This window comes from Pseudonocardia kunmingensis, assembly GCF_006716445.1.
Classification (GTDB): domain Bacteria; phylum Actinomycetota; class Actinomycetes; order Mycobacteriales; family Pseudonocardiaceae; genus Pseudonocardia; species Pseudonocardia kunmingensis.
In genome coordinates this window covers 2,497,546-2,612,888 of the sequence record NZ_VFPA01000001.1, presented here as the reverse complement: position 1 = coordinate 2,612,888, position 115,343 = coordinate 2,497,546, and the positions used below count along the sequence as shown (strand labels likewise).

Annotated in this window: 83 protein-coding genes (2 of these 83 only partly in view); 48 read left to right on the top strand and 35 right to left on the bottom strand. The window is 74.5% G+C overall.

Annotated features, from left to right (window positions below; all coding sequences use genetic code 11):
* The 3 genes from FB558_RS12415 to FB558_RS12405 form a co-directional block, all read right to left on the bottom strand.
* On the bottom strand, nt 1-519 hold the start of the coding sequence (locus tag FB558_RS12415) for a LacI family DNA-binding transcriptional regulator (RefSeq protein ID WP_142051975.1). 519 nt of this gene lie to the left of the window's left edge; the window shows 519 of its 1,038 coding nt (coding positions 1-519); it begins with the start codon at nt 517-519; the stop codon falls past the left edge of the window.
* A gap of 661 nt (nt 520-1,180) precedes the next feature.
* Nucleotides 1,181-2,086 (bottom strand): DUF6807 domain-containing protein, encoded by a 906-nt coding sequence (locus FB558_RS12410; protein WP_142051972.1) that lies wholly within the window; start codon nt 2,084-2,086, stop codon nt 1,181-1,183.
* 108 nt (nt 2,087-2,194) lie between these two features.
* On the bottom strand, nt 2,195-2,794 hold the full coding sequence (locus FB558_RS12405; protein WP_142051970.1) for a TIGR03086 family metal-binding protein: 600 nt from the start codon (nt 2,792-2,794) through the stop codon (nt 2,195-2,197).
* A 64-nt stretch (nt 2,795-2,858) separates the two neighbouring features.
* Between FB558_RS12405 and FB558_RS12400 the strand changes: the two genes are divergently transcribed.
* A complete protein-coding gene (locus FB558_RS12400; RefSeq protein ID WP_142051968.1) occupies nt 2,859-3,845 on the top strand; it encodes a helix-turn-helix transcriptional regulator in 987 nt (328 codons plus the stop codon).
* Here the strand turns inward: FB558_RS12400 and FB558_RS12395 are convergent.
* The 4 genes from FB558_RS12395 to FB558_RS12380 all read right to left on the bottom strand — a co-directional run bounded on the left by FB558_RS12395 (nt 3,809) and on the right by FB558_RS12380 (nt 7,798).
* Complete coding sequence (locus FB558_RS12395; protein ID WP_142051967.1) at nt 3,809-5,062, bottom strand: RNA polymerase sigma factor; 1,254 nt, start codon at nt 5,060-5,062, stop codon at nt 3,809-3,811. The two genes, FB558_RS12400 and FB558_RS12395, sit on opposite strands and share 37 nt — an antisense overlap.
* Entirely contained in the window at nt 5,059-5,439 is a 381-nt protein-coding gene (locus FB558_RS12390; protein WP_142051965.1) for a YciI family protein, read from the bottom strand. The genes FB558_RS12395 and FB558_RS12390 overlap by 4 nt, the downstream gene beginning before the upstream one ends.
* 267 nt (nt 5,440-5,706) lie before the next feature.
* Nucleotides 5,707-7,338: a chaperonin GroEL gene (gene groL, locus FB558_RS12385; protein WP_142051962.1), complete on the bottom strand. Its 1,632-nt coding sequence runs from the start codon at nt 7,336-7,338 to the stop codon at nt 5,707-5,709.
* 256 nt (nt 7,339-7,594) lie between these two features.
* Nucleotides 7,595-7,798, bottom strand: a complete 204-nt coding sequence (locus FB558_RS12380) for a cold-shock protein (protein WP_094921781.1) — start codon at nt 7,796-7,798, stop codon at nt 7,595-7,597.
* Nucleotides 7,799-7,936: 138 nt separating this feature from the next.
* Here FB558_RS12380 and moeA point away from each other — a divergent pair, with 138 nt between their 5' ends.
* The 4 genes from moeA (at nt 7,937) to FB558_RS12360 (ending at nt 14,515) form a co-directional block, all read left to right on the top strand.
* Entirely contained in the window at nt 7,937-9,160 is a 1,224-nt protein-coding gene (moeA, locus tag FB558_RS12375; protein ID WP_281288592.1) for a molybdopterin molybdotransferase MoeA, read from the top strand.
* 414 nt (nt 9,161-9,574) lie between these two features.
* Nucleotides 9,575-10,369 carry a phosphatidylserine decarboxylase gene (locus FB558_RS12370; protein WP_142051956.1) on the top strand — a complete coding sequence of 265 codons (795 nt, stop codon included), beginning with the start codon at nt 9,575-9,577 and terminating at the stop codon, nt 10,367-10,369.
* On the top strand, nt 10,369-11,379 hold the full coding sequence (gene pssA / locus FB558_RS12365; protein ID WP_142051953.1) for a CDP-diacylglycerol--serine O-phosphatidyltransferase: 1,011 nt from the start codon (nt 10,369-10,371) through the stop codon (nt 11,377-11,379). Before FB558_RS12370 ends, pssA begins: the two co-directional genes overlap by 1 nt.
* A gap of 892 nt (nt 11,380-12,271) precedes the next feature.
* On the top strand, nt 12,272-14,515 hold the full coding sequence (locus FB558_RS12360; protein ID WP_142051950.1) for an AAA family ATPase: 2,244 nt from the start codon (nt 12,272-12,274) through the stop codon (nt 14,513-14,515).
* Between the two features lie 26 nt (nt 14,516-14,541).
* Here FB558_RS12360 and FB558_RS45490 read toward each other — a convergent pair whose 3' ends face one another.
* Both FB558_RS45490 and napA read right to left on the bottom strand, forming a co-directional pair.
* Nucleotides 14,542-15,450 carry a LytR C-terminal domain-containing protein gene (locus FB558_RS45490; RefSeq protein WP_342787303.1) on the bottom strand — a complete coding sequence of 303 codons (909 nt, stop codon included), beginning with the start codon at nt 15,448-15,450 and terminating at the stop codon, nt 14,542-14,544.
* Nucleotides 15,451-15,562: 112 nt separating this feature from the next.
* Nucleotides 15,563-15,868, bottom strand: coding sequence for a nucleoid-associated protein NapA (gene napA, locus FB558_RS12345; protein WP_142051947.1), 306 nt, complete (start codon nt 15,866-15,868; stop codon nt 15,563-15,565).
* Nucleotides 15,869-16,009: 141 nt separating this feature from the next.
* On the opposite strand from napA, the gene FB558_RS12340 reads away from it, so the two are divergent.
* Nucleotides 16,010-16,582: a peptide deformylase gene (locus FB558_RS12340; RefSeq protein ID WP_142051944.1), complete on the top strand. Its 573-nt coding sequence runs from the start codon at nt 16,010-16,012 to the stop codon at nt 16,580-16,582.
* Between the two features lie 88 nt (nt 16,583-16,670).
* On the top strand, nt 16,671-17,582 hold the full coding sequence (locus FB558_RS12335; protein ID WP_142051941.1) for a S1C family serine protease: 912 nt from the start codon (nt 16,671-16,673) through the stop codon (nt 17,580-17,582).
* Nucleotides 17,583-17,636: 54 nt separating this feature from the next.
* On the opposite strand, the gene FB558_RS12330 is transcribed toward FB558_RS12335, so the two are convergent.
* Nucleotides 17,637-18,308 carry a response regulator gene (locus FB558_RS12330; protein WP_281288591.1) on the bottom strand — a complete coding sequence of 224 codons (672 nt, stop codon included), beginning with the start codon at nt 18,306-18,308 and terminating at the stop codon, nt 17,637-17,639.
* Entirely contained in the window at nt 18,305-19,480 is a 1,176-nt protein-coding gene (locus FB558_RS12325) for a sensor histidine kinase (protein ID WP_142051938.1), read from the bottom strand. Before FB558_RS12325 ends, FB558_RS12330 begins: the two co-directional genes overlap by 4 nt.
* A 117-nt stretch (nt 19,481-19,597) precedes the next feature.
* On the opposite strand from FB558_RS12325, the gene FB558_RS45160 reads away from it, so the two are divergent.
* The 4 genes from FB558_RS45160 (at nt 19,598) to FB558_RS12310 (ending at nt 57,958) form a co-directional block, all read left to right on the top strand.
* Nucleotides 19,598-19,720, top strand: coding sequence for a hypothetical protein (locus FB558_RS45160; protein WP_281288590.1), 123 nt, complete (start codon nt 19,598-19,600; stop codon nt 19,718-19,720).
* Nucleotides 19,717-20,424, top strand: coding sequence for an ABC transporter ATP-binding protein (locus tag FB558_RS12320; RefSeq protein WP_211366329.1), 708 nt, complete (start codon nt 19,717-19,719; stop codon nt 20,422-20,424). The genes FB558_RS45160 and FB558_RS12320 overlap by 4 nt, the downstream gene beginning before the upstream one ends.
* The gene (locus FB558_RS12315) at nt 20,421-22,355 is read left to right on the top strand and encodes an ABC transporter permease family protein (protein WP_142051935.1); all 1,935 of its coding nucleotides are present in this window, start codon (nt 20,421-20,423) and stop codon (nt 22,353-22,355) included. Before FB558_RS12320 ends, FB558_RS12315 begins: the two co-directional genes overlap by 4 nt.
* A gap of 752 nt (nt 22,356-23,107) precedes the next feature.
* Nucleotides 23,108-57,958, top strand: a complete 34,851-nt coding sequence (locus tag FB558_RS12310; RefSeq protein ID WP_142051932.1) for a preprotein translocase subunit SecA — start codon at nt 23,108-23,110, stop codon at nt 57,956-57,958.
* A 5-nt stretch (nt 57,959-57,963) separates the two neighbouring features.
* On the opposite strand, the gene FB558_RS12305 is transcribed toward FB558_RS12310, so the two are convergent.
* Nucleotides 57,964-58,404 carry a nitroreductase family deazaflavin-dependent oxidoreductase gene (locus tag FB558_RS12305; protein WP_142051928.1) on the bottom strand — a complete coding sequence of 147 codons (441 nt, stop codon included), beginning with the start codon at nt 58,402-58,404 and terminating at the stop codon, nt 57,964-57,966.
* Between the two features lie 160 nt (nt 58,405-58,564).
* On the opposite strand from FB558_RS12305, the gene thiD reads away from it, so the two are divergent.
* The 6 genes from thiD to FB558_RS12275 all read left to right on the top strand — a co-directional run bounded on the left by thiD (nt 58,565) and on the right by FB558_RS12275 (nt 66,446).
* Nucleotides 58,565-59,416 carry a bifunctional hydroxymethylpyrimidine kinase/phosphomethylpyrimidine kinase gene (gene thiD, locus FB558_RS12300; RefSeq protein ID WP_142051925.1) on the top strand — a complete coding sequence of 284 codons (852 nt, stop codon included), beginning with the start codon at nt 58,565-58,567 and terminating at the stop codon, nt 59,414-59,416.
* A 118-nt stretch (nt 59,417-59,534) separates the two neighbouring features.
* Nucleotides 59,535-61,160 carry a phosphomethylpyrimidine synthase ThiC gene (gene thiC / locus FB558_RS12295; protein WP_142051922.1) on the top strand — a complete coding sequence of 542 codons (1,626 nt, stop codon included), beginning with the start codon at nt 59,535-59,537 and terminating at the stop codon, nt 61,158-61,160.
* 541 nt (nt 61,161-61,701) lie between these two features.
* Entirely contained in the window at nt 61,702-63,966 is a 2,265-nt protein-coding gene (locus FB558_RS12290; protein WP_142051919.1) for a xanthine dehydrogenase family protein molybdopterin-binding subunit, read from the top strand.
* Nucleotides 63,963-64,496 (top strand): (2Fe-2S)-binding protein, encoded by a 534-nt coding sequence (locus FB558_RS12285; protein ID WP_142051916.1) that lies wholly within the window; start codon nt 63,963-63,965, stop codon nt 64,494-64,496. Before FB558_RS12290 ends, FB558_RS12285 begins: the two co-directional genes overlap by 4 nt.
* Entirely contained in the window at nt 64,493-65,308 is an 816-nt protein-coding gene (locus tag FB558_RS12280; protein WP_142051913.1) for an FAD binding domain-containing protein, read from the top strand. Before FB558_RS12285 ends, FB558_RS12280 begins: the two co-directional genes overlap by 4 nt.
* 67 nt (nt 65,309-65,375) lie before the next feature.
* A complete protein-coding gene (locus FB558_RS12275; protein WP_170231277.1) occupies nt 65,376-66,446 on the top strand; it encodes a serine/threonine-protein kinase in 1,071 nt (356 codons plus the stop codon).
* 22 nt (nt 66,447-66,468) lie between these two features.
* Here FB558_RS12275 and FB558_RS12270 read toward each other — a convergent pair whose 3' ends face one another.
* Both FB558_RS12270 and FB558_RS12265 read right to left on the bottom strand, forming a co-directional pair.
* Entirely contained in the window at nt 66,469-67,125 is a 657-nt protein-coding gene (locus FB558_RS12270) for a response regulator transcription factor (RefSeq protein WP_211366327.1), read from the bottom strand.
* 165 nt (nt 67,126-67,290) lie between these two features.
* Nucleotides 67,291-68,520, bottom strand: coding sequence for a sensor histidine kinase (locus FB558_RS12265; RefSeq protein ID WP_246106387.1), 1,230 nt, complete (start codon nt 68,518-68,520; stop codon nt 67,291-67,293).
* 89 nt (nt 68,521-68,609) lie between these two features.
* Here FB558_RS12265 and FB558_RS12260 point away from each other — a divergent pair, with 89 nt between their 5' ends.
* Together FB558_RS12260 and FB558_RS12255 are read left to right on the top strand one after the other, a co-directional pair.
* Complete coding sequence (locus FB558_RS12260) at nt 68,610-69,761, top strand: DUF418 domain-containing protein (protein WP_142051907.1); 1,152 nt, start codon at nt 68,610-68,612, stop codon at nt 69,759-69,761.
* A gap of 130 nt (nt 69,762-69,891) precedes the next feature.
* Nucleotides 69,892-70,482: a hypothetical protein gene (locus tag FB558_RS12255; protein WP_142051904.1), complete on the top strand. Its 591-nt coding sequence runs from the start codon at nt 69,892-69,894 to the stop codon at nt 70,480-70,482.
* A gap of 167 nt (nt 70,483-70,649) precedes the next feature.
* Here FB558_RS12255 and FB558_RS12245 read toward each other — a convergent pair whose 3' ends face one another.
* The 3 genes from FB558_RS12245 to FB558_RS12235 form a co-directional block, all read right to left on the bottom strand.
* Nucleotides 70,650-73,163 carry a PEP/pyruvate-binding domain-containing protein gene (locus FB558_RS12245; protein WP_142051901.1) on the bottom strand — a complete coding sequence of 838 codons (2,514 nt, stop codon included), beginning with the start codon at nt 73,161-73,163 and terminating at the stop codon, nt 70,650-70,652.
* On the bottom strand, nt 73,160-73,864 hold the full coding sequence (locus FB558_RS43905) for a TetR/AcrR family transcriptional regulator (RefSeq protein WP_246106386.1): 705 nt from the start codon (nt 73,862-73,864) through the stop codon (nt 73,160-73,162). The genes FB558_RS12245 and FB558_RS43905 overlap by 4 nt, the downstream gene beginning before the upstream one ends.
* A gap of 106 nt (nt 73,865-73,970) precedes the next feature.
* The gene (locus tag FB558_RS12235) at nt 73,971-74,330 is read right to left on the bottom strand and encodes a DUF952 domain-containing protein (protein WP_246106385.1); all 360 of its coding nucleotides are present in this window, start codon (nt 74,328-74,330) and stop codon (nt 73,971-73,973) included.
* A gap of 130 nt (nt 74,331-74,460) precedes the next feature.
* On the opposite strand from FB558_RS12235, the gene mftA reads away from it, so the two are divergent.
* The 4 genes from mftA (at nt 74,461) to mftE (ending at nt 76,874) form a co-directional block, all read left to right on the top strand.
* On the top strand, nt 74,461-74,562 hold the full coding sequence (gene mftA, locus FB558_RS12230) for a mycofactocin precursor MftA (RefSeq protein ID WP_142051895.1): 102 nt from the start codon (nt 74,461-74,463) through the stop codon (nt 74,560-74,562).
* A complete protein-coding gene (gene mftB, locus FB558_RS12225) occupies nt 74,547-74,837 on the top strand; it encodes a mycofactocin biosynthesis chaperone MftB (RefSeq protein ID WP_142051892.1) in 291 nt (96 codons plus the stop codon). The genes mftA and mftB overlap by 16 nt, the downstream gene beginning before the upstream one ends.
* The gene (gene mftC, locus FB558_RS12220) at nt 74,834-76,057 is read left to right on the top strand and encodes a mycofactocin radical SAM maturase (protein WP_142051889.1); all 1,224 of its coding nucleotides are present in this window, start codon (nt 74,834-74,836) and stop codon (nt 76,055-76,057) included. Before mftB ends, mftC begins: the two co-directional genes overlap by 4 nt.
* A 130-nt stretch (nt 76,058-76,187) precedes the next feature.
* The gene (gene mftE / locus FB558_RS12215; protein ID WP_142051886.1) at nt 76,188-76,874 is read left to right on the top strand and encodes a mycofactocin biosynthesis peptidyl-dipeptidase MftE; all 687 of its coding nucleotides are present in this window, start codon (nt 76,188-76,190) and stop codon (nt 76,872-76,874) included.
* Between the two features lie 91 nt (nt 76,875-76,965).
* Here mftE and FB558_RS12210 read toward each other — a convergent pair whose 3' ends face one another.
* Nucleotides 76,966-77,217, bottom strand: a complete 252-nt coding sequence (locus FB558_RS12210; RefSeq protein ID WP_142051883.1) for a hypothetical protein — start codon at nt 77,215-77,217, stop codon at nt 76,966-76,968.
* Nucleotides 77,218-77,364: 147 nt separating this feature from the next.
* Between FB558_RS12210 and FB558_RS12205 the strand changes: the two genes are divergently transcribed.
* Complete coding sequence (locus FB558_RS12205) at nt 77,365-78,582, top strand: MFS transporter (RefSeq protein ID WP_246106384.1); 1,218 nt, start codon at nt 77,365-77,367, stop codon at nt 78,580-78,582.
* A 5-nt stretch (nt 78,583-78,587) separates the two neighbouring features.
* On the opposite strand, the gene FB558_RS12200 is transcribed toward FB558_RS12205, so the two are convergent.
* The gene (locus tag FB558_RS12200; protein ID WP_246106383.1) at nt 78,588-79,721 is read right to left on the bottom strand and encodes an alkaline phosphatase family protein; all 1,134 of its coding nucleotides are present in this window, start codon (nt 79,719-79,721) and stop codon (nt 78,588-78,590) included.
* A 100-nt stretch (nt 79,722-79,821) separates the two neighbouring features.
* Between FB558_RS12200 and mftF the strand changes: the two genes are divergently transcribed.
* From mftF to FB558_RS12175, 5 genes are all read left to right on the top strand, one after another.
* Entirely contained in the window at nt 79,822-81,255 is a 1,434-nt protein-coding gene (gene mftF / locus FB558_RS12195) for a mycofactocin biosynthesis glycosyltransferase MftF (RefSeq protein ID WP_246106382.1), read from the top strand.
* A gap of 356 nt (nt 81,256-81,611) precedes the next feature.
* Nucleotides 81,612-82,124 (top strand): (2Fe-2S)-binding protein, encoded by a 513-nt coding sequence (locus tag FB558_RS12190; protein WP_142051878.1) that lies wholly within the window; start codon nt 81,612-81,614, stop codon nt 82,122-82,124.
* A 1-nt stretch (nt 82,125) separates the two neighbouring features.
* Nucleotides 82,126-84,609 (top strand): xanthine dehydrogenase family protein molybdopterin-binding subunit, encoded by a 2,484-nt coding sequence (locus FB558_RS12185; RefSeq protein WP_142051875.1) that lies wholly within the window; start codon nt 82,126-82,128, stop codon nt 84,607-84,609.
* Entirely contained in the window at nt 84,606-85,457 is an 852-nt protein-coding gene (locus FB558_RS12180; protein WP_142051870.1) for an FAD binding domain-containing protein, read from the top strand. The genes FB558_RS12185 and FB558_RS12180 overlap by 4 nt, the downstream gene beginning before the upstream one ends.
* A 75-nt stretch (nt 85,458-85,532) precedes the next feature.
* Complete coding sequence (locus FB558_RS12175; protein ID WP_142051867.1) at nt 85,533-86,345, top strand: SRPBCC family protein; 813 nt, start codon at nt 85,533-85,535, stop codon at nt 86,343-86,345.
* 56 nt (nt 86,346-86,401) lie between these two features.
* On the opposite strand, the gene FB558_RS12170 is transcribed toward FB558_RS12175, so the two are convergent.
* On the bottom strand, nt 86,402-86,734 hold the full coding sequence (locus FB558_RS12170; RefSeq protein ID WP_142051864.1) for a hypothetical protein: 333 nt from the start codon (nt 86,732-86,734) through the stop codon (nt 86,402-86,404).
* 969 nt (nt 86,735-87,703) lie between these two features.
* On the opposite strand from FB558_RS12170, the gene FB558_RS12165 reads away from it, so the two are divergent.
* Together FB558_RS12165 and FB558_RS43220 are read left to right on the top strand one after the other, a co-directional pair.
* Nucleotides 87,704-88,174, top strand: a complete 471-nt coding sequence (locus FB558_RS12165) for a DUF5994 family protein (protein ID WP_246106381.1) — start codon at nt 87,704-87,706, stop codon at nt 88,172-88,174.
* 101 nt (nt 88,175-88,275) lie between these two features.
* On the top strand, nt 88,276-88,437 hold the full coding sequence (locus FB558_RS43220; RefSeq protein ID WP_170231276.1) for a DUF6307 family protein: 162 nt from the start codon (nt 88,276-88,278) through the stop codon (nt 88,435-88,437).
* 53 nt (nt 88,438-88,490) lie between these two features.
* Here the strand turns inward: FB558_RS43220 and FB558_RS12160 are convergent, their stop codons facing one another.
* Nucleotides 88,491-88,685, bottom strand: a complete 195-nt coding sequence (locus FB558_RS12160; protein ID WP_142051862.1) for a hypothetical protein — start codon at nt 88,683-88,685, stop codon at nt 88,491-88,493.
* On the bottom strand, nt 88,682-89,038 hold the full coding sequence (gene hpf / locus FB558_RS43215) for a ribosome hibernation-promoting factor, HPF/YfiA family (protein WP_170231275.1): 357 nt from the start codon (nt 89,036-89,038) through the stop codon (nt 88,682-88,684). Before hpf ends, FB558_RS12160 begins: the two co-directional genes overlap by 4 nt.
* A gap of 228 nt (nt 89,039-89,266) precedes the next feature.
* Here hpf and FB558_RS43210 point away from each other — a divergent pair, with 228 nt between their 5' ends.
* The 4 genes from FB558_RS43210 to FB558_RS12140 all read left to right on the top strand — a co-directional run bounded on the left by FB558_RS43210 (nt 89,267) and on the right by FB558_RS12140 (nt 93,337).
* A complete protein-coding gene (locus FB558_RS43210) occupies nt 89,267-89,470 on the top strand; it encodes an RGCVC family protein (protein WP_170231119.1) in 204 nt (67 codons plus the stop codon).
* Between the two features lie 101 nt (nt 89,471-89,571).
* On the top strand, nt 89,572-90,792 hold the full coding sequence (locus tag FB558_RS12150; RefSeq protein ID WP_211366322.1) for a glycosyltransferase: 1,221 nt from the start codon (nt 89,572-89,574) through the stop codon (nt 90,790-90,792).
* Entirely contained in the window at nt 90,789-91,814 is a 1,026-nt protein-coding gene (locus FB558_RS12145) for a glycosyltransferase (protein ID WP_142051854.1), read from the top strand. Before FB558_RS12150 ends, FB558_RS12145 begins: the two co-directional genes overlap by 4 nt.
* Nucleotides 91,815-91,840: 26 nt before the next feature.
* On the top strand, nt 91,841-93,337 hold the full coding sequence (locus FB558_RS12140) for a glycoside hydrolase family 130 protein (protein ID WP_142051851.1): 1,497 nt from the start codon (nt 91,841-91,843) through the stop codon (nt 93,335-93,337).
* On the opposite strand, the gene FB558_RS12135 is transcribed toward FB558_RS12140, so the two are convergent.
* The 3 genes from FB558_RS12135 to FB558_RS12125 all read right to left on the bottom strand — a co-directional run bounded on the left by FB558_RS12135 (nt 93,223) and on the right by FB558_RS12125 (nt 95,893).
* Nucleotides 93,223-94,299 carry a glycosyltransferase family 4 protein gene (locus FB558_RS12135; RefSeq protein ID WP_211366320.1) on the bottom strand — a complete coding sequence of 359 codons (1,077 nt, stop codon included), beginning with the start codon at nt 94,297-94,299 and terminating at the stop codon, nt 93,223-93,225. The two genes, FB558_RS12140 and FB558_RS12135, sit on opposite strands and share 115 nt — an antisense overlap.
* Nucleotides 94,300-94,432: 133 nt before the next feature.
* Nucleotides 94,433-95,092 carry an alpha-ketoglutarate-dependent dioxygenase AlkB family protein gene (locus FB558_RS12130; RefSeq protein ID WP_142051845.1) on the bottom strand — a complete coding sequence of 220 codons (660 nt, stop codon included), beginning with the start codon at nt 95,090-95,092 and terminating at the stop codon, nt 94,433-94,435.
* Between the two features lie 102 nt (nt 95,093-95,194).
* A complete protein-coding gene (locus FB558_RS12125; protein ID WP_142051842.1) occupies nt 95,195-95,893 on the bottom strand; it encodes a 2OG-Fe(II) oxygenase in 699 nt (232 codons plus the stop codon).
* A gap of 66 nt (nt 95,894-95,959) precedes the next feature.
* Here FB558_RS12125 and FB558_RS12120 point away from each other — a divergent pair, with 66 nt between their 5' ends.
* Both FB558_RS12120 and FB558_RS12115 read left to right on the top strand, forming a co-directional pair.
* The gene (locus tag FB558_RS12120; RefSeq protein ID WP_142051839.1) at nt 95,960-96,964 is read left to right on the top strand and encodes a P1 family peptidase; all 1,005 of its coding nucleotides are present in this window, start codon (nt 95,960-95,962) and stop codon (nt 96,962-96,964) included.
* Nucleotides 96,965-97,021: 57 nt separating this feature from the next.
* Nucleotides 97,022-97,471, top strand: coding sequence for a YdeI/OmpD-associated family protein (locus FB558_RS12115; RefSeq protein WP_142051836.1), 450 nt, complete (start codon nt 97,022-97,024; stop codon nt 97,469-97,471).
* Nucleotides 97,472-97,474: 3 nt separating this feature from the next.
* On the opposite strand, the gene FB558_RS12110 is transcribed toward FB558_RS12115, so the two are convergent.
* The 3 genes from FB558_RS12110 to FB558_RS12100 are packed head-to-tail and all read right to left on the bottom strand — an operon-like array spanning nt 97,475 to nt 98,669.
* Nucleotides 97,475-97,924: an SRPBCC family protein gene (locus FB558_RS12110; protein WP_142051833.1), complete on the bottom strand. Its 450-nt coding sequence runs from the start codon at nt 97,922-97,924 to the stop codon at nt 97,475-97,477.
* Nucleotides 97,921-98,310, bottom strand: a complete 390-nt coding sequence (locus FB558_RS12105; protein WP_425468021.1) for an ArsR/SmtB family transcription factor — start codon at nt 98,308-98,310, stop codon at nt 97,921-97,923. Before FB558_RS12105 ends, FB558_RS12110 begins: the two co-directional genes overlap by 4 nt.
* Entirely contained in the window at nt 98,310-98,669 is a 360-nt protein-coding gene (locus tag FB558_RS12100) for a VOC family protein (RefSeq protein ID WP_142051831.1), read from the bottom strand. The genes FB558_RS12105 and FB558_RS12100 overlap by 1 nt, the downstream gene beginning before the upstream one ends.
* A 91-nt stretch (nt 98,670-98,760) precedes the next feature.
* Here FB558_RS12100 and FB558_RS12095 point away from each other — a divergent pair, with 91 nt between their 5' ends.
* Nucleotides 98,761-99,636, top strand: a complete 876-nt coding sequence (locus tag FB558_RS12095; RefSeq protein WP_142051828.1) for a polysaccharide deacetylase family protein — start codon at nt 98,761-98,763, stop codon at nt 99,634-99,636.
* 47 nt (nt 99,637-99,683) lie between these two features.
* Entirely contained in the window at nt 99,684-99,923 is a 240-nt protein-coding gene (locus FB558_RS12090; protein WP_142051825.1) for a hypothetical protein, read from the top strand.
* A 222-nt stretch (nt 99,924-100,145) separates the two neighbouring features.
* Here FB558_RS12090 and FB558_RS12085 read toward each other — a convergent pair whose 3' ends face one another.
* On the bottom strand, nt 100,146-100,412 hold the full coding sequence (locus FB558_RS12085; protein ID WP_142051822.1) for a MoaD/ThiS family protein: 267 nt from the start codon (nt 100,410-100,412) through the stop codon (nt 100,146-100,148).
* Nucleotide 100,413: 1 nt separating this feature from the next.
* On the bottom strand, nt 100,414-101,475 hold the full coding sequence (gene moaA / locus FB558_RS12080; RefSeq protein ID WP_142051819.1) for a GTP 3',8-cyclase MoaA: 1,062 nt from the start codon (nt 101,473-101,475) through the stop codon (nt 100,414-100,416).
* Between the two features lie 156 nt (nt 101,476-101,631).
* Here moaA and FB558_RS12075 point away from each other — a divergent pair, with 156 nt between their 5' ends.
* Nucleotides 101,632-102,027 carry an avidin-fold protein gene (locus FB558_RS12075; protein WP_142051816.1) on the top strand — a complete coding sequence of 132 codons (396 nt, stop codon included), beginning with the start codon at nt 101,632-101,634 and terminating at the stop codon, nt 102,025-102,027.
* Nucleotides 102,028-102,158: 131 nt separating this feature from the next.
* On the opposite strand, the gene FB558_RS12070 is transcribed toward FB558_RS12075, so the two are convergent.
* Nucleotides 102,159-103,364, bottom strand: a complete 1,206-nt coding sequence (locus FB558_RS12070) for an acyl-CoA dehydrogenase family protein (protein ID WP_142051813.1) — start codon at nt 103,362-103,364, stop codon at nt 102,159-102,161.
* A 68-nt stretch (nt 103,365-103,432) separates the two neighbouring features.
* Here FB558_RS12070 and FB558_RS12065 point away from each other — a divergent pair, with 68 nt between their 5' ends.
* The 4 genes from FB558_RS12065 to FB558_RS12050 all read left to right on the top strand — a co-directional run bounded on the left by FB558_RS12065 (nt 103,433) and on the right by FB558_RS12050 (nt 106,579).
* Nucleotides 103,433-103,837: a TOBE domain-containing protein gene (locus tag FB558_RS12065; protein ID WP_142051810.1), complete on the top strand. Its 405-nt coding sequence runs from the start codon at nt 103,433-103,435 to the stop codon at nt 103,835-103,837.
* Nucleotides 103,834-104,604, top strand: a complete 771-nt coding sequence (gene modA / locus FB558_RS12060; RefSeq protein ID WP_246106380.1) for a molybdate ABC transporter substrate-binding protein — start codon at nt 103,834-103,836, stop codon at nt 104,602-104,604. The genes FB558_RS12065 and modA overlap by 4 nt, the downstream gene beginning before the upstream one ends.
* Nucleotides 104,601-105,425, top strand: a complete 825-nt coding sequence (locus FB558_RS12055) for an ABC transporter permease (protein WP_246106379.1) — start codon at nt 104,601-104,603, stop codon at nt 105,423-105,425. Before modA ends, FB558_RS12055 begins: the two co-directional genes overlap by 4 nt.
* 107 nt (nt 105,426-105,532) lie before the next feature.
* Nucleotides 105,533-106,579, top strand: coding sequence for a sulfate/molybdate ABC transporter ATP-binding protein (locus tag FB558_RS12050; protein WP_142054050.1), 1,047 nt, complete (start codon nt 105,533-105,535; stop codon nt 106,577-106,579).
* A gap of 53 nt (nt 106,580-106,632) precedes the next feature.
* On the opposite strand, the gene FB558_RS12045 is transcribed toward FB558_RS12050, so the two are convergent.
* Complete coding sequence (locus FB558_RS12045) at nt 106,633-108,207, bottom strand: FAD-dependent monooxygenase (protein ID WP_142051807.1); 1,575 nt, start codon at nt 108,205-108,207, stop codon at nt 106,633-106,635.
* A 91-nt stretch (nt 108,208-108,298) separates the two neighbouring features.
* A complete protein-coding gene (locus tag FB558_RS12040) occupies nt 108,299-108,874 on the bottom strand; it encodes a TetR/AcrR family transcriptional regulator (protein WP_142051804.1) in 576 nt (191 codons plus the stop codon).
* 136 nt (nt 108,875-109,010) lie between these two features.
* Between FB558_RS12040 and FB558_RS12035 the strand changes: the two genes are divergently transcribed.
* Nucleotides 109,011-109,430, top strand: a complete 420-nt coding sequence (locus FB558_RS12035; protein WP_142051801.1) for an SRPBCC family protein — start codon at nt 109,011-109,013, stop codon at nt 109,428-109,430.
* Nucleotides 109,431-109,583: 153 nt separating this feature from the next.
* The gene (locus tag FB558_RS12030; RefSeq protein ID WP_142051799.1) at nt 109,584-110,744 is read left to right on the top strand and encodes a S8 family peptidase; all 1,161 of its coding nucleotides are present in this window, start codon (nt 109,584-109,586) and stop codon (nt 110,742-110,744) included.
* Between the two features lie 83 nt (nt 110,745-110,827).
* Here the strand turns inward: FB558_RS12030 and FB558_RS12025 are convergent, their stop codons facing one another.
* Nucleotides 110,828-111,145 carry a cold-shock protein gene (locus tag FB558_RS12025; RefSeq protein ID WP_211366318.1) on the bottom strand — a complete coding sequence of 106 codons (318 nt, stop codon included), beginning with the start codon at nt 111,143-111,145 and terminating at the stop codon, nt 110,828-110,830.
* A 754-nt stretch (nt 111,146-111,899) separates the two neighbouring features.
* Nucleotides 111,900-113,171, bottom strand: a complete 1,272-nt coding sequence (serS, locus tag FB558_RS12020; RefSeq protein WP_142051793.1) for a serine--tRNA ligase — start codon at nt 113,169-113,171, stop codon at nt 111,900-111,902.
* Between the two features lie 131 nt (nt 113,172-113,302).
* Here serS and FB558_RS12015 point away from each other — a divergent pair, with 131 nt between their 5' ends.
* Nucleotides 113,303-114,964: an AMP-binding protein gene (locus FB558_RS12015; protein WP_211366315.1), complete on the top strand. Its 1,662-nt coding sequence runs from the start codon at nt 113,303-113,305 to the stop codon at nt 114,962-114,964.
* A 316-nt stretch (nt 114,965-115,280) separates the two neighbouring features.
* Nucleotides 115,281-115,343 carry the 5' portion of a LysR family transcriptional regulator gene (locus FB558_RS12010; RefSeq protein ID WP_142051787.1) on the top strand. It continues 828 nt past the right edge of the window, so 63 of the gene's 891 nt are visible here — the first part of the coding sequence; its start codon is at nt 115,281-115,283; its stop codon lies beyond the right edge, outside the window.

Below are 115,343 nucleotides of genomic sequence, written 5' to 3'. Positions count from 1 at the left end.
CACGACCACCGTGTCGGCGGCGATGCGGCGCTGGCTGACGAACGCGACCCGCCCGCCGGACTGCTCGAACGAGCGCACCTCGGCGCCGAGGCGGTCGATCAGCCCGCGGTCCTGCACCCGGCTGCCGACGACGATCACGGCCCGGGCCCGCTGCCCGCGCAGCGCGGCCACGTAGTCGAGCTCGCGCTCCTCGCGTCCGAACGTGCACGCCATCGTGACGACGAGGCGGTGCTCCTCGGCAGCGCGGATGGCGCCGGCCGCGATGGAGGAGAAGTAGGGGTCGGCCACGTCGCTGAGCACGAGGCCGACGATGTCGGTGCGCCCCCGCGCCATCGCCTGTGCCTGCGCGTTCGCCGAGTACTGCAACGCCTCCGCGGCCGCGAGCACCCGCTCCTGCAGGTCCGGTCGCACCCGCCGGGTGCTGCCGTTCAGCGCCCGGGACGCGGTGGCCAGCGACACCCCGGCGGCGCGGGCCACGTCGAGCAGCGTGACCGACGCACCCGGCACCCGTTCCGCCATCGCACCGCCCCGTCCGCGAGCTCCCCGACCGCCGGTCGCGGTCCCGGCCGGTCGTCCGCACCCCGCTACGGCGGGTGGGCCGCCGAGCCTACCGCCTGCGGCGGAGGAGGAAAACGCATTCCTGGTGGGGGTCGCCCGAAGGGGCGCCGCGGCCCGCCGTCGCGCTGTGCCGCGACGTCCGTGCCCGACGTCGTGACCTCAGCGCTGCGACGCCGCGGCCTCCGTGTTCCGAGGCCCTGACGTGCGAGCTCTCGGGCCGCGCTGACGCCGCGAGTGCGAGCCCGCGGGGCGCGCCCCGTGAGTCGGGGCGGGAGTTCGCGCCCCGCGCGGATCGGGGCCCGGGATCGCCCGTGTGGCGGGCTGGGGCGCTCGGGGGTCTGCCCGTGGGGATCGGCCGCGGCGGGGCGCCGGACCACGCTCGCCGGGTTCTCATCGCGCCGCTGCACCCGCCCGGCTGGTGCTTCGCGCCGGAGGTTCGCCGGGGTTCCGGGGAGGAGCCGGCTTCTCGCCGGGCGTGCTCGCGGTGTCCGCCGGTGCGCCCGGCGTGGAGCTGGGCCGGGGAGACCTGGGCGAACCTCCGGCGAGGACCACCGGCACCACGTCCCATCGTCGCTCGGGCCGTCGAGGCGTTCGGGGCCCCGGCGGTGTGCCGGACGGTCGCTCAGAAGGCGTGCTCCGCGGCGCAGGCCTCGATCTCCGCGCGCGTCCGGATCCGGTCCGCGATCACGATCCGGTGCGCGAGGTCGAGCGCCTCGCCGTCGCCGAGCGTGATCTCCTCGGCGAAGGCGGGCGAAGGGTTGATCGCCGGGAACGGGTCGTTGCGCACGAACCAGGTGATCTCGCCGCGGCTCGTGGTCCCGGCGAGCACGAGCACCGTGGCGCCGCCGTCCACCTCGTCGTTCTTCCCGGTGTAGGCGAGCCACGGCGACGCCGTGGTGCCCATCGTCTCCGGCCCGCCGCCCCCGTCGGCGGTGAGGATCTCCCCGCCGGTGAAGCCGCGGGGCCCGCGCCAGAAGAGACCGGTGTACCCGGCGTTCTCCCGGCCGTGCGTGGTGGGGCTGCCCAGCGCGAGCGCCTCACCGCGGATGTTGGTGAGCTCGGTGGCGAAGTCGAGCACCCAGACGCCGCGGGCCGGGTCGACGCCGTGGAAGCGCAGGGAACGCCGCTCGGACACCCACTCCTGCCCGGTGGAGGTCACCCACGTCAGCCGCTCGGTGAGCGTGAGCTCGTCGCCGGTCGGCTCGACCATCTCGAACGCGTCGTGCCGCATCGCGCCGACGTTGTCCTTGGGCGTGTAGCCCTGCCCGCGGACGTAGGTGTTGCCGCCCCAGAAGTTCTGCCCCGACACGTGCGACCAGGTCATCTGCAGGCCCTTGTGCCAGCGGTGGTCGTGCGGCCGGTACGCGGAGACGAGCGCGCCCGACAACGTCCGCATCGGGTGCAGGTAGGGCTTCGGCGCCTCGAAGGCGGCGATGTCCTCCCCGTAGACGTAGGAGGCGATCTCGACGTCGCCCACGGCGACCCCCACCCGGAAGCCATGTTGATGGGTGACGCGGAGCGCAAGCATGACCGGATGGTATGCGCTTTCCGCACCACTTCGCACACCCAGTGGCCACTTCGCACAGGGCGGGCGGTGTGCGAAGTGGACACTGGATGCGCGAAGTGGCCCGTGAGCTCAGGGGCGGGCGTGCCCGCACCAGTTCGCAAGGCGCTCCGTGGGCCCCGCGTCCTCGCGCGGCGGCACCGGGGCCGCGAACGGCACGGGCCCGCCGCGCGGCTCGGCGGGCAGGGCGCGCTGCATCGCGGCGAGCGCGGCGGTGGCCACCACCGGGTCGGCCTCGGGATCCTGGCCGGTGGCGACGGCGAGGTCCCAGCCGTGGACGAGCGTCTCGGAGGTGTAGGCCAGCACCGCGACCCGGCCGGGGAGGGTACCGAACGGCGCGCGGACGGTGCGGTCGAGCAGGGCGCTCCCCTCGGGCTCGGCGCGCCACACCGTCCACATCGCGTCGATCGCCGCGGCGTACGCACCCGCCCAGTCGTCGCCGGGGGCCTGCGGCGCGCTCCACGGCACGGCTCCGGCGTCCTCGCCCCTGCCGAGCGCGGTGGCGCGGTGCACGGTGGCGACGAGGTGGGCGAGCAGGGCGCGCACGTCGAGCTCGGTGCACGGGGTCGACGCCGTCAGCTGCTCGGGCCGGACGGCGCGCACCACGCCGAGCGTCCAGGACAGGGCGCCGTCGTAGAGCGGGCGGGGATCGGTGGTCTGCGTGGTCGTCATGCCGAGGAGTCTGCGGCCCCATACACGACGCCTTGTGTCGTGTATCCGTGGCAGTCTCGGTCACGTGCGCGCCGACCGCCTCCTCTCGCTGGTGCTCCTGCTGCAGCACCGCGGCCGGATGTCGGCCACGGCGCTCGCGCGGGAGCTGGAGGTGTCCACCCGCACGGTGCTGCGCGACGTGGACGCGCTCTCGGCCGCGGGCGTGCCCGTCTACGCCGAGCGCGGGCGGCGCGGCGGGTTCGCGCTCCTGCCCGGGTACAGCACGGACCTCACCGGCCTGACGACCGACGAGGCGCTCGCCCTGCTCGTCGCCGGGTCGCGGGCGGCGCCGCCGTCGCCGGGGACGGCGCCGGCCCTCGCGTCGGCGATGCGCAAGGTCGTGGCGGCACTGCCGCAACAGCAGCGCGACAGCGCCACGGAGGCCGCGGACCGCATCCTGGTGCGACCGGACGGCATGATCTCCCGCCGGTCCGGGCCTCCCGCGGAGGATCCGCGGTACTGCGCCGTGCGGCGCGCCGTGTTCGCGGGGCGGAAGCTGCGCATCCACTACGCGGCGGCGGACGGGGAGCCGCAGTGGCGCACCGTCGACCCGATCGGGCTCGTGAGCGCCGGGGGCCAGTGGTACCTGCTGGCCACCCGCGACGGCGCCGACCGCACCTACCGCGTCTCGCGGATGCAGGACGTGGAGGAGCTGCCGGAGCCCGCGGACCGGCCCACCGGCGTCGATCTGGAACGGGTGTGGGACGAACGGCGAGCCCGCTTCGCGGCGGGCTTCACCGAGCTGACGGCGGTGGTCCGCGTGCGGGAGGCGGGGCGCGCCCGGCTCGTCGACCGGGCCCGGCGGGTGCACGCCGAGCACCCCGACGGGGACGGCTGGCTGCGGCTCGAGCTCGACTTCGGCGGCCTCGACCACGCCGTGGCCATGGTGTGGGCGCTGGGCCCGGATGCGGAGGTGCTGGGCCCGCCGCAGCTGCGTGCGGCGCTGGCCGAGCGCGCGGAGGCGACAGCGAGGCGCTACGGCCGGATGCCCGCGGCGCGTTCCTCGAGGTAGCGCTTCTCGGGCTGGTTGAGCGCGGCGCGCGCGGCCCGCCGGTAGTGCTCGCGGGCGCCGGCGTGGTCGCCGACCCGCTCGAGCAGGTGGGCGCGAACGGCGTCCGGGCGGTGGCTGCGGCGCAGCCGCGGGTCGTCGGCCACGGAGTCGAGGACGTCGAGGCCTGCGCGCGACCCGCTGGCCATGCCCACGGCCACCGCCTTGTTGAGGGTGACGACCGGGTTGTCCGTCCGGCGTTCGAGCAACGTGTAGAGGACGACGATCTGCTGCCAGTCGGTGTCGGCGTCGGTCGCCGACTCGGCGTGCACGGCGGCGATCGCGGCCTGGAGCTGGTAGGGCCCGAGCGGCGCGGTCGCCAGGGTGTGCGCGAGCAGCGTCGTCGCCTCGACGATGGCGCGCTGGTCCCAGCGGCGCCGGTCCTGCTCGGCCAACGGCACGAGACGCCCGTCGTCGCCGAGCCGCGCCTCCCGCCGGGCGTCGGTGAGCAGCATGAGGGCGAGCAGCCCGGCGATCTCCCCGTCGCCGGGGTGGAGCTGGTGCAGCCGGCGGACCAGGCGCAGCGCCTCCGCGGTGAGGTCGACGCGGATCAGGTGCCGCCCCGCGCTGGCCGTGTGCCCCTCGTTGAAGACCACGTAGAGGACGTGCAGGGCGGCGGCGACGCGCTCGTCGCGGTCGCCGTCCGGCAACGGGAACGACCCGCCGGCGGCGCTGATCGTCGCCTTGGCCCGGCTGATCCGCTGGGCCATCGTGGCCTCGGGTACCAGGAAGGCGCGCGCGATCTCCGCGGTCGTCAGCCCGCCGACCGCGCGCAGCGTCAACGCGATCCGGCTCGGCTCGGACAGCGCGGGGTGGGCGCACAGCAGCAGCAGGTCGAGCGTGTCGTCGGCCGTGCCGGGGCAACCGGCCAGCAGGTCGGCGTCGGCCCCCGGGGCGTGGCGCCGGTCCGGCGGGTCCTGGGCGGCCACGGCCTCCTCCCGCCGGCGGCGCGCGTGTTCGCTGCGCCAGTGGTCGGTGAGCCGCCTGCCGGCCACGGTCACCAGCCAGGCGACCGGTTCGTCGGGGATCCCGTGCCGCGGCCAGCCGGTGGCCGCGGCGAGCAGCGCCTCCTGGACCGCGTCCTCGCACAGGTCGAACCGGCCGTGGCGGCGCACCAGCGCGCCGAGGACCAGCGGAGCGCTGGTGCGCAGCAGGTCCTCGACGCGCGGCCGGTCGCTCACGGTCCGGCCGGCTCCGCGAGCCCGTAGCCTGCGGTGAAGATCACCGGCCGGACCTCGACCGGGATCCGGTCGGTGCCCGGGATCATGGCCGCGAGCTCGTGGGCGCGCTCCACGTCCTCGCAGTCGACCAGGTAGAAGCCGCCCATGTACTCCTTGGCCTCGGCGAACGGGCCGTCGGTCACCGTGAACGCCCCGGGACGGCCGCGGACCACCGCGCTCTGGGAGGGGTCGGCGAGTGCGTGGGTGCCGACCAGCTCGCCGGTCGCGGTGATCGCGTCCATGAACCCGGTCTGGCCCTCGGCGATCGCGGTGCGCTCGTCCTCGGACAGCGACTCCCAGGTCGCCGGGTTCATCTGGATGATCAGCAGGTACTTCACACGTCCTCCTGGGCTCGGCGGCGCCCGCTCTCCGGGCCGTCCGGGAAGCAGTGCGGAGCAGGCGGCCTCTCCTCGACATCGTGGCGATGTGATGTGGGACGCACCCTCAACACGATCGCACCTTGGAGCCTCAGTGTCGTTCAGGGCCGCCGAGAAACAGCAGTACGGCTCCAAGGTGCGCAGGATGGGACCAGACGCCGCAGGGGCGGCACCCGGAACCGGGTGCCGCCCCTGCGGGACGTGCGGGTACTGCTGGGTGGGTCGGACTCAGAAGTCCATGCCGCCCATGCCGCCCGACGGGTCGCCGCCGGCGGGAGCCGGGTTCTTCTCCGGCTTGTCGGCGATGACAGCCTCGGTGGTGAGGAACAGCGCCGCGATGGAGGCGGCGTTCTGCAGGGCCGAGCGGGTGACCTTGGCGGGGTCGATGATGCCGGCCGCGACGAGGTCCTTGTACTCGCCGGTGGCGGCGTCGAGGCCCTCGCCCGCGGCGAGCCCGCGGACCTTCTCCGCGACGACGCCGCCCTCGAGGCCGGCGTTGATCGCGATCTGCTTGAGCGGGGCCTCCAGCGCGACCTTGACGATGTTCGCGCCGGTGGCCTCGTCACCGTCCAGGCCGAGGCCCTCGAACAGGCCGGCACCGGCCTGGATCAGGGCGACGCCGCCGCCGGCGACGATGCCCTCCTCGACGGCCGCCTTCGCGTTGCGAACGGCGTCCTCGATGCGGTGCTTGCGCTCCTTGAGCTCCACCTCGGTGGCCGCTCCGGCCTTGATGACCGCGACGCCGCCCGCGAGCTTGGCCAGGCGCTCCTGGAGCTTCTCGCGGTCGTAGTCGGAGTCGGTGCGCTCGATCTCGGCGCGGATCTGGTTGACCCGGCCTGCGATCTGGTCGGCGTCGCCCGCACCGTCGACGATGGTGGTCTCGTCCTTGGTGACGACGACCTTGCGGGCGCGGCCCAGCAGCGCCAGGTCGGCGTTCTCCAGCTTGAGGCCGACCTTCTCGGAGATGACCTCGCCACCGGTGAGGATGGCCATGTCGGCGAGCATCGCCTCGCGGCGGTCACCGAAGCCCGGGGCCTTGACGGCGACGGACTTGAAGGTGCCGCGGATCTTGTTGACGACCAGGGTGGCCAGGGCCTCGCCCTCGACGTCCTCGGCGATGATCGCGAGCGGCTTGCCGCTCTGCATGACCTTCTCCAGCAGCGGGAGCAGGTCCTTCACGGTCGAGATCTTGGAGGAGACCAGGAGCACGTAGGGGTCCTCCAGCTCGGCCTCCATGCGCTCGGCGTCGGTGACGAAGTAGGGCGAGATGTAGCCCTTGTCGAAGCGCATGCCCTCGGTGAGCTCGAGCTCGAGCCCGAAGGTCTGCGACTCCTCGACGGTGATGACGCCTTCCTTGCCGACCTTGTCCATGGCCTCGGCGATCAGGTCGCCGATGGACTTGTCAGCGGCGGAGATCGAGGCGGTGGCCGCGATCTGCTCCTTGGTCTCGACCTCCTTGGCCGTCTTCAGCAGCTGCTGGGACACGGCCTCGGTGGCCTTCTCGATGCCGCGCTTGAGCGCCATCGGGTTGGCGCCGGCGGCGACGTTGCGCAGCCCCTCGCGGACGAGTGCCTGCGCGAGCACGGTGGCGGTGGTGGTGCCGTCACCGGCGATGTCGTCGGTCTTCTTGGCGACCTCCTTGACCAGCTCGGCCCCGATCTTCTCCCACGGGTCCTCGAGCTCGATCTCCTTGGCGATCGACACACCATCGTTGGTGATGGTGGGCGCGCCCCACTTCTTCTCCAGCACCACGTTGCGGCCGCGCGGGCCGAGCGTCACCTTGACGGCGTCGGCGAGGGTGTTCATGCCACGCTCGAGCCCGCGGCGCGCCTCCTCGTCGAACGCGATCTGCTTCGCCATGGGGGTGTAGTCCTCCGATTGGGATGACCCGAAAGTCTCGCGTCGAACGCGGCGCCCGCGACGGACGACCGGCAACCCTGCGCCGGCCTCACCCGCTCGACGATTGGCACTCTACCGTGCCGAGTGCCAGCCCCGGTTTTAGCACTCGTCGCATGCGAGTGCAAGGCGACGGGCGGGTCCGGGAACGGGTCGGGGGGACCGGCTGCGGCCGGTCCCCCCGTTGCGACGCGTGGTTCGGGTTCGGTGGATGCGGGTCCTAGATGCGGCGGACGGCGTCGGCCTGGCTGCGGCCGTCCCGTCCCGCCGTGGTCTCGAACTCCACGCGGTCGCCCTCGTCCAGGGTGCGGAAGCCCTCCGACTGGATCGCGCTGTAATGGACGAAGACGTCCGGCCCGCCGTCGGTGGCGATGAAGCCGAAGCCCTTCTCCGCGTTGAACCACTTGACCGTGCCCTGGGCCACGGCACCTCCATGTTGCTGCGCTGTTCTTCTTGCTGTGCTGCTCGTGCGTGGTGCTGTTCTGACGCGGCCGACGCTACCCCAGATCGGGCCCGCCGTCCGGGACGGAGACGGGGTGGTCGGGCAGGATGGGCGCTCGTGGTGAGCTCCCCGAGAACGGTCGACGAGCACCGCGCGGTCGTGGCCGCGCTGCTGCCCCCGATGCCGGCCGAGGACGTCGCGATCGGGCGGGCGCGCGGCCGCGTGCTGGCCGCGGACGTCGTCGCGGCCGTCGCGCTGCCCTCGTTCGACAACTCCGCGATGGACGGCTACGCGGTGCGGGCCGCCGACCTCGCAGGCGCCACGGCGTCCGCGCCCGTCGAGCTGCCGGTGGCGGCCGACATCCCGGCCGGCCGCACCGACGTCCCCGCGCTGGAGCCGGGCACGGCGCACCGGATCATGACCGGCGCGGCCGTGCCGCCGGGCGCGGACGCGATCGTGCCGGTCGAGCAGAGCGACGCAGGGCTCGAGCGGGTGCGGCTGTCGGCGGAACCCGCCGCGGGCGCGCACGTGCGGCGCGCGGGGGAGGACGTCCGCGCGGGTGATGTCGTCCTGTCCGCCGGCACCGTGCTGGGCGCTCCGCAGATCGGCGTCGCCGCCGCCGTCGGCTGCGCCACCGTCCCCGTGCGGCGCAGGCCCCGCGTGCTCGTGCTCTCCACCGGATCGGAGCTGGTCGCGCCGGGCACCCCGCTCCAGCCGGGACAGATCTACGAGTCGAACGGGCCAATGCTCGCCGCCGCGGTCGAGGACGCGGGTGGCCGCGCCGAGCTGCTGCGGTTCGTCCCCGACGACGTCGAGCAGTTCCTCGGCAGGCTGCGCGAGCGCCTCGCCGACGGCCCCGTCGACCTCCTCCTCACCTCCGGTGGTGTGAGCGCGGGCGCCTACGAGGTCGTCAAGGACGCCTTCACCGGTCGCGGCGTCGAGTTCGTGAAGGTGGCGATGCAGCCCGGCGGGCCGCAGGGGGCCGGGCGGCTCACCGATCCGGCGGGCGTCGGCGTCGTGACCCTGCCGGGCAACCCGGTGAGCTCGCACGTCTCGTTCGAGGTCTTCGTGCGACCCGCGCTGCGCGCCGCGCTCGGCCACCCGCACCCCGAGCGGCCGGTCGTGACGACCACGCTGGGTGAGCGCTGGACATCGCCTCAGGGGCGCAGGCAGTTCCGCCGCGGCGTGCTCGACGCCGTGCGCGGCACCGTCCGGGAGCTCGGCGGACCGGCATCGCACCTGCTCGGGTCGCTCGCGCGTGCGGAGTGCCTGGTGGTGGTTCCCGAGGGCGTCACCGAGCTCGACGAGGGCGCGAGCGTCGAGACGTGGTTGCTGGAAGGCTGATCGGTCCAGTAGATTGTGGCAGGGATCACAAACGGAGCAGGCAACGATCGGAGCTTTCGGAGCGTCTTACAGGTGAGTGTTCGGCCGATCGGTGCACATCGTGCGGTTCCTGACCGCACGACCTGGACGATCGAACGGGGGCTCGGGGATACTTTCTCCACGGTCCGGGTAACCGGACCACACGCACTGGACCTACCGCCCGTCGCTGGGGAGCGGACGAGCGGTTCCACGGCCGGGGTCGTCGTCTCGGGGGATGGCGGCCCCGGCCCTTTGCGTGGTGCCGGTCCCCGCCGACGTGACGGCGATGTGGCAGACGGTGACCGCTGCGCTCGAGGGCGGCCTTCCCTGGCGTACCGTAGCCGCCGCCCCCGCGGCCCGACCGGGTCGCCACGCCGGAGGAGCCGATCCGCGCCCATGCTCGACCCGACGCCCCCCGTGGCCGCCCCGGCCGGCCTGCCCGGCGCGGCATCCCCACCGGCTCGCGAGCCGGCCGCGACCCCGCAGCGGCCAGCCGGCGCAGGGCTGTCCCTGCCGCACGTCGCCGAACTGGTCCGGGCCGCGGTCCCGCCGATGCACCCCGGCGGCCGTCCGCTGGTGGCCGCGGTCGCCTGCGCCGCCGCCCTCGTCCGGGTCGCCACCGGCCGCGGTGCCGTCGCCGGGACGCTCGCCACCGCCGCCACCGCCCTCTTCTTCCGCAACCCGCGCCGCGTGCGTCCACCGCTCACCGGCGTCGTGCTCGCCGCGGCCGACGGCACCGTCGCCACCGTGTCCGAGGTCCCGCCGCCGACCGAGCTGGACCTGCCGCGGCACCCGGTGCCGCGGGTGAGCGTGTTCCTGTCCGTGCTCGACGTGCACGTGCAGCGCATCCCCGTCGACGGGCGGGTGCTCGACGTCGCCTACCGCCCCGGCACCTTCCTCTCCGCCGACCTCGACAAGGCCAGCGAGGACAACGAACGCAACGCGCTGCTGCTCGAGACCGCCGACGGCGCCCGCATCGGCGTCGTCCAGATCGCCGGGCTGCTGGCCCGCCGCATCGTCTGCGACGTGGGGCCCGGCGACGAGGTGGCCGCCGGGGAGACCTACGGGTTGATCCGGTTCGGCTCGCGGGTCGACGTCTACCTGCCGCCGGGGTCGCGGGTCACCGTGGCGCCCGGGCAGCGGACGATCGGCGGCGAGACGGTCCTCGCGGAACTGCCCGGGGCCGCCTGATGCCCGGCCCCGACTACCCCGCCGGCGTCCGGCTGCTGCCGAACGCCGTCACCGTCCTCGCGCTGTGCTCGGGCCTGTCCGCGGTCTACTTCGCGCTGAGCGGCCGGTTCGAGCTGTGCGTCGCGGCGGTCGGGGCGGCGGCCCTGTGCGACGCGCTGGACGGCAGGCTCGCCCGGCTGCTCGACGCCACCACCCGGATCGGCGCCGAGCTCGACTCGCTCGCCGACCTCGTCTCCTTCGGCGTCGCGCCCGCGCTCGTCCTCTACATCTGGGCGCTCGAGGGCAACCGGTACGGCTGGATCGTCGCGCTCGTGTTCGCCGTCTGCATGATGCTGCGGCTCGCGCGGTTCAACACGCTCATCGACGAGGAGGACGAGTTCCCGTTCACCCGGGAGTTCTTCGTCGGCGTGCCCGCGCCCGCGGCGGCGCTGTCGGCCGGCATCCCGCTCTACGTCGAGCTGCACTTCGGGCCCGGCTGGTGGTCCTCGGCGCCGCTGGTGGCCGTCTGGGCGCTCGCCGTCGCGGGTCTGATGGTGAGCAGGCTGCCCACCGTGTCGTTCAAGAGCGTGCGCGTGCCGGCGAACTACATCGCGCCGCTGCTCGTCCTCGTCGGGCTCGTCGCCGCGGTGCTGATCACCGTGCCGTTCCTCGGCCTGGCCATCGTGTCGCTGGTCTACCTCTGCCTGATCCCCTACACCGTCCACCGGCACCGCTGGCTCACCCAGCACCCGGAGGCGTGGGGCGTCCCGGTCCGCGAACGGCGGGCCATCGCGCGCGCGGCGCGTTCGGCGCGCCGGCTCGGGCTCCGCTCGCCGCTGCGGCGCCGCGTCGCCGGGCGGGCCAGCGCCGTCGCCCGCGCCGTCCGCCGGTTCGGCGACGATCCGGCCGGCGCGATGCAGCGGGCCACGCGACCCGGCAACGGCCGCGCCCCGGGCCCGGCCGCCCAGTCCCCGCGCCAGTCCCCCCGCAACCGCCTGCGCCTGGGCCTGCGCCGAGCCCGCCGCCGCTGACACCCCAAGCCCCCGCCCGCCCAAGTCCCCGGCGCGGACAGCGCGCGAGTCTCCCGTCCGGACAGCGCGAGTCTCCCGTTCGGGCGGGGCGAGTCTCGCGTTCGGACAGCGCGAGTCTCCCGTTCGGACAGCGCGAGTCTCGCGTTCGGACAGCGCGAGTCTCCCGTTCGGGCGGGGCGAGTCTCGCGTTCGGACAGCGCGAGTCTCCCGTTCGGACAGCGCGAGTCTCGCGTTCGGACAGCGCGAGTCTCCCGTTCGGGCGGGGCGAGTCTCGCGTTCGGACAGCGCGAGTCTCCCGTTCGGGCGGGGCGAGTCTCGCGTTCGGACAGCGCGAGTCTCCCGTTCGGGCGGGGCGAGTCTCGCGTTCGGACAGCGCGAGTCTCGCGTTCGGACAGCGCGAGTCTCCCGTTCGGGCGGGGCGAGTCTCGCGTTCGGACAGCGCGAGTCTCGCGTTCGGACAGCGCGAGTCTCCCCTCCGGGCTGGGCGAGCCTGCCCTCCGGACGGCGCGAGGCTCCCACCGGGACGGCGGTGAGCGGCCTGTCCAGGCCGGCCGAGTCCCCGACTCGATCCGCGCGATCCGATCTGGACGGGGGAGTGCCGCGTTCGTACCGAGCCTCCTTCAGAGCAGGGCGAATCTCCTGGTCGGGCGGAGGAGCCCCCGTCGCCTCCGAGCGTCCCTCATATCGCCGGCGACCGTGCCGCCCTGTCGGTGTGCGTGACTCGCGCTGCTGGTTCGGGAGACTCGCCCGGTCGGGACGGGAGACTCGCGCTGCTGGTTCGGGAGACTCGCCCGGTCGGAACGGGGGACTCGCGCTGTTGGTTCGGGGGACTCGCGCTGGTGGTTCGGGCGGCTCGTCGGGGGTGGTGGGCGGCACCGATAGCGTCTGGGGTGTGGCCCCCTCCATCACCCTGGTCGCCCGGCTCGCCGCGTCGGCGGCGGATGCGCGGCGCGGCGTCATCCGGCTGCACCCCGAGGTCATCGACGCGCTCGGACTGCGTTCCTGGGACGCGGTGACGCTCACCGGGGCGCGGGTGACCACCGGGCTCGTCGCCCCCTCGGACGGCCCGCCCGGGCAGGCCACGCTGGACGACGTCACGCTCTCCAACGCCGGCCTGACCGACGGCGCCGCGGTCGTGGTGGCGCCGGCGCGGGTGGAGCCGGCCCGGCGGGTCCTGCTCACCGGGTCGCGGCTGGCGCGCGCGGCGCTCACCCCGGAGACGGTGCGGCTCGCGCTGGTGGGCAAGGTCGTCACGGGTGGGGACGCGGTGTCGCTTCTCCCGCAGGACGTCGAGCCGGCGCCCGGTCTGGACGCCCCGGCGGCCCGGCAGCGGGTCGCGGGCGCGCTGGGGAGCGCGTGGACCACCGAGCTGCTCACGGTCGCCGCCGTGGAGCCCGCCGGAGCGGTGGCCGTGCGCCCGAGCACCGTCGTCGGCTGGGAGGGCGGCGTGACGACGGGCGCCCCGCCGGTCGAGGCCCCGGTGCCGGCGCCCGGCATGGCGCGCTCGGCGCCGGTGGTGGCCGACGCGCCCGCGGAGCCGACCCTCCCCGTGGACGACCTGGTCGGCAACACCGAGGCCGCCCGCAGGCTCGTGGAGTGGCTGGAGCTCACGCTCGACCGGCCCGAGCTGCTCACCCGCCTCGGCGGCACCGCCCGGCTCGGCGTGCTCGTGGTCGGTCCGGAGGGCGTGGGGAAGCTGACGCTCGCCCGCAGCACGGCCGCGGCGGTCGGGGCCACCACGGTGGAGCTCGCCGCACCGAGCGTGGCCGCGCTCGAGGCGGGCACCGCGTCGCAGCGGGTGCGCGAGGTGGTCGGCGGGGCCCGGGCGTCGGCCGCTGCCGGTACCCGCACGGTCCTGGTCGTCACCGACGTCGAGGCCCTGCTCCCGGCCGCGTCACCGCCGCCGCTCGCCACGGTCGTGCTGGACGCGCTGCGTGCCGCGGTGGCGACGCCGGGGCTCGTGCTCGTCGCGACCACGGCGGCGCCGGAGTCGGTCGACCCGCGGCTGCGGGCTCCCGACCTCGTCGACCGCGAGCTCGGGCTCGCCCTGCCCGACCTGCGCACCCGTGCCGAGCTGCTGCGCCGGCTGCTGGCGACGGTGCCGCTGGCCGACGGCGCCGATCTCAAGGCGGTGGCCGAGCGCGCACCGGGTTTCGTGGCGGCCGACCTCGTCGCCGTCCGCCGGGAGGCCGCCGTGCAGGCCGCCCTGCGCCACCCCGCTCGCGGCTCCGGCGGCGACGGCGAGCCGCAGATCGGCCAGCAGGACCTCCTCGACGCCGTCGGTTCGGTGCGCCCGATCTCCATGTCGTCCTCCGACACGCTGCAGACCGGCGGCGTGACCCTCGACCAGGTCGGCGACATGGCCGAGGTCAAGCAGGCGCTCACGGAATCCGTGCTGTGGCCGCTGCAGTACCCCGACTCGTTCGCGCGGCTCGGCGTCGCCGCCCCGCGCGGGGTGCTCGTCTACGGCCCGCCGGGATGCGGCAAGACGTTCCTGCTCCGCGCGCTCGCCGGCACGGGCCAGCTCAACGTCTTCTCGGTGAAGGGTGCCGAGCTGCTCGACAAGTACGTCGGCGAGTCCGAGCGGGCGGTGCGCGAGCTGTTCCGCAAGGCCGCCGACGCCGCCCCCGCGCTCGTGTTCCTCGACGAGGTCGACGCGCTGGCGCCGCGGCGCGGCCAGTCGTCGGACTCGGGTGTAGCCGACCGGGTGGTGGCGGCGCTGCTCACCGAGCTGGACGGGGCCGAGCCCCGCCGGGACGTGATCGTCGTCGGTGCCACGAACCGGCCCGAGCTGATCGACTCGGCCCTGCTGCGCCCCGGCCGCCTGGAGCGCCTCGTCTACGTCCCGCCGCCGGACGCCGCCGCGCGCGCCGAGATCCTGCGGGCCGCGAGCCGCCACACGCCGCTCGCCGCGGACGTCGACCTGGACGCGTTGGCCGCGGAGCTGGAGGGCTACTCGGCGGCGGACTGCACCGCGGTGCTGCGGGAGGCGGCGCTCACCGCGATGCGCGAGTCACTGGAGGCCAGCGAGGTGACCGGCGCGCACATCGCCGCGGCCCGCTCCGCCGTGCCGGCGTCGCTCGACCCGGTGCAGCTCGCCGAGCTGCAGGCCTACGCCGACCGCCGCCCGGCCTGACCGCGGTCGCCTGCGGCCGGCGGGCGTCAGCGCCCGTAGTCGTTGGTGACGATCACGATCAGTCCCGGGCTCGCGTCCTCGAGGCCCTCGAAGCGCGGGTTGGCGCGGATGCCGAACCGCTCGGCCAGCGCCTTCGCCGCCGCCTCTTCCGGGGTGCCCGGCCGGTAGTAGACGGTGGTGGTCGGGATGATGCCCTGCGGGTAGTTGGCGACCACGTCGATCGGCCAGCCGGCCTTGCGGAAGTCCTCGGCGGCGCGCGCGGCGAGGCCGCTGATGGTGCTGTTGTTGTAGACGCGCAGCGGCATGGGCTCGACGCCCGGGGTGGCCTGGCGGGCACCGCTGCCGGCGTCGCCGCCGCCACCGCCGACGCGGCCCTGGACCGCGGGGCCGCTGCCGTTGCCGCCGTCGGACGGGGCCGGTGCGGGCTGCCCGGGGGCGCCGGGATCAGCCGGCGCGCCCGGGGCCTCGGGTGCGCCCCCGGGAGCGGGAGCGGGAGCCGGTGCAGGGGCGGGTGCCGGGGCGGGTGCCGGGGCGGGTGCGGGTGCGGCCTCCGGCGGGGCCTGCTCGCCCGGTGCGGGTGCCGGTGCCCCCGGGGCAGGGGCAGGGGCGCCAGGCGCGGGCTCGCCGGGCGCCGGCTGACCGGGCGCGGGCTCGCCGGGCACCGGTTGTCCCGGAACCGGCTCGCCGAACGACGGGACCGGGACGCCGGCGTCGTCCGTGGGCAGCGGCGGCGGCGGGACGACCGGCGGCGGTGCGGCCTCGGGGGCAGGGGCGGTGGTCGGGGTGTCGGGCTGCGGGGCGGCGGTGGGCGTGGGGTCGCCGTTCGCGGCGAGGCCGGCGAGCCCGATGATCGCGGCGACGACCGCGACACCGATCAGCGCGAGGCCACCGACGCGCAGGGGGGTGGGGCCGCCACCGGAAGAGGGCGTGGTCACGGCCGGACCCCATCGACGGTCGCGAGCTCGGTCACGCTGGCCTCCGAATGCGGTGGGGTGGTTCGATCAGCGGCCGGGCGCTGGAGCGACCCGGTTGTCGATCATGCTGCCGTCACCAGGGTTCGATTCCCAGGCGACGCGCCGCACGCGTGCGCTGCCTGCTGGCGCGCAACCGCCGCAGCCGCTTGACGAGCAGCGGGTCGGCGGCGAGCGCGGCCGGCTTGTCGACGAGGGCGTTGAGGATCTGGTAGTAGCGCGTGGCGGACATGTCGAAGAGCTCGCGGATCGCCTGTTCCTTGGCGCCCGCGTACTTCCACCACTGGGCCTCGAAGGCGAGGATCTCGCGCTCCCGGCGTTCCAGGGCGCCCGCCGCCCCTGCGGTGGGAAGGCTCTCGATGGGTTCGGTGGCCGACTCCATCACGCTCCTCGATGGCCTCGCTCACAACGAATGACACGCCTGTCATTCGCGTCGGCCATTCAACCACGCGAGCCTGACGAGAACCGTGCAGGGACGCGCTGCCCCGATGGGGTGGATCGGCGCGCAGTAGGGTCGGTCATCGTGGCCGTCCGACCCATCCGCATCATCGGCGATCCCGTCCTGCACCGCCCCACCCGCCCCGTCGAGGCGTTCGACGACGGGCTGAAGGCGCTGGTCGAGGACATGTTCGAGACGATGGCCGCAGCCGACGGTGTCGGGCTGGCGGCCAACCAGATCGGTGTGGACCTGCGCCTGTTCGTCTACGACTGCCCCGACGAGGAGACGCGAACGCGGGTGCGCGGCGTGGTCGTCAACCCGGTGCTGGAGACCTCGCCGCGACCCGAGACCATGCCCGACCCCGACGACGACGAGGAGGGCTGCCTCTCCGTGCCCGGGGAGAGCTTCCCCACCGGCCGGGCCGACTGGGCCCGCGTGACGGGGGTGGACGTCGACGGGGCGCCCGTGGAGGTGCAGGGCCGCGGCTTCCTCGCGCGCTGCCTGCAGCACGAGACCGACCACCTCGACGGCCTCCTCTACGTGGACCGGCTCGTCGGTCGCAACCAGCGCGCGGCGAAGAAGACGCTCAGGCGCAACGGCTGGGGCGTCCCCGGCCTTTCCTGGGACCCGGCGACCCAGGAGGCCGAGGACGTCTGACCGCAGGTGCCCGCCGGAACACGGGCGGCGGGCCCGACGTTCTCCTCCTACGCAACGCGTGCAACGTTGTAAGCGCGAGGAGGCCCGCGTGGACGAGCTCGACTCCTACTCCCGCACCGTCAGCACCGTCGCCGCCGAGCTCACCGGACGGGTCGCCGCGATCCGGGCCGGCCGGGGCAGCGGCTCCGCGGTGGTCGTCCCGGGCGACGGGATCCTCGTGACGAACGCCCACGTCGTCGGGGACGCCCGTACCGGCCGTGCCGACTTCGTCGACGGCGTGCAGACGGGTGTCACGGTCGTGGGTGCCGACCCGCTGTCGGACCTCGCCGTGCTGCGCGCCGACCGGGCGGCCGACCTCCCGCCGCCCGCCCGGCTCGGCGACGCCGACGGCCTGGTGGTCGGCCAGCTCGTCGTGGCGGTCGGCAACCCGCTCGGGCTCGCCGGCTCGGTGACCGCCGGTGTCGTGAGCGCGCTCGGTCGCGCCCTGCCCACCCGCAGCGGCCGCGCCGGGCGGGTCGTCGAGGACGTGATCCAGACCGACGCGGCGCTGAACCCCGGCAACTCCGGCGGCGCGCTGGCCGACGCCCGGGGGCGGGTGGTCGGGATCAACACGGCCGTCGCGGGGGTCGGCCTCGGGCTCGCCGTTCCGGTGAACGCCACGACCCGCCGGATCGTGGCGGCGCTGCTCGCCGACGGGCGGGTGCGCCGGGCCTACCTCGGGGTGGTCGGCAGCCCGGCCCCGGTGCCCGCGGCCGTCGCCGCGAAGCACGGGCGCACGAACGGGCTCCGGCTCGCGGAGGTGATCGGGGGCAGCCCGGCGGCCCGGGCCGGGTTGCGGGCCGGGGACCTCGTGCTCGACGTCGGGCGCCGTCCGGTCCAGGACGCCCAGGGGATCCAGCGCCAGTTGTTCGCCGACGCGATCGGAGTGCCGCTGCCGGTCACGGTGCTGCGCAACGGGGCGATGGTGGACGTCGTCGCCGTGCCCACCGAGCTCGGCTGACCGATCGTGAGTGGATACGGGTGCTCCGGCACTCGTATCCACTCACGGACGGGGTCAGCGCACGTGGCCGTGCTCCCAGGCCCAGGCCGCGATCTCGACGCGGTTGCGGGCCGAGAGCTTCGCCTGGACGTTCGTCAGGTGCGTCTTCACCGTGGAGAGCGACACGAACAGCTCGGCCGCGATCTCGGCGTTGGTCCGGCCGCGGGCGACCGCCCGCACGACCTCCAGCTCGCGGGGCGAGAGCGGGTCGGGCAGCGCGGGGGCCCTGGCGGCCGGGCCCGCGGCCAGGTGCTCGAGCAGCCGCACCGTGACCGACGGGGAGACGAGCGCGTCGCCCGCCGCGGCGGCCCGGACGGCCTCGACGAGCAACCGGGGCCCGGCGTCCTTGAGGAGGAACCCGCACGCACCCGCGCGCAGCGCTCCGTACACGTACTCGTCGAGGTCGAACGTCGTGACGACCACGATGCGCGGCGGCTCCGGGTCCGCGGCGAGCGCGCGCGTGGCCTCCAGGCCGTCGAGCTGCGGCATCCGGATGTCCATCAGCACGACGTCCGGGCGCAGCTCGCGCGCGAGCGTGACCGCGTCGACCCCGGTGCCGGCCTCACCGACGACCTCGACGTCGCCCTCGGCCGAGAGGATCAGGCGGAACCCGGTGCGGACCATCTCCTGATCGTCGGCGAGCAGGACCCGGAGCGGAGCTTGCGGAGCGACCTTCGGCGCTGTCACCGTGATCCTCGCAAGGGGAGCCTTGCGGAGACCGTCCACACGCCCGGGGCGGTGGGCCCGGCGGCGAGCGCGCCGTCCAGGGCGGTCACGCGTTCCCCCATGCCGACCAACCCGAAGCCGCTGCCCCCCGCCCGCGGCGTCATGGGACCGGGTGGGACGCCGTCGTTGCGCACCGTCACCAGCAGGGCCTCCTCGCGGATCCGGACGTCCACCTCGACGGTCGCGGCCTCGGGCGCGTGCCTGCGGACGTTGGTGAGAGCTTCCTGCACCACCCGGTAGCCGGTCGCAGCGACCCCGGGCGGCAGCACGGCGTGCTCCAGGCCGGGGTCGGTCACGAGCCGCACGAGCCGCCCGTCGGGGTCGAACCGGGCGACGAGGGCGGGCACCTCGCCCAGCTCGGCCCCGGGGGTGCGGGCGCCCTCGGTGTCCTGGCCGCGCAGGACGCCGACCATGCGGCGCATCGCGGTGAGCGCGTCGGTGCCCGCCGTCTCGATCGCGTGCAGCGCGCGGTCGACGTCGTCCGGGGAGGTGCGGGCCACCACCGCCGCGGCCTGCGCGGCCACGACGATCCCGGTGACGTGGTGGGCCACGACGTCGTGCAGCTCGCGGGCCAGCTCCATCCGCTCCGCGGAACGGGTGTCCTCGACGGCGGCCCGGCGGCGGGTGTCGACCTCGCGCAGCACCAGCCCGATCGCGACGGCGCCGCCCCAGCCGAGCGCGGACAGCACGCTGAAGCTGTTGGCGTTCGTGTCGGTCATCCGCAGGACCGGTGAGCCGACGATCGCGACCGCCGCGACCGCGGTGAGCACGAGCGCCGGGCGCAGCTCGCAGCGGTGCAGCACCAGCACGACGACCACGGCCAGCGTCAGCTGCTCGGTGAAGGAGAGAGTGAAGACGGTGCTGCCCGCCGGTGCGAGGAGCGCGAGGGGTGTCCGGGCCAGCACCGAGACCAGGACCGAGACGGTGAGCGCCGCGGCCGCGGTCGGGACCAGCCGCGCCTGTGGCCGACGTCGCAGCAGCACGATCAGCGGGACGGCGACGGCCGGCACGAGGGCGAGCGGTGTGGTGCTGCTGGTGACGACGACGAGGTCGACGAGCAGCCAGAAACCGTAGGCCGCCAGTTCGACGGCCAGGCCGAGGTGCCTCCGGACCCAGCGGAACAGGCGGATCACGCCACGAGCCTAGGCAGGACGGTGCCGCCGTTCCTCGGCCGGAAGTACGACCCGCGGCGATCGCGTTCGATCCTCCGGCCGAAGCGACCCGCGCCGGTCCGGGGAGATCGTCGTGGCATGACGGAGATGATCGCCTCGGTGCTGGGCGCCACGGCGTGGCTCGCGGGTGTGCTCGTGCTCGTGCTGATGGCGGCGCTGCCGCTGCTCGAGTCGGTGGCCGACGCGGAGCAGCGGCGGTGACGCCGCCGGTCGCACCGCCCGTGCTGCGGGGCGTCGGGCTCACCCGCCGGTTCGGGGCGACCACCGTGCTGCGCGGTGCCGACCTCGCCGTGCACCGCGGCGAGGTCCTGGCCGTGACCGGGCCGTCCGGCTCGGGGAAGTCGACGCTGCTGCACTGCCTCGCCGGCATCCTGGCGCCCGACGAGGGTGAGGTGTGGCTGGGCGGCGACCGTATCGACGCCTGGCCAGAGGCCCGGCGCACCGCCCTGCGCGGGGCGCGGCTCGGTTTCGTGTTCCAGTTCGGCCAGCTGCTGCCCGAGCTCCCGGCCGTCGAGAACGTGGCGCTCCCGCTGATGCTGCGGGGCGTGCGGCGGGCCGCGGCGGTGGCGCGGGCGGGCGCGTGGTTCCCCGCGCTCGGTCTCGCGGGGCTCGAGCAGCGCAGGCCCGGGCAGCTCTCGGGCGGCCAGGAGCAGCGGGTGGCGATCGCGCGGGCGCTGGTGACCGAGCCGGAGGTGGTCTTCGCCGACGAACCGACCGGCGCGCTCGACAGCGAGACCGGCCGGCGGCTGATGGAGCTGCTCGTGGCGCTGGCCGCCCGCACCGGCGCCGCGCTCGTCGTGGTCACCCACGACGCCGACGTCGCCGCCCGCTGCCACCGCACCGTCGTCCTGCGCGACGGGCACACGGGCGCCGCTCGCGTCCCGACCACCGCGGGCACCCGGTGAACGTGGCGACGGCGGCGCTGAGCCTGCGGTTGCTGCGCCTCGGCGGACGGCGCGCCGCGACATCGGCGGCCCTGATCGGGCTCGGGATCACGGTCGGCACGGCGCTGCTCGCGGTGGCGCTCGGCGCGGTGCACGGCTGGGACGCGCGCGAGGCCCGTGCGGGCTGGCGCACCGGACAGCCCGTCCCGGCGGCCGGCGCGCCGGTGGCGGCCATCGCGACGGCGACCGACGCAGTGGCGGGCCGGCCCCTCCACCGGGTCGACGTCGCCGCGATGGCGCCCACGGCACCGCCGCCGGGGCTGCCCCGGGTGCCGGGCCTCGGAGAGATGTGGGTGTCGCCCGCGCTCGCCGCCCTCCTGCGCGACCTCCCGCCGGACGCGCTCGCCGAACGGTTCCCGGCGCCGACCGGCGAGATCACCCCGGCCGGTCTGGTGCGCCCGGACGAGCTGGTGGCCGTCGTCGGTCGTGCGCCGTCCGACATCCCGGGCGCGACTCCGATCGCGTCCTTCGCCGCCGGCTCGCCCGGCCTGCTGGAGATCTACCGCCAGCTCACCTACGTGGCCGCGGCGCTGCTGGTGTTCCCGGTCGCCGGCCTGCTGGGGGCGTCGGCGCGGCTCACCGCCACGCGGCGCGCGGAGCGGCTGGCGGTGCTGCGCCTGCTCGGCGCGTCGACGGGGCAGGTCACCGTCGCGGCGGTCACCGAGGTGACGGCGATCGCGGCGGGCGCGGCGGTGCTCGGGATCGGGGTGCAGTGGCTCGCGGCCCCCGCGCTGGCGGCGATCGAGCTCGGGGGCGGCGGCTGGTTCGCCGGCGATCTGCGGCCGGGGCCCGCGGCGGCCGCGGGCCTCGTCGCCGGGGTGGTCGTGCTGGCCCTGCTGGCCGCCCTCGGCGGTATGCGCGAGGTGGTGGTCGAGCCGCTGGGCGTCGTCCGGCGGCAGCGCTCCGGCTCGGCGCGGCTGCTGCGGCTGCTCGGAGTGGCCGCCGGCATCGGTGTCTTCGCCGTCGCGAACGGGGCGCGGCAGGCCGGACCCGCCGATGTCGCTGGGTTGGTGTTCGGGGTCGGGGTGCTCGCGCTCTTCGGTGCCGTGTCGCTCGTCGGCCCGCTCGTGGTCCGGCTGCTCGGGATCGGGATGACCCGCAGCGCGCGTTCCCCCGCCGCCCTGATCGCCGGTCGCCGGATGCTCGACGACCCGCGCGGAGCGTTCCGCCCTCTCGCGGGCGTCACGCTCGCGGTATTCGTCGCGGGGTTCCTCGCTCCCCTGACGGCGGCGCTTTCGGGCTCGACACCGGATGACGACTCCGCATTGCGGGTCGAGGCACCCGCAGGCGAGGTGGGCGAATTGCAGGCCGAGGTCGCGCACCGCCTCGGAGCCCGCGCGATCGCGGCCGATGTCGCGATCGCCGACGTCGGGGGCGAGGTGGGCGTGGCGGTCACGCCGACGCTCCCGGCCGATCGCGATCGGGTTCGCACGGCGCTCGCGCCCGTCGCGTCCGGCCCCGTTCTCACCGAGCGCGAGGCGCGATCGGAGAACGCGGTGTTCGTCGCGGATCTGCAGCGCGGCGCATTCGTCGTACTCGCCGGGACATTCCTCATCGCGGCCACGGCGACCGGAACCGCGGCCGCCGCCCGCGTGCTCGACCACCGGCGCACCCTGCGCCTGCTGCGATTGGCGGGCACCCCGATGTCGGTGCTCGATTCCGCCCGCCGGGCGGAGACCGTCCGCCCGTTGCTGGTCCTCGCGGCGATCGCACTCGTCCTCGGGCTCCTGTGCGCATTCCCCTTCGCCGCGGCGGCGAACGCGTTCGAGCCGACGGGAATCGTCGTCCTGGGCGTATCGCTGCTCGCCGGCGTCGCGGTGGTGGTGGCCGCTTCCGCGGCGTCGCGACCACTGTTGCGGGCCGTCACGGCCGCACCGGCCAGGGAGGACTGAGAATCGGTTGCCACCGTTTCCGTCGGTGCAGGGATTTCCGCCCACCGTCGGGGCGGGTGGCGTGGGGCGGGGGCGATCACGACGCCGGACCGCGGCGTCGAGGCGGGGAGAACGGTCGGTGGGAACAGCGGCCGGGACCGGTGAACGGCCCGTGCAGGCGGGCGCGGATGTCAACGCGCGGGGGTGGGGGCGGTACCGGCGCCGGCGACCGAGGGTGCTGCGAGCCCGGCGCCGGGCGCCGTGAGAGAGCCGGCGCACCCCGTCCGGTTCGGCCTGGTGCCGGGCCCCGCGACCCGAGCTGGTGACCGGCCCGCTCCGGCTCCGCACCCGCGACTGCGGGGGAAACGCTCGGCCAAGGGCTCGCGGATCACATGAACATCTGGTAGCTTCCCCGTTGCCTCGCCCTGTGGGGGAGGTTGCGGTTCCGGTTCCCACCGGTTGCTGACGTTGCGCAACGGGCGGCCCGGCGAACCGCAGGGGTTGCCGGACGTGTATTCCACCGTCCGGTGGCGGGTCGCTGCCTCAGGCGCGACGTGCGGGTATCCCCTTTCTTCGCATGTCTGCAGTAGCTCTGTGCGTCCACGGCGCTGGCCGTCGGTTTCCGCACGTCCGTTCCTGATCGCGTCGATCCACGGGAGTCGTTCGTCATGCACCGGCAGTCCGCTCACGACGGTGGGGCCACTGGCCTCCCCGCGTGCGCTGGTGCTGCCGTCCGGCTGCGGCTCTCGGCCGCGGACCGAGTGTGGCTGCTCGTGCGGTGGACGTTCGGTCTTGCCGGCGCTGTCGTGGTGCTGTGGATCGGTGCGGCGTTCCTCGCCTCACCCGCGTCCGCGGCCGTGGCGGTTCCGGTGGCGGCTGTCCAGCAGGGCGTGCTGAAGGGAGGGAACAGCAGGCCCGCCGGCGGCAAGAAGGACGACTCCGGCAAGAAGGACGACGACAAGTCGGAGAAGAAGTCGAAGAAGAAGGACGACGGCGACTCGGACGAGAAGTCCGACAAGAAGTCGAAGAAGAAGGACGACGGCGACTCGGACGAGAAGTCCGACAAGAAGTCGAAGAAGAAGGACGACGGCGACTCCGACGAGAAGTCCGACAAGAAGTCGAAGAAGAAGGACGACGGCGACTCCGACGAGAAGTCCGACAAGAAGTCGAAGAAGAAGGACGACGGCGACTCCGACAAGAAGTCCGACAAGAAGTCCAAGAAGAAGGACGACGGCGACTCCGACAAGAAGTCGGAGAAGAAGTCGGCGAAGGACGACGACGAGTCGGACCGGAAGTCGGGCGAGCGGACGGAGAAGAAGTCCGACGAGAAGGTCGACGACAAGTCCGAGGCGAAGCCGGGCAAGAAGGACGACGAGAAGCCCGCGAAGTCGGACGGGGAGCGCGAGGCGTCCGACCGCAGGTCCGACGAGAAGCGGGACACGTCGGAGCGCAAGCGCGAGGAGTCCGGCGACGAGTCGCGCACGACCGAGGACGCGAAGGGCTCCGGTGAGAAGGAGGAGCGCGCCGGGACGCAGAAGGGCGGGAAGGGGTCCGCTGCCGACCGCGACTCCACGACGGACCGCGACGACGCGCAGAACGCGCGATCCTCGGACGGCGGTTCGGGCGACCGCGCGGCCCGTGATCGCGCCGCGGACCGTTCCGAGCAGGAGAACGAGAAGAAGGCCGGGCAGAAGTCCCAGGAGAAGTCCCAGGAGAAGTCCCAGGGAAATCCCCGGGAGAGGTCCGACGAGAAGAGCCGCGGGTCGGACGCCCGGGAGAAGGGCGAGCGGGACGAGCGCAGCGATCGCCGCGACGACGAGCGCACCCGGTCGGTCAGGACCGTGAGCGAGCGCGAGTCCGACGGCGATGCCGACGACATCGCGGAGGCGGTCCGCGAGGCCGTGGACGGCGAGGGTGGGAAGAGCCTCCGCGACCGTGTGCGGCAGGCCGTGCGGGACGCGTCGGGCGACGAGCGCCGGGAACGTGGCGAGCGGGCCGGGGATGCGGGCGATCGCGCGGACGCCGACGAGCGCGCGCGGGCCCTGGACGACGAGCGCGCGGGACGCGACGGGGAGCGCGGGAGCGACGCGCGTCGCTGGGCCCAGGAGCTGGCCGAGGGGCTCGACCGCGAGGCCGCCGACGAGAAGTCGGAGAGGAAGCAGCAGGCGCGGAAGCAGAAGGATCAGAAGGGGCAGAAGGAGAAGACCCGGGCGTGGGACGGTGACGAGCGGAAGGCGGACGCGCGGCGCTCGGCTCGGGAGATCGCCGAGGGCGAGCGGGCGTCGACGGCGGAGGACCGCTGGACGGAGCTCGCCGAGCGGGTCCGAGGGTCCGCCGACCGTGGGGGTGTGGACGAAGGCAGCCGTTCCCGCGGGGAGGACGCCGACGAGCGCGAGAGCCGCCGGGGCGAGGTCCGTCGGTGGGCGCAGGAGCTCGCGGAGGACGTCGAGGACGCGCGCGGCGGTGACCGTTCGGAACGGGACGAGTCGCGTTCCGCGGAACGCGAGCGGTGGACCGAGCTGGCCGAGGACCTCGCCGATGACGCGGACGAGACCCGCGAGCGCATCGAGCGGCACGTGGCGTCCGAGGTCCGGGACGGCGCCGAGCGCGCCGCGCGGAAGTGGGCGGAGAAGGCCGGCGCCGACCTGTCGGAGCACTCCGACGAGCGCGCCGAGGAGAAGGCCTCCCGGTCGCGGAAGGCTGTGCGCGACGCGCTGGAGCACGGCGACCGCGATGAGGCCACGGGAGCGCTGCGGCGCGCGGTGTCCGAGAAGGTCGCGTCCGAGCTCGCGCGCGGCGATGACGGCGAGGGCCGGGGCGAGGACGTGCGGCGCCTTGTCGAGCGCGCCGGGGACCTGGCCCGCGAGGCGCGGGGCCGCAACTCGGACCGCGACTCGGATCGCGACGTGTCCGGTGCGGTCGGCGACCTGGTCGACGACGCGGTGCGGTTCGCCGCGGACCGGGCCGGCGTGTCGGAGGACGACGCCGAGCGGGTGGCCGGCGCTGTGCGCAAGGCGGTCCGGAAGGCGTCGGAGGAGGCAGGGGCCGCCGTCGAGAAGGGGGCCGAGCGCGGCGACCGGAAGTCGGAGGGGTCGCGCGACCGGGCCGCGGCCGAGGACGCGGTCCTCGCGCAGCTGCTGAGCACGGGCGACGGTGAGCACCTCTCCCTCGACGGTGTGGGACCGGACCGCAAGGGGCGCTCGCGGGCCTGCGGCGCGGGCGGCGACGGGTGCGAGCGGTCGCAGGCCGGGTCGCGGGAGTTCTCCGATGCGAAGTCGCGGGGTCCGCCCGCGGACCGCCTGCTGCTCGCGGAGGACGAGGACGACGAGGATCGCGACGACGAGGATCGCGAGTACGACGACTCGGCCGAGCACACCGAGCGGGTGCTCGAGGGCCGGATCGAGGTCGACAAGAGCGAGAAGGACCTGGCGCGGGACAAGAAGAAGGTCGCGTCGGGTGAGCTGAGCAAGGCCGCCTACGACAAGAAGGCCGCCGACCACGCCCAGCTGGAGCAGCAGGTGGCGCAGGATCGGGCGGAGCTGTCGGAGGATCGTGCGGAGCTGGTCGACGAGGTCGTCGACGGGCACCGGGATCTGGAGTCGGCGCAGAAGAAGCTCGACGCCGAGGAGAAGAAGGTCGCCGCGGGGTCGGTGACGAAGAAGGAGCACGCGCGGGGCGTCGCGGAGCTGGAGAAGCAGCGCGACGAGGTCTACGAGGCCACCGACGAGCTGATGGAGGTCACCGACCGGGACGCGCGGGTGGTGCCCGAGGACGGCCTGGACGGCGAGGGGTCCGCCGCCGGCTGCGGGTCGGACGGCGCGTTCGTGGAGTGCGGGTCGGTCTCGGAGTCCGAGGACGGCGAGCGCGACGAGGACCGGTGCGTGGCCCTGTCGGGGGTGTCGTCGGGGTGCGGGACGTCGTCGAAGTCCGGGGAGAACACGAGCAAGGCCTCCTGCGACCTGTCCGGCGCGGACGCCGGCTGCGGCTCCAGCGCGTCGAGCCGGGGCGCGGACGGGGAGGAGACCACGGCGTCGGCGCGGTGCGACGGCGACGCACGCGGCTGTTCCCAGCACAGCGTCGCGACCCCGGACGGCGGGGCGGCGGCGTGCGACTCCGGTGGCGGATCGTGTCGCAGTGACAGTTCGGGGCCCGGCAGTTCACAGGCGGAGCGGTCCGAGGCGCCCGACGAGCGGGCGTCGGCGGCAGCCTCGTGCACCGGTGGGTGCGCCACGGACTCGTACGCGGACCGGTCGCAGGCCGAGGCGGGCTGCGACACCGACGGCGGGGCGTGCGACAGCACCAGCAGCGGGTCGAGGACCGATCGGGACGCGGCGCGCGCGGCGGGGTCGGACGGCGGGGACGGCGGTGCCGGGTTCGTGGCGGCGGGCCGGACGGTCCCGGCGGCGACCGGCCCGGCGAGCGAGCAGCGGGGCAAGGGCACGAGCTCGGCGCACTGCGACTCGGCCGCGGGCTGCGGCACCGCCAGCTCCGTCGAGCTTTCCGACACCGACGGTGAGGCGCGCGCCGACGCGTCCGTCGACTGCGAGGCCGCCTGCACCGGGAAGGCCACCAGCACCACCGCCGCGGGCCACGACGACGTCGCGATCGCCGATGTCACCGACGCCGCGGGCGCCACCGCCGCGACGCGTTCCCCGCGCACGGCGACGAACGGCTCGGCGAGCTGCACGGTCAGCGCCGGTGGCTGCGAGACCCGCAGCGACTCCGCCACCGATGCCGAGGACGGTGACAGCGCGGGCACCAGCGACGCCGACGCCTCTGTCGACTGTGACGGTGCCGCGGGCTGCGCGGGCACGGCGAAGTCGTCCACGGGCGGGAAGGTCACCGGCACCGCCGCGGCCGCGGGTGCGGCGGCGCCGGTCCGCGAGACCAGCGCCTCCACGAGCTGCGCGGCCTCGGCCGGCGACTGCGCGACCGATTCGTCGTCCGAGGTGGGCGACCGGGCGGGCGAGCCGAGGTGGGACGGGGCGGACGGGTTGGCCGCGGTCGCGCCGGTCGCGGCCCGCGAGCTGAGGGCGTCGAGCACCGCGGACGCGCAGGTCGACTGTGACGACGCGGCGTGCACGGGCTCGGGCCGTGCGACGACCTCCGGTGCGGCGTCGGGGGACGTCACCGGGGTGCGGGACAGCACGGCGAGGTCGACGTGCTCGGTGCAGGGCGAGGGTGGTGGGTGCGGGGCGCAGGCCGGCACGATGGTCGGCGACCGCGACCCGGTCTCGGCGCGGGAGGCCGCGGAGGCGGGTGTGACCGCGGTGTCGGGGCCGGTGAGCGTGTCGCAGGCGAACGCGTCGGTGCGGTGCGACGGCGGTGCCGGGGAGTGCGGCGGCACCACGATGTCGCAGACGAGCGCACGGGACACGGCGGTCTCGCCACACGCCCGCGGCACCCGGGCCACCGCGGGCTGCACGGTCACCGGTGGCGGCTGCGAGGGGTCGAGCACGTCGTCGGCGTCGTCGGCGCCGGACTTCGTGGTGACCGACCCGGAGACCGGGCTCCCGGTCGCCGGGCAGCCGGCCAGCGGCCCGACCTCGACCGCCTCGTCGTCGGCGAGCCTGTGGTGCGAGGGCGGAACCGCGTGCTCGGGCACCGTGAAGACCAGCACCGCCGCCTGGGACGGTGGCGTGAACGGCGGTACGCCGCGCACGTCGGAGGGCACGGCGAGCTGCGAGAGCGGCAGCGGCGCGTGCGAGGTGCACTCGGTGTCGCAGGCGTCGACCGGGTCGGGCGCGGCGCTCGCGCTCTCGGGTGAGCAGCTCGATGCCAACGGTGCGCCGAAGGGCGTCAACACCGCCCGTCTCCCCGCGGGGCCGTCGGCGGCGTCGGCGGCCGGCGCGGCACTGATGTGTGACGGGCAGGCGCTTTGCGAGGGAAAGGTCTCCAGCGCCGCCACCGCGACCGACCCGTCGGTCTCGCCGGACCCGCGCGGCTCGCGCAGCGAGGGCTCGTGCGAGGGCGTCTCGGGTGGGGTGTGCCAGGCCGTGACGAACTCCGGGGCGTCCAGCGGTCCGGATGCGAACGTCATCGCGCCGCTGGTGGCCGAGCGCTCCACGGCGAACGCCACGGTGGCGTCGGAGACCACCGGCGACGCCCCGGCACAGGACCAGCAGGCCCCGGCCGATGGCCAGGACCAGCCCTCGGTCCCGCCGGCGCCGACCGCGCCGGGTTCGAGCGCGAACACCGGTGGCCCCACCGTGGCGGGCGCGTCGAGCTGGACGATGGCCTCGGCCACCCTGGACTGCGCCGGGGGCTCCGGTGACTGCGCCGGCACCACCCGGACCTCGGCCGCAGGCAGCGACGGCCCCACCGCCGTGAACGACGGGAACGGGGCGCGCGGCCCACCGGCCGGCGGATCCAGCACCACCGCGAGCTGTGCGGCCGGCGAGAGCGGCTGCCAGGCGCAGAGCAACTCCACGGCGGGATCCGGCCAGGTCGTGGCCGACATCATCGCCGAACAGCAGAACGACGCCGCCGAGCAGCAGGCCGCGCAGGCCTCGCAGGCGGAGAAGGACGCCGCAGACGCCGCGCGGATCGCCGCGCAGACCGGCGCCACCCCGGAACAGAAGAAGGCGGCCCGCGAGGCGGCGACCGCCGCCACCGAGGCCCGCCAGGCCGCCCGCGAGGCGGCCGACCTGGCGGCGAAGCCGGTGACGGACGCGCCGGCCGCGCTGGCGCAGTCCTCGGCGACGGCACAGTGCGCCGGGGCGGGCTGCACCGCCCGCACCAGCGGCGAGACCGCGGGTCTTGCGGGCGGGTCGCGCACCGACGCGAGCTGCACCGCCGCCGAGAGCGGTTGCGCCGTCGCGAGCGACGCCGCCGCCACGCTGGTGCGCGACGCCGGCACGACGCAGGGCGAGAAGCCCGAGACGATCCCCGGCCGCACCACCAGCGGCCAGACCAGCTCGCAGCTGGTGTGCCCGGAGGCGGGCTGCACGGACACCCTCACCGGGTCCGCCGACGCCACCGCCGGCCCGGCCGGGCGCACCAGCCACAGCACGGCCACCGGCGGCACCGGCTGCGACGGCACCCGGGCGTGCACGGCACAGCTCACCGCCTCCTCCAGCGACTCGACCACCGCCCCCGGCGCCGCCGAGGACGAGCGCTTCGCCACCACGAGCGCGTCGGTCACCGCGGCGTGCGACGACGGATCGGCCACCGGCTGCGCGACCCGCGCCTCGTCGGCCACGCGTGTCACCGGAGCGTCGCAGGTGACCGCGAGGTCCACGGCGACCTGCGCCGCGGCCGGAGCCTGCCAGGCCGCGACCGGCGGGTTCGCCGCGAAGGACCTCGCCGAGGTCACCGCCACCTGCGCCGGTACCGGCTGCCGCACCCACACCGAGGGAAGCGCACGGGCGGCCGCGCCCAACGGGCAGAACACGGCGAACTCGCGCACCGACTGCACCGCAGGCACGGGCGGACTGTGCACGGGAGCGTCCCGCGTGGGTGCCGACGAGACCGGAGCGCAGGTCTCGGCCTCCTGCGAGGGCAGCGAGGGAGCCACCTGCCGGCACAGCTACTCCGCCTCGAGCACCGCGGCCAGCAGCTCCGGCGGGAACACCGCCACCGCGAAGGCCACGTGCGGCACCGCCGGCGGCACCGGATCGGGCTGGTGCGCCACCAGCGCCGCCGCCGACACGAGCGCGGACCACGCCATGGCCGGCGCCGCCTGCCAGGGCAGCGCCGGGTCCGGCTGCTCCTACTCCTACCGGGCCCACAGCAGCGCGTCCGACAGCGCCGCCGGTGCGCGGGCGAGCGCGCACGCCACCGGGTCGGGGTCGGGGACGTTCGGCGGGGGCCAGGCGGTCACCACCGCGGCGGCGGTGGCGGCCCCGGGCAGCGCCCAGGCGTCGGCCTCCTGCAGCGGCACCGCGGGCACGCGCTGCAGCCACTCCTACTCGGCGTCCGCGTCCGCGTCGGCGTCCGCCCCGGGGGCGCGCGCGTCGGCGTCCGCGTCCGGGTCCGGTGGTGGTGGCCAGGGCGGCGGTGGCGTGGCGGTGTCGGCGCAGGCGTCGGCGAGCCCGGGGAGTGCGCAGGCGTCGGCGTCGTGCGTGGGCGCGGCGAACTGCCGGCATTCGTACTCGGCGTCCGCGTCGGCGTCGGCGTCGGCGGCGGGTGCGCAGGCGAGTGCGTCGGCGTCGGGCTCGGGTGGTGGTGGCCAGGGCGGCGGTGGCGTGGCGGTGTCGGCGCAGGCGTCGGCGAGCCCGGGGAGTGCGCAGGCGTCGGCGTCGTGCGTGGGCGCGGCGAACTGCCGGCATTCGTACTCGGCGTCCGCGTCGGCGTCGGCGTCGGCGGCGGGTGCGCAGGCGAGTGCGTCGGCGTCGGGCTCGGGTGGTGGTGGCCAGGGCGGCGGCGGTGTCGCGGTGTCGGCCCAGGCGTCGGCCGGTCCGGGTTGGGCGAGCGCGAGCGCGTCGTGCTCCGGTGCCGCCAACTGCCGGCACTCCTACTCCGCGAGCGCGTCGGCGTCGGCCTCCGACCCGTCCGGTTCGTGGGCGAAGGCCAACGCCTCCGGCTCCGGGGGCGGCGGCCAGGGCAGCGGCGGGGTCAGCGTGAGCGCCCAGGCCTCGGCCGGCCCCGGCTGGGCGAACGCGAGCGCGACCTGCTCCGGCGCCGCCAACTGCAGCACCAGCTACTCGGCCCACGCGGAGGCGCGTGACCACAAGGACGTCGACGGCGGGTACTGGGACGCCTTCGGCGAGGCCACCTGCTCGGGCGGGGGCTCGTCCGGCGGTGGGTGCGGCGTCACGGCGTGGGCGCAGGCCGGCCCCGGTGGCGGTGGCGGGGGCTCCTGCTCGGGGACCTACTCGTCCTGCGACACCGACGGCGGCAACACCTTCACCTCCACCGCGCCTGAGGTGGAGCTCGGCCCCGGCGAGGTCCTCGACGAGAACGGTGAGCCCGTCAAGATCGAGGAACTGGGCAAGGACGAGCAGGCCGTGCTCATCGAGCGCGACGAGGACGGCGACGTCGTCTGGAAGATCAAGCCGAAGGGCGGGGAGGTCTACGGCGAGACCTGCCCGTCGCCCTGCGCGGGCGTCGACGAGCAGGGCCCCGGCGGGGAACGCGTCGGCTACGACCCGGACCGCAAGGCCAGCGAGCGCTACCGCGCCTCGATGCCGGTCGAGACGGGCAGCAGCAAGCGTGACTCCGCCACCGGCTCCGACGGGGTGCGAATCGCCCGCGACAAGAACGGCAACGGCGGCGGGTACGTGCGCGGCACGGGCACGGTCACCAACGGCCGCACCGGGGAGACCGTCGAGTACACCCGGTCCGCGCCGTCGGAGAAGGCGACCAACACCTTCCGCCTGACCAACCCGAAGGGCTCCCCGTTCACGTCCACCTGCAACGGCGGCTGCATCTACACGGGCGCGGAGCTGGAGGGCAAGCCCGGGGTGGACAAGGCCGTGATCGAGGCCCCGTCCGGCTCGATCGTCGGGCGGGACGTCCACGGCAACCCCGCGCGGATCTCCTGGGACGGCAAGGGACGCTTCACCTCCGCCGAGGGCGACGTGGTGACGAGCCCGACCGGGATGGCCGACGGCAAGATCGACATCGTGACCCGCGGCGCCGATGGTCTCGGCGGGTTGCTGAAGATCGACGGCTGGGGCACGGTCCTGTCGGCCGAGGGCGCCGAGCTGTCGTGCTACGGCTGCACCGGCGGCCACTACATGCCGACCGAGAAGGGCAAGGGCGGCACCAACTTCTGTTCGGTCGGCACGGGCGGCAGCTGCAGCGGCTGGGGCGTGCCGCTGAAGGACGGTGGCCGGGACTACCAGCACATCAACGTCGACCGCGGCGACGAGGGCAAGGCCGACTTCGTCCAGTACCTGCGCAACGCCGACGGCAGCGGCGGTGGCGCCGTCGCCTTCCTCAGCGGCGACGCCACGGCGTACGGGAGCGACGCCTTCGGCAACTGGGTCACGACCAGCGGCGACAAGGGCCGCACCGCGCTGCTCTACGCCGAGTCCGACGGCTACAACAAGGGCCAGGCGTGCGTGGCGGGCGCGGGGAGCTCGTGCCGCGGGTCGGAACCGGCCGAGCGACGGCTGGAGTGGGTGGAGCCGGACCGGAAGGTCACCGAGGCGCTCGGCATGACGGAGCCGGGCGAGCGTCCGGACGGGTTCATCGGCCCGATCGCGAACCAGGGTTCCGACTCGCTCCTGGACCGGGGCCGGGCGGCGTTCGAGTTCACCCGCGACCAGGGCCACCTGCGGTGGATGGCCGAGGACGGCAACGAGGAGGTCCAGCCGGTCGCGGACGCCTTCGCGGAGGCGAAGAAGGGCGGGATCACCCAGGCCGAGGCGAACGAGCTCGCCGCGCAGATCGAGGCGCTCTCCCCCAAGACGCGCGAGCGCCTCGGGCGGACCGAGGACGCCCTCGGGACCGTGCTGAAGGTCAAGGGCACCCAGCAGCGGACCACGCAGGACATCGAGCGGCAGCTCGCGGAGAACCCCGAGCTCGTCGGCGACATCCTGGGGCAGCCGAACCTCACGGACCCGACCAACGAGGAGCTGACCAGGGCGAAGAACATCCTGCTCGACCAGCAGGAGGTCTCCCGCATCGCCGCCGAGGACCTGGGCGAGCTGCAGCCCCGCCAGGACGCGCTGGACCGCCGTCAGCAGGCCTACGAGAAGGCCGTCCAGGACTACTACGCCGGACGCGGGGGCAGCTACGAGGACCTCGAGGCCGAGCGGCTCGCGATCAACGAGCTGGCCGCCGACCTCGCCGCGGACCGCAAGCCCTTCCTCGAGACCCTCGACGGGTCGCAGGACGTCCTGCGCGCCTACGACGCCTACGCCGCCGGTGTTGCGGACGCCCCTGGCTACGCCGCCGACATCGAGCTGGCCAGGCAGAACCTCGATGCGATCAACGGCGTGGTCGAGGCCTTGCCGGCGGCCGAGACGAAGGAACAGCTCGCCACGGCGGTCACGATCGCCACCTTCAGCGACGCGGTCCGGATGGGCTACGAGGCAGCCATCGAAGCGCCGCGGGCGCCGTCCAACCGGCTGAGCGACATGCACCTGCCGTCGACGGGCTCGGCGGACCTGGCGCTGGCGATGCGGGCCGCCGCCGGATACCCCTACATCCTCGAGGTCGCCGACGACGCGAACAGCCCGTTCGCGAACCTGAACCCGGACGAGCTCTCCAACATCGCCGCGACCTGGACCTACGGGGACCGCGACCCGGGCCGGATGACGGACTTCGAGGTCGCCGGGCTCGCCAGCACGCCGTCGACCGCCGACCAGGCCGCCGGGATGCTGCTCGGCTGGTCGGGCGGGGAGGGCTACAGCGAGCGCAAGGACGCGATCCTCCGCCAGATCAACCACAGCTGGCTGCGCAGCAAGGTCGGGTCGGTGCTGTCGGAGGAGGAGCAGGACAACCTCGCCGACAAGGTCGAGGAGCACGACCCGAAGAGCGTCCTCGGCTTCTTCGAGTTCATGCTCGACGGCGCGCACTGGACGACCGCGGAGTCGGTGCGGCTGTACAACAAGGAGTTCGGCGCCGGCACCGACAACTTCGGGCGCAACCTCGGCCGCGACGCCGTCACCGTCGGCGCAGGCCTGCTCTCGCTGCCGGGTGTGGTGATCGGCGGCGGCGTCACCGAGGGCGCCAACCGGGTCGAGAACGAGGGCTGGGGCGCGGCCCTGTACCTGTCGCCGGTGACCGGCATCCCGCGCCTGGTCGACTCGATGGTCAACCCCGGCGACTACTTCGACGAGCCGCGCAAGCGGAACGCGGACGGCACGGTCGAGTCCGACGCGGACTACTACAACCGGATGGCCCCGCTGACCGGCAGCATGGTCCGGACGCCGATCGCCAACGCCGTCAACCGGCACTTCGGTGACGGCTCGGCCTCCAAGGACTACTTCGAGCGCCCGCTCATCTCCCTCCTGGAGGACGCGACCCCGATCCTCCTGGTGACCGGCCCGGTCGCCGCCGGGTTCCGGGGCGGGTCGATCGCCGCCGCGGCCCGTGCCTCCACGGCGCGGGCGGGCCTGGCCCGGCTCAACGAACTACCCCGGACCGCAGGCAACACCGCGCTTGCGCGCTCCCTCGCCGCGGACATCGCCAGGTTCGACGGCCAGGCGATGCGGCGGAACGCGATCAGCCAGGTCGCGAGCATCCCGTGGCGCGTGACGGCCGCACCGTTCAAGGTGGCGGGCCTCCCGGTCCGGGCCGGGGCGGTCGCCGTCCGTGCGCTGGCCGCTCCGACCGCGCGCGCCGCGAAGGCGGCGGGCAACAGGGCAGGCATGCGGGGGCTGGCCGGCGCGGTGGCCGGCCGGCCGACGGCCGGGCTGTGGGGACGGGCCTCCGGCGCGCTGGACGGCGTGGCCACCCGGCTCGGGCGGACGGCCGAGTGGGGTCGGGTCACGGCCCGCTACGGGTACTTCGGCAAGGCCGGCGAGCGCGCCGCCCGTCGGGACATCGGTGTCCGCCGGCTCGCGACCGACGAGGCGGTCCAGGCGGCCTACGCCGCCCGCGTCGCCCGCGTCGAGCGGGGCGGAAAGGCCGGCGACCCGGTTCGCGCCGCGCGGCTGGACCGGCTCGAGCGATCGCTCCGGGTGGTCGAGCAGCGCCGGTTCGCGGCGATGGAGCGCCACGGCGGGCGCGACCGCCACCTCGCGGGGAAGATCGACGACCTGCTCGCGCTGAAGGGCGACAAGCCGGTGAGCCTGGCGTCGCTGGCCCGTGAGCTCGGCGTCGGGAAGCGCGCCGTCCGTGCCGCACTGGCCCGGGAGACCGCCGAGCGGGCGGGGCTGGGCAACGGCCCGCGCGTCGGGCTGGCCCGCGACCGCAGCGGGGCGGAGATCGTGGTCCGGCCCCGGGGCGGGGAGACCGCGCACGCCCGGGCGCAGCGCCGCCTGGCCGACGAGGTCGACGCACGGCTGCGGCAGAACGGGGACGCCCCCGTCACGATCGCCTCGCTGGCCCGCGACCTCGGCGTCAAGAAGTCCGCGATCCGGAGCGCGTTGAGCCGCGACACCGCGCTGCGCGGCGAGCTCGGCGGCGGCGCGCGCGTCCAGCTGGTGCGTGACCGCAACGGCACCGCGTGGGCGCAGCGTCCCGAGCCGGGCCTGGCACCCGAGGGCATCGGGCGCCCCGCCGGTTCCCCGGTGCGGGGGACCCCGGCGCAGCGCGCCCTCGCGCAGCAGATCGACGACGCGCTCTCCGCCCGGGGCGACGGGCCGGTGACGGTCGCATCGCTCGCCCGCGACCTGGGGGTCAAGAAGAGCCAGATCCACGACGCCCTCCGCACCGAGACGGCAGACCGGGCCGATGTCGGTGCCCGCCCGCGTGCCGAGGTCGTGCGCGACGGTGACGGGACGGCCTGGGTGCAGCGTCCCGACCGGGACGGGCCTGCCGACGGCGGCACCGACCGGACGCCGAGCACGCCGAAGCCCGGCGACGGGCAGCCGGGAGCGCTGCCCCCCGGTTCCTCGGCGGGGGGCGCACGTACCCAGGCGAGCTCGTCCGGGGACGGAGGCGCCCCGACCGCCGGCGCCCACACCGGTCCGCGAGCCGGGCAGCACGGTGACGACGGCAGCGCCACGGTGGACACGTCCGCGCCGGGCGGCACGCGCAAGCACGACGGCAAGCGGCGCAGTGGCGACCCGCCGCACCTGGGCAGCGACGACACCACACCTTCGGGCAAGTCGGCGCGGACCGGCGACGAGCTGCCGCCGCGACCGACCGGCGCGGAGGCGCCGAACCGCAAGGCGATCAAGGCTGACCGGGACGAGCGCCTGGCCAGGCTGGACGCCGCGATCCGGGAGACGACGGACCGTGCCCACCGGCGCGATCTGCTCGACGTCCGCGATCGGCTGCTGAGGGACACCCAGCACGAGCTGTCCAACGAGCGTGCGCTGCGCAGCGTGCGCAAGAAGATCAACGAGATCAAGGAGGTGTGGTCCGGGCTCGATCACGGCAAGTACCTGGAGCTGCGCGCGAAGGCCCTCGACAACCCGAAGAAGGTCTCGCAGGCCGAGTACTTCGCGCTGATCGCCGAAGAGATCCGACTCACCCTCGGGAAGCGACTGCACGACGTGCAGCTGGCCGGCGCGATCGCGCTGGACCGCGGCGCGAGTGGCGCATCCCGGTACCTGACGCTGCGGCGCGCGCTGCGCGGCAACGTCGTGCAGATGCTGACCGGCGAGGGCAAGACCCTCACGGGCATGCTCCCTGCGCTGAAGCGCGGCTACCAGGAACGCGGTGGCGTGCACGTCCTGACCAGCAGCGTCCAGCTGGCCAAGGACACCGCGGCCGTGTACCGCCCGGTGGCGAAGGAGCTCGGCCTGGAGGTCGGGCGCCTGCGCGGACACGGCGAGCCCGTCCACCTGCGCAAGGCGGCCTACGAGGCCGACGTCACCATCGGGTCGGCGAGCGACTTCCTCTTCGACCTGCTCGACGACGGGCAGCGCCCGGCCGGCGCGAAGGTGCAGCGCGGGCACGAGTACGCCCTGGTGGACGAGGCGGACATGATCCTCCTCGACTGGGGTGGCAGCCCGCACCGCCTCGCCCAGGCCGTGGAGAGCCGAATCCGCCACGCCGAGCTGGCCTGGGCGCGCGACGTCGCGGCGGAGCTGCGCACCGGTGAGTTCCGCGCCGTCGACGGCGAGCCGGTGACGATCGGTGCTGCCCAGGCGAAGCGGATCGGTCGACGCCTCGGCCACCCGCTGTCCGAGCAGCAGATCCGGGACCTGGTGAACGCCAAGCGGGCCGAGCGCCTGCACGCGGAGGTCCACTACAAGATCGCCGATGGCGCCCGGGTGGAGATCCTCGACAACCTGAACGGCCGAGCCCTGGACGGCCAGCGGTGGAGCGCGGGCCTGCACGAGGCCATCGAGGTCAAGCACCGGCTGCCGATCGGGCGCCCGCAGCACACGATCGCGCAGATCACGGTGCGGGACTACCTGCGCGGCTACCGCGACGTCGCCGGCATGACCGGCACCGCGACGCGCGCGGCGTCGCTGTTCCACAAGCTGTACCGGATGGACGTCGTCGAGATCCCGACGAACAAGCCCAAGCGGCTCGAGGAGCGGCCGCTCGAGGTGTACGCCGGCTCCGAGGCCTGGCTCAACGCACTCGCCGACGGCGTGGTGGCGCGCAAGAGCAGCGCCGCCCCGGAGCTGCTGATCTTCCGCACGCCGGCGCAGGCCGAGGCGTTCGCCGCGGCGCTGAAGGAGCGCGGGGTCGCGGCGCAGGTGCTCAACGCGCTGGACCAGCGCATCGGCTTCGAGGACGCGGTGATCGCCGCGGCCGGCCGGCCGCACGCGATCACCGTCGCGACCAACATCATGGGGCGCGGCACCGACATCCTGCTCGGCGGCAAGGCCTACCCGCGCGCCAGGGCGGCGGTGATCGAGGCGGGCGGCCTGCGGGTCACGGTCGCGAACCTGTTCGAGTTGCGGCGGGCCACCGACCAGGCCTTCGGGCGGGCCGGGCGGAAGGACGAACCCGGATCGGCGGGCGAGGTGATCTCCCTCGACGACCCGATCCTGGCCCAGCACGCCGACCAGGCGGCCCTGGCACAGCTGAAGAAGGACTTCGCCGACCAGCCGCACCGGATCTCGTCCGCGGCGGTCACCTCGCTGGTGGAGAACGCCGTCAAGCGGGCGACGAAGGCGCAGGAGCAGCAGCTCGTCGACGTCGTCCGGGGTCGCCGCGGCCACGAGCTCCCCGGCGTGACCCGGCAGCTCGACGCCACGGGCGGTCGGCTCAGCGCCCGGGACGCGGCACTCGACGCCGCCGTCGACAGGATCCACGGGCTGGAGCGCGACGTGGCCGCCGCGCGGCAGGAGCTCGGCGCCGCCGGGGCGAGCTTCGCGAAGGGTGGCGGCTGGGCGCGGGTGTCGCGGGCCTGCGCGCAGGTGTGCCGGGTCGAGAACGAGATCACGCAGGCGTTGCGCGACTTCCGCGCACTCGCCGAGCCTGCCGGGGCGGCCGACCTGGCCGCGAAGCCCGCCACCCGCGCGTCGGCCGCCGCAGACCGCAGCGCCGCCGAGCTGCTCGGTGTGACCGACGATGCGGTCACACTCGCCCACGAGCAGATCGCGGCGCAGGACTACGCCGGCGCGGTCGCGACGCTCCAACGCGTCGCACGCGGAGCGCTGGTCCTCGGCCGGTTCGCCGAGCAGGACTGGGGTGCCGCCGAGCACGTCGCGGTCGCGGCCGACCAGGCGGCCGCCGCCCTCCAGCGGCTCGCCGACACCCGGGGCCCCGTCATGGACGACGAGAACGAGCGCGGCGGGTACACCGACGCGCTGGCCCGGCTCGAGGGGCTGCTCCACACGCGGCCCGCCGGGGCGGCCGCCGAGGTGTTCACGCTCGCCATGGGCAACGAGGCCCGCGTGCAGCTGAACCGCCTCGAGCAGGCGGGCGCGCCCGCCGAGGTCATCGCCGACCTGCACCGGCTCGCCACGGCACAGCTCGTCGACGCCGCGCAGCTGCGGGCCCTGGTGCTCACCGGCCGGTGGCTCGGTCACGCCCGCCCGGCGCAGGCGATCGGCGAGTTCGCGGCGGAGCACGGACTCGCCTGGAGCAAGGGCACCAAGCGCCGGTTGCGGGCCGCGCTGCGCACGCTGCCGCCGGAGCCGCCGGTGCCTGCCGACGCTCCCGCGGGCGGTCCGGCGGCTGCCGCCGGAACCGGTGACGTCGGGCCGCCCGGCGGTGACACCGGCGGCGGTGTCGAGGGCACGCCGCCGCACGACGACGGCGCCGCCCCGCAGGCGGGGGCCGCGCCGCAGACCCGCGAGGGTGCGCCGAACAAGAACGATCACCGGATCGGGCGCACCGCGTCCGGCGTGCCCCCGCCTGCGGGTGAGCAGGGTGCCGGCGGGCTGTCCCCCGCCGAGCGGGCCGCGATCGCGCCGCTGCTCGACCCGACGGCCGCTCGGGCCGTCCTGCCGCCACTGCAGGTCGCGCGCCTGCTCGGCCTCCCGGTGGAGGAGGTGCTCGCGGCCGGGTGCACGGGGATGTGCGTGGTGCCGGGGCTCGCCGACCAGGTCGCGCAGGCCACCGGAACCCGCAGCTCGGGCGTGTACGCCGACGGCCGGTCCGGGCTGCTCTTCACCGACCCGTCCGCCGTGGACGCCTTGCTGCAGGGCGGCGATCTCGGGCTCGTGCGGGACGGGTCGGGGTGGCCGTGGGCCCCGGTGGGCGGGGTGGTCGCGGCAGTGGCGATGGTGACTCCGCCGAGCGGCTTCTCGCCCGTGCAGCCGCGCGCCCCGCCGGCGTCGGGCCGATCCCTGCGGGCGGTTGCCGCCCGTGTCGCCGTGGCGGTCGCCGCCACGGGAAGCATGATCGCCGCACTCGTGGTGCGGCTGCGCGGCGCGTTCCAGCGGCGGCAGGCCCGGATCGCGCTGGCTGCTGCGGCCGAGCGGTACGCGGCGGCGCGCGACGGGGCCGAGGCGCTCGCAGACGTCACCGCAGCGGTGGTCGTGGCGGTGGAGCGCGGCGTGGCGGAGCAGGTCGTGGCGCGGATCGCCGGCTGGCCGGTCACCGTGGTGGGGCTGACCGTCCGCACCGAGCAGGCCCGGGCGCGGGTGGCCGAGGGCGTACGCGCGGGGTGGAGCGCGAGCGCCCACGCGGAGCGGGTTCGCGAGCGGGTGCTGTCCGCGCTGGATCGCCGCATCACGCAGCTGCGTGACGGTGGGACGCCGCCGGTGGCAGGACTGCTCGACGAGGCGCGGGCGCTGCTGGCCGAGCTCGACGCGCTGGCGGAGGACGCCTGGCGCGGACACGAGATCCTCACCGCGGCCGCGCCCACGGACGGTGCGACGGTGCGCTGGCGGACCGACGGTGGGGTCACGATCCAGCGGATCGACGGCACCCAGCTGCACGTGCCCGCGGACGAGGTGCGCCGCGGACGGGCGGCACTCGCGGCGATCGTCGCCGAGCACCCCCGTGGCCCGCGCCCGGGCACCGCCGCCATCGGCTGGTGGGGCGCGCAGCGCGCCGGGGCCGAGGGCGGCTCGCCGTTGGGCGGCGCGCTGAACGCACTGGCCGAGCTGGCCGCCCGCAAGCCCACCCGCGCGGAGGTCGCGACCGCTGTCGCGCGCGAGCTGCTGGTGCACAACGGCGGGCTCGCCGCGGTGCCTGCGGGCGCGTTGTCCGCCGGCGCCGTGTCGTTCGTCGAGGCGCTCGTCGACGGGCCGACGGCACGGCGGGCGGCTCTGCGTCGTGACCTGCGTGGGCCGGCGAACACGATCGTGTTGCGTGCCGAGAGCTGGGGCGAGGCTCCGCCGGCCGGTGCCGTCGACGAGCTGCTCGCACGCGTGCAGGAGCTGCGGCGCGAGCTGGCCTCGGCAGCAGGTGGGCTGACCGAGCTGGTGGCCGCGAAGACCACCGCGGCCGAGGCGGCGGTGGCGGGCGCGATCGCGGCCATGGAGAAGGCGGACGAGGGGGCGGCCCGGTCCGACCGCGGCGCTGCCGAGCGCGCGCGCAAGGCGGGCGCGGACATCGCGGCCGCGGTCGCGGCCGAGGAGGGCGCCCGCCGCTCCGCCGCGGCCTACCGCGCCGCCGGGCAGCGTGCCGAGGCGGCGGCCGCGGCATTCGCGGTCCTCGACCGGGCGGTCGAGGGGCTGCGCGCGGGCCCGGCCGCTGCCGGGCAGGTCGAGGAGGTCGTGCGGCTCGCCCGGACCGCGGCGGCCGCGGTGCGGGCGTACCGGAAGGCGTTCGTGGCGGCGTTGCCGCCCCGGCCGACGCTTCCGGCATGGGCGCCGACGGGCGAGCTCCCGAACCTGCCCGAACTCACCGAGACGGTGAACGCGCAACTCCACGAGCGCGGCCTGAGCCACCGGTTCACGCAGGAGGAGCTGCACGGCCAGCTGATGGCCAACCCCGGCCGGATGTCCGGGGACGGCCTCGTGGTCCAGGTGCCGGTGCGGCGCAAGCTCGGGCGCGATCCGCGCAAGCACACGGGCGTCGAGGTGCGGATCAGGATGCGCACCGGCGAGATCGTCGAGGTGGCGGATCCCGAACTGCTGCTCGGTCGCACGGCGTCGGAGGGGATCAGCGGCACGCTGACCCAGGGCGGCTCGTCGGCAGGGGCCGGCGCGGCGCGCAGCTTCGGGCTCTCGGGCAGCCTGGACAGCGCCAAGCTCGTCGACCAGCTGCCCGACGGCACGATCAAGCGCATCCTGCAGTTCGTCGACGTCAAGCTGGGCGGGAGCCGCGGTCGCAACGAGTCCACCGGCAGCGGGACCTCGGGCTTCGCGCTCAGCGGCGGCGTGTCCGACAACCGCGGCGACTCGTTCCTCGTCGAGGTGGAGACCGCGTGGGAGGTCTCGGTGCGCGGGTCGGCGGACCCGGGCAACCCCGGCTGGGAGTGGACCCCGCCGCAGCGCGTGGGTGCCTTCCGCGGCGCCGCGGGATCGAGGCTGTTCGGCGGGCCCGACCTCATGCGCCTGTGGGTCTCGCACGCCTACCAGGCCCGCGGGCCGCCGCGCACCGTCAGGCTGAGGGCCGAGCAGCGCGGGCAGACGCCGTTCCCCGCGAACGCGCCGCTCGGGGTGAAGGGCCTCGAGTCGCTCTCCGACCGGACCCTCGAGGCGCTGCGCACGCACGCGCTGGTGGGTGCGCTGACCCGCGACCACGTGCGGGCGTTCCTGGTGGAGGAGCTGCCCGGACGGCTCGCGGCCGCGGTGAACGACCCGGCCGGTCTGCAGCGGACCGTCCCCGACGACCGCGGCCGCCCGCTGGCGAACCTCACGGTGAAGGCGACGCCGCGCACCTGGAGGGCGATCGGCACCGCCAGCGTCAAGGAGTTCCTGGAGGACCTGCGCGTCGCGTTCTCCGGCACCTCGGCGAACCAGTCGACCGGGCGCTCGACCACCCTCGACGTCACGGTCGCCGCGACGAAGGCGACCGTTGCGCTGGTGACGGCGTTGTTCCGGGCGTTCACCGGGCGGCTCGGCCCGGCAGGCAACGTCAGGTACGGCCGCTCGGCCTCGCGATCCGTGGGCTCGAGCAGCAGCAGCCAGGCGATCCACGCCGGGGTGCCGAGGTTCTCGGGGCACAGCCAGGGCGGTCTCGTCGGGTTCGACGTGACGGTCGAGATCGATTGGATCGACCGCGGCACGCCGGCCGTGCCGGCCGTTCGGGGTGACGTGGAGGCGTTCCTGCGGGCCGCGGAGTCGGACATCTTCCGGTTCGGCGGGCCGGTGGACGCCGCCGCTGTCGTCCGGGAACCAGGTGTCCCGGTCACCCGGTACGCCGAGCGCGACGCGCGCCTGCGTGACGACCCGGTCGCCGAAGCCCCGTTCGGACGCCTGGCCGAGCTGCCGCAGTGGTACGGGCCGGGTGGGATCCGGGGCGTCGGGCACGGTCTCGTCCGCAACGTCACCGGTATCGACGACATCCGCCGCGACGTCGAGAAGGCGCTGCGCGAGGAGGGACTGCTGCCGCCTGCGGACCCGGCGAAGTGGTCCACCGACGAGCAGGAGCTCGCCGGCCAGCTGGCCAACCAGCGGGAGATCGCCGAGCAGCTCTCGCCCGCGCGCCTCGAGACCGGCTACGACCAGGCGATGCAGGGCGGGCTCGTCGTGTCGCTGGTGCGGCACCGCCGCTGGCGGTCGTCGGAACGGCTGCTGCTGCGGCTGCGCCTCGAGGTCCGTACGGAGCCGGGCACCGGCCGGATCCGGTTCACCTACGACGGCCACACGACCGCGTGGACGATGGTCGGGCTGGACATCGGCTCGAACACGTCCGGGCGCACGACGTCGCAGGGCCGCAGCCAGACCACGGCCGCCACCCTCGGCTCGAGCGTGGCGATCGGCGCGGACGCGGACGCCGCCGAGGACGGCTACCAGACCGAGTCGAGCGCGGCGGGCGAGACCGGCTTCCAGGGCAGCTGGGGCCGCAGCTCGGCCCAGTCGTCCGGACGCACCGGCAACGGCGTGACGCTCGTCGAGGGCACGACGACCACGGCGATCTTCACGGTCGAGCACCGGATGACGGTCGAGCTCGTGCCGGAGCGGGGCGCGGGTCGGCGGCTCACCGCCGGGCCGGTCTCCGCGCAGCTGCTGTTCCCGGCGGACCTGCTGCCCGACGCGAACCCGGTGACCGCGCAGGCCTACGACACGCCGGCCGCCGTGCTGCCGCTGATGACGCCGCTCGCGCTCGACGCCGGGGACGTCGAGGGCGCGGTGCTCGCCGCGATCGAGCAGCGGCTCGGGCAGGGCTGGCGGCTGGACCCGGCCGCCGCCGCGCAGCTGCGCGAGCTCACCGGTGTGGAGAGCCTGCGCTCGCAGTTCCTGGAGCTGCTGGGCCCCGGACGGCGGACGCGGCTGCTGGTGCAGGGGCCGCTGCACCAGCGCCGCTGGGTCGAGGTGCGGCTGCAGGGCCACGCGGGGCGCTCCACCCACGTCACGGTCGCCGACCTGGTGTCCGGGGTCATCCGGCTGACCCTCGGCAGCATCGGCGCGGACTCCGGAAGCTCCCGCGGCCGTGGATGGGCGTGGTCGATCAAGGGGATGTTCAGCCAGCTCTCCGAGCCGAAGGGAGGCGTCGGCGGCAACGCCTCGCGCGCGCACAACAGCGGCACGACGCGCACGTGGATGCGCATCTGGGGCCGCGAGCCGATGACGATCGAGACCGGCCGCAAGTACGTCAGCACGATGGGGCTCGACATCGACGTCTCGGTGGCCTTCGCGGGCGAGCGGGCCGCGTCGGATCCGACGACCGTGTCCGGGAAGTCGCTGTACCTGGTGCCCGAGCGGCACGTCGTCGAGCTGTACTCGCGCGGTGAGCTGCCACTGGCACTCGAGCTCGTCGCCGACGCCGTGCAGCGCGTCCGGCAGGGCGACCTGCGACTCGACGCCGTGCTCACCCAGCGCCTGTTCGCCCGCTACCGCACCGACCTCGGTGCCGCGGTCAGGGAGAACGCGACGCTGCCCCCGTTCGTCGAGGAGCACACCAACCGCGCCCTGGCGCAGGCGCTCGACGTGGCCGTGGCGCGGGAGACGTGGGACGGGCGCTGGCAGGGCAACGGGACCGTCGACCTGCCGGCGCACCTGCGCGACGGGATGGCCGAAAGCACGGTGGAGCAGGTCCGGCTGCACACCACGACCGCGCGACCGCAGGACATCGAGTTGTTCGAGGCGGTCCTCGGCGCGGTGCGCCGCGCTGCGCCCGGCGCGCTGGAGCGCGACGCGGTGCTCTGGAACTGGCTGTTCAACATCTTCGCGGCCAACCGGTGGCTGGGGCACATCGACGCGATGCTCGCCGGCGACGGGCTCGAGCTGCGCGTGCCGGTCCGGGTCGGCCAGCGGGGCATCGGCTACCGGCCGGGCGCCGACCGGATCCGGTACCTGAACGTCCGGGTCGGCGCGAGCCTGGCCGCCGCCGCGACCCGGATCGGCCGGACCGACGACGTCGTGATGATCCTCCAGGACTACGGCTACCTCGAGACCAAGACCTCCCGCAACAGCGGCCGGACGCACGGTGCCGGGGGGAGCGGTGACCTCGGTGTCCTCGGTGGGTTCGGACCGAACACCAACGTGGGCAGCGACCGTATGCGCGGCGTCGGTGCCGAGGCGGCTTTCCAGCAGACGACGCTGCGCGGCCTCGCCTCCTTCGACGGCGTCGACCGGATCCGGCAGGGCCTGACGGTCCAGGTCCAGGCGTGGACGAGCCCCGTCCGGTTCAACCGGGCCCGTGCCGCGATCGCCGGGCGCCACGGCCCGCGCGGCCCGCCTGCAGGCGCCGAGCGCGTCGAGCTGGCGGGCAGCATCGTCCGGCTCGTCGCGGACGGGCTGGCGGCGCGGCGCGCGCCCGGCCGGCCAGCGGCGCAGCCCGCCGTGCGCGAACCGGGCCGGTCCGGCCGGGAGCGGCGGTTCGAGCTGCCGACCGAGGCCCGGGTCGACGTGCGGCCCGACCGGCTGGCCGACCGGGTCGGCGAGATGCTCATCGACCGGCGCCTGCTGGGCCGGGCCGGCGTGGAACAGCACCACGAGCGTCTGGTCGCGGCGCTGTCCCCGGTTGCGCTCAGCGCGTTCCTGCACGGGATGAACAGCCCGGAGGGTCTGCTGCTCGCCCGGCTCGCCGTCCCCGGCAGGTCGACGACCTTCGTCGAACTGCGGATCGGCGCGGAGCTGCTCTTCGACGAGGTGACGGTCCGGGGCCGCAAGAACGTGGAGATCCGGACCGTGCACCGCCGCCAGGCGTTCGCGCGCAACAGCGCCACGGTCGGCTATCGCATCCCGCTGGCCGTCGGCGGCGGCCTCGGGCACGCCGAGGCGCCCGTGAGCGGTTCCGCGAGCGGCATGGCGCAGGGATCGCACAACGGCGGAGCGGGCGGCGGCAACCGCGACGAGCGCAGCAAGTTCGAGAAGGGCGTCGTCTCCACGGTCGAGCTCGGCGTCGTCTACCGGGTGACCGCGCGCCGGGTCCGCATGCACGACGGTGTGGTCCGGAAGTCGTTCCGCGACATCGTGCTCCCGGTCGCCGACGGCCGGGTGTTCGTCACGGCCTTCGAGGCGGACCTGGCCCGGCTCGTCGGCGACGCTCCGGCGTGGCCGGTGCCGGGGTGGGGCTCGGGCCCGGACGTGAGGTTCGGCGGCGGCAGCTACCAGGGCGCATCCGGTGGTGGGGGTGGCCCGATCGCCGAGGGCGGCTTCTCGCGGGAGGAGGCGCGGCTGGTGCAGCAGGCGCTGGCGCGGATGTGGAAGGCCGCCGTGGCCCGTCGCGACGGGCGCCCGGTGCGCAACCGCGGTCCGCCGGAGGCCGGGCTGCGCGACGACGAGGAGCTCTTCGTCCCGCAGGTCTCCGACGTCGTCGGGCAGCTGCGGCGCGACGGCGTGCCGCAGCGGCAGGCGGTGGACCTCGCGCGGCGCGTGGTCGAGTTCTCCTGGCCGGACACGGCGACCGGCGTCGGCGTGATCGTCGTGCCCGAGCACCGGCTCGCCGAGCTGCGCCGCCACGGTCTGCTCCACCACGCCGTCGAGCACGCGCGGCTGTTCCACCTGGACCCGGACGCGCCTGCGCGGGACGCCTACGACGAGCACGTCCACGACGAGCACGCGCGGTGGGTCGTCGAGCGGCTGACCGAGGTGCCCGCCGCGCAGACCCGCCGCGAGTTCCGTCGGATGCTCGGCGGCGACGTGCAGCTGGGGGCGATCGACGGGTACCCGGGCGGGCCGTACGCCGTGTTCGTCGACGGCCGCCTGGTGGGCGTCTACAAGCCCGAGAGCACCGCACCGGGCGAACCGGCGCGCGAGATCGCCGCGTACGAGCTGGCGGTGGCGTTGGGCTGGGAGGACCTCGTGCCGGTGACCGTCGCGTGGAACGGCGAGCACGGGCCCGGTTCGGTCCAGCGGTGGGTGCACCTCGCGTACGGCGGTGTCGAGGACATCTCGGGGTACGACGCGTGGGACCGGGAGCGCGTGGCGGTCCTCGACTACGTGATGGCGAACACCGATCGGCGCGAGTCGAACTACCTGTCCTACGGCGCCCGGCTGCAGCTCATCGACCACGGGTTCGCGTTCCTCCCGCGCGCGGAGCTGGACGGGCTGCTGACGCGGGGGTCGGAGTTCGTGCTGGCCCAGCAGGGCAGCCCGCTCAGCGGCGCCGTCCGCGATGCGGTGGACCGCGTGGACGGGGCGGCGCTGAAGGCCCGGCTGGAACGAGCAGGGCTGGGCGGCTACGAGATCGAGACGGCGCTGGCCCGCCTGCACGAGGTCCGCGGGGGCTCCATCACCGGGCGGACCTGGCTCGCGCAGCGGAAGGCCGCCTGGAGCGCACCCGAGGAGTTCCCGACCACCGGGTTCTGGGCGCCGTCCTTCGCCGATCCCGGCGTGGGCGACCCGGATGCCGGCACCCGCCCCGCCTTGCCGGGTGCCTCCAGGTGGACGGGCACGACCGACCCCGCGCGGGGACCGCCGGGCAGCGAGCCGACCGAGCCTGCCGGTGGGCCCGCCCGCATCTCCGGCGCCGACCTCACCCGTGACCAGCTCGTGGCGATCGTCGCCCTGCTCGACCGGGCGCCCGTGGTCACGCGGCTGGGGCCGGAGCAGGTGGCCGACCTGTTCGGCCTCCCCCACGCCGAGGTGGAGAACGCCGGCTGCGGGGGCCTGTGCGCGGTGCGGGGGCTGACCCGCGACGTCGCGCGGGTGAGCGGCGTCGACGACCTCGTGGTCCACGCCGACGCGCGCACCGGCCTGCTGTACGTCGACGCGGACGTGCTGACGGCCCTGGACGCGGGGGCGCTGGACCACACGGCGCTGCGGATGCTGGGCACCCACGAGCTCGCCGAGCTGCGCAACGGCCGGCTGCCGGCCGGGGAGCGGGTGGCGCACGACCGGTTGCCGCCGCTGCCGGACCTGAGCCCGCTGCGGGCGACGGCCGGGACCGCGGCCGGCGCCGGGTCGACCGCGTCCCGCGTGCCGTCGGTGCATGCGGGCGATCTCCCGGCACGGGCGGACGCGGGACTGGCGCGGTGGCTGACGGGGCGGTACCGGAGCGGCCGCGCGGTGATCGTGCCGGTGGCGGTGCGCGACGGCCGCGGCCGGCCGGTCGGGGTCCTGCGGGTGCTGCCGGTGCGGGGTCTGTCGGCACGCGCGGCTGCGAAGTACGGCGTGGACGGCGTGACCAGGTTCGCCTGGGCGGGCAGCCGGGAGCGGCTGGTGGCGGTGGACGCGGAGGTGTTCGCGCGGGTCCAGCGGGTGCACGAGGTCGTCGAGGTAGCGCGCGACCTCGGCCGCGACGATCTCGCCGGGGAGCTGCAGCGCCTGCTGGACGGCTGGGTGCTGGACGTGTTCCGGCACGAGGAGGTGCGCTTCGACCACCCCGGTGCGCACCGCGGCGACCCCGTCTTCCGGGGTCGGCACGAGGTGCGCCACCACCTGCTGGACGAGGCGGCGGCGTTCGCCGAGTACGTGGACCGGCGGATCGAGGTGGCGCCGGGCGTGCGGCGTGGGGGTGGCGGGCGAGGTCTGCTGGCTGGGCTCGCGAGGCTGCGCCGGACGGTGGGGTCCGCGCTCGGGGTGCGGGGTTCCCGGGAGCCGGCGGCGGTGCAGCAGTTGCTCACCCGGCTGGCGGAGACCCACCGGGGGCTGCGCGGGGCGTCCCGGGTGGAGCGGGCGGCGTTGCTGGCCGAGGCCGCGCACCTGCTCGCCGCGGTCGACGCCCGGCTCGGCAGGCGGCCGGGGGCGGCGCCCGGGTCGGTGCCGGTGACCGACCGTGGACGGGTGGCGGCGCGGCAGCGGGGACTGCGCGCGGCGGTGCTGCGCTGGGGCCGGCTGCCGGCGGCCCGGCCGGGCGCGGGCGACGCCGCCGCCTGGGACGCGTGGCGGCTGCTGGGAGCGGTGTGGTGGGGCGCGGACGGTGCAGGCCCGGGGCTGTGGCGGCGCTCGCCGCAGGGGCTCTCGGCCGACGAGCTGCACGCCGTGCTCGGTGACCTCGGCCTGCGGCCCGCGACGGAGCGCGCGGTCGGCCTCCCCGGTTGGACGGTGTCGGCCGCGCGGCACGTGGTGGCCGGTGGCCCGCACCGGGGCGCGGGACCGACGAAGATCGCCGGCTGGTTGCGCGACCTCGCGGGTGTCGGGCTGCTGGAGCGGTCGGTCGACGGCGCCGGGGTGGAGCGGTTCCGCCCCGGCGGGGTGTTCGGGCAGGTGCTCGCCCGGGCGCCGCCCCAGGTCGTCGACGCGTTGTGGCGCAACCCGCTGGGTGTGGCGGGTGTGGGCCTGGCCGGCCTGCCGCTCCCGGCACAGGCCGCCGCGGTCCGCGCGTGGCTCACCGACGCCGTCCTGGCCTGGGGTCAGGTCGAGCGCGGCCCGGGACGGATGGTTCCGCTGCGGCTGCGGTCGTGGCGAACCGCCGATGACGTGCGCCGTCGCGTCAAGGCCTCGCGCGCCCAGCTGACCGATCTGGTCCGGGCGTCGACGGAGCTCGCCGCGGCACGCGCCGCGGACGCCACCGCCGCCGAGCTCGCGGGGCCGGCCGCGACCCGGGACGAGGCGGGCCGCGCACTGGCGCAGTCCGTGCGCGCGGCGCGGGAGGTGGCCGCCGCACAGGGGCTGAGCGCGCACCGGGTGCGCAAGGTGGGTGGGCACGCGCGGTTCGGCACCGAGGGGCGGATCTACGTGCCGATCGTCCCGGCCGCGATCGTCGCGGTCGTCTCGTGGGTGCTGGGCCCGCAGTGGGCGGCGGCCGTACTGCCGTTCTGGTTCATGTTCCCGCACCTGAAGACCGCGCGGGCGCCCGGTGCGCAGCCGGGGTTGCGGGGGTTCCTCGGTTCGATCCGGTGGGAGCGCACGTGGATGGTGGCGCTGCTGTTCCCGCTGGCGAGCGTGCCGCTGTGGACGTGGGCGCTGGCACCGTTCGTGCTGGTGGAGCTGGTGGGCGTCGTCTCGGTGCTGCTCGGGACGTTGTCGACGTCGATGTCGCGGGGGTTGCGGGAAGAGCCGGAGAACCGGATGAAGTGGCCGGTCACGGTCATCCCGGATGCGCGGTTGTGGCTACGGCTCAACGTCCTCGGACTGCAGTTCGGGCCGTTCCTCTACACGTTCGTGCAGAGCCCCGTGGACGTCACGACGATGCCGGGGGTGCCGGCGCCGAAGGTGGTCGGGTGGACGCGGGTCCGGCAGCGGCTGGGCAACTGGGTGGCCTCGTACGACAAGGGTGTCGCCGGTCGGCGCCTGACCCTGTACACGTTCCACTTCGTCGGGTTCCTCGTCGCGTACGCGGATACGCCGATCGTGGAGCCGCGGCGGCTCTACAAGGAGCTCGTGCGCGAGCGGAACGCGCGCCGGCAGGTGCTCGACCTGTGGACGGGCCTGAGCCGGGTCGTCGGCAGCATGGTGTCCGGGCTGGCCCGTGGCCTGGTGAAGGTGGCGCCCGGGCGGCTGGGCCGCCTGCTCGCGGGGGTGCCGGACCGGTGGGCGGACCGCGCGTTCCGGCACCTGGTCAACCACGCCCAGCGGATGCTCGTGCGCAACCTGACCGAGCAGGCGTGGCAGCGCGCGCAGCTGGGGAAGGCGAGGTCGGAACGCGCCCGGGCGCGGCTGCGCGCCGCGCTGGAGGAGAACGAGGAGCGCGCGGCCCAGATCCGGGAGAGCCTCGCGCGGTTGCCGGGTGAGTTCGCCCGGCGGGCCTCGGCGAGCCGGGGCGCGACGCTCGAACGGTTGGTCGCGCAGCTGGCGAAGATCGATGAGCGGCGCGACTGGAAGCCGGGGCGCAAGTGGCTGCCCGCGCGGACGGAGCGCCTGCGGACCGAGTGGAGCCGGGTGGCCCGGGCCGCCGCGGAGGCCGCGGCACCACCGTTGCACGAGAGCCGGCACCTGCACTGGGCGCGCGGTCGCGAGCACGACCGGCAGCAGCGACTGGCCGCCGCCCTGGCCCGGGTGGACGCGCGGATCGCGGCGGCGCAGGACACCGGCCCGCGCGCCCGCGCCCTCGAAGCACGACAGCGGGCACTGCAGGACCGGCTGGCCGCCGCCGTCGCGCGCGGCGCCGAGCTCGCCCGCATCCCGGGCGCCGCGCCGGCGGCGGGGCCGGCGCCGGAACGCGGCGGGATCGCCGGCAGGTTCCGCGCGTCCGCGGCCGCCGTCGCCCGTTGGGCGGACGCCCACCCGTGGACGGCGCGGTTCGCGGTGGCGGTTCCGGTCGCCGTGCTCGTGGTGCTGGTGGTCGCGCCTGCGGCCGCCGCGGCGCCGGTGGCGGTGTCGGCCGCAGGCCCGGGTGTCGCACCGCTGCTGACCGCGGCGACCGCCGCGACGGCCGCCGCCGTCGGCGTCCTCGTGGCCCGCACCCTCGCGCACCGTCCCACCGGCGGACGGCGCGACGTGGTGCGCGACCACGGCCCACCGGGCGGCGCGTCGCTGCTCGGCGGCGGGATGGCGACCGAGCGGCAGCAGGCGGTGGTCGCGCACGTGGTCGCCCGGATGCCGGTCGGGCTGCGGCTGGGCGTCGACGACCCGGGGCTGGTGTCGCTCACCGGTGGGTGGACCGCGGAGGGGATGCGCGGGCGCGGCTGCACGGGTGTCTGCGTGGTCGACGGGTTGAACGCCGAGATCGCCGCGGCGGGCGGTCCCGGCGACCTGGCGGTGTGGGCGGACGGGGGCGGCAGGCTGACGCTGGACCGGCGGGTGTACGACGCGCTGCGCGCGGGGGTGCTGGATGCGTCCGCGCGGCACGCCCTGTTCGCGCACGAGCTGACCCACACTGCGCGTCCGGACGCCGCGGAGTGGCAGGTCCACGACCGGGCGCCGCTGCCCGACCTCGCACCGCTGGCCGCCGCCGTCGGGGTCGCACCGCAGCTGCAGACGGTGTTCGCCGGGGTCCTCGACGCGTCCGGCCCGCTGCAGGGGTGGGAGCGGGCGGCCATGCAGGCACCCGAGTTCGGGCTCCGCCCGCATCCGGTCCTCGCCCGGCTGGCGCACGTGGTTCCCGATCGAGGGGGGTGGGGGTCCGGGCTGGTGTACGCGGTGCGGGGCACCACGGGGTACGTCGTGACCAACCGGCACGTCGTCGACCCCGAGCACTCGCAGTACGCGGGCTTCGACGGGTGGGACCCGGCAGGCGCCCAGGTCACGGTCACGATGGCCGCGGGCACGTTCCGTGGAACGGTCCTGCCCGTCCCCACCGCCGCGGCGGTCGTGGACGAGCTCGCAGCCCGGGACGGCGCGGGTCGCGGTCGCGACGAACTGCTGGCGACCGTTCGGGACCTCGATCTGGCCGTCGTCCGGGTCGACGACGCGCGGCTCGCGCGCCACGCGGTCGCCCCGGTCGTGTTCGCCGCCGGCCGGCCGCGGGTCGCGGTGGCCGTGCTCGGCTACCCGGGCACGACCATCCCGATCAGCTCGGGGCCGCTGGCCACCCGCGGCGAGTACGCCCTCGTCACCGGTGGCCTCGTGACGCGGATCGACCGGTCCGGCGTGGCGTTCGTCGGCGACGACTGGGCGGTCGCCGGCAACTCCGGTGGGCCTGTCGTCGGGCCCGACGGCACGGTCCACGGTCTGATGCAGAGCCTCTTGGAGGGAGCCGGCGGCGAAGGCGCGATGGGCTTCGCGGTGGAGGGCACGACGGTCGCCGCGTTCGTCCGCGCGAGCGGGGTACCCGCGTCCCCGGCGGCCGGCCCGGCCGAGGCGCTCGACCACCAGCGCGGCCACGTCGAGGGGCTGGTGGCGCCGCGGGTGGACGCGAAGCGGCGGGAGGCCCTCGCGCCGCTCCTCGTCCCGAGCCGCGCCACCGAGGTGCTCCTGCCCGGCGAGCTCGTGCAGCTCACCGGGCTCGGTCTGCACGAGATCGCTCCGTGTGCCACGGGCCTGTGCGCCGTCGAGGGCTTCGCCGAGCGGGCGGGTGACCTGCTGTTCCGCGGCCACGGCGACTGGTTGTTCACCGATCCCCGGACGCTCGCGGCGATCCGCGGCGGCGCGCTCGGGTCCGCCGTCGTCCGCGACGCGGTCCGTCGAGAGCTCCCCCGCCTCCGGCACCACGTGCACATCGGCGGGACCGGGGCGGACGCCGCCTCCCCGGCCGACGGCATGCGTACCGCACCGAACGGGCGCCGGCTCGTCGTGGGCGGTGGGTGGGCCGCGCGCATGCCGCCGTTGTCGGCGCGCGACGACACGCTCAACATCCTCCCCAGCGCGGCGCCGGACATCATGGGTGACCTCGCCGCGCTCGAGCTGCCTCCGGAGCACTACCAGGAGGTGTTCTTCGAGCGGCTGCCGTACGTGGCGTTCACCCGGCACCGGATCGGCGCGCTCGCCGAGGTCATGACGGCGTTGCGGGTCGGCGGGACCCTGATCATCCACACCGGGGTGAACGTGCGGTCGCACATGCCCGAGGTGACAGCCCTGCTGCGGCAGCTGGGCGCCCGGGTCGCCGTGCACGGCCGGGAAGGGATCACCGTGGTCGCGGTGAAGGTCGCGCGCACCGAGCCCGCCGCGCGCGCCGCGGTCTTCACCGAGGCGGTGCACCGCGCCCGGGCCGAGCTCGCCCTGCTGCAGGCGGTCCGCCCAGGAGCGCTCGAGCCGTACGAACGGGAGGAACCGGAGGCGGCCGCCGCGGTGCTCCGGCACGCCTACGCGCGTGCTCGCGCGCTCGCGGCCGCGCCCATGGCCGCCCTCGAGCCCGTCGACGGACGGATCGTGTCGACCGGAGAGCCGGAGCGGGTCGGCCACCAGGTGCCGGTGAGCCGGCTCGCCGCAGCCGAGGAGCTCGTGCGCGAGGCGAAGGGCATGCGGCTGGGTGAGCTGGCCATCCACCTGCAGGAGGACGCGTCGAGGTTGGTGGCGGCGCTGGAGCGCTCGGATCGCTTCTTCGTGTCCCGCGGGGAGGGCCGCGTCGAGGGCGACCGGCTGGTGGTGGCGGCGCCGCCCGGTGTGGACGCGCAGGACCGCGACGCCGTCCCGCCGGGGACGAGCGTGCGCCTGACGGACCCGGTGGCGGCCGAGAGGTTCGAGATCACCGGAGCGACCGCGGTCATCGGCAGGCGCCCGACGTCGGACGTCCGGCTGTCCGACCGCGCCGTGTCCCGCGTCCACGCGGTTCTGGTCCACCGGGCCGGCGGCTGGTACCTCGTCGCGCTCGCTCCGGCGACGCCGATCAGGGTCAACGGGGTCCGTGCGGACGCGGTGACGCGCGTGGGGCACCACGACCGGATCCGGCTGGGCCGGGCGGAGTACACGCTGTGGATCTCGACGGACGGGCGCGGCGGCGGCCCGCTGGGCCTGCTCTCCGCCCACGAGACCGCGCTGGCGCGCCACGCGTTCGCCGTGGCGTCGACCGCCGTCCGGCCGCGGAGCGGGGCGGATCCGGTGCACGCCCGAGCCCCGCCCCCGGAACCGGCGGAGGAGCTCGTCGTGCCGGACCCGGCCGCGGTGGCGGACGCGCTGCGCGCACTCCGCGCCACGCCGGAGCAGATCCGCCGGATCCTCGGCGTCTGGGCGTTCAGCTGGCGCGAGCCGAGCGGCACCCTCGTCGTCGCGGCGTTCGCGCACCGCCGCGCGGTGCTGGAACGCATCGGCATGTGGGAGGAGGTGCTCGCCCACGAGCGCCGCCACGGCCGGGACGGGTTCGCCGACGCGGCGGAGCACGACCTGGAGGTCCGCGCGCTGACCGCGAGGATCCACCGCGCCGTCGCCGCCGACTACCGCGTGTCGCGCACCGCAGGCCCGGCGCGGCGGGTCGGGGGCATGCCGCTGGCCGAGCTGAGCGGGCTGCGTTACGTGCGGGACCTCGCGCCGGGCCGGGCGCTGCGCGACGGGCGCCCGAAGTTCCTGGTGGCCGTCGACGCGGCGGGTCGTCGATGGGTGGTCAAGCAGCGGACCGGCGACGTCGGCGCGATGCTCCCCGGCGTCACGGCGGCGACCGCGTACCGGAGGCTCGCCGTGTCCGGCGTCCGCGTGCCGCTGGTGCGGCTGGCCGTCGCCGTCGAGCCGATCGTCGACCCGTCCTACGGGGACCAGGTCGTCCGGGTCGGCGACGTGGTGGAGCTGCACGAGTACGTCGAGAGCCCCGGGGGTCGGCGGCACGTCGATCTCTCCACCCCGGAGGCCGCGCACCTGCGCGACGCCCTCGCCCAGCAGTACGCGATCACGGCGCTGCTCGGCGACTGGGACGGGTTGCTCGAGACCAACCTGCTCTTGGGGGGCGGGGAGCTGCACCGCATCGACTTCGACCAGGCGCTGGGCCGGTCGGAGGCGTTCTTCGCGCTGGTGGTGCCGATGTTCCGCCAGATCTTCGGCCGGCTCACGGAGGAGGACGTGCTCGGGCAGTTCGCCGACCTGCTCGCGGAGCACGCCGCCGTCCTGTCCGTGATGCCGAACGACGACCTCGCGGCCCAGGTCGCGGAGCGCCTGGACTGGTTCGCCGAGGTGCTCGAGGCCGGTGCGCTCCCGGAGGTGGAGGGCCGGTCGCTGCAGAACGCCCGGGAGGAACTGGCCCGCGTGCACCCGCACGAGGTGGTCCCGCCGGGTGCCCACCGCCTGCCCCTCCCCGACGCGGAGCCGTACGTGCGTGACCTCCTCGCGACGGGAGAGCGCCGGATCCTCAGCAGCGGGCAGCTGGCGGACCTCGTGCGCGCCGGCCGCCCGGTGTGGGTGCACGACCACCGCGGCGCGGGGACGTGGGACGTCACCACGGCCGTTCCCGGGGCTCCGGCGCGCGCGGCAGCCCGTCCGTGGTGGAGCAGGCTGTTCCCGCACCACGGCAGCGGTCCGTCGGCGGTCGGCGACCTCTCCGGCGACTCCGGCCTGATCGCCCCTCAGCACGCGCCCGCAGGGGACGACGGCCGTCGCGGGCCGCTCGTCACCGGTGGCCGGGTGGACCCGGCTCACGAGGCCGCGCTGGAGCAGGAGGTCGCGGCGCACGAGGCGGAGCACTTCCACGGGCCACCCGACCCCGGTCACGACGCCCGGCCGGTGGCCGACGCCCGGTCCGAGGCATCCGGTGTCGACGTGTCCACCGCCGCGGTGGCGCGCCGGGGCCCGTGGTCGTCGGCCGTCCGGCGGGCATTGGTCGGCGCCGCGGTGCTGGGCGTCCTCGCCCTGCCCGTGGTCGGCACCGCGCCGTCCGCCGCGGCGGCGGCACCGACTGCGCCGGTGGGCGTTGCTCGCGTCGAGGAGCCCCGCGCGGTCACGGTGCAGCGGGGTGACACCGTCTCGGAGATCGCGGCCGGGCTGGGCGTCCCGGTCGCCGATCTCGTCCGCGCGAACGCCTCCCGCTTCCCGACCCCCGCGAGCCGGGACGCGATCGTGGTGGCCGAGCCGCTGCGCCTCCCCGCGAACCGGGACGGCCGGTGGCGGGTGCAGCCCGGAGACACGCTGACCGCGATCGCGGCCCGGTTCGGCGTCGATGTCGCCGTGCTCGCCGACGCACAGGGAGATCGGTTCCCGACGCCGCGGAGCCGGGATGCGATCCGGCCGGGGGAGTGGGTGGTCGTCCCGCCCGGGACCGGTCACCCCGCGCCGGGGACACCGCCGCCGGGGCAGCAGCCGCTGCCGGGCGAGCCGGCACCGGGCGACCCGGAGTCGGCCGGGCCGACGCGCCCGACCCCCGATCACTCCGCCGAGCCGAGAGCTCCTCCGGGCGCCGGTGGCGGATGGGGGTCGCTCCTGCGCCTCCTCGTCGGCGGGACGCTCGCGTCGGCGGCGGTGGTGCTCGTCCTGCGCGCCGCAGCGCGCCGGGTCGCGGCGCTGCTCGAGCGGCCCCGCGCGGGAACGGTGCTGCCGCGGCCCGCCGGGGCCGCGGTGCGCGCTGCGTGGCGGTGGGGCGTCGACGTCTGGTGGCGCGGCCGCGCCGCGGTGGGCGCCGCCGGGGTGCGGGGTGCCGAGCGGCTGCGGAACGTCGGGGCCGCGGTGGCCGACGCCGCCGGCGCCGCCCGGGCCCGCGGGCGGGACCGGTGGCAGGCGGCGGACCGCGAACACCTCCTCCCGAACCTGGCGCACCTGGGCCTGCAGGTCGCCACGTCGGTCGCGGCCGGCGTCGGCATCTGGACGGCGGTGTCGGCCACGGCGCCGCTGGACGTGGCGCGCGGGTGGCTGATCGTGGTGAGCTCGCTCGTCGTCGGTGTCGGGGCGTGGTCGTCGCCGATCCGGTTCGCGCACCCGCTGGCCGACACGCTGGTGCGGTGGGTGCAGACCGGCGTGGCGGCGCTGCTCGTCGCGGTTCCGTCGGTGGTGCTGGCGCTGCTGTTCCAGGGCCGGGCGAGCAACGCCGCGTTCGCGCTGCGGGGCGGCCTGAACCTGCTGCCGCCCCGGGGCGGGCTACCGGGCGTCGTCCTGGCGGTCGCGCTGGTGAGCACGTTCGTGGTGAACCTGGCCTGGCTGGTCCCGTCGGCGGTGGCCGGCTCGGGGGTCGGTGCCTGGATCTCCGGTCTCTACGCGGCCACCGGCGCGATGTTCGGTGCGTCCGTCGTGGGTGCGGCGTACCGGGGTGTGCACGGCCGCGGCGAGCGGTTCGACCGGGCGGCCGCGTGGCTGGTGACCTGGGTGGCGTTCCCGATCACCTCGAACGCGGGGAACCTGCTGCTGACGATCGACACGGGCTGGGGGACGTTCGACCCGGTGATGCAGGCGGTCACCGTGGTCCTGACGGTGACGTTCGCGTACGCGAGCCTGCTGGGGATGCTCCAGGCCGCCCGTCCCGGCCGCTTCGGGAGCACCTACCTGCGCGTGATGGGCGCTGCGGGCAACGTCAGCCTGCTCTACTGGGGGCTGCTCGCGCTGTGGCCCGCGCAGTGGCTCCCGCTGGTGGCCGGGGGCGCCGTGGTGGGGATCGGCGCGGGCGGGCTGCGCGGACGCTCGAAGATCGCCGCGTGGCGGGCGCGGTTGACCCACAGCCCGCCGCAGGTCCGGCCCTGGGTCGCGGCGACGGCGAAGGCGGCGTCGCCTGCCCTGCTCGCCGCCCTCGCCGGGGTCGGTGTGGTGCTGGGGCTGGATCCGGACCGGCCGACCACCGTCACGGCGATCTCCGCCTGGCTCAGCGCCACCGGGTTGTGGCTGCTGCACCGGCTCGTCCCGCACTCGGGTGGACGGACGCCGCCCCGTACCGCGGTTCGTCGCTGGATCGGCGGCGGCGCGGTGCCGGGGTTGACCGTCCTGCTGGCGGCCGGGAACCGGGCGGCGCAGGCGCTCGTCCGGAAGCTCCGAACGCGGTCCGGCCGGTAGGCCGATCAGCCCGCGACCGGCTCCAGCACGAAGACCGGGATCTGACGGTCGGTCTTGCGCTGGTAGTCGGCGTAGTCCGGGTAGGCCGCGACGGCCCGCTCCCACCACTGCGCCTTCTCGTCGCCGGTGACCTCGCGGGCCACGAAGTCGCCCTTCTCGGTGCCGTCCTGCAGTTCGAGGTGGGGGTCGGCCTTGACGTTGTGGTACCAGACCGGGTGCTTCGGGGCGCCGCCCAGCGAGGCGACGATGGCGTAGCGGCCGTCGTTCTCCACCCGCATCAGCGGCACCTTGCGCAGCTTCCCGCTCTTGGCTCCGCGCATGGTGATCAGCACGACCGGGCTGCCCTTGATGTCGACGCTCTCGGTGGTGCCCGTCTCCATGATCTTCTGGGTCTGGTCGCGGACCCAGCCTTCGGGGCTCAGCTCGAACTCACCGTCCAATGGCATGTACGCATCCAACACCGCAGGGGCGGAGGATCTTCCCTCCGCTCCCGGATCGGGTTACGGTCGGGCGGACGGGAGCTCGCAGCAGCGGGCTGAGAGGGTGGCTGGGGCGCCACCGACCGCAGGAACCTGTCCGGGTAATGCCGGCGTAGGGAGGCAACGAATGGCTCTGCCGACGGTGGGTACGACCCCTCCGCGGGTGCTCACGATCGCGGGCACGGACTCCGGGGGCGGCGCGGGTGTCGCCGCGGACCTGCGCGCGATGGCGGCGTGCGGCGTGCACGGCTGCGTGGCCGTCACCGCGGTCACCGTGCAGAACACCCTGCGGGTGAGCGACTTCCACCCCATCCCGCCGGAGACCGTCGCGGCGCAGATCGAGACCGTGGCCGGCGACATCGGCCTGGGCGCCGCGAAGACCGGCATGCTCGCCGACACACCGATCATCGAGGCGATCGTCGGCGCCTGCGACCGCGTCGGGATCGGGCGCGACGGGATCCCGCTGGTCATCGACCCGGTCGCGGCGTCCATGCACGGCGACCCGCTGCTCGCCGACTCCGCCCTCGACGCCTACCGCACCCTGCTCTTCCCCCGCGCCACGCTGGCCACCCCCAACCTCGACGAGGTCCGGCTGCTGGCCGGCGTCGACGTCCACGACCGGGCGGGCCAGTACGAGGCGGCGAAGGTGATGCACGCGTTCGGGCCGCAGTACGTGCTGGTCAAGGGCGGGCACCTGCGCGAGGACACCGACGTCTGCGTCGACCTGCTCTACGACGGACACACCTTCACCGAGCTGCCCGGGCCGCGCTTCGACACCGGCAACACCCACGGCAGCGGGGACAACATGGCCTCGGCCATCGCGTCCGCGCTCGCCCGCGGGATGGACGTCCCCGATGCGGTCGCGTTCGGCAAGCGCTACATCGTCGAGGCCGTGCGGCACTCCTACCCCCTCGGCGCGGGCCACGGACCGATCTCGCCGCTGTGGGCGGTCCGGAACTGGTGGGAGCAGTCCGCCTGAACCCCTGAGACACAACTCCACACACCGCGGGAGCTCGTGCGCGCAACGGGCTGAGAGGGCATGTGCAGCCGACCGCAGAACCTGTCCGGGTAATTCCGACGTAGGGAGAGAAGCAGCGATGACCGCTGTCATGCCGTCCGTCACCACCGGCCCCGTGCGGGGCTCGCGCAAGGCGTACGTCGACGGGCCGGACGGCCTGCGCGTCCCGGTCCGCCGGATCGCGCTGTCCACCGGCGAGCACCACGACGTCTACGACACCTCGGGCCCCTACACCGACGACGACGCCGCGATCGACGTCCACGCCGGTCTGGCCCCGCTGCGCGCGCCGTGGATCGCGGCCCGCGAGCCGGGCACGCAGCTGTCGTACGCGCGGGCCGGGGTGGTCACGCCCGAGATGCGCTTCGTCGCGATCCGCGAGGGCGTGGACGCCGAGCTGGTCCGCTCCGAGGTGGCCAGGGGCCGCGCGGTGATCCCGGCGAACCGCCGCCACCCCGAGTCGGAGCCGATGATCATCGGCAAGCGGTTCCTGGTGAAGGTCAACGCCAACATCGGCAACTCCGCGGTGACCTCCGCGATCGAGGAGGAGGTGGAGAAGATGGTGTGGGCGACGCGCTGGGGCGCCGACACCGTCATGGACCTGTCCACGGGCAAGGACATCCACGCCACCCGCGAGCGGATCCTGCGCAACTCGCCCGTGCCGATCGGCACGGTGCCGATCTACCAGGCGCTGGAGAAGGTGAACGGCGACCCGGCGCGGCTGTCGTGGGAGGTCTACCGCGACACCGTCGTCGAGCAGTGCGAGCAGGGCGTCGACTACATGACGGTGCACGCGGGCGTGCTGCTGCGCTACGTGCCGCTCACCGCGAAGCGCGTCACCGGGATCGTCTCGCGCGGCGGGTCGATCATGGCGGCCTGGTGCCTGGCCCACCACCGCGAGTCGTTCCTCTACACCCACTTCGCCGAGCTCTGCGACATCCTGCGCGCCTACGACGTCACGTTCTCCCTCGGCGACGGGCTGCGCCCCGGCTCCATCGCCGATGCCAACGACGAGGCGCAGCTCGCGGAGCTGAGGACCCTCGGCGAGCTCACGGCGATCGCGCGGTCGAAGGACGTCCAGGTGATGATCGAGGGGCCCGGGCACGTGCCGCTGCACAAGGTCGACGAGAACGTGCGGCTGGAGGAGGAGTGGTGCGGCGAGGCGCCGTTCTACACCCTCGGCCCGCTCGCCACGGACATCGCGCCCGGCTACGACCACATCACCAGCGCCATCGGCGCCGCCCGGATCGCCCAGATGGGCACCGCGATGCTCTGCTACGTGACGCCCAAGGAGCACCTGGGCCTGCCGGACCGCGACGACGTGAAGACCGGCGTGATCACGTACAAGATCGCCGCGCACGCCGCCGACCTGGCCAAGGAGCACCCCCGCGCCCAGGCCCGTGACGACGCCCTGTCCGCGGCCCGGTTCGAGTTCCGCTGGCTCGACCAGTTCCACCTGTCCCTCGACCCGGACACCGCCCTCGCCTTCCACGACGAGACCCTGCCCGCCGAGCCGGCCAAGACCGCGCACTTCTGCTCCATGTGCGGGCCGAAGTTCTGCTCGATGCGGATCAGCCAGGACGTCCGCGACTACGCCGAGGCCCACGGCCTGACGACGGTGGCGGCGATCGAGGCGGGGATGGCGGAGAAGGCGGAGGAGTTCGCGGAAAGCGGCGGGCGCCTGCACCTCCCGCTGGCCGACGCCTGAGGCCCGCCGAGATGGCAGTCAGTGCGATCCGTCGCTCGTCGGACAGCGCTGACTGCCATCTCGCCGTCGATACCGAGCCGGCTGTCGGCCCCCTGGTGAAGGCTGCGGGCGTAGTGCAGCGTGCGTACTTCCTCTGGATCACTGACGCGGCGCATGGCGCCGCTCGGCGGGGATCGGACCGGTGGCACACATCTCCGGGACCTCGCACAGACTCCCGAACATATGTGCGGGGCCCGGGAGGTATGTGCGGGCTCTCGAAGGAGTGGGTCGGGCGATCCGTGCCGGCCTGCCAAGGGCTGGGTGTAGATGTCCGCCGGCGACACCAGCCTCCCGGCACGATCCTGCGCAGGAGGATCCGGCGCAGGAAAATCCTGTGCAGGATCATCCGCTGTAGCTCGCTGACACACCGACTCCTGTGCTCCCGCACCGACTGCAGTCGGTGCGGCAGCACCGCAATCGGTGTGTGACTGCGTGGTCGCCCTTCGCGTGAGGCGTCGCCGGTTCGGGCGATCCCCTCGGTGTCGGGCTAGGCTCCCCGACGATGAGCATCATGGGCACGCGCGTGGTCCGTACCGAGGATCCGGTGTTCCTCTCCCGGGGCGCGACCTACACCGACGACCTGACCGACGAGCGGCTGACCGGTGCGCTGCACCTCACCCTCGTGCGGTCCCCTATGGCGCACGCTCGCATCACCGCGATCGACGTCGAGGCCGCCCGTTCGGCGCCCGGCGTCGTCGCGGTGTTCACGGGCGCCGATGTCGACCTGGCCCCGGCCCTGCTGTTCCCAGCGGCGGCCAGGGGCATGGTGCGGCCGTTCCTCGCCACCGACCGGGTGCGCTTCGTCGGGGAGCCGGTCGCCGCCGTGCTCACCGAGCAGCCGTACCAGGGCCCGGACGCGGCGGAGCTGGTCGAGGTCGACTACGACCCGCTGCCGGCGGTGATCGACCTGAAGGCCTCGCTGGCCGAGGACGTGCTGCTGTTCGAGGACGTGGGCACGAACCTCGCCCTCGGTTTCGGCCACGACGAGCCCTTCGACGAGCACCTGTTCGACGACTGCGAGGTCGTCGTCACCCAGGAGGTCGTCAACCAGCGACTCGCCGCCGCGCCGCTGGAGACGCGCGCGGCCGCGGCCGTCTGGGGCGACGACGGGCGGGTGACGCTGTTCGCCTCCACGCAGAACGCGCAGGCCGCGCGGGACGAGGTGGCGGGCTGGCTCGGCGTCGAGCCCGGCGTGATCCACCTGATCACCCCGGACGTCGGCGGCGGGTTCGGCGCGAAGATCGGCGCCGACCCCACGTTCGCCCTGGTGGCCTGGCTGGCCAAGCGGGTCGGGCGGCCCGTGCGCTGGGGCGAGAGCCGCTCGGAGAACATGACCGGGATGCTGCAGGGCCGCGCCCAGCTGCAGACCGTCACCATCGGCGGCCGGCGCGACGGCACCGTGCTCGCCTACCGCCTCGACGTGCTCGCCGACGCGGGCGCCTACCCCTCGCTGGGCACGTTCCTGCCGTTCTTCACCCGCCAGATGGCACCGGGCGTCTACGACATCCCGAAGGTCGAGTCGCGGGCGCGCGCGCTGGTCACCACCACCACGCCCACCGGCGCGTACCGCGGAGCCGGGCGCCCCGAGGCCACGGCGGCCGTCGAGCGGGCGATGGACCTGTTCGCGGCCGAGATCGGCATGGACGCGGCCGAGGTGCGCAAGCGCAACGTGATCCCGCCGGAGGCGTTCCCCTTCACCACGAAGGGCGGCGCGGTCTACGACACGGGCGAGTACGCGAAGGCGATCGACCGCGTGCTGGAGGCGTCGGGCTACGCCGACCTGCGCGCCGAGCAGGCGGCGCGCCGCGAGCGCGGCGACGTCCTGCAGCTGGGCATCGGCGTCTCCTCCTACGTCGAGATCACCGGTGGCGGCGCGTTCAGCGAGGACGCGGCGGTGGAGGTGCACGCCGACGGCACGGTCACCGTCCTCACCGGTACCTCCCCACACGGTCAGGGTCACGCAACGGCGTGGGCGATGCTCGCGAGCGAGCACCTGGGCATCCCGGTCGAGAAGATCACCGTGAAGCACGGCGACACCGACCTCATCCCGCGTGGCGCCGGCACCATGGGCTCGCGGAGCCTGCAGACCGGCGGCGTCGCGGTCTACCAGGCGGCGGGTGAGCTCGTCGAGCTGGCCAAGCAGCGGGCCGCGGACCTGCTCGAGGCGAGCGCCGAGGACCTCGAGGTCGCCGAGGGTCGGGTCACCGTCAAGGGCACCGGCGCAGGCGTCGACCTCGCGGAGCTGGCCGAGCGCGAGCAGCTGCGCGTCGACACCACCTTCGACAGCGGCGCCCCGACGTTCCCGTTCGGCGCGCACGTCGCCGTCGTGGAGGTCGACGTCGAGTCGGGGAAGGTCGTGGTCGACCGCATCATCACCGTCGACGACGCGGGGCCCGTGCTCAACCCGCTCCTCGCCGAGGGGCAGCGCCACGGCGGCATCGCGCAGGGCATCTCGCAGGCCCTGCTCGAGGAGGTCGCCTACGACGAGGACGGCAACCCGCTCACGGCCACGTTCGCCGACTACGGGTTCCCGTCCGCCGCAGAGCTGCCGAGCTTCACGCTGCTGGACATGGAGACGCCCACGACGCTCAACCCGATCGGCGCGAAGGGCATCGGCGAGGCGGGCACCATCGGCGCCACGCCCGCCGTGCAGAGCGCCGTCGTCGACGCCGTGTCGCACCTCGGCGTCCGCCACATCGACATGCCGACCACCCCGCTGCGGGTGTGGGAGGCCATCCAGGCTGCGCAGGCAGGAGGGAACCGATGACCGAGAAGGTCGAGATCACGGTCAACGGCGAGCCGACCACCGCCGACGTCGAGCCGCGGCTGTTGCTCGCGCACTACCTGCGCGACGTCGTCGGGCTCAAGGCCACGAACATCGGCTGCGACACCACGTCCTGCGGCGCCTGCACGGTGCTGCTGGACGGGGAGTCGGTGAAGTCGTGCACCGTGCTCGCCGTGCAGGCCGACCAGCAGTCGGTCACCACCATGGAAGGGCTCTCGCCCGACCCCGAGCGGCTGCACCCGGTGGCCGCGGCGTTCCGGGCCGAGCACGGGCTGCAGTGCGGCTTCTGCACGCCGGGCATGGTGATGGCCACGGTGGGGCTGCTCTCGGAGAACCCGAGCCCCACCGAGCGCGAGGTGCGGGAAGGGCTGGAGGGCAACCTCTGCCGCTGCACCGGCTACCACAACATCGTCCGTGCCGTGCTCGCCGCGGCGGGGCGCGACCCGCAGGAGGCGGAGGACAAGCCCGCCGAGCTCGCCGCGCCCGGGTTCTCCACCGGGAGCAGCGAATGATCCCCGTCGGTTTCGACTACGCCCGCCCCGACTCGCTGGACGGCGCGCTCGCGCTGCTCGCCGAGCACGGCGAGGACGCCACCGTGCTGGCGGGCGGCCACTCGCTGCTGCCGGTCATGAAGCTGCGGCTGGCGGCGCCCGAGCTGGTCATCGACATCGGGAAGCTCGCGGAGCTGCAGTACGTCCGCGTCGACGGCGACGAGATCGCGATCGGTGCCGGCACCCGGCACCGCACCCTCGAGGCGTCCGAGGAGCTCGCGGCGGAGTGCCCGCTACTGCCCGCGGTCGCCCGCACGGTCGGCGACCCGCAGGTGCGCCACCGCGGCACGCTCGGCGGCTCGCTCGCGCACGCCGACCCGGCGTCCGACCTGCCCGCGGCCGTGCTCGCACTCGGCGGCACCGTCGTGCTGCGCAGCCCGCGCGGGGAGCGCCAGGTGCCGATCACCGGCTTCTACACCGGCGTGTTCTCGTCGGTGAAGGAGCCGGACGAGCTGATCGTCGAGGTCCGCGTGCCGCGCACCGGCGGCGTGGGCTGGGCCTACGAGAAGTTCACCCGGCGCGCGAACGACTGGGCCATCGTCGGCGTCGCGGTCGTGGACGGCCGGGTCGGGCTGGTCAACATGGGTTCCACCCCGCTGCGCGCGTCGGCGACGGAGGCCGCGCTGGCCGACGGCGCCTCGATCGAGGAGGCCGCGGCGCTCGCCGACCAGCGCACCGAACCCCCGAACGACCTCGCTGCCACGCCCGACTACCGTCGGCACCTGGCCCGGGTCCTCACCGGCAGAGCGTTGCGCACCGCCTCCGGCGTGTGACGCCCTTCCGGGCGGTGTTTTTGCGAATTGATGCATGCACTGCCCCGGTCGGGGGAAGGTCACCCTCATGGCCCCCGACGAGGCTCCTGCGACCGGCGATGCGCCCCGCGTCGTCGCCGGTCGCTACGAGCTCGGTCCGGTGCTCGGCGCCGGGTCCTCCGCCGTCGTGTACCGGGCTCGTGACCTGCGGTGCGGTGACGCGGTAGCGATCAAGTGCTTCCGGCCGGGTGCTACCGCGCACGACCTGCGCCAGCAGCGCCAGGAGATGAACGCTCTCGCCCAGCTGGACCATCCGGGCCTGGTCCGGCTCCACGATGGGGGGAGTGAGGACGGCCGCCCGTTCGTCGTCACCGACCTCGTCGAGGGCCCGACGCTCGCCGAGCGGATCGCCGCCGGCCCGCCGTTGGCACCGGGCGCCGTCCGGCGCCTCGGCGCGCAGCTGGCGGAGGCGCTGGCCCACGTCCACTCCGCGGGGATCGTGCACCGCGACGTGAAGCCGGCCAACGTGCTGCTCGGGGACGGCGGCCACCCCCGCCTCGCCGACTTCGGCATCTCCCGCACGCTCGACGCCACCACGGCCACCGCGAACGGGTGCGTGGTGGGCACCGCGGCCTACCTCGCCCCCGAGCAGGTGCGGGGCGAGCTCGTGGGGCCGGCCACCGACATCTACGCGCTCGGGCTGGTGCTGCTCGAAGCCCTGACCGGCCGCCGGGAGTTCCCCGGGATGGCCGTCGAGTCGGCCACCGCCCGGCTGTACCGCTCTCCCGCCGTGCCCGACGGGCTGCCCGCCGGGCTCGGCACCGTCCTGACCGCCATGACCCGCGACGACCCGCGCCGCAGGCCGAGCGCGGAGGCCGTCGCGCTCGCCCTCGCCGCCGACCCGGCCTCGCCCGCGGCGGCGCTCGGGCCCGCGCGGCCCGTCCCGTCGCCCGTGGTCCGCCACGGCAGGCACCGCCTGGGCCGTCCCGGGTCGCGCGCCGCCTCGCGGATGGCCCTCGCGGGCTTCATCGTCGCGGTGGCCTCGCTCTCCGCCGCCGCCACGCCGGCGCCGCCCGCGCACGTGCCCGCGCCGCTCACGAGCGTGGCCGACGCGCCCGGCCCGCCGCAGCGGATCGGCCTGTCCGCCAGGATGCGCTAGCGCCCCTGCCTGCGGCCCCGGCCTACGTCAGCCCGGCGTCCTGGGCCGCGATCGCGGCCTGCACCCGTGACCGCAACCCGAGCTTCGTGAGCACCCGGGAGACGTGCGTCTTCGTGGTGGCCTCGGTGATCACCAGCTCCGCCGCGATCTCCGCGTTGGACAGGCCGCGGCCCAGGCAGGCGAGCACGTCGGTCTCGCGGGGCGTGAGGTCGTCCAGCCCGGCCGGCCGGGCCGGGCTGCGGGCCGGGGCGCCGAGGCGCGCGATGACCCGCCGGGTGATCTCGGGGGCGAGCACCCCGTCGCCGCGGGCGACCGCGCGGACCGCGGCGAGCAGCGCGGGCGCGTCGACCGACTTGAGCAGGAAGCCCGCCGCCCCGGCCGCGAGTGCCGAGTCGACGTACTCGTCGAGGTCGAACGTGGTGAGCACGAGGACCTCGCAGACCGCGTCCCCGACGAGCCGGCGCGTGGCCTCGATGCCGTCGATCCCGGGCATGCGGATGTCCATCAGCACGACGTCGGGACGCTGTTCGCGGGCCATCGTGACGGCGGCGAGCCCGTCGGCGGCCTCACCGACCACCGTGATGTCCGGGGCGGCGTCGAGGATCATCCCGAGTCCCGTGCGGATCGCGGCCTGGTCGTCGGCCACGACCACGCGGACGGGCACCGCGGGCGCGCTCATCGCTCGGCCTCGCTGACGCTCGGCCGGCGCTTCGCGCAGGCACTGTGCCCATGATTCGCTCGCTGACGCTCGCTCATCGCTCGGCCTCGCTGACGCTCGCCCGGCCCATCGGGGAACAACGCAGCGCGCAGGCACTGTGCCCATGATTCGCTCGCTGACGCTCGCTCATCGCGCCACCTCGGCCGGTGCGGGCACCGGCAGCACCGCGCGGACCCGCCAGCGCCCGCCGTCCGGCCCGGCCGCGACGGTGCCGCCCACGGCGTCCGCGCGCTCGCGCAGCCCGAGGAGCCCCGTGCCGGTGCCGCCGCCGGGTGGGGCGTCGGGCACGAGGTCGTTGTCGAGTTCGATCACCAGTTCTCCGTCGCAGTCGTCGAGGTGCAGGCGTGCCCGGGAGCCGGGGGCGTGCTTGGCGGCGTTGGTCAGCGACTCCTGCACGATGCGGTGCGCGGCGAGGTCCACCGCGGCCGGCACCGGCGCCCCGGCGCGGGCGTCGTCCACGGTGATGCGCAGCCCGGTGGCCCGTGCGGACTCCAGCAGCGCGTCCAGCCGGTCGAGCCCGGCGGGGGCGGTGCGCGGGTCGGCGTCGCCCGCGCCGTCCGCGCGCAGCAGGCCGATCATCGTGCGCATCTCGGTGAGCGACGCGACGCTGTCGCGGCGCACGGACGCGAGCACCCGCCGCAGGACGACCGGGTCCGGATCGGGCAGGGTGAGGGCGGCCTCGGACTGGATCGCGATCCCCGACAGCTGCCCGGCGATCACGTCGTGCAGGTCGCGGGCCATCCGCGCGCGTTCCGCGGCCACCGCGGCCGAGCGGTCCAGCTCCGCCATCCGGGAGGCCTGCTCGGCGCGCTCCCGTTCGGCCGCGGCGTGCTCGCTGTGCAGGCGCACCTCGCGCCCCCACAGCACCGGCACGGCGAGCACGAGCCCGAGGTTGAGGAGCACGAGGACGGCGGCGCGACCGCCCTCGAACACGAGGCTCATCAGGGCCGCCCCGCCGGCCACGACCGCGCAGGCACCGGCCACCGCCCAGCTCACCCGCCGCGACGTGTGCAGGACGGAGCAGTAGAGCAGGTCGCCGAGCACCAGCATGATCGCGAGCGGGACGAACGCCAGCTGCACCATCCCGACCAGGGCGACCAGCGCGATCACCAGCCCGAGGACCGGTCGCGCCCGGCGCTGGGTCTCGCCGAGCGCCGCGACCGCGAGCCCACCCAGCACGAGCCACGTCGACGGATCGGAACCCTCGTTCAGGCGGACGGCGACGTCCGGCACGACCAGGTGCAGCAGCGTGCCGATCACGAAGTAGCCGAGGGCGTAGAGCGCGTCGACCCGCCGCGCGCGTCCCGTCGACAGCAGCGCCATCACGGGGCCATTGAACACGGCACGCGCGCGCACCGCGTCGATCGAAGGTCGCACGACCGGGCGCGCGGGGATCATCCCCGCGACCGACGACCCGCCGGTGCCGTGGCAGCGATCCTCCCGTCATGGCTTCGACCACCGCCGTGCGCGCACCGGACCGGGTCGCCGCGCTCGACGTCCTGCGCGGCGTCGCGATCCTCGGCACCCTCGGCACCAACGTCTGGCTGTTCGCCGATCCGGGCGGTCCGGCGGCGCTGTTCACCCAGGGCCTCGCGGCTGCGGATCCGGTGCAGCGCACGATGCAGGCCATCGCCAACGGGAAGTTCCTCGCCCTGCTCACGCTGCTGTTCGGGGTGGGGATCGAGCTGCAGTACCGGTCGGCGGTGCGCCGCGGGAACCCGTGGCCCGGCCGGTACCCGGTCCGGGCCGCGATCCTGTTCGTCGAAGGGCTCGTGCACTACGTGCTCGTGTTCGAGTTCGACGTCCTGATGGGGTACGCGATCGCGTCGTTGCTGGTCGCCTACCTGGTGGGGCGCAGCGACCGGGCCGTGCGGGCGTGGGTGGGCGTCGTCGGCGGCCTGTACGCCGTCATCGTGGCGGGGCTCACCGGGTTGCTGCTCGCCGCACCCGACGGCCCCGCCGCGCGGACGGCGTCGGACGCGGCGCTCACCGCGAGCTGGCCGGATCAGGTGGCCGCGCGGCTGGAGGACATCGCCCTGTTCCGGATCGAGCTCGTGCTGATCGTCCCGTCGTCGGTCGTGCTGTTCCTCGTCGGGTCCCGGCTGGTGCGGGCGGGGGCGTTCGGGGACACCGGTGCGGGCGCGCGGATCCGCCGGCGGCTGATGGCCGCCGGGCTCGGGATCGGCATCCCGCTCAACGCGCTGACGGCGACCCTCGGGCAGGACTGGTTCCTGGTCGACCGCTACCTGGCCCCGCCGCTCGTCGCCCTCGGCCTGCTCGCGCTGGTGACGACCCTCGTCCTGCGCGCCCGCGGCCCGGCGGGCCCGCTGCGCCGCGGGGTCACGGCGGTCGGCCGCACCGCCCTGTCGTGCTACGTGCTGCAGAACGTGCTCGCCTCCGCGCTCTGCTACGGCTGGGGCCTCGGGCTCGCCGAGCGGTTCGCGACCGCAGGCCCGTGGTGGGTGGTCGGCCTCTGGGCGGGCATCTCCGCGGCGCTGCTGGTGGCCGCGCCGCTGTGGCTGCGCAGGTTCGACCGCGGCCCCCTGGAGCTGCTGATGCACAACCTCTACGCGCCCCGCGAGCACACCCCCCGCTGACGAACGGCACTCTCGTCGCCACTTAGCCGACGAGAGTGCCGTTCGTCATGGGGGTCCGTCGAAGGTCGTACGGGGGAGATCGGTCCTGCGACGGACGACAGGAGCGCCGCCACCGGCGAGGCTCGTGGCCATGGGTCGCTTCGTGTCGGAGAACCCGCTGGTGCTGCTGATCGGTGCCTGCGAGGTCGGTTTCTGGGTGCTGCTGGGCGCCGGCCTGGTGGCGCGGTACGTGCTGCGGGCACGCCGCCTGAGCACGGTGCTGCTGGTGCTGGTGCCGGTGCTGGACGTCGTGCTGGTGACGGCGTCCCTCGTCGACGTCGCGAACGGGTCCCCTCCCGGGCTCACGCACGGGCTGGCCGCGGTCTACCTGGGCTTCACGGTGGCCTTCGGACATTCGATGGTCCGTTGGGCCGACGGCCGGTTCGCCCACCGCTTCGCAGGCGGCCCGCCCCCGCCGCGCCCGCCCCGCTACGGCGCCGCGAAGGTCGCCTACGAGTGGAAGGAGTGGGGCAAGATGCTGCTGGCCTGGGCGATCTCGCTCGGCGTGATCGCGGTGACGGCCCTCGTGGCCGGCACCGGCATCCCCGCGCCGCCCGACTGGTTCACCGATCCGATGTGGTCCTGGGGTGCGCGGCTCGCCCCGGTCGTCGGCATCTGGTTCGTCGGCTGGCCGTTGTGGACGACGCTGGCCCCGCCCCGGGCTCCCGTCGGCAGCCGCTGAGCGTGCCGAACTCCGCGCGATGGGTGATCGCCCAGGCGCGCATCGCGCGGCAGACCGCCGCGATCCGGTCGCTGACCGAGGCGTCGGCGTGCCGGTGGCGGGCCTGCTCCAGGGGCCCCGGCCTACGCCTGGACGGCCTGACCGTGGCCGTCCCCGGCCGTGACCCGTCAGCCGCTGGGGAGGGGCTCCACCGTCCCGCGGCTGCCGTCCACCCGCACGCGGTCACCGGTGCGCAGCACGCTCGTCGCGTTCCCGCACCCGACGACGGCCGGGATGCCCAGCTCGCGCGCCACGATCGCGGCGTGCGACAGCGGTGCCCCGACGTCGGTGACGACGGCGGCGGCCCGCGGGAAGAGCGGCGTCCAGCCGATGTTGGTCACGGTGGTCACGAGGATCTCGCCGGGGCGCAGCAACTCGCCCTCGTCCACCGACCGCAGCACGCGCACGCTGCCCTCCACCACCCCGCTCGCGCCGGGGAAGCCGGAGACCGTTCCGTCGGGTGCCGCGGGCGCGGCCGTGGCGTCGAACAGGTCGCCGCGCCGGTCCGGGCCGGCCGCCCAGGCGAACGGGTCGAACCGGCCCCGGATCAGCGTCGGGTACGGCGGGAGGGCGGTGTAGCGCTCGTAGGCCGCGCGCCGCTCGGCCGTGTCCGGGGCGGGAGTGCCGCGCAGCACGGCGGCGACCTCGTCAAGGTCGAGCATGAACACCTCGCCGCCGAGCCCGGTCAGCTCGCCCGCGCGCAGCAGGTGCGCGCGAACCACCGAGAAGGTCCGCACGACCTCGGTGCGCGCCTGCTCGCGGGCGCGCGCCGCGCGGGCCCACCGCTGCAGCCGCTTGCGGGTGGCCGCCACCTTCCGCGGGTGCGTGGCGACCAGGCGTTCCCAGGCCGCTCGGTGGGCCGCCTCCTGCTTGCGCAGCAGCTCGAGCGGGTCGGCGCCGGCCTCGCGCAACGCCGCGAGCTGGCCCTGCAGCCACCCGGGCCGCTCGACCGGGCGCGGCATCGACACCTCGAACTCGTGCGGGCTGCGGTGCCCGTAGCGCTCGGCGTAGGTGGCCTCATCGATGTCGCCGCGCTCCACCAGCGCGAGCCCGACCACCGGGCCGAGGCTGGCGAGCACCTCGCCGTCGACGGTGAGCCCGGACGTCAGCGCGGCGGCGTCGGCGTCGCCGACCAGCTTGCGGAGCCGCTTCTGCGCGGTCAGCAGCGCGACCGGGTCGCTGCGCCCGGCGGCGGCGAGCATGTCCGAGCCGGTGACGACGAGCGGGCGCACCTCGTCGTCCCACAGCCGGGCCAGCGCCACCGGCTCGGCCGTCGCCTCGATGCGGGCGATGAGCTCGGGGCAGCGGCGCGGGTTCTCGGCGACGAACGCGGGCAGCCGTCGCAGGGTGCCCGGCACGCTCGCCACGAACCGGACGGCCGTGGGGACGAGCCGGCGCAGCACCTGCAGCGGCGACAGCGGGACCGGCGGGATCCCGACTCCGGCCGGGAGCCGCCCGAACGTGTTCTCGGTGAGCGACCGGAAGCGGGACCCGGAGATCCCGACGAGCCGGGACATCGCCGCGGACAGGCTCAGGTTGAGGTAGAACCGGCCGCCGACGATGCCGTAGCCGCGGAAGCCGGGCAGTGAGAGCGTCGGCATCGCCCGCGACATGAACAGCTGCACCATCGACCAGGTGCTCGGCGTCATGACGTCGGGGATCGCCTCGCCCAGGTTGGTGTTCGTCCAGAGGAAGTCGCCGTCCCGGCTCTCGTTCCACGGGTCGCGCAGCCCGGTGATCGGGCGGGCCTGCACGATCGCGAACTCCCCCCGGGAGCGCGTCCACTCGACGTCCATGGGCCGGCCGTGGTGCGCGGCGATGCGCCTGCCGAGCGCGCCGAGCGCGGCGGCGTCCGCGTCGTCGAGGACCGGGGCGGCGCGGCGGTCGTCCGGAACGGGGCGCTCCACGGGGCCATCGGGGGTGCGGACGGTCATCACGGCCTTGTCGCCGGTGCGCCGCTCGCGCACCGCACCCGTCGCGGCGTCGAGGACCAGCTCGTCCGGGGTGACGTACCCGCCGACCAGCGACTCCCCGAGTCCCCACGTCGCGTTGACGACCATGCGGTCCGTCGCGCCCGTCACGGGGTCGGCGGTGAACAGGACCCCCGCCGCGTCCGCGTCGACCAGCTCCTGCACGACGACGGCGAGCGCCACGTCACCGGGGTCGATGCCCTCGCGCCTGCGGTAGGAGATGGCGCGTGCCGTCCACAGCGACGCCCAGCAGCGCCGCACGGCGTCGATCACGTCGTCGGCGCCCGAGACGTCGAGGAACGTGTCCTGCTGGCCGGCGAAGGAGGCCCCCGGCAGGTCCTCCGCGGTCGCGGAGGAGCGCACGGCCACCGCGGGGGCGCCGAGCGCCGCGTAGGCCTCCCGGATCGGCCTGGCGATCTCCTCGGGCACCGGGTGCGCGGCGAACAGCGCGGCGATCCGGTCCGCGGCGTCCTCGGTTGCGGCGACGGCGACGATCTCGTCCTGCAGGCCGTGCGTGGCCACGAACCGCCGGTAGGCGGCGGTCGTCACGTGGAAGCCCGGCGGGACCGGCAGGCCCGCGCGGGTGAGCGCCGCGAGCGACGCACCCTTGCCCCCGGTGGTCGCGAGATCCGCCTCCGGCTCGCCCAGGCCCATCACGTAGGTGCTGGTCATGCCCTGTCCTCCCCCGACAGCCGCTCCTCGGCCGCCGCGGCTGCGGCGGCGATGTGGTCGTGCACCACCCGGTCCACCGCCGCCACCTCGTCGGGGCCGAGCGGTTCCGGGCGTTCGAGCGCGCGCCGCACGGTTTCCGCGATGAGGCCCGGCACCGCGTCGTCGGGCACGTGGAACTCGCCGGGCAGCAGGGGCTCGGTCAGGAAGTAGCCGAGGTACACCGAGGTGAGCACGGTGACCTGCTCGGCGAGGGAGCGGTCGGTGCGGATCCAGCCACCGGCGCGCAGCGCGACCAGGAGCTCGACGACGCTGCCCGGCGAACGTTGGTCGCCCGTCACCCTCGCCAGGTCGCCGAGGACGTCGGTGTTCCGGGTGAGGACGGCGGCGACGAGCGGGTTGCGCTGGTAGGCGCGGACGCTCTCGGCGATGAGCAGCTCCAGGTCGGCGGGGCGATCCGCGGCGCGGAGCCGGTCGCGCACCTCGGCGCGCACGGCCGCCTGCTCGCGGCGCAGCAGGGCGAGGAAGAGCAGCTCGCGGCTGCGCCAGTGGGCGTAGACGCTGCCCTTCGCGACGCCGGCCTCCCGCGCGACGTCGCTGATCGTCGTGCGGTCGTGGCCGTACCGCAGCAGCAGGCGGGCCGCGGCGTCGAGGATGCGGCCCGCCCGCTCGGCCGGATCGACCGGCACACCGCGTGGCGACACGGCGTCCCCTCCCATGATGACCGGATGAACGAACCCGGTCATCATGGTGCCACATCGGATCGTGCGGAGCAGGCCGGGCCGTCTCCGCGAGATCTTCCGGGGGGTCTCAGCCGTCGAGGTCCGGCGGTCCGAAGCTGCCGTCGGGTCCCGGCGCGTACGGCCGCACGTCCACCACGGCCGATGCCGGGATCGGCCCGTAGGCGTGCGGGAACCGCATCGACCCCGGGTCGGTGGGTACGCCCGGCTCGAACCGGACCTCGACGCCGATCCGCTCCGGGTCCAGCACGAGCAGTAGCAGGTCGGTCCGCCCGCCGTAGATCCGGTTCGCCGGGAGCGCGACCTGCTCGGGGGTCGAGAGGTGCACGAACCCGACCTCGTCCAGCGACGGCGGTGCGATCACCCCGGCCGCGCGCACGGCCTCCCACTCGGCCGGGTTCGAGATGTGCAGGAAGGGTGTCGTGTCCACGGACCGCAGTGTCCCGCCCTCCCCGATCGGCCGGGTCCGGCCCCGGCCACGGGGCAGCGGAGGTCTTGTCTTTGGCACCGGGTGCCAATTAGCGTCGGGCGCGACCGGTCGACGACGCCAGGAGGAGCACATGGCCCCCACGAACGACACCCAGCAGGCCGTCGAGGAGCCCGTGGTCGAGGAGACGCTCGTCGAGGAGGTCTCCATCGACGGCATGTGCGGCGTCTACTGACCGCCCCGGTGTTCGACCCGGAGCGGCCCCATCGCTGCAGCCCCCGGGTGGCGGTGCGCCCCGAACCGTTCGGGGCGCTCGTCTACCACTTCGGCACGCGCAAGCTGTCGTTCCTGAAGACGCCGCAGCTCGTCACGGTGGTCTCGGGGCTCGAGCAGCACCCGTCGGTGCACGCCGCGATCGACGCGGCGGGCGTCGAGGAGTCGCAGCGCCCCGCCTACCTGCGCGCACTGGCCGGGCTGGCCGCGAACGGAACCATCGAGGAGCGCCCGTGAAGCTCGTGGACCACTTCCAGTACGGCTTGAACTCCCCGATCTGCCTCACCTGGGAGCTCACCTACGCCTGCAACCTGGCGTGCGTGCACTGCCTGTCCTCCTCCGGTCGGCGCGACCCGCGCGAGCTGTCCACCGCCGAGGCGAAGTCGGTGATCGACGAGCTGCAGCGGATGCAGGTCTTCTACGTCAACATCGGCGGCGGCGAGCCCACGGTCCGCTCGGACTTCTGGGAGCTGCTCGACTACGCCGTCACCCACGACGTCGGGGTCAAGTTCTCGACGAACGGGATCAAGCTCGACAAGGCGCGGGCGGCGCAGCTGGCCGCCACCGACTACGTCGACGTGCAGATCTCGCTCGACGGGGCCACCGCCGACGTCAACGACCACGTCCGCGGCCCCGGCTCGTACGCCACGGCGATGCGGGCGCTGCAGAACCTGGCGGAGGCGGGGTTCGGCCAGCCGAAGATCAGCGTGGTCATGACGCGGCAGAACGTCGACCAGCTCGACGAGTTCAAGGCCATCGCCGACGAGTACGGCGCCCAGCTGCGGATCACGCGGCTGCGGCCGTCCGGGCGGGGCGCGGACGTGTGGGACGAGCTGCACCCCACCGCCGACCAGCAGCGACAGCTCTACGACTGGCTGGTCGCCCGCGGTGACGACGTGCTCACCGGCGACTCGTTCTTCCACCTCTCCGCGTACGGCGAGGCCCTGCCCGGCCTCAACCTGTGCGGTGCGGGCCGGGTGGTCTGCCTGATCGACCCGATCGGCGACGTCTACGCGTGCCCGTTCGCGATCCACGACAACTTCCTCGCGGGCAACGTCCGCTCGCCGGGCGGCTTCCAGGAGGTCTGGCGGAGCTCGGAGCTGTTCACCGAACTGCGGCAGCCGCAGACCGGCGGGGCGTGCCGCAGGTGCGGGTTCTACGACGCCTGCCAGGGCGGGTGCATGGCCGCGAAGTTCTTCACCGGCCTGCCGCTGGACGGCCCGGACCCGGAGTGCGTGCGCGGCTTCGGCGAGCAGGCGCTCGCCGCGCGGGACGCCTCGACCGTGATCCCGAGGTCCGAGGTCGACCACTCCCGCTCGGCGCCCCGCAACTCCCGCGGCCCGGTGCCGGTGACGATCGGCCGGCGCCCGGACAAGGCGTGCGAGACGAGCCCGCTGGCAGGGATGCCCGACGACGCGAGCGACTCGCGGCTGCGGATCCCGGTCGCCGGGGCCTGACCGGAGCCGGAGTTGCCCGACGAACGGCACTCTCGTCGGCACCTTGCCGACGAAAGTGCCGTTCGTCGGGGGAGCTCCCTCGGGTGGCCGACGCCGCCGTGCGGGAGGGGCACGACGTGGGGGAGGCGCTGTGAACCTGGGCGACGCGAGCTGGCCGGGCGTGCCGGCGCGCACCCTGCTCGTCCCGCTGGGCGCGTTCGAGCAGCACGGGCCGCACCTGCCGCTGGACACCGACACCCGCATCGCCGCGGCCGTCGCCCGCCGCGCCGCTGCGGACGGTGACGCGCTGCTGGTGGCGCCCCCGCTGGCCTACGGCGCGTCCGGCGAGCACGAGGGCTTCCCCGGCACGCTCTCGATCGGGCACGAGGCGTTGCGCGCGGTCCTCGTGGAGCTCGGCCGGTCGGCGTCGCGGTGGGCGCCGCGCCTGGTGTTCGTCAACGGGCACGGCGGCAACCTCCCGACCGTGCCCGACGCCGTCGCGCGGCTGCGGGACGAGGGGCGCGACGCCGCCTGGTCGCCGTGCGTGGTGGCAGGCGGCGACGCGCACGCCGGCCGCACCGAGACGTCGATCCTGCTCGCCCTCGACCCCGCGGCCGTCCGGCGCGACGCCGCGGAGCCCGGCGCCACGGCCCCGCTGGCCGAGCTGCTCCCGGCCCTGCGCGCCGGCGGCGTCGCGGCGGTGAGCCCCAACGGCGTCCTCGGCGACCCCACCGGTGCGAGCGCGGAGGAGGGCGGACGCCTCCTGGCCGAGATGACCGACGCGCTCCGCGCCCGCCTGGACGCGTGGCGGCCCGACGGCACAGGCCGCCTGGCCTGACCCCCTGCCGCTCGCACACCGATCGCTGCGCTCGCACACCGACTGCAGTCGGTGCGGGAGGTCCGAAGTCGGTGTGCGACGTCGCGGACGATCAGGCCACGAGCTCCAGGCGACCCGCCGTGGTGACGACGGCCGGGAGCCGCTCGCCGACGGAGGCCTCGGAGGCTGGCGCGATCAGCCCGGCCCGGACGAGCCGGTGCACGGCGCTCTGGTCGCAGCAGAACCGCCCGTCGAGGTAGAGGTCCGGCTCGGAGCCCCAGACCAGCTCGGCGCGCCCGCTCACCACCGCGCGCAGGATCGATCGGTCGCGGGCCGTCAGCTCGACGTCGACGACGAGCTCCATGTCGCACCCCCCGGTTCGGAAGCTCTCCCGACCGAGCGTGGAGGAACTCCGGGGCGCGGGCCAGGGAATTGAGGAACATCTGAGGTTGCGGACAGCTGCGGGAAACCGCCGTGCACCGGACGGAGGCCGTGGGGAAGGATCATCACAATGCCTGCCGTACCCGCCGTGATCCGCATGATGCGGCCTCCGCCGCAGGTTCGCCGGGCCCGGGGCGCGGTCGCCGCCCTGTTCTTCGCCAACGGGGCGCTGTTCGCCAACGTCGTTCCGCGCTACCCCGACCTCAAGGCCGCCCTCGACCTCTCGAACACCGAGCTCGGCACCGCGGTCGGCGCGGCGGCGCTGGGCGGGCTCGTCGCCGGGCCGCTGGCAGGCGCGCTCGTGGCGCGGTTCGGCTCGGTCCGGGTGGCGCCGACCAGCACGCTCTGCCTGGCGGCGAGCGTCGTGCTGATCGGGCTCGCGCCGTCGTGGGCGGCGCTCGCGGCCGTCCTGTTCCTCATGGGCGCCGCGGACTCCGTCGCCGACCTCGCCGTCAACGCGCACGGCCTGCGGGTCGAACGGCGCTACGGCCGCTCGATCCTCAACTCGATGCACGGGATCTGGAGCATCGGTGCCGTCCTCGGCGGGGTGACGGGTGCCGCGGCCACCGGGCTCGCGGTGCCGCTGCCCTGGCACCTCGCGGTGGCGGCGGTCGTGTTCGCGCTCCTCGGCGCGGTGGTCGCCCGGTTCCTGCTCCCCGGCCGCGACGACCAGGACGCGCCGGCCCGGCCGGACGGGGACCGAGGTCCGCTGCGCTGGTGGAGCATCGGGCCCGCGGTGCTCGCCATGGGGGTGATCGCCGCGATGGCGCAGTCCATGGAGGACGCGGGTGCCACCTGGTCGGCGGTCTACCTGCGGGAGGACCTGGGTGCCGCGGCGGCCGCGAGCGGGCTGGGGTTCATCGCGTTGCAGGCGCTGCAGACCGTCGGCCGGTTGCTCGGCGACGGGCTGGTCACCCGCTTCGGCGACCGCGCCGTGGCGATCGCGGGTGCGACCCTCGCCGCCGGGGCGATGTCCCTCGCGCTGGCCGTCCCGACGGCCGCGGGCACCGTGGTCGGGTTCGGCGCGGTGGGCCTGGGCATCGGCACGCTGATACCGGCCGCGATGCGCGCCGCGGACTCCGTGCCCCGGCTCCCGCGGGGGCTCGGCCTCGCACTCGTCGGCACGGTGAACCGGATCTCGTTGCTGGCCGGCCCGCCGCTGATCGGGCTGGTGGCCGACACGGCCGGCCTGCGGGTGGCGCTGCTCGCCATCCCGGCCGCCGCGCTCGTCGTGCTGGGCCTGTCCCCGGTGCTGGCCGGCCGTCGGGAACCCGCCGCCGCGCGCTGAACCCGTCAGACCGCCCGGGCCAGCAGGAGCGGGACGAGCTGCTCGTCGGCGGTGAGGGACCCGTGCTGTCCCGGCATGCGCGAGATCAGCGGCTCGGCCACCGAGCGGATCACGGCCGTGCCGCCGCGGGCCGCGACCACCACGTCCCCGATCCGGTCGCGCGCGTGGGCCGCCACCGGCCCGAACCACCCCTCCGTGACCGCCTGCTCGCCCGGGACGACCCATGCGCCGTCGCCGAGCTGCGCGGTCCAGGTCGCCAGGACGTCGTCGAGGGCACCGGGGAGGACGTGGACGTGCCGCGCCCGTGGGTCACCGGTCACCGCGGCGACGCCGTCGGACAGCACCGGGTCGGTGTCGGCGTCGTGGACCCGGTCCACCGCCACCATCCCGTGGTCGCCGGTGACCGCGAGGACCGCGTCGGGTGGCAGCCGCTCGACGATCAGCGACGCCAGCCGGTCGACCTGGGCGAGCTGCAACCGCCACGGCAGCGAGCCGGGGCCGTGCAGGTGCCCCATCGCGTCGAGGTCGCGGTGGTAGCCGTAGCAGAGCTGCCGCCCGCTGCCGCTGACCGCGGTGAGGACGCCGGCGGCCAGGTCGCCGAGCGCGTGCGTGCCGTGGAAGCGGCCACCGCGCAGCGCGGCCCGGGTGAGCCCGGAGCCGGCGAACTCCCGCAACGACACCACGGTGACCTCGACGCCGTCCGCCTCCGCGCGCTCCAGCGCGGTCGGCACGGGTTGCACCTGCTCGGGCACCAGCTGCTCCCGCAGGTCCGTGCGGGTGCCCTGCGCCGTCCAGGTGAGGGTGTCCAGGAGCTCACCCCCGGTCCGCAGCGCGATCCCGAGCAGGCCGTGCGCCCCCGGCGGCACGCCGGTGCCCAGCGTGGCCAGGCTGATCGAGGTGCTCGACGGGAAGCCCGCCGTGAGCGGCCCCGCGTCCGGCAGCCCCGCCAGGAACGGCGCGTCCGCCGCGTGGCGGCGCAGCAGCTCGCTGCCGAGCCCGTCCACGAGCAACAGCGCCGCGGCGCGGACCGGCGGGACGGCGAGTGCGGCCGGCGGGCCGGGAACACCGAGCGCGCCCAGCAGCGAGGGCAGCACCGAGGCGAGCGAGCAGGCGTAGGACGGCAGGAGGGGCGAGCTCACGCGTCCAAGCATCCCCCACAGCACCTTGGAGCCTTACTGCTGATTTTTCGCCGTGAGAACAGCAGTACGGCTCCAAGGTGCGGGCTCTAGGCTCGCGGGTGTGGATCAGGTGCTGCCGGACGGGATGCGGGTCGCGCTCGATCGGCAGGCGCTCGTCGTCGATGGCGGCACCGTCCTGTTCGGGGGTGCCCCGCCCCGGATGTTGCGGCTCACCGCCGCCGCGGCCGCCCTCCTGGACGGCGGCGAGCTCGAGGTCGGCGACCCGACGTCGGCGACGCTCGCCCGCAGGCTCCTCGACGCCGGCATCGCCCACCCCGTGGCGCAACCCGCGTCGGCGGTGCCCGCCGCGTCGGAGGTCACCGTCGTCGTGCCGGTGAAGGACCGGGTCGACGGGCTCGCGCGGCTGCTCTCCGCCCTGCCGGCCGGGCTCGGCGGCACGGTCGTCGTCGACGACGGGTCGGCCGACGCGGCCGGGATCCGGGCCGTCGCGGAACGGGCAGGCGCCACCCTGCTGCGGCACGAGCGCGCGCGGGGCCCGGCCGCCGCCCGCAACGCGGGCCTCGCCACCGCGCGCACCCGGCTCGTGGCCTTCCTCGACTCCGACGTCGTGCCGCAGCCGGGCTGGCTCGAACCGCTGCTCGCGCGCTTCGCCGACCCGGCCGTCGCGCTCGCGGCGCCCCGGATCGTCGCGCTGGCGCCCCTGGACGGCTGGCTGTCGCGCTACGAGGCGGTGCGGTCCTCGCTGGACCAGGGGGCCGAGCCGGCGCTGGTCGTGCCCAAGAGCCGGGTGGCCTACGTGCCGAGCGCCGCGATGCTCGTGCGCCGCGACGCCGTGGGCGCGGGCTTCGACGAGCGGATGCACGTGGCCGAGGACGTCGACCTCGTGCTGCGCCTGCACGAGACAGGCTGGCGGATGCGCTACGAGCCCGCAGCCCGGGTCGCGCACGACCACCGCACGACGCTGCGCGCCTGGTGGCTCCGCAAGGCCTACTACGGCACCGGTGCCGCGCCGCTGTCGCTGCGCCATCCCGGCTCGGTGCCGCCGATGGTGCTCAACACCTGGTCCGCCGCGGTGGCGGTGCTGCTGCTGCGCGGCCGTCCCCTGGCGGCGCTGGCCGCGCTCGCCGTGGCAGCGGGGGCGGCCGAGCGGCTCGCGCGCCTGCTGCCCGTGCAGGAGCCGCGGCCGGTCGCGGCCCGGCTGATCGGGCTCGGCGCGCTCGGCACCGTCGCCCAGACCGCCGACGCCGTCACCCGGCACTACTGGCCGGTCTCGCTCGTCGCGTGCCTGGTGTCGCGGCGGGCCCGGCGCACGGTGGCGGTGATCGCGCTCGCGGAAGGTGTCCTGGACTGGTGGCGCCGGCGCGGCAATCCCGACCGCCCCGGCCTGCCGGCGTACCTGCTCGCCCGCAGGCTCGACGACCTCGCCTACGGCGGCGGCCTGTGGTGGGGTGCGATCCGGCACCGGACGCTGGGACCGCTGCGCCCGGTCGGAACGGGCGAGGGCGGCCGGGAACGGCCTGCCGCGGCCCGCTGAACTCCGTCGATCCCGGTCGCCGGTGCCCGCTCCACCGCGTCATCGGGACTGGTCCGGACAGGTGATCCTGTGCGGCATCGGGTTCCGCATCTGCGGAAAGCGATGGCCTTGCCGGGCCGGATGTGCGGTCCTGTGTGGCTCCGCTCGACGGGCGCGCGGCCCGGGAGCGGGACACCGTCGGCGCATCCCCTCCGGTCGACCTTGCGTGGCCGGAAGATCGGCGGTGTGATTGTGCCCGCCGCCACAACGACGTGTGCGGCACCCGGGCGTCGGCTCGGCTGCGTCCGGTGCGTCCAGTGCGGATCCTTCGCGCATCGCGCGAGGGCGGCACCACGCTCGTGGTGAGGAGAGGTCACATGGCACAGGTTCGGGTCACCGTCGACGGCGTGGAGTACGTCGACGACGTCGAACCCCGCATGCTGTTGGTGTATTACCTGAGGGAGCGACTGGGCAAGACCGGCACCGTCGTCGGCTGCGACACCAGCAACTGCGGCGCCTGCACGGTGCGCCTGAACGGTCAGAGCGTGAAGTCCTGCTCGGTGCTCGCCGTGCAGGCCGACGGTGGCGAGGTCCTCACGATCGAGGGTCTGGCCCGCGACGGCGAGCTGCACCCGGTGCAGAAGGCGTTCAACGAGTGCCACGCGCTGCAGTGCGGGTACTGCACACCGGGGATGATCATGCAGGCCGTCGACCTGCTCGGGGACAACCCGGACCCCGACGAGCGCGAGGTGCGCGAGGGCCTGGAGGGCAACCTCTGCCGCTGCACCGGCTACCAGAACATCGTCCGCGCGGTGCAGAGCGCCGCGCAGGCGATGAAGCCCGGAGCCACCGCCCCGGCCGACACCCCGACCTCCGTGGCCGGAGGCTGACATGACGACGACCGCCGAACCCACCACCGCTGCCGAGGTCGGCCGTTCCCGCGTCCGCAAGGAGGACGCCCGGCTGATCACCGGCCGCAGCCGCTACACCGACGCGATCACCCCGCAGGGCACCCTGCACATCGCCGTCGTCCGCTCCACCTTCGCGCACGCGCGGATCAACGGCATCGACACGTCCGCCGCGAAGCAGGCGCCGGGCGTGCTCGGCGTCTACACCGCTGCCGACCTCGGCGTCGAGGGCGTCGGCCTGCCCTGCGCGTGGCCGATCACCCCCGACCAGAAGGCGCCGCAGCGCCCGCTGCTGGCCAGCACCGCGGTGCACTTCGCCGGTGAGGGCGTCGCGGTCGTCGTCGCCCGGACCGCCGCGGAGGCCAAGGACGCCACCGAGCTCGTGGACGTCGACTACGAGCCGCTCGACCCGGTGCTCGACATGGAGGCCGCCGTCGCCGACGGTGCCACCCTCGTGCACCCCGACCTCGGCACCAACGAGAGCGCCACCTGGGTGTTCGACTCCGCCGAGGCCGGCACCGGCAGCAGCGTCGCCGATGCGATCGCCGCGGCCGAGGCCGACCCGGACTCCGTCGTGGTGCGCCGCCGGTTCCGCCAGCAGCGGCTCATCCCGGCGTTCATGGAGCCGCGCTCGGTCGTCGTGGACCCGACCGGTGAGCAGATCACCTTCTACGCCTCCACGCAGGTGCCGCACATCCTGCGCACGATGACGACGGTGACGCTCGGCGTGCCGGAGAGCAAGCTGCGGGTCATCGCGCCCGACGTGGGCGGCGGCTTCGGCGGCAAGATCGGCGTCGTGCCCGAGGAGATGCTCTGCGTCGCACTCGCGCAGAAGCTCGGCAAGCCGGTGAAGTGGACCGAGACGCGCTCGGAGTCGCTGCTGGCCGCCCACCACGGGCGCGACCAGATCCAGGACATCACGATCACGGCGAAGAAGGACGGCACCGTCACCGGCCTGGACGTCAAGCTCCTGGCGGACATGGGCGCCTACCTAGGCCTTGTCGGGCCGGGCGTGCCGATCCTCGGCGCGTTCATGTTCAACGCGATCTACAAGTTCCCGGCCTACAAGTTCGCCTGCACCAACGTCTTCACCACGAAGACCCTCACAGACGCCTACCGCGGCGCCGGCCGTCCAGAGGCCACCTTCGCCATCGAGCGGATCATGGACGAGCTCGCCGTCGAGCTCGGGCGCGACCCGATGGAGCTGCGCGAGCAGAACTGGATCAAGCACGAGGAGTTCCCGTTCACCACGGTGTGCGGGCTCACCTACGACAGCGGCAACTACGAGCAGGCCACGCAGCAGGCGATGGACCTGTTCGACTACGCGGGCCTGCGTCGCGAGCAGGAGGAGCGGCGGCGCTCGGGCGACCCGGTGCAGCTCGGCATCGGCATCTCGACGTTCACCGAGATGTGCGGGCTCGCCCCGTCGCGGGTGCTCGGCTCGCTGTCCTACGGCGCGGGCGGCTGGGAGGCCGCGAGCATCCGGATGCTCGCCACCGGCAAGGTGGAGGTCATCACCGGCGCCTCCGCGCACGGCCAGGGCCACGAGACGGCGTTCAGCCAGATCGTCGCCGACCAGCTGGGTGTCCCGTTCGAGGACGTCGAGATCCTGCACGGCGACACCCAGGTCTCGCCGAAGGGCCTCGACACCTACGGGTCGCGCTCGCTGGTCGTCGGCGGGATCGCGATCGTCAACGCCGCCCAGAAGGTGGTCGAGAAGGCGAAGCGGGTGGCGGCGCACCTGCTCGAGGCCGACGAGAGCGACATCGAGTTCTCCGGCGGCACGTTCTCCGTGCGCGGCACCGAGACGGGCAAGACGATCCAGGAGATCGCGTTCGCCACCTTCATGGCGCACGATCTGCCCGACGGCATGGAGCCCTCGCTCGACGCCGACTCGGTGTTCGACCCGGAGAACTTCTCCTTCCCGCACGGCACGCACCTCGCGGCCATGGAGATCGACACCGAGACCGGGCGCGTCCACCTGCGCAAGTACGTGTGCGTGGACGACATCGGCAACGTGGTCAACCCGCTCATCGCCGAGGGCCAGGTGCACGGCGGTCTCGCCCAGGGCATCGCGCAGGCCCTGTTCGAGGAGGCCAACTACGACGAGCAGGGCACGCTGGTCAACGGCACGTTCGTCGACTACACGCTGCCCTCGTCGGCCGACCTGCCCAGCTTCGAGACGCGGGTGGTGAGCACCCCCGCCACCACGAACCCGCTGGGCGTCAAGGGCGTCGGTGAGGCGGGCACCATCGCGTCCACGCCCGCCATCGTCAACGGCGTGCTCGACGCGCTGCGCCACCTCGGCGTCACCGAGGTCGAGATGCCGTGCACGTCGCAGCGCGTCTGGCGGGCGATCCAGGACGCGAAGGGCCGCGCCACGCAGGAGACGCCGGTCGACACCCACTCGCCGGGCGCGGGCCTCGGCTCGATCGACCCGAACAACCCCCAGGGAGAGGTCCAGTGATCCCGGCCAAGTTCGACTACGTCAAGCCGACGTCGGTGGCGGAGGCCGTCTCGGCGCTGCAGCAGGGCGGGGACGACGCCAAGATCCTCGCCGGCGGGCAGAGCCTGCTGCCGGTGCTGCGCCTGCGCCTCGCGGCCCCCACGCTGATCGTCGACCTCGGCGGCATCGCCGAGCTGCGCGGGATCCGTGACGACGGCGACCGCGTCGTCATCGGGGCGATGACGCCCTACTACGACATCATCCGCGACGACGCGGTGCAGCAGCACGTCACGCTGCTGGCGCAGGCCACCGAGACCGTGGCCGACAACCAGGTCCGCCACCGCGGCACCCTGGGCGGTTCGCTGGCCCACGCCGATCCGGCAGGCGACCTCGGTGCCGTCGCGCTCGCGCTGGACGCCGAGCTGGTGATCGCGGGTGCCTCCGGCAGCCGCACGGTGCCGGCCGCCGAGTTCTTCGTCGACTACTTCACCACCGCGCTCGGCGAGGGCGAGATCCTCACCGAGATCCGGTTCCCGAAGTACACGGGCTGGGGCAGCCACTACGAGAAGTTCAACCGCACGGCGCAGGCCTGGTCGATGGTCGCGATCGCGGCGGCGCTGCGCGTCGAGGGCGGCACGATCGCGGAGGCCCGTGTCGGGCTGACCAACATGGGCACCACGCCGATCCGGGCCATCGGCGTCGAGCAGGCGCTCGTGGGGCAGCAGGCCACGGACGACGCCGTGCGCGCGGCTGCCGACCGGGTCACCGAAGGCACGTCGGCTCCGAGTGACGCGGATGCCGCGGCCGACTACCGTGAACACCTGGCCAAGGTGCTCACCGGCCGAGCGGTGCTGGCCGCCGCAGGCTAAGGCTCGTTCTGCGCAGGACGCCTGCTCTGGTCATCCGGGGCGGGCGTCCTGCGCATTGTGGAGGAGACTGAGAAGATGCAGCTGGAGAACAAGTTCACGATCGACGCGCCGATCGAGAAGGCGTGGGAGGCGCTGAACACCCCGGAGACGGTGGCTCCCTGCTTCCCGGGCGCCACCCTGACGGAGTACGAGGGCAACTCGTTCACCGGCACCGTGAAGGTCAAGCTCGGCCCGATCTCGCTCACCTACAAGGGCAAGGGCACCTACGTCTCGCGCGACGACGAGAACCACAAGGTCGTCATCGAGGCGACCGGGCGCGACTCCCGGGGCAACGGCACCGCCAGCGCCACCGTCACCGGCACCATGCAGGCCGACGGCCCGGACCGCACCGCGGTCACGATGGTCACCGACATGACGATCACGGGGCGGCCCGCCCAGTTCGGGCGCGGCGTGATCTCCGACGTCGCCGACAAGATCATCGGTCAGTTCTCGGCGTGCGTGGCGAGCAAGCTCGCGCCGGAGACCGGCGCTGCCGCCGGCTCGTCCCCGTCCCCGAAGCCCGCGTCGGGCGCGGCGGCGGCCACGTCCGCCCCCGCCACCCCCACCCCGGCCCCCGCCTCCGGCTCGTCCGGCCCGGCGTCGTCGGGCGAGACCGGCAGCAGTCCGAACGGCTCGCCGTCGGGCGCCGATGCCGCGAAGGGCCCGGTGCTCGCGGCCACCCCGACCGCCACCAAGCCGGCGAGCGGCCCGATGCGCAGCGAGGTCGACGCGATCGACCTGCTCGACACCGCGGGGGCCCCGGTCCTGAAGCGCCTGGTCCCGGTGGCCGGCGGCGTGCTGCTCCTGCTGATCATCCTGCTGATCAAGCGCAGCCGCTCCAGCTCCTGACGCAACGAACGGCACTCTCGTCGGCTAGGTAGCGACGAGAGTGCCGTTCGTCCGGCTCATTCGGCGCGGAGTTGGCCCTCCGAGATGTAGATGCGTCGCGACACCGGCCTCGTGCTCAGCAGGCTCTCCTCGAGGTGAATCGACATGAGGCGGATCGCACCCTCCACCGGGGAGACCTCCGGCCAGACATGGTGCCCGCTGTCCTCTGTCCCGTGGACCGCGGCCTCGAACTCCTCGTCGGTGAAGTCGACGAGGAGTGGCGGGTCGTACCGGTCACCTGCGAACTCGATGAGATGCCGGTCGCCGTCGGCTCCCGGCTCGGTGAAGACCGCTCGGTAGTCTCCTTCCACGATCTGGCGGAAGCGACGGAAGTGTGGGTTCTCGCTCATGGCTGCTCCTGTCGGGAACGTATGCGCTCAGGTTAACCGACCCGGCCGTTTGCAGCGCAGAGTGCCTATCGGCACGGCGCGTTCGCCGGGTATGCGGTGATGATTACCCCATCACGCGCACGAACGACGACATTCGGATGAAACACGTCTACAGGTATTCCGCGAATCTTGTGCACCAGGTAGATTTCGCGCGAGTAGCAATAGCTGTCGCCGCCGGCACGGTATGTCACCTTCGTTGGGTTCCGAAGGGCTTCAGCAATGGCGTAGTCGGCGACTTCGCGCCAGTTTTCGGAAGATTTCACTCCCTTCCGGGTCCACTCCGACCCGTGCCCATTTGCGATATGATAGTAGCTGTGCTTCTCGTCTCCGCAGACCAAGTCGCTGGTTCCGCCGGGCATGACGGCCCCGGAGGTGCTGACGCCGGGGCCTCGGTCGAATCTGCGGACGAGCCGATCTCGAGGTCACGTGACGCGCTCGACGATAGCCAGGGCCAGGTCATCCTCGTGGCGCTTTGAGGAAATTCGCCCTGCGAGGAGCGCGGTCAGTGCAGGCGGCGTGCTCGTGTCGAGGCGGAGACCTACGTGGTGTTCAGTCGCCCGTGCGTGAGGTCGGTGTCCGCACCTCGGTCGGGCGGCAGCTTCGCGTGCCACCTGGGTCGCCATGATCGATACTTCGGCGCGTGGACGGGCGTTTTCGACCCGGGAACGCGCCGACACGCCGATCATGAGGTAGGGAAACCCGAGTGATCATGATCCGAAGTGTCGGTTGCCCATCACTGTCTCCACTACCATGAGCACCCGATACTTCAGCTCTTGCCTCCGAGGTGTCCGCTGCTCGTCGCCGCGTCGCGCGTCAGCGGGTGTAGTGTCATGGCTGTCGGGTTCATCCCGCACACGGGCACTCGAGCCCCTGTCGTCCTCGGCGAGAAGTCCATCTCGGACGCTCGGCGTCCGGGGACGGAGCACCGGCGTGACGTCGGCACCCAGCACCATCCACACCTCGCAGCCCGCGCCCGTCGACCACGAGCAGCCGCGGTCGACGCTGAAGCCGAGCGCTCCGCTCACCGGCCGCGTCGACGGCGGATGGTGGCCGCGGTCGCGCGACCTCGCCGCGGAGCTGCCCGCCCTGCAGGCCGTGGTCGCGGAACGGCTGGGCATCGTCGAGAGCGTGAGCTACCACCTCGGCGACTGGGACCCCGCTGCGCGCCGGGCGGTCGTCGGCGGCCGTTCGGTCCGCCTGGCGGGCTACCGCGCGCAGCACCCCGCCACCATCGACGTCCTCGGCGCCCGCCGTCGGCTCACCCTCCTGGTCGTCTCGCCCGACACCGCGCCGGCCACCGCCCACGCCGCGCTGGCCGCCGCCGGAAGTCCCGGCAACACCGACGAGATCGAGGCGCTGCTGCACGCCGGTGCCGTCGCTGACGGCAACGAGCAGCGCTGAGGGTGCGACGGTAGCTCCGGCGCCGACCGCACGACCGACCGCCGTCCGCAGGGCGGCGGATGCACGACCGTTCGCCACCGAACAGAGAAGAGGGCCTCGTCATGGCCGTCGCCACCAGCACCTACGTCTCTCTCTACGACCAGCGCGTCGCGCTCGTCGCCCATGCTCTGACACAGAACTCGAAGATCGACGAGAAGGCCGCGACGGACCTCGCAGTGCACGTCCTGAACGCCCTCGACCACATTCCGGAGAAGGTGCGCTAGAGCTGCCGCCTGCGCACGCTCGGCGCCCCGCCGAATCGGCGGGGCGCCGAGGTTCAGGGCGGCGTGTCGGCGACCAGGCGCAATGCGCTCCGTTGCTGTGGGCGTCGCTCCCCGGTGACGGCCGAGGCGCGCCGGCGGGCCAGGATCTCGTCGATCGCCTCGATATCGGACTCGTCCGCAGGGTCGGTCGGGTCGAGGGCGAGCAATAGGATCAGATCGTCGAAATCGAATGCGCGATCGTTGTTCACGACGTGCCCGACCCGATCGTCGTGCGTCGGGTGCGGGAGCGTCGGTGCACGCGACGGTCGTGGTTGCGTCGCAACCTGCCCGCCAGCGTGCTGATCGCCTCGTCGAGCACGGCGGGCAGGTCCGCTCCGTCGGCCTCGACGCGCACGGCCGGGCCCGTGCCGTGGCTGGTGATCACGACCCGCTGCGCCGACCTGGACTGTCGAGTGTTCGGCTCGTGCTCCAGTTCGACGTCATATCGGATGACGTCCGGATTCAGGTGGCCGAGTGCGGCGAGTTCGGCCGCGAGGTACGGCCGGTAGCGGTCGGATCCGGTGATGTTGCGGCCGGTGATGATGATCTCGGTGGTGTCCATGGTGGACCTCCTAGGTGTCGAGTTTCCCCGACAGGGCGATCCTACTCTCGTTTTCGTTCCGGGGCGGTGATGGAGAGTAGACTCAGGGAACCGGGGGCCGCCGAGCAGCGGCTGGAATTCATGCCGCGGACGTGCAGATCCCCTGGGCGACGGTTGCGATTTTTCGCCCGTCTGAACAGGAATTCGAGAAGCACCACAGTTCATCTACGGCACGAGTCGGGACAGTCCTTGCAGAAGACCGATACCCATCCCATCGACGCTCCGTCCGCCACCGAGCCCGGCACCGGCGCCACCTGTGCCGCCTGCCCGCACGACCGTGACGCCCACGACCGGATCGGGACCAGGTTCTGCTGCGCGACGATCACCGGCGCGCTGAGCCGCGGATGCGTCTGCGTCGGCGAGGCGCGGGCATCCGCGCTGCAGCCCCGCTGAACCGCGCACCACGCCCGACCCCGGCGGCACCACCCGCGCTCGTCACCGCCACCCGGCGGAGTGACCCGTTGCGCCAGCAGTCCCCGACGTCAGGAGCACGCGTGCCCACCACCGTCCACCGGCCCACCGCAGGTCCGGCCGTCTCGCCGGTGCCGACGCCACGCGTCCCCGACAGGGTGCCGGGACCGGCGAAGGTGGGGATCCTCAGCACCTACCCGCCGACGCAGTGCGGCCTGGCGACGTTCAGCGCGGCCCTCGCCGAGCACCTGAACCGCTCCGTGGCGACGGCCGGTGTCGTGCGGATCATCGACCGGCCCGAGCCGCATCCTGGCGGCGAGGTCGTGGCGCACGTGGTGAACGGGTCTCGCAGCAGCGTCGAGGCCGCGGTCCGCCGGTTGAACGGCTTCGAGGCCGTCGTGGTCCAGCACGAGTACGGGATCTACGGCGGGGCGGACGGCTGCGACGTGATCGACCTCGTCGCCGGCCTGACGGTGCCGACGATCATCGTCCTGCACACCGTGCTCCAGGAGCCGACCCCGAGGCAGCGGCGCATCCTGCGGTGGCTGGTCGAGTCGGCCGACGTCGTCGTGACCATGACCGAGACGGCACGGCAGCGCCTGGTGGAGAACTACGGCGCCGACCCGGACGGAGTCGTCATGATTCCGCACGGTGCCATCGACCACGGCCCACTGGACGGCGGTGCGGCTCGCGCCGAGCGGCGCTCGACCGGTCGGCCACTCGTCCTCACCTGGGGGCTGCTCGGGCCGGGGAAGGGCATCGAGTGGGCGATCGACGCCATGCCGGGTCTGCGGGATCTCCGGCCGCGCTACCTCGTGATCGGCAAGACGCACCCCAAGGTGCTCGACCGCGACGGGGAGTCCTACCGCGACAGCCTGGTGCGGCGGGCGGACATGCAGGGCGTCGCGGACGTCGTCGAGCTCGACGACCGGTACCTGGGGGTCGGCGAGCTCGCCGGCCTCGTGCAGCGGGCCGATGTCGTGCTCCTGCCCTACGACTCGCGCGAGCAGGTGACGTCGGGTGTGCTCATCGAGGCGGTGGCTGCGGGCCGCCCGGTCGTCTCGACGGCGTTCCCGCACGCCGTCGAGCTGCTGGGGGACGGGACGGGACTCGTGGTGCCCCAGCGGGACCCCGCAGCGCTGGAGGCGGCGCTGCGCCGCGCACTGGGCGAACCCGGACTCGCCGACCGGCTCGCGGAGCGGGCCGCGCGGAAGGCACCGGACCTGCTGTGGGGCGCTGTGGCCGCCCGCTACCAGCAGATCGCCGAGACGCTCGTCGCCGCGACGCTGCCGGCCGCCTCGTGAGCGCGCCCGCGCGGTACGAGCGCTTCCCGGCTCCGTCCTTCGCCCACCTGAGGCGGCTCACCGACGCCGGGGGGCTCTACGAGCACGCCCGCGGCACCACCCCGCGCCGTGAGCACGGCTACTGCGTCGACGACGTCGCGCGAGCGCTGGTCGTCGTCTGCCGGGAGGACGCGTCCGCGCAGGACGACCTCCGCGAGCAGTACCTGTCGTTCGTTCTCGCGGCGCAGGACGCGGACGGCCGGTTCCGCAACCGTCGCGGAACCGACCTGAGGTTCCTGGACGCGCCCTCGGTCGACGACTGCTGGGGACGGGCGCTCTGGGCCCTCGGCACCGCCGGCGCCGACCCCCGCGCGCTCGCGGCGTTCGAGCGGGGCGCGCGGTGGCGGTCGCCGTCCCCCCGCGCCACTGCCTTCGCCGTGCTCGGTGCCGGCGAAGTGCTGCGCGGGCGACCGGGACACCGCGGTGCGCTGGACCTGCTCGCCGACGCCCCGGAGGTGATCGGTCGGTCCGTTCCCCGGCCGGAGTGGCCGTGGCCCGAACCACGCCTGACCTACGCCAACGCCGTTCTCCCCGAGGCCCTGCTCGTGGCGGGCGCCGCTCTCGACGCGCCCGCGCTCGTCACCGACGGGCTGTGGCTGCTCGGCTGGCTGCTCGACGCGCAGACCCGCGACGGCCACCTGTCGCTGGTGCCGGCGGCAGGCAGGCGACCGTCCGACCGCGGCCCGGGGTTCGACCAGCAGCCGATCGAGGCCGCGGCACTGGCCGACGCCTGCGCACGAGCCCACGAGCTCACCGGGCAGGACCGGTGGCTCACCGGGATCTTGCTGGCCACTGCGTGGTTCCTCGGCGACAACGACGCCGGCACCCCGCTGCACGACCCGGTGAGCGGTGGTGGTTGCGATGGTCTGGAGCGCGACGGCCGCAACGAGAACCAGGGCGCGGAGTCGACCCTGGCGCTCGTGTCGACGCTGCAGCAGGCAGCGGCCCGGCTCCCCGCGCCCGCGCTGCGGGTCGCCGGGTGAGGCGGCCGGAGGCGGCTACCACCGCCATGATCACGCGCCTCGACGCCACGCTGACCGCCGACCCGGCGCGCGTCCTTGCCCGGCTGTTCGTCCCCGGCCACGAGCTGGTCGTGAACACCGAGTCGCGCGCCACCGGCGTCCTGGCCAGGATCCTCGCGCTCCCCGAGGACGAGGTCCGGTCGACGCTGCGGGACGTCCTCGCCCGCTACACGGGGCGGCACCGGGACCTCCCCGGCACGCTCGCCGCCCACTACGAGGAGATCTCCCACCGCGTGCCGGACGCCGCCGCGCTGACCGCGCAGCGGCGCACCCTGATCGGCGCGTGGTTCACCCACGAGTACGCGATCGAGGCGGCTGCGCTGTTCAACCCGTCGGTCGTGGCGCACCCGGACCAGTCCGGCCTGCCACCGGGGCACCTGCGGTTCGTCCTGAGCCTGCGCGCGGTCGGCGAGGGGCACCTGTCTTCGGTGGAGTTCCGCACCGGCGTCCTCGGTGCCGGGCACGAGCTCTCCCTGGATGACCCAGGGCCGCACGTCGAGGCCGGCCGGCCGGGGCCCGCGGTGCACGACAGGGCGCTGTTCGCCGCGGTGCTCGCCGAGGACGGCTCCGACGCGGAGAGCGCGTCGTTCCTGGTCAGCAGCCTTCCCGCGCGGTTCGGCGAGGCTGAGCTGGAACGGGCGATCGCTGCGCTGGCCGGTCAGCGCGTCACCCGCCACGGTGGCACGCGGACCGCGGAGCTGGCCCGTCGCATCGCCCGGTGCAGCTACGAGGTGGAGTTCTCCCCGCGATCGGCGCTCGCCGAGCGCGTCCTCTGGCCGCAGGGTCCGGCGGACGCACGGGGCATCGAGGACGCGCGCTTCGTCCGGACCGTGGCCGAGGACGGCTGCCCGACGTACCGGGCGACCTACACGGCGTTCGACGGCGACCGCATCATGCCCCAGCTGATCGAGACCCCGGACTTCCGCCGGTTCCGGATGACACAGCTGGCGGGGCCGGCCGCGAAGAACAAGGGCATGGCGCTGTTCCCCCGCACGGTCGGCGGGCGCCACCTCGCTCTGTCGCGCTGGGATCGCGAGAACAACGCCATCGCCACCTCCGTAGACGGGTTGTGGTGGGGGGACGCGCAGACCCTGCACGTCCCGAACCGGCCGTGGGAGCTGACGCAGACCGGCAACTGCGGCTCCCCGGTCGAGACCGACCGTGGGTGGCTCGTCCTCACCCACGGTGTCGGGCCGATGCGGGAGTACGCGATCGGCGCCCTCCTGCTCGACCTCGACGACCCGAGCCGCGTGCTCGGTGCGCTGCGAGAACCCCTCCTGAGGCCGCGCGACGACGAACGCGAGGGGTACGTCCCCAACGTCGTATACTCCTGCGGCGCGCTCCGCCACGGCGACCGGCTGCTGCTGCCCTACGGGGCGAGCGACGCGGCCGTGCGGTTCGCCGTCGTCGACGTCCCGCTCCTGCTCGAGCGGCTGATCGCCGACGGGCCACCGCCGGCGATCCGGGAGAACAGCGTGGCGTAGTCGGCCACCATGCGCCCCGCCGTGAACCGGGCCTCGACGTCGTCCCGGCAGTCTCGGCGCGACAGCGAGGCGACCCGCCGGACCGCGTCGACCGCGCCCACGACGTCGTCGACCAGGTACCCGGTGCGGCCGTGGCGGACGATCTCGGGCATCGATCCGAGCGGGCGGGCGATCACCGGGGTGCCCGTCGCCAGCGCTTCGACGACGGACAGCCCGAAGGGCTCGGCGAACCCGATCAGGTGCAGGAGCGCGAGCGCTCCTCCCAGCAGCGCGTCGCGCTCCGCGGGGCCTACGGGCCCGGCGTAGCTGATGCCGCCACGTCCCAGGTGGGGCTGCACGCGATCGCGGAAGTACGACTCGTCCTGCACGATTCCCGCGATCACGAGCGGCAGCCCGGCCCGGCGGGCGACCTCGATCGCCAGGTGCGTCCCCTTGTCCGGGTGGATGCGGCCCAGGAACAGCAGGTGCTCGCCGGGATCGGGGCGGAAGGTGAACCGGGCGGGGTCGATGCCGTGGTGGATCGTCGCCTCGTACCCCAGGTCGGGGTGGCGGTCGGCGTCGCTGATCGCGACGTACCGGCCGATGTCGTCGTAGGCCCGGTACACCGGCAGGATCGCCTCCGACGAGAAGCCGTGGATCGTGGTCACCACGGGCGTCCGCACCAGGCGGCTGAAGGTCAGCGGCAGGAAGTCGAACTGGTTGGAGATGACGTCGAACTCGCCGGCCCGCTCGAAGGCGGCGGCGATGTGCAGGCCCTCGTGGACCTTCGCATCGACGCCGGGGTCCTCCTCGTAGCCGGTCGGGGCCTCCGCGTGCAGGCGCGCCGACGTGATCGAGTCGGCGGTGGCGAACAATGTGACGTCGTGGCCGAGGGCCACCAGACCTTCGGTCAACGTGGAGGCCACCTGCTCCCACGGCCCGTACCCCCGCGGTGGTGTGCGGTGGGCGATCGAGGCGAGCACCCCGATCCGCAGGCGGGCGTCTCCAGGAGGTGCCGGCGTCGGGCTGATCGCGATGAGGTGCCTCCGGAATCCGGGGTGTTCGCGCCGAGGAGCGCGGTACCTCCATCGTGCACCCTGCCGGGCGACGCGCTGCTCAGTCGAGGCCGGAGACCCGCAGCGTGATGTTCAGCCGCCCGTGCGCGAGCCCGGTGTCCGGCACGTCGTAGGCGGGTAGCAGCTTCGGCACCCCGTGGTGGGCGAGCCGGCTCTCGTCACCGAAGACGACCAGGTCGCCGGAGAGCAGTTCGACGTCGGTCCACGGGCGCCCGCGGTTCTCGGTGTTCCCCAGCCGGAACACGCACGCCGCCCCGATGCTGAACGACACCACGGGGTCGAGCGCCTTCTCGTCGCTGTCGCGGTGCAGGCCCATGCGGGCGCCGTCGTCGTAGTGGTTGATCAGCGCGATGTCCGGGTGGTAGTCGCGGGCCCGTTCCGGGTCGCCGTAGGCGTCGGCCAGTGCCTCGCGGCCCAGGTCGCCGAGCCACTGCGGGAACGGTGTGACCGGCGATCCGTCCTGGTCGTCGCGGGTGCGGGAGTAGCGGTAGGGGTACCAGTGCCAGCCGAGGCAGACGCTGCGCACGGTCATCCGGCCGCCGTTCGGCATGACGGCCGCCCGGATCCCCGGCCCTTCCCCCGCCCAGCCCCGGCAGGCCCGGACGAGCTCGCGCTGCCGGTCGAGGTCCAGCCAGTCCGGCACGTGCACCGCGCCCGGCGCGAGCACCCGCCGTTCCCGGGGCAGGAGAGCGGACGTCATGCTGTCCAGTGTGCCGTCGTTCCCCTCATGATCCGCGGTATCGGGTGGTCATTGCTGCGATCACGACGACGGGCGACCGATACTCGAGATCTTGCACCGCGGTCAGCGCGCGTTGTGGAAGATGATCCCCAGCACGTGCCGGCTCCCGCTGTGCACGGCGCTCACCCCGTGCCGCACCTGCACCCGGTGGAAGCCACGGGCACCGCGGGCCGGGCGGTGGCGCACCGGGAACACCACGGCCTCACCCTGCCGCGGCCGCACGACGACCGGTCGGGACTGCTGGCGCGGCCGCTGCTCCACGAACACGCTCTCGCCGCCGGTGAAGTCCTCGTCCGGACGGCTGAGCATCACCAGGAACTGCAACGGGAAGGTCAGGTCGCCGTAGACGTCCTGGTGCAGGCAGTTGTAGCCGCCGGGCCCGTAGCGGAGCACGAGCGGGGTGGGCCGGTGCTGGCCGAGCTCCGCGCACTCGGCCAGCAGCGCGTCGAGCCCGTCCGGGAACGTCCGCTCGCCCAGCCGCTCCGCCCACCGGTTCGCGATCCGCGCCAGCGGCGGGTACAGCTTTTCCCGCAACTGCTGCACGAGCGGCGGGAGCGGGTCGGCGAAGTAGCGGTAGCTCCCCTCGCCGAACGAGTGGCGCGCCATCACCACCGTGCTGCGGAAGCGCGCGTCGTCGTCGAACATCGCGGTCACCTCGGCGCACTGCGCGGGCGTCAGCAGCGGCGGGGTGGTCGCGACGCCGTCGGTGTCGAGGCGCTGCTGCAGTGCGGGCACGTCCAGGCGGTCGAGCAGGGCGGTCATGGCGTCCACTCTCGGCGCGGTCGCGTGCGCTCGCTGGCGGGAACCGGACACGGGGATGATGACCGGATGCGCCCCGGACCGCACAACGCCCTGACCGACGTCCCCGGCATCCGCGTCGGCCACGCCGCCCTCGACGGCCCCGGCGCCCTCTCGGGCACGACGGTCGTCTTGGCACCGGAGGGCGGGGCCGTTGCGGGCGTGGACGTCCGCGGAGCCGCACCCGGCACCCGCGAGACCGATCTGCTGCGACCGGACGCCACGGTGCAGCGCGTGCACGCGGTGGTGCTGAGCGGCGGCAGCGCCTACGGGCTCGCCGCCGCCACCGGGGTGATGAGCCGGCTGGAGGCTGCCGGCGTCGGGTTCCCGATGGCGGGCGGGGTGGTGCCGATCGTCCCCGGCGCCGTGGTGTTCGACCTCGGCCGCGGGGGCGACTTCGCCGCGCGGCCGGACGCGAGCACCGGCGCCGCCGCCTACGACGCGGCGGCCGACGGGCCGGTGCCGCAGGGCGTCGTCGGGGCCGGCACCGGGGCCCAGGCCGGTGGTCTCAAGGGCGGGGTCGGCACGGCCAGCGTCGTGCTCGACGACGGCTCGGTGGTCGCGGCGCTGGCCGTGGTGAACGCGGCCGGTTCGGCCGTCGACCCGGCCACCGGGCAGCTGTACGGGGTGCGCGCGGGCCTGCCGGGTGAGTTCCCGCCGGTCGAGGTGAGCGCCACCGCCCTCGACGAGTTGAGCGCCGCGCCGCGGCCGTTGCTGAACCTCGGCACGGCGACGACCCTGGCCGTCGTCGCCACGGACGTCACCCTGGACAAGGCGGGGTGCGGGCGGCTGGCGACGATGGGCCACGACGGGCTCGCCCGCGCCGTCGTGCCGGCGCACACCGCGAGCGACGGCGACGCCGTGTTCGCGCTGTCGACGGCCGCCCGCCCGGCGCCGGACGTCCCCGGGCTCGTCGCCCTGCACGCCGCCGCGGCCGACGTCGTGAGCCGGGCGATCGCGCACGGGATGCTCGCGGCGGAGACGGTGACGACGCCCGCCCGCACGTGGCGCGGCTACCGCGACGTCGTCGGCTGACCTTGCGGGCGCCGTCCGCGATCGGGTCTGATGCGCCGAGGACGGAGAGGGGGCCCCATGCGGTTCCGCGCCACGATCGAGCTCGGCGGCAAGACCGCGACCGGTTTCGAGGTGCCCGCACACGTCGTCGAGCAGCTCGGCTCCGGCAGGCGCCCCGCCGTGAGCGTGACCATCGGCGACCACACCTACCGCAGCACGGTCGCCGTGATGGGCGGGCGGTTCCTGATCCCGCTCAGCGCGGAGAACCGGGCGGCGGCGGGCGTCGCCGCCGGTGACCAGGTGGACGTCACCCTCGAGCTGGACAGCCGTCCCCGCGAGGTGGAGCTGCCCGCCGACTTCGCCGCCGCGCTGGAACGCGAACCGGCCGCCGCGGAGTTCTTCGCCGGGATCTCCTACAGCGACAAGCGGTGGCACGTCCTCTCCGTCGAGGGCGCCAAGAAGGAGGAGACCCGGCTGCGGCGGATCGAGAAGTCGGTGGCGATGCTGCGCGACGGCCGGGCCAGGTGAGGCTCAGCCGGCCGTCGCGAGGTGCCGTTCGAGCCTGCGGAGCACGTGGCTGCGCCACCCGCCGCTCATGATCGTGCGCGACAGCTGCTGGACCGGGTCGTCGGGGTCGAACCCGCGGTGCTCGAGAAACAGGCGGGTGCCGCGGCCCTCGGGGCGGAGCGTCCAGGTGACGGTCGAGTCGAGCCCGTCGGGGCGGTGGGCGTCCGCCCAGCTGTAGCGCAGCAGCTGCTCGGGGTGCACCTCGAGCACCTCGCACGCGATGAGCCCGCTGAAGCTGGTCGCCTCGATCGGCTCGGCGCGGAACGTGCAGCGGTGGCCGACGACGGGCGCGAAGTCGCCCGGCATGAACCACGCGGCGAGCAGTTCGGGATCGGTCAACGCCTGCCACACCCGGTCCGGCGGGTGGGCGAGGAACTGGTCGACGTGGATCACGGAGAGGTCGTCGTCGATCATGAGTCGCCCGCCTGCTGCGCGTCGAGGAACTCGCCGAGCCCGGCCAGCTTCCGCCGCCAGAACCGCTCGTACGGGGCGAGCCACTGCTGCAGGTCCTGCAACGGGTCCGGCTCGACGGCGTAGAGGCGCTGCCGGCCGTGCCGGGTCTCGCTGACCAGCCCCGCGTCCCGGAGGACCTTGAGGTGCTCCGAGACGCTCGGGCGCGCCATGTCGAACCGCTCGGCGATGTCCTGCACGGGGCGCGGACCCTCCAGGAGCAGGTCGAGGACGTCGCGACGCGTGGGGTTGGCCAGGGCGGCGAACACCCGGTCGGCCGGGGAGGACTTGGCGCGCTGCGGCATCGCCGCACACCCCATCATCAGCGGGAGGTCGCGGGCAAGCGGCATCACCGGGCGGACAGGACGAAGCCGTTGCCGTCCGGGTCGGCGAACGTCGCCTGCCGACCCCAGGGCAGGTCGTTCGGCCCGTCGACCGCGACCCCCGCGTCGGTGAGCGCGGCGCAGTCGGCGTCCAGGTCGTCGGTCTGGAGGATGATCCCGCGGCTGGTGCCCGGGCTCGCCCCGGGGAAGGGGCGGTGCAGCGCGATCGCGCTCGCACCCTGGCGCGGCACCACCTCCAGCCAGCGGTTGTCGCCCACCACCTGGTCGCTGCGCACCTCGAAGCCGAGCAGGTCGGCGTAGAAGGCCTTGGCCCGGTCCTGGTCGGACACGAACACCGTCAGGGTCCTGATCTGTGTGATCGCCATGCGCGGAACAATAGGTAGGAAGAAACCTACCTGTCAAGCGTAGGTTTTTTCCTACTGCTGCGACGCCCGGCTCCTGGTGGTGTACTGCCCCATGGCCAAGGAGATCTTCGTAGCGTTCGGGATCGACGTCGACGCCGTGGGCGGCTGGCTGGGCTCCTACGGCGGGGAGGACTCGCCGGGTGACATCTCCCGGGGGATCTTCGCCGGCGAGGTCGGCGTGCCCCGGATCAACCGCATGCTCGCCCGCTACGACCTGCCGTCCACGTGGTTCTGGCCCGGGCACTCGATCGAGACGTTCCCCGAGCAGTTCGACGAGATCGTCGCCGCCGGGCACGAGATCGGCGTGCACGGCTACAGCCACGAGAACCCGATCGCGATGACCCGCGAGCAGGAGTCCGACATCCTCGACCACTGCATCGAGCTCATCACGCAGCGATCGGGCCGCCGTCCCACCGGCTACGTCGCACCGTGGTGGGAGTTCTCCCGCGTCACCAACGAGCTGCTGGTCGAGCGGGGGATCACCTACGACCACTCGCTGATGCACCGCGACTTCGAGCCGTACTACGTGCGGGTCGGCGACTCGTGGACGCCGATCGACTACGACCGGCCCGCCCGCGAATGGATGAAGCCGTTGGTGCGCGGCGAGGAGACCGACCTCGTCGAGATCCCGGCGAGCTGGTACCTCGACGACCTGCCGCCGATGATGTTCATCAAGTCCAGCCCGAACAGCCACGGCTTCGTCAACCCGCGCCACATCGAGGAGATGTGGCGCGACCAGTTCGACTGGGTGTACCGCGAGAGCGACTACGCCGTCTTCACCTTCACGATCCACCCCGACGTCTCCGGGCGGCCGCAGGTGCTGCTGATGCTGGAGCGGCTGATCGAGCACATCTCCGGGCACGACGGCGTGCGCTGGTCGACGTTCGACGCGATCGCGCAGGACTTCCTGCAGCGCCGTCCGCGCTGATGTGCGGGGCGTGCGGTGGGCCCCCGCCGGACCCGGCCGGTGCGCTCGTGGCCGGGCCGCGCCGGCGGGCCGCGGTGGCCCGGGCGGTGGCGTCGGTGTGCCCGGGGCTCACGGTGCGCGCGGTCCCTGGCGCCTGGACGGTGGCGACCCGCACCGGTCGGACGACCGTGTGCCGGACGCTCGCCGCCCTCGTCGCGACGGCCGCGCGAGCAGGGGAGACGGAGGCGACGGAGGTGCTCGCCGCCGTGCGGGGGACCGCGGGCGACGCCGTTCCGCAGCCGCCATAGGGCTCGCGCACCGACTTCCTCGCTGACACACCGACCGCAGTCGGTGCGTGGGCGCGGCAATCGGTGTGCGCGGGGCGGGCGGCCGCGAGTGGCGATGAGCCGACGCCGACCCGGCTCGCGTTTGCGCCATGCCCGTTGGCACACCGATTTCATAGCTCACACACCGACTGCAGTCGGTGTGGCAGCACCACGATCGGTGTGTGAGCGCCTCGCGGCGGTGGCTCAGCCTCCGGCGAAGGGCGGCAGCACGTCCACGGTGGCGCCTGCGGGTACCGCCGTCGCGCGGTCGCGCACCGCGACCTCGTCGAGCAGGAAGCTGCAGCGGTCGAGCACGCGGGCGAGCTCGGCGCCGTGCCGGGCGCGGGCGGCGGCGAGCACGTCGTCGACGGTGGCGCCGTCCGGCAGAGCCAGTGGTTCGGTCTCGACGCCGGCGGCGGCCCGGGCGGCGGCGAAGTAGCGGATCGTCACGGTGGCGGTGCTGGTCGTCACGTCAGCCTCCGATCGCGCTCATCGGGCGGTCCGGCTGCAGGAAGCCCGGGTCGTCGATGCCGTGGCCGGCGAGCTTGCCCCACATGGCGTGGCGCCAGGTGTCGGCGATCTCCGCGTCGGACGAGCCGCCGCGCAGCATCGCGCGCAGGTCGGTCTCCGTGCGCGCGAACAGGCAGGAGCGGACCTGGCCGTCGGCCGTGAGGCGGGTGCGGTCGCACGCGCCGCAGAACGGACGCGTGACGGAGGCGATCACGCCGACCGCGGCCGGCCCGCCGTCGACCAGCCAGCGCTCGGCCGGGGCGCCGCCGCGTTCGGCGGGGTCCGGGGTGAGCGCGAAGCTCTCGCGCAGCTTCTCCATCACCTCACCCGCGGTGATCATCTCCGAGCGTTCCCAGCCGTGCTGCGCGTCGAGCGGCATCTGCTCGATGAAGCGCAGCTCGTAGCCGTGGTCGAGGGCGAACCGCAGGAGCGGGACGGCCTCGTCGTCGTTCACGCCGCGCAGCAGCACGCTGTTGATCTTCACGGGTCCCAGACCCGCGGCCCGGGCTGCGGCGAGCCCGTCCAGGACGTCGGAGAGCCGGTCGCGGCGGGTGATCGTGGCGAAGCGCTCCTGCTGGAGCGTGTCCATGGAGACGTTGAGCCGGTTGACGCCTGCCGCGGCCAGTGCCTCGGCGCGGCGGGCGAGCCCGATCCCGTTGGTGGTGAGCGAGATGTCGGGGCGGGGCTCCAGCGCGGCGGAGGCGGCGATCAACCCCTCCAGGCCGCGTCGCAGCAGCGGCTCGCCGCCGGTGAAGCGCAGCTCCTCCACGCCGAGGTCGCGCACCGCGATCGTGATCAGCCGGATCAGCTCGTCGTCGGTGAGCTGCTCATCGCGCGGCATCCAGTCCAGGCCCTCCGCGGGCATGCAGTAGGAGCAGCGCAGGTTGCAGCGGTCGGTGAGGGAGATCCTCAGGTCGGTGGCGACCCGTCCGAAGGAGTCGACGAGCCGCGGGTCGGCGGGGCGGGCCGGGTCGCGGGGGGCCGCCCGTCGCACTGCCGGGAGACCGAGCTCGGTTGCCGTCACGACACGAGCGTAACCGGCAGGAACGGTCTTGAACGGATCTTGCGCAAGCGCCGCACAGGCGCTCCGCAGCTGCGTCTGCAAACGCTGGATCGACCCGCAGATGCCGCTGCGGCGCCTGGCTGATCGGCGAGTTGCGTGGCCTGCTCCACTGTGGCCATGGACGCGCAGCGCGCAGCGGCGGACGTCGGGCTCGACGGCAGGGTCTTCGTGGGCGTCAGCAACTCGGCCGACGGTGACGTGGGTGGTGAGACGCGGTTCGCCTACCACCAGGACGGTGCCGTGGTGTGGGCGGAGTACGCGGGCGGTGCCGTGGCCCGTGGCTACCTCGTCGGCACGCGCTCGGGCGCCGAGCTGACCTTCCGCTACGTCCACCTCGACCGCGACGGCGCGACGGCGAGCGGCCGCTGCACCTCGCGGGTGGTGGTGCTGCCCGACGGGCGGCTCGAGCTGCACGAGGAGTGGGCGTGGGAGTCCCGGCCCGGCGCGGGCCGCAGCGTGGTCGCGGAGACCCGGGACGCGCCGCCGCCCCGGTCGGCCCCGAACCCGCTCTGAGCGGCCGCCCGACGCGCTGCACGCCCTGTCTGAACGCGAGACTCGCGCTGTCAGGACGGGAGACTCGCGCTGCTGAAACGGGAGGCTCGCGCTGTCAGGACGGGAGACTCGCGTTGGGGCTCGCGGGTGGGTCAGTCGTGGCGCCCCAGTTCCTGGCGGGCGACCGTGCGCAGGTGGACCTCGTCGGGGCCGTCGGCGAGCCGCAGGGCGCGCGCCCAGACGTAGAAGTAGGCCAACGGCGTGTCGTCGCTCATGCCGGCGCCGCCGTGGACCTGCAGGGCTCGGTCGATCACGGCGCACGCCATGCGGGGGCAGATGACCTTGATCGCGGCGATCTCGCTGGCGGCGCCCTTCGCCCCGTGGTTGTCGATGAGCCACGCCGTCTTGAGGACCAGCAGCCGCGCCTGCTCCACCTCGATCCGCGACTGGGCGATCTGCTCGCGCACGACGCCCTGCTCGGCGAGCGGGCGTCCGAACGCGGTGCGGGCCTTGGCGCGGCGGACCATGAGGTCGATGGCGCGTTCAGCCATCCCGATCAGGCGCATGCAGTGGTGGATGCGGCCGGGGCCGAGCCGGGCCTGGGCGATGGCGAAACCGCCGCCCTCCTCGCCCAGCAGGTTCGCCGCCGGCACGCGCACGTCGTGGAACCGCAGCTCGGAATGCCCGTGCTGGTCCTGGTAGCCGAACGTCGGCAGGTGTCTCCTGATCTCCAGGCCCGGGGTGTCGCGGGGCACGAGCACCATCGACTGCTGCCGGTGCGTCGCCGCGTCCGGGTCGGTCTTGCCCATGACGATGAAGATCTTGCAGCGGGGGTCGGCGCTGCCGGAGATCCACCACTTGCGCCCCGAGATCACGTACTCGTCGCCCTCGCGGCGGATCCGGGTCTGCACGTTCGTGGCGTCGGACGAGGCGACGTCCGGCTCGGTCATCGCGAACCCGGACCGGATCTGCCCCTCGAGCAGCGGTTCGAGCCACTCCTGCTTCTGCTCGGGCGTGCCGAACAGGTGCAGGGTCTCCATGTTGCCGGTGTCGGGGGCCTGGCAGTTGATCGCCTCGGGCGCGATCACGGGCGACCAGCCGGACACCTCGGCCACCGGCGCGTACTCGAGGTTGGACAGGCCGGACGCGCTCGGCAGGAACAGGTTCCACAGGCCACGGGCGCGGGCCTTCGTCTTCAGCTCCTCGACCACCGGGGGGAGGTCCCACTCCTGCGGGGTGCCGCGCCGCTCGGCGCGGAACGCGTCGTACGTCGCCTCGGCGGGGAGCACCTCCTCGTCGAGGAAGGCGCGCATGCGCGCGGTGTGGTCGGCAGCTGCGGCGCTGGGTGCGAAGTCCACGGCTGCACCCAACCACAGGACGGGGTGCCGCTGGTCGTAGTCGCATCCGCGGAACTATTGTCTCGATCGTGCCGCAGTTCAGGATCGCCGAGGCCGCTCGGCTACTCGGAGTCAGTGACGACACCGTGCGCCGCTGGGTCGACGCCGGGGCGCTGCCCGTGCAGGTCGACGCGTCCAACCGCAAGGTCGTCGACGGTGCGGCGCTCGCCGCGTTCGCGCGGGAGCACGCGAACGCGGCCCCCGACCCGTCCGACGTGCAGCGCTCGGCGCGCAACCGGCTGGTCGGGCTCGTCACGGCAGTCGTCACGGACCGGGTGATGGCGCAGGTCGAACTGCAGTGCGGCCCGCACCGGATCGTCTCGTTGATGTCGAGCGAGGCGGTGCGGGAGATGGGCCTCGAGCCCGGCGCGCTCGCCGTGGCCGTGATCAAGTCGACCACCGTGGTGGTCGAGACGCCGGGGGTGGGCTCGTGAGGACGAAGGTGTCGGCTGCGGCGGCCGCGGTGCTGGTCGTGGCCGGGTGCGGGAGCGGGGCGGGCGACGGGGGGTCGGCCGCCCCGCCGGAGGAGCGGACGCTCACCGTGTTCGCGGCCGCCTCGCTCACCGAGGCGTTCGGCCGGTTGGAGCCGCAGTTCGAGCAGGCCCGGCCCGGCGTCGACGTCGTGTCCAACTTCGGTGCCTCCTCCGACCTGGCCCAGCAGATCGTCAACGGCGGGCCCGCCGACGTGTTCGCCGCCGCCAACACCTCGACGATGCAGACGGTCGTGGACGCCGGTCTCGTCGACGGGGAGCCGGCCGTGTTCGCCACCAACGTCCTGGAGATCGTCACCCCGCCCGGCAACCCGGCCGGCGTCACGTCCTTCGCCGACCTGGCCCGTCCCGACCTGCAGGTCGTCGTCTGCGCGCCGCAGGTGCCCTGCGGGTCGGCCACGGAGCGCATCGAGCAGGCCACGGGCGTGACGCTCAGCCCGGTGAGCGAGGAGCCGGACGTCAAGTCCACCCTCGCGAAGGTCACCAGCGGCAATGCCGACGCGGGGCTGGTCTACGCCACCGACGTCGCCGCCGCGGGCGACGACGTGCAGGGGATCGAGTTCCCCGAGGCGGCGCAGGCGGTCAACGACTACCCGATCGCCGTGATCGCCGACGCGCCGTCGGCCGACCTGGCGCGGGAGTTCCAGGAGTTCGTGGCGGGCGCCGACGGGCGCGCGGCACTGGGAGCGGCAGGCTTCGGTAGCCCGTGACGCGCCCGGCCACGCGCGCCACCGACGACCACGACACCGGCGTCGGGCTACCGCGCCTGCTGTGGGTGCCGGCGGCGGTGGCCTTCGCGCTGATCGCCCTGCCGGTGGTCGGGCTCGCGCTGCGCGCCGACTGGCCGCGGATGCCCGCGCTCCTGCTCAGCGAGTCCGCGCTCGACGCGCTGCGGCTCTCCCTGCTGACGGCCGCGATCTCGACGCTGCTGTGCGTCGCGTTCGGCGGCCCGCTCGCCGTCGTGCTCGCCAGGGGGCGGGTCCGGGGGCTGCGCCTGCTGCGGTCGGTCGTGCTGCTGCCGCTGGTGCTGCCCCCTGTCGTCGGCGGGCTCGCGCTGCTGTTCCTGCTCGGGCGCACCGGGCTGGTCGGGCGCGGACTCGACCTCGCCTTCGGGATCACGATCCCCTTCACCACCGCGTCGGTGGTCCTCGCGCAGACGTTCGTCGCGCTGCCGTTCCTCGTGGTGAGCCTGGAGGGCGCGCTCCGCACCGCGGGGCGGCGGTACGAGGCCGTGGCGGCCACGCTCGGCGCGGCGCCGTGGCTGGCGTTCCGCCGCGTGACCGTGCCGCTGGTGCTGCCGGGGCTGGCCTCGGGCGCGGTGCTGGCGTTCGCCCGCTGCCTCGGCGAGTTCGGCGCGACGATCGCGTTCGCGGGCAGCCTGCAGGGCACCACGCGCACGCTGCCGCTGCTGGTCTACCTGGAGCGCGAGACCGACGTGGACGCCGCCGTCGCGCTGTCGCTCCTGCTGGTCGTGGTGGCGGTCGTCGTCATCGGGGTCGCCCGCCCGCGCACCCTGGAGGGGGGCCGGTGACGGCGCTGGACGCGCACGTCGTCGTACGGCGCGCGGGGGGCGGGAAGGGCACGGGGGGCGGGCCCGGAGGGCAGGGGGGCGGGGAAGACACGGCGTTCACCCTCGACGTGGCGTTGCAGGCCGCGCCGGGCGAGGTGCTGGCGGTGCTCGGGCCGAACGGCGCCGGCAAGTCCACGCTGCTGGGCGTGCTCGCCGGGCTGCTGCGACCCGACGCCGGGCACGTCCGCCTCGGGGAGACCACGGTGGCCGCGCCGGGCGTGCACGTGCCGCCGCACCGGCGCGGTGTCGGCCTGCTCGCGCAGCAGGCGCTGCTGTTCCCGCACCTCACGGCGCTGGGCAACGTCGCGTTCGGGCCGCGGGCGCACGGGGTGCCGCGCCGGGAGGCCGAGGAGAGGGCGCGTGCGCTGCTCGCCGCCGTCGACGCCGGGGAGCTGGCCGACCGCCGTCCGGCGCGGATGTCGGGCGGCCAGCAGCAGCGGGTGGCGCTGGCCCGCGCGCTCGCCCCGGAGCCGGACCTGCTCCTGCTCGACGAGCCGCTCGCCGCGCTGGACGTCGACGCCACCCCGGCGATGCGCTCGCTGCTGCGCCGCGTGGTGCGAGCGGCCGGGCAGACCGCGGTGCTGGTGACGCACTCGGCGCTGGACGCGCTGGTGCTCTCCGACCGGGTGGTGGTGCTCACCGACGGCCGGGTGGTGGAGCAGGGGCCGACGCGCGAGGTGCTGGCCCGCCCGCGCAGCGCGTTCACGGCGCGGATCGCCGGTCTGGACCTCGTGCCCGGCACCGCCCGCGCCGACGGCCTGCGCACCGCAGACGGGATCGTCGTCACCGGCCGGGACGGCGGCGCGGCGGACGGGGAGCCCGCGGTGGCCGTGTTCCCGCCGTCGGCGGTCGCGGTGTTCGCCGAGCGGCCGCACGGCAGCCCGCGCAACGTGCTGCCGGTGCTGCTGGCCGCGATCGAGCCGCACGGCGACGTGGTGCGGCTGCGCGCCGCCCCGGTCCCGGACGGGCCGGCGTGGGTGGACGGCCTGGCCGCCGACGTCACGCCGGCCGCGGTGGCCGACCTCGGCGCTGAGCCGGGCGCTCGGCTGTGGTTCGCGGTGAAGGCCACCGAGGTGGCGATCCACCCGGTCGGGGATCAGACGGGCCGAGGCTGATCGGAGCGTGTTGCCCAAGCTCCCCACCTGACGAACGGCACTCTCGTCGGTACCTAGCCGACGAAAGTGCCGTTCGTCATGCGGATCCTGTTCCGGAGCCCCTGAATCAGTCGCGCGCGACCGGGCCGATCGGCGACGGCGCGCGCGACCCTGTCGAGGCCGCGTTCGAGGTCGGCCGCGTGCGTGCCGCGCCACAGCAGGTGCCCGTCCGGCCGGACGAGCAGGGCGTGCGGGTGCTGCCACGCCGGGTCCGTGACCGGCGTGGTGGATCCCGGCAGCCTGCGGTCCAGGACGGCCACCAGCGGCTCGGGCGCCGTGCCCCCGCTCAGCAGGACCCAGGCCGGGCCCAGCTCCCCGGTGAGGGTGCTCCGCGTCCCGTCGGGCCGGACCACCGGCCGGTCCCGGACCCGGTCCCCTGGCCGCGGCTTCGCCCCACGGCCGCCGAGCGGGCCGCGGCGGTAGCTCAGCCCCAGCTGGGACGCCGCGCGGGTCGCCTGCCGCTGCACGGCGGGCAGGTCCAGGTACCGCACCAGGACGTGGTCGCGCACCCAGCGGGCCACGGCCCCCTCGGCCACCAGCGCCCGGGTGTTCGTCGTCGTGCGCCGCAGGACGTCGGCGGCCGCCGGGCGGCGCTCGGCCGCGTAGGTGTCGAGGAGACCGTCGGCCGCGAGGCCCCGCACGACGAGCGCGAGCTTCCACGCGAGGTTCTCGGCGTCGCCGATCCCGGTGTTGAGGCCCTGCCCGCCGAAGGGGGAGTGGATGTGGGCGGCGTCGCCTGCGAGCAGCACGCGACCGCTGCGGTAGTCGTCCGCCAGCCGGCGGTGGATGCGGAAGACCGACGTCCAGACCGCGTCCCGGACGCGCGCCCCGGTGATCCCGGCCCGCTCCGGGAGGAGCTCCTCGAAGCGGCGGACGACCGCGGGGGCGTCGAGGTGCCTGCCGTCGTCGGGCACGTTCGCCATGAGCCGCCACAGGTTCCCGGCGGGGTCCCGCATCGGCATCGCCATCAGGATCCCGTCGCGGTGGTACCAGCCCGCGGAGTGCTCGCGGTCGGCGATGCCGTCCGCGTGCACGTCGGCGAGCAGGAACCGCTCCACCACGGGCACGCCGGGGAACGCGATCCCGGCCAGGGTCCGGACCCGGCTGTGCGCCCCGTCGCACCCGACGAGCCACGCCGCCCGCACCCGGTCGCCGCCGGAGAGCCCGACGGCCACCCCGTCGGTGTCCTGCGCGAGCTCCCCGACGCCGTGCCCCCACTCCACCTCGACGCCCAGCTCGGCGAGGCGGTCGCGGAGCCGCTGCTCGATCGCCGCCTGCGACACGAACAGCGCCTGGACGGCCTCCCGCTCGTCCGGGGCGAACGTCAGGGTCGTGAGCAGCCGGCCACGCACGTGCATGCGGATCCCCATCGGCGCCACCGCCTGCTCCCGCAGGTCGCCGAGGGCGTCCAGCCGGGTCAGCACCTGGACCCCGCGGGCGTGCAGGATGTTCGCCCGCGACGTGCGGGCCGGCCCGTCGGCGCGGTCCACCACCCGCACCCGGACGCCGGCGGCCGCGAGCCCGCAGGCCAGCGCCAGCCCGGTGGGGCCGGCCCCTGCCACGACCACGTGGGTGGGGTTCGGGCTCACGTCAGCACCACCCCGGGGATGTCGGCCGCCTGCTCGGCCGGGCCCGCGCCCCACCGCACCCGCAGGCCGTCCGCGGACCTGCGCGCGTCGGTCACGGCCGCGGCGCAGCGGCCGGCGCGGGCAGCACCAGGTCGGCGAACGCGGCCACCGCCGCGTCGGCCTGTGCGAACTCGCCCGTGACCAGGGCGTCGTGCAGCAACCCCCGGGCCACCGCGAGGCTGATCCGGGCCCGGACGGGGGCCTCCTCGGGCGGCACTCCCGCCTGCCGCATGAGGTCGGTGAGCGGCGCGAGCCACGGCTCGACCAAGGTCTCGCGCCGCTGCACGGCGTGCGGCCGGCTCTGCATCGCGTGCGCCGACAACTCGTAGAACAGCGGGCCGTACCGGCGGGCCGCCGCGGAGACGGTGGCCCAGAACCGCAGGACGACCTCGCGCGGTGCGGTGCCCGGCTGCGCCGTGAGCTCCGCCAGCGCCTCCCGTTGGGCCGCCTCCACGGCGGCAACCACCTCGGTGAGTAGCCCGTCGCGGGAGCCGAAGTGGTAGATCAGCATGCGGTGGCTCGTCCCGATCGACGTGGCGATCGACCGGAGGCTGCGGTCCCCGACCCCGTGCTCGGCGAAGTGCTCGAGGGCGGCGTGCAGCAGCTGCTCCCGGCCGGACGACTTCATGTACCAAATGGTACGGCCGTGGCGTGGTCATCCTGCCTCGACGTCCGTCCGTGCGGCGCTCACGCTCGTCGCCTCCCGCGTTGTACCATTTGGTACGGCCGTTGTACCAGATGGTTCACGTGGGTAGGGGTGGGCGATGGAGCTGTTCGTCGAAAGGGACGTCCGGGCGAGTGCCGAGCGGGTGTGGGCGGTGCTCGCCGATCCCGAGTCGTGGCCGCGCTGGACCGAGTCGATGCGCGAGGTCCGGCTCCTCGACGGCGACCTCGGGCTCGGGAGCCGGGTGCGGATCGTCCAGCCGAAGCTCCTCCCGATGGAGTGGACGGTCACCGAGGTCGTGCCCGGAGCGGTGCTGACGTGGATCGCGGCGGGCCCCGGGCTGCGCACGACCGGCACGCACTCGGTCCGGTCGCGGCCCGACGGGACGGCCCGGTTGCGGCTCGGGCTCACCCATCGGGGCCTGCTCGCGCCCGTCGTGGCCGGGCTGTACGGCCGGCGCAGCCGCCGGTACGTGGAGCTCGAGGCAGACGGCCTCCGGGCGGCCGCCGAAGCGGCCTGACGACCGCGCCGCCCGGGGGAACGACACGTCCACACGGGCTACCCCGGCCCGCTCCGATCGGAAACGGTCCGTCACCCCATCGATCACATGTGTCACTCCAGCCCCTATCGTGTCTCTGTTCCCACCGGTCCATGATCCGTAGCGTCGCCGACCGTGACGCGGTTCCTCCTGCGCGCCGTCCCGGTGGTGGTCGCGCTGCACCTGGTCGTCGTGCTCGCCGTGCCCGGGAGCGCCGCGGCCGCGGTGGACGCGGCCGCGAGCTACGTCGTCCACGCGCGCACCGCGGCGGACGCGACGGCGGCGGCGGCCGAGCTCGGCGTGCAGCCGACGGCGACCTACGGCCACGCGTTCGCCGGCTTCGCCGCGCGGCTCACCGCGAGCCAGGTCGACCGGCTGCGGACGCGCGACGGGGTGCTCGGCGTCGAGGAGGACCGCCGGTTCACCCCGCTGGACCCGAACCGGCGCCATGACCTGACCGAGGGGACCCAGCCGGATCCGCAGAACTGGGGCCTCGACCGCATCGACCAGCGCGACCTCCCGCTCGACGGCAGCTACACGACCACCGCGACCGGCGACGGCGTGACCGTCTTCGTGCTCGACACCGGCGTCGACCCCTCGCACCCGCAGTTCGAGGGGCGCGCGCAGCTCGTGCTCAACACCGTCGACGACGTCGACCACGACTGCGACGGGCACGGCACGGTGGTCGCCGGCATCGCCGGCGCCCGCGACTTCGGCGTGGCGAAGGACGCGCAGATCCGGTCGGTCAAGGTCCTCGACTGCACCGGGGCGGGCACGTTGTCGTCGCTGCTGAGCGGGATCGACCACGTCGCGACCCACCGGCAGGGCCCGTCGGTCGCGGTGATGTCGTGGAGCTACGGGCCGTCCGAGGTGCTGCTCTCGGCAGTGGCGGGGCTCGTCGAGCAGGGCGTGTTCGTGGCCTCGTCGGCGGGCAACTCCGGCGCGGACGACTGCTCGGCGGCCCCGCGCGCGATCTCCGGGGTGCTGGTCGTCGCCAACTCGACGATCGAGGACGAGCGCGCCGACAGCTCGTCCACCGGCGGCTGCGTGGACCTCTACGCGCCCGGCACGAGCATCGTGTCGACGGTGCCGGGCGGCGGGACGGCCTCGTACACGGGGACGTCGATGGCCGCTCCGCACGCCGTGGGCGTGGCCGCGCTCTACAAGCAGACGTTCGGCGACGCCCCGAGCGGCGTGATCGCCCGGTGGATCGTCGAGCACGCGACGCCGGGCATCGTCGAGGGCGGCGACACCGGCGGCACCCCCAACCTCCTGCTCAACACCGGTGGGCTGTAGTCCGAGCCGGGCGAACGGGGGATCGGGCCGCTTCGAGGACCTCGAATCCGGCGTACGGCACCAGGGCTACGGACGGACCGGGGTCAGGGTTCGTCGAAGGTGATCGTGAGCGACGACCTGTACGCATCCGGGTGCCTGTCGGTGTGCTGATCAACCGAGCCGCGAGACTCTGTCGTGTACACGTCGACCGCGCTGTACTCGCAACCGTCCTGGCCCGGCTGCCTCCAGCTGAACGTGACGCGCTGGCCTGCTTCCAGGCCTCGCCAGCCCGTCTGGTCCCGAATGACAGAGAAATGCGCGAAGACGAGCCCGTCGAGCGCGTCGGACTCGAGCACTCCCCACCCGTCCTCGGGGTACCAGTGATGCACGCGTCCGGTGACGATGTTGTCGTGGTCGGACATGGTCATCCTCTGGGATCGTCTTGTAGCTGCGCCAGCGTAGCGCAGAGTCGGGGCGACTTCTTCCGGTAGTCGAATCGGAATCGAAGGACGGCTTGCCCGGTCGTCCGTCAACGTTTACCGCAAACTCGCACCAGCCGTACAGAGCATAGTCGATATTGATCGAGTGACCTCTCACGGTCGAGTGCCAGCTGTAGTCCGTCGACACGACGTGTCGGTCGTGGTACGACAACTGCATGTGCCCCGCCTGGCATGTCATGGGACTCGTCGCGATCGCGCGAACCTGTGGGCTCATGCGGAAGGACCAGGCCATCGGTAGGTCTGTTCCTGACCAGGTCACCTGCCCATTGAGCGTGCCGTTCCGATCCGTCAGCTCGTAGTACGGCTCGGATGCCGTGAAGATCATTCGTCCATGGATTTCCCCTGCTTGCGGGATCGGACTCGTTCCGGTGGCCGACGGTAGAAGCAGTGTGGAGATCATGATGGTCATGACGAGTGCGGCGCGAAGCAATCGGCGTCGTGTCTGAGCTCTCAAGGGATGGGAGCGTGGTGGAGCGGGCTCGATTCAGGTCCAGAATGAAGAGGATTCACACGATTGGCCGCAGCTGAAGCTGGGGGCTTCAGGTGCTGATCTCTGCACAGCTCAGGGGTTCGGCCTACAGGGGTGCCGCGATGGCATCCCCACCGTCGGCCTGTCGAGCCGCTGCTTCGGATCAGTCAGTCGTCCGGATCGCAAAGCTCCGCCGTCCGCAGCGCATCAGGCCGGCTCGAGCACCTCGAAGCCGGTGTAGGGCACCAGGGCCTCGGGGAGGCGGACCGAACCGTCGGCCTGCTGCCCCTGCTCCAGCACCGCGACGAGGGTGCGTCCGATCGGCAGTCCCGACCCGTTGAGGGTGGCCGCGAAGCCGCGCCTGCCGTCCTTGGCCTTCGTGCGGATCCCGGCGCGGCGGGCCTGGAACGTGCCGAAGTCGGACACCGAGCTGATCTCCCGGTAGGCGTCCTGGCCGGGCAGCCACACCTCGATGTCGTAGGTGAACTCCGCCGAGAACCCGATGTCGCCCGCCGCCAGCTTCACCACGCGGTAGGCGAGCCCGAGGCCCTGCATCGCGGCCTCGGCGTGGGAGAGCAGCATCTCCAGCTCCTCGCGCGAGCGCTCCGCGTCGACGATGCGCACGAGCTCGACTTTCGAGAACTCGTGCAGCCGGATCAGGCCGCGGGTGTCGCGGCCGTACGAGCCGGCCTCCGAGCGGAAGCACTGCGTGTGCGCGGTGTAGGCCAGCGGGAGCGCCTCCAGCTCGAGCGTCTCCTTGGCGTGCAGGTTGGTGAGCGGCACCTCGGCGGTGGGGATGAGGAACAGCTCCCGGTCGGCGACGCCGGTCTTGAACAGGTCCTGTTCGAACTTCGGCAGCTGCCCCGTTCCCGTCATGGCGACGCGGTTGACGAGCGTGGGCACCGAGAACTCCGTGTAGCCGTGCGCGCCCGTCTGCAGGTCGAGCAGGTAGCGCGCGATGGCCCGCTCCAGGGCGGCGCCCTTCCCGCGCAGGACCGCGAACCGCGGGCCGGCGAGCTTGGTGGCACGCGGCAGGTCGAGGATGCCGAGCTTCTCGCCGAGGTCGACGTGGTCGAGCGGGGTGAAGTCGAACCGCGGCGGCTCGCCCCAGGTGCGGACGTGCTCGGCGTCCTCGTCGCTCGCGCCGTCGGGCAGCTCGTCGGCGGGGAGGTTGGGGATGCCGAGCAGGAGGTCCTGCAGCTCGGCCTCGGCGGCGCGGTGCTCCTCCTCGGCGGCCGCGACCACGCCCTTGAGCTCGCGGGCGCGCGCGACGAGCCCCTCGCGCTCCTCGGGCGCGGCGCCCTTCACCGAGGTGGCGACGCGCTTCGACTCGGCCCGCGCCTCGTCACCGCGCTGGATCGCGGAGTTGCGGGTGCTCAGCAGCTTCTCGAGGGACGCGACGTCCAGCGCGTAGCCCCGCCGGGCGAGCTTGCGGACGGCGTCGGTGGCTGGGTCGAGAAGCACCCGCGGATCGTGCATCGTCCGAGGGTATCGGCCGCGCGCGATCGGGTTTCCGGGCCCGCCCTCCCCATCCGGAGGTGGCGGGCGCGCACCGATCGTCGCAGGATGAGCGGCACCTGCCGCCGGTGATGTCGAAAGGACCCCGCGCCGTGTCCGCTGCCGCGCCCCTCGTTCCCTCTTACGCCTCGGGGACGTCCGACGTCCCGCTGCTCGGCGACACCATCGGCGACAACTTCGACCGCGTCGCCGCCGCGCAGCCCGACGCGGAGGCCCTCGTCGAGGTGCCGACCGGTCGGCGCTGGACCTACGGGACGCTGCGCGAGGACGTCGACACCGTCGCGCTCGGGCTACTCGCCGCCGGCCTGGGCAAGGGCGACCGCATCGGCATCTGGGCGCCGAACGTGGCCGAGTGGACGCTGGTGCAGTACGCCACGGCGAAGATCGGCGCGATCCTCGTCAACATCAACCCGGCGTACCGGACCCACGAGCTGGAGTTCGTGCTCAACCAGGCCGGCATCTCGGTGCTGGTGGCGGCCACGAGCTTCAAGACGTCGGACTACGCGGGCATGATCGAGCAGGTCCGCCCGCGGTGCGAGGCGCTGCGCACGGTGATCCTGATCGGCACGCCCGACTGGGACGAGATGGTGGCCGCGGGCCGGCAGGGCGACCGCGCCGAGCTCGCGCGGCTGCAGGCGCAGCTCAGCCCGGACGACCCGATCAACATCCAGTACACGTCGGGCACCACGGGCTTCCCGAAGGGCGCGACCCTGTCGCACCACAACATCCTCAACAACGGCTACTTCGTGGGCCGCCTCTGCGGCTACACGCCCGACGACCGCGTCTGCATCCCGGTGCCCTTCTACCACTGCTTCGGCATGGTCATGGGCAATCTCGGCTGTACGACGAACGGCGCCACGATGGTCATCCCCGGCCCCGGGTTCGACCCGAAGGCCACGCTCACGGCCGTCGCGCAGGAGCGGTGCACGTCGCTGTACGGCGTGCCGACGATGTTCATCGCGGAGCTGAACGACCCGGAGTTCGACAGCTACGGCCTGTCCTCGCTGCGCACCGGGATCATGGCCGGCTCGCCGTGCCCGGTGGAGGTGATGAAGCAGGTCGTCGACCGGATGGGCATGACGGAGGTGACGATCTGCTACGGCATGACCGAGACGTCGCCGGTGTCCACGCAGACCCGCGCGGACGACTCGCTGGAGCGGCGCGTGTCGACCGTCGGGCGCGTGCACCCGCACGTCGAAGTCAAGATCGTCGACCCTGACACCGGGCTGACCCTGCCCCGCGGCGAGCCCGGCGAGCTGTGCACCCGGGGCTACTCGGTGATGCTCGGCTACTGGGACGAGCCGGAGAAGACGGCGGAGGCGATCGACCGGGCCCGCTGGATGCACACCGGCGACCTCGGCGTGATGGACGGCGACGGCTACGTCAACATCACCGGGCGGATCAAGGACATGGTGATCCGCGGTGGCGAGAACATCTACCCGCGGGAGATCGAGGAGTTCCTCTACACCCACCCCGACATCCTCGACGCGCAGGTCATCGGCGTGCCCGACGCCCGCTACGGCGAGGAGCTGTGCGCCTGGGTGACCCTGCGCGAGGGCGCGCCCGAGCTCACCGCCGAGGGGGTGCGCGAGTTCGCCACCGGCAAGCTGGCGCACTACAAGATCCCGCGCTACGTGCTGGTCGTCGAGGAGTTCCCGATGACGGTGACGGGCAAGGTGCGCAAGGTGGAGATGCGCGAGAAGAGCGTGGAACTGCTCGACCTGGGCGACGCGGCGGCGATGCGCAACGCCTGACCAGGCGTCTCCTCGTGCGTCAACCCGGGGTGGTGACCCCTCCGATCCCCAGTGCCGTGACGGTTTCCGCCACCCATCCCGGACTGATGGCGTTGAGGCCCCAGCGGGGCACCGGCGCGCACCGCTCCTGTGATCGAACCGAACAGCACATCGCAGTCGCTGCGACAGCAGCGATGCGCCGTGCGGACCGATCACCTGCGAGTGCACCCCGTGCAGCGGCCGTCGGGGCCGACGCCTGAGGCGTGGACCGTTCCGGGCTTACACTGTTACCGCCGTTGCGGTGGGGGAGCCCGGTTCCCCGGGAGGACGGGAGCCGATGAGCCTTCGCCAGTTCGAGTACGCGCTGGCCGTCGCCGCGGAGGGCTCGGTGACGGCGGCT

Bases quoted from the DNA above. Each gene is read 5' to 3' on its own strand.
- FB558_RS12410 (WP_142051972.1), bottom strand. From the start codon at position 2,086: ATGCTTGCGCTCCGCGTCACCCATCAACATGGCTTCCGGGTGGGGGTC.
- FB558_RS12405 (WP_142051970.1), bottom strand. From the start codon at position 2,794: ATGACGACCACGCAGACCACCGATCCCCGCCCGCTCTACGACGGCGCC.
- groL (WP_142051962.1), bottom strand. From the start codon at position 7,338: ATGGCGAAGCAGATCGCGTTCGACGAGGAGGCGCGCCGCGGGCTCGAG.
- FB558_RS12370 (WP_142051956.1), top strand. From the start codon at position 9,575: ATGCTCGACCCGACGCCCCCCGTGGCCGCCCCGGCCGGCCTGCCCGGC.
- pssA (WP_142051953.1), top strand. From the start codon at position 10,369: ATGCCCGGCCCCGACTACCCCGCCGGCGTCCGGCTGCTGCCGAACGCC.
- napA (WP_142051947.1), bottom strand. From the start codon at position 15,868: ATGGAGTCGGCCACCGAACCCATCGAGAGCCTTCCCACCGCAGGGGCG.
- FB558_RS45160 (WP_281288590.1), top strand. From the start codon at position 19,598: ATGACGGAGATGATCGCCTCGGTGCTGGGCGCCACGGCGTGGCTCGCG.
- FB558_RS12305 (WP_142051928.1), bottom strand. From the start codon at position 58,404: ATGCCATTGGACGGTGAGTTCGAGCTGAGCCCCGAAGGCTGGGTCCGC.
- thiD (WP_142051925.1), top strand. From the start codon at position 58,565: ATGGCTCTGCCGACGGTGGGTACGACCCCTCCGCGGGTGCTCACGATC.
- thiC (WP_142051922.1), top strand. From the start codon at position 59,535: ATGACCGCTGTCATGCCGTCCGTCACCACCGGCCCCGTGCGGGGCTCG.
- FB558_RS12290 (WP_142051919.1), top strand. From the start codon at position 61,702: ATGAGCATCATGGGCACGCGCGTGGTCCGTACCGAGGATCCGGTGTTC.
- FB558_RS12285 (WP_142051916.1), top strand. From the start codon at position 63,963: ATGACCGAGAAGGTCGAGATCACGGTCAACGGCGAGCCGACCACCGCC.
- FB558_RS12280 (WP_142051913.1), top strand. From the start codon at position 64,493: ATGATCCCCGTCGGTTTCGACTACGCCCGCCCCGACTCGCTGGACGGC.
- FB558_RS12275 (WP_170231277.1), top strand. From the start codon at position 65,376: ATGGCCCCCGACGAGGCTCCTGCGACCGGCGATGCGCCCCGCGTCGTC.
- FB558_RS12270 (WP_211366327.1), bottom strand. From the start codon at position 67,125: ATGAGCGCGCCCGCGGTGCCCGTCCGCGTGGTCGTGGCCGACGACCAG.
- FB558_RS12260 (WP_142051907.1), top strand. From the start codon at position 68,610: ATGGCTTCGACCACCGCCGTGCGCGCACCGGACCGGGTCGCCGCGCTC.
- FB558_RS12255 (WP_142051904.1), top strand. From the start codon at position 69,892: ATGGGTCGCTTCGTGTCGGAGAACCCGCTGGTGCTGCTGATCGGTGCC.
- FB558_RS12245 (WP_142051901.1), bottom strand. From the start codon at position 73,163: ATGACCAGCACCTACGTGATGGGCCTGGGCGAGCCGGAGGCGGATCTC.
- mftA (WP_142051895.1), top strand. From the start codon at position 74,461: ATGGCCCCCACGAACGACACCCAGCAGGCCGTCGAGGAGCCCGTGGTC.
- FB558_RS12210 (WP_142051883.1), bottom strand. From the start codon at position 77,217: ATGGAGCTCGTCGTCGACGTCGAGCTGACGGCCCGCGACCGATCGATC.
- FB558_RS12205 (WP_246106384.1), top strand. From the start codon at position 77,365: ATGCCTGCCGTACCCGCCGTGATCCGCATGATGCGGCCTCCGCCGCAG.
- FB558_RS12190 (WP_142051878.1), top strand. From the start codon at position 81,612: ATGGCACAGGTTCGGGTCACCGTCGACGGCGTGGAGTACGTCGACGAC.
- FB558_RS12185 (WP_142051875.1), top strand. From the start codon at position 82,126: ATGACGACGACCGCCGAACCCACCACCGCTGCCGAGGTCGGCCGTTCC.
- FB558_RS12175 (WP_142051867.1), top strand. From the start codon at position 85,533: ATGCAGCTGGAGAACAAGTTCACGATCGACGCGCCGATCGAGAAGGCG.
- FB558_RS12170 (WP_142051864.1), bottom strand. From the start codon at position 86,734: ATGAGCGAGAACCCACACTTCCGTCGCTTCCGCCAGATCGTGGAAGGA.
- FB558_RS43220 (WP_170231276.1), top strand. From the start codon at position 88,276: ATGGCCGTCGCCACCAGCACCTACGTCTCTCTCTACGACCAGCGCGTC.
- hpf (WP_170231275.1), bottom strand. From the start codon at position 89,038: ATGGACACCACCGAGATCATCATCACCGGCCGCAACATCACCGGATCC.
- FB558_RS12140 (WP_142051851.1), top strand. From the start codon at position 91,841: ATGATCACGCGCCTCGACGCCACGCTGACCGCCGACCCGGCGCGCGTC.
- FB558_RS12130 (WP_142051845.1), bottom strand. From the start codon at position 95,092: ATGACGTCCGCTCTCCTGCCCCGGGAACGGCGGGTGCTCGCGCCGGGC.
- FB558_RS12125 (WP_142051842.1), bottom strand. From the start codon at position 95,893: ATGACCGCCCTGCTCGACCGCCTGGACGTGCCCGCACTGCAGCAGCGC.
- FB558_RS12120 (WP_142051839.1), top strand. From the start codon at position 95,960: ATGCGCCCCGGACCGCACAACGCCCTGACCGACGTCCCCGGCATCCGC.
- FB558_RS12115 (WP_142051836.1), top strand. From the start codon at position 97,022: ATGCGGTTCCGCGCCACGATCGAGCTCGGCGGCAAGACCGCGACCGGT.
- FB558_RS12110 (WP_142051833.1), bottom strand. From the start codon at position 97,924: ATGATCGACGACGACCTCTCCGTGATCCACGTCGACCAGTTCCTCGCC.
- FB558_RS12105 (WP_425468021.1), bottom strand. From the start codon at position 98,310: ATGCCGCTTGCCCGCGACCTCCCGCTGATGATGGGGTGTGCGGCGATG.
- FB558_RS12100 (WP_142051831.1), bottom strand. From the start codon at position 98,669: ATGGCGATCACACAGATCAGGACCCTGACGGTGTTCGTGTCCGACCAG.
- FB558_RS12095 (WP_142051828.1), top strand. From the start codon at position 98,761: ATGGCCAAGGAGATCTTCGTAGCGTTCGGGATCGACGTCGACGCCGTG.
- FB558_RS12075 (WP_142051816.1), top strand. From the start codon at position 101,632: ATGGACGCGCAGCGCGCAGCGGCGGACGTCGGGCTCGACGGCAGGGTC.
- FB558_RS12040 (WP_142051804.1), bottom strand. From the start codon at position 108,874: ATGAAGTCGTCCGGCCGGGAGCAGCTGCTGCACGCCGCCCTCGAGCAC.
- FB558_RS12035 (WP_142051801.1), top strand. From the start codon at position 109,011: ATGGAGCTGTTCGTCGAAAGGGACGTCCGGGCGAGTGCCGAGCGGGTG.
- FB558_RS12025 (WP_211366318.1), bottom strand. From the start codon at position 111,145: ATGTCCGACCACGACAACATCGTCACCGGACGCGTGCATCACTGGTAC.
- serS (WP_142051793.1), bottom strand. From the start codon at position 113,171: ATGCACGATCCGCGGGTGCTTCTCGACCCAGCCACCGACGCCGTCCGC.